Origin of the sequence: Demequina sp. NBRC 110052 (genome assembly GCF_002090075.1) — a bacterium.
In the GTDB taxonomy this organism is placed as follows: Bacteria; Actinomycetota; Actinomycetes; order Actinomycetales; family Demequinaceae; genus Demequina.
In genome coordinates this window covers 286,198-398,667 of the sequence record NZ_BBRI01000003.1, presented here as the reverse complement: position 1 = coordinate 398,667, position 112,470 = coordinate 286,198, and the positions used below count along the sequence as shown (strand labels likewise).

Annotated in this window: 102 protein-coding genes, 5 tRNA genes and 2 pseudogenes (2 of these 109 cut by a window edge); 69 read left to right on the top strand and 40 right to left on the bottom strand. The window is 70.8% G+C overall.

Annotation, left to right across the window (positions count from 1 at the left end; all coding sequences use genetic code 11):
- Positions 1–828, bottom strand: partial view of a DUF4032 domain-containing protein gene (locus B7K21_RS09300; protein ID WP_084075155.1) — the 5' portion only. The gene continues 630 nt to the left of window position 1, outside the view; the window shows 828 of its 1,458 coding nt (coding positions 1–828); the start codon lies at positions 826–828; its stop codon lies off the left edge, out of view.
- 141 nt (positions 829–969) lie between these two features.
- The gene (locus tag B7K21_RS09295) at positions 970–2,127 is read right to left on the bottom strand and encodes an ABC transporter ATP-binding protein (protein WP_084075154.1); all 1,158 of its coding nucleotides are present in this window, start codon (positions 2,125–2,127) and stop codon (positions 970–972) included.
- A gap of 218 nt (positions 2,128–2,345) precedes the next feature.
- Between B7K21_RS09295 and B7K21_RS09290 the strand changes: the two genes are divergently transcribed.
- The 5 genes from B7K21_RS09290 (at position 2,346) to B7K21_RS09270 (ending at position 6,183) form a co-directional block, all read left to right on the top strand.
- The gene (locus B7K21_RS09290; protein ID WP_084075153.1) at positions 2,346–3,941 is read left to right on the top strand and encodes a serine/threonine-protein kinase; all 1,596 of its coding nucleotides are present in this window, start codon (positions 2,346–2,348) and stop codon (positions 3,939–3,941) included.
- 95 nt (positions 3,942–4,036) lie between these two features.
- Positions 4,037–4,537, top strand: a complete 501-nt coding sequence (locus B7K21_RS09285; protein ID WP_084075152.1) for a MauE/DoxX family redox-associated membrane protein — start codon at positions 4,037–4,039, stop codon at positions 4,535–4,537.
- A gap of 32 nt (positions 4,538–4,569) precedes the next feature.
- The gene (locus B7K21_RS09280) at positions 4,570–5,352 is read left to right on the top strand and encodes a thioredoxin domain-containing protein (protein WP_084075151.1); all 783 of its coding nucleotides are present in this window, start codon (positions 4,570–4,572) and stop codon (positions 5,350–5,352) included.
- Between the two features lie 116 nt (positions 5,353–5,468).
- Positions 5,469–5,541: transfer RNA gene (locus tag B7K21_RS09275), tRNA-Thr, on the top strand.
- Positions 5,542–5,592: 51 nt separating this feature from the next.
- Entirely contained in the window at positions 5,593–6,183 is a 591-nt protein-coding gene (locus B7K21_RS09270; RefSeq protein WP_084075150.1) for a thymidine kinase, read from the top strand.
- 13 nt (positions 6,184–6,196) lie between these two features.
- Here B7K21_RS09270 and B7K21_RS09265 read toward each other — a convergent pair whose 3' ends face one another.
- Positions 6,197–6,871, bottom strand: a complete 675-nt coding sequence (locus tag B7K21_RS09265) for a uracil-DNA glycosylase (protein WP_084075149.1) — start codon at positions 6,869–6,871, stop codon at positions 6,197–6,199.
- Positions 6,872–6,976: 105 nt separating this feature from the next.
- On the opposite strand from B7K21_RS09265, the gene B7K21_RS09260 reads away from it, so the two are divergent.
- On the top strand, positions 6,977–7,252 hold the full coding sequence (locus B7K21_RS09260; RefSeq protein ID WP_084075148.1) for a DUF3263 domain-containing protein: 276 nt from the start codon (positions 6,977–6,979) through the stop codon (positions 7,250–7,252).
- 20 nt (positions 7,253–7,272) lie between these two features.
- Positions 7,273–7,872 (top strand): LytR C-terminal domain-containing protein, encoded by a 600-nt coding sequence (locus B7K21_RS09255; RefSeq protein ID WP_084075147.1) that lies wholly within the window; start codon positions 7,273–7,275, stop codon positions 7,870–7,872.
- A gap of 132 nt (positions 7,873–8,004) precedes the next feature.
- Here B7K21_RS09255 and B7K21_RS12865 read toward each other — a convergent pair whose 3' ends face one another.
- Positions 8,005–8,127, bottom strand: a complete 123-nt coding sequence (locus B7K21_RS12865; protein WP_255373762.1) for a hypothetical protein — start codon at positions 8,125–8,127, stop codon at positions 8,005–8,007.
- Between B7K21_RS12865 and groL the strand changes: the two genes are divergently transcribed.
- Positions 8,126–9,754, top strand: a complete 1,629-nt coding sequence (gene groL / locus B7K21_RS09250; protein WP_084075146.1) for a chaperonin GroEL — start codon at positions 8,126–8,128, stop codon at positions 9,752–9,754. The genes B7K21_RS12865 and groL overlap by 2 nt on opposite strands.
- A 164-nt stretch (positions 9,755–9,918) precedes the next feature.
- On the opposite strand, the gene B7K21_RS09245 is transcribed toward groL, so the two are convergent.
- Positions 9,919–10,194 (bottom strand): DUF4031 domain-containing protein, encoded by a 276-nt coding sequence (locus B7K21_RS09245; protein ID WP_084075145.1) that lies wholly within the window; start codon positions 10,192–10,194, stop codon positions 9,919–9,921.
- A 152-nt stretch (positions 10,195–10,346) separates the two neighbouring features.
- Here B7K21_RS09245 and B7K21_RS09240 point away from each other — a divergent pair, with 152 nt between their 5' ends.
- From B7K21_RS09240 to B7K21_RS09230, 3 genes are read left to right on the top strand one after another with little or no spacing between them, the layout of a single operon-like run.
- Positions 10,347–10,730, top strand: a complete 384-nt coding sequence (locus B7K21_RS09240; RefSeq protein WP_084075144.1) for a cold-shock protein — start codon at positions 10,347–10,349, stop codon at positions 10,728–10,730.
- Complete coding sequence (locus B7K21_RS09235) at positions 10,730–11,812, top strand: DUF3027 domain-containing protein (protein WP_084075143.1); 1,083 nt, start codon at positions 10,730–10,732, stop codon at positions 11,810–11,812. Before B7K21_RS09240 ends, B7K21_RS09235 begins: the two co-directional genes overlap by 1 nt.
- Positions 11,700–13,028 (top strand): MFS transporter, encoded by a 1,329-nt coding sequence (locus B7K21_RS09230; protein WP_255373778.1) that lies wholly within the window; start codon positions 11,700–11,702, stop codon positions 13,026–13,028. Before B7K21_RS09235 ends, B7K21_RS09230 begins: the two co-directional genes overlap by 113 nt.
- Before the next feature lie 7 nt (positions 13,029–13,035).
- On the opposite strand, the gene B7K21_RS09225 is transcribed toward B7K21_RS09230, so the two are convergent.
- The gene (locus tag B7K21_RS09225; RefSeq protein ID WP_144016156.1) at positions 13,036–13,854 is read right to left on the bottom strand and encodes a CAP domain-containing protein; all 819 of its coding nucleotides are present in this window, start codon (positions 13,852–13,854) and stop codon (positions 13,036–13,038) included.
- A gap of 265 nt (positions 13,855–14,119) precedes the next feature.
- Complete coding sequence (gene serC / locus B7K21_RS09220; protein ID WP_084075140.1) at positions 14,120–15,250, bottom strand: phosphoserine transaminase; 1,131 nt, start codon at positions 15,248–15,250, stop codon at positions 14,120–14,122.
- A 41-nt stretch (positions 15,251–15,291) separates the two neighbouring features.
- Between serC and manA the strand changes: the two genes are divergently transcribed.
- The 6 genes from manA to B7K21_RS09190 all read left to right on the top strand — a co-directional run bounded on the left by manA (position 15,292) and on the right by B7K21_RS09190 (position 20,604).
- A complete protein-coding gene (gene manA / locus B7K21_RS09215) occupies positions 15,292–16,467 on the top strand; it encodes a mannose-6-phosphate isomerase, class I (protein WP_159448465.1) in 1,176 nt (391 codons plus the stop codon).
- Between the two features lie 53 nt (positions 16,468–16,520).
- Positions 16,521–17,852 carry a UDP-glucose/GDP-mannose dehydrogenase family protein gene (locus tag B7K21_RS09210; RefSeq protein WP_084075138.1) on the top strand — a complete coding sequence of 444 codons (1,332 nt, stop codon included), beginning with the start codon at positions 16,521–16,523 and terminating at the stop codon, positions 17,850–17,852.
- Positions 17,849–18,586, top strand: coding sequence for a metal-dependent transcriptional regulator (locus tag B7K21_RS12895; protein ID WP_084075137.1), 738 nt, complete (start codon positions 17,849–17,851; stop codon positions 18,584–18,586). Before B7K21_RS09210 ends, B7K21_RS12895 begins: the two co-directional genes overlap by 4 nt.
- A 121-nt stretch (positions 18,587–18,707) precedes the next feature.
- Positions 18,708–19,388, top strand: coding sequence for a C40 family peptidase (locus tag B7K21_RS09200; RefSeq protein ID WP_234989265.1), 681 nt, complete (start codon positions 18,708–18,710; stop codon positions 19,386–19,388).
- A 111-nt stretch (positions 19,389–19,499) separates the two neighbouring features.
- A complete protein-coding gene (locus B7K21_RS09195) occupies positions 19,500–20,486 on the top strand; it encodes an aldo/keto reductase (RefSeq protein ID WP_200806286.1) in 987 nt (328 codons plus the stop codon).
- A gap of 45 nt (positions 20,487–20,531) precedes the next feature.
- Positions 20,532–20,604: transfer RNA gene (locus B7K21_RS09190), tRNA-Arg, on the top strand.
- Positions 20,605–20,628: 24 nt separating this feature from the next.
- Here the strand turns inward: B7K21_RS09190 and B7K21_RS09185 are convergent.
- Positions 20,629–21,192 carry a TetR/AcrR family transcriptional regulator gene (locus tag B7K21_RS09185; RefSeq protein WP_084075136.1) on the bottom strand — a complete coding sequence of 188 codons (564 nt, stop codon included), beginning with the start codon at positions 21,190–21,192 and terminating at the stop codon, positions 20,629–20,631.
- Between the two features lie 251 nt (positions 21,193–21,443).
- Here B7K21_RS09185 and B7K21_RS09180 point away from each other — a divergent pair, with 251 nt between their 5' ends.
- From B7K21_RS09180 to B7K21_RS09160, 5 genes are all read left to right on the top strand, one after another.
- On the top strand, positions 21,444–22,973 hold the full coding sequence (locus B7K21_RS09180; RefSeq protein ID WP_084075135.1) for an MFS transporter: 1,530 nt from the start codon (positions 21,444–21,446) through the stop codon (positions 22,971–22,973).
- A 214-nt stretch (positions 22,974–23,187) separates the two neighbouring features.
- Positions 23,188–24,564, top strand: coding sequence for a nitrate/nitrite transporter (locus tag B7K21_RS09175; RefSeq protein WP_144016152.1), 1,377 nt, complete (start codon positions 23,188–23,190; stop codon positions 24,562–24,564).
- A gap of 120 nt (positions 24,565–24,684) precedes the next feature.
- Positions 24,685–26,604, top strand: coding sequence for an FAD-dependent oxidoreductase (locus B7K21_RS09170; RefSeq protein ID WP_084075133.1), 1,920 nt, complete (start codon positions 24,685–24,687; stop codon positions 26,602–26,604).
- A gap of 350 nt (positions 26,605–26,954) precedes the next feature.
- On the top strand, positions 26,955–27,806 hold the full coding sequence (locus B7K21_RS09165) for a trypsin-like serine protease (protein ID WP_084075132.1): 852 nt from the start codon (positions 26,955–26,957) through the stop codon (positions 27,804–27,806).
- 207 nt (positions 27,807–28,013) lie between these two features.
- A complete protein-coding gene (locus B7K21_RS09160) occupies positions 28,014–32,504 on the top strand; it encodes a hypothetical protein (protein WP_084075131.1) in 4,491 nt (1,496 codons plus the stop codon).
- A gap of 54 nt (positions 32,505–32,558) precedes the next feature.
- Here the strand turns inward: B7K21_RS09160 and B7K21_RS09155 are convergent.
- Together B7K21_RS09155 and B7K21_RS09150 are read right to left on the bottom strand one after the other, a co-directional pair.
- Positions 32,559–32,750: pseudogene (locus B7K21_RS09155) on the bottom strand (FmdB family zinc ribbon protein); the annotation flags it as partial.
- 55 nt (positions 32,751–32,805) lie between these two features.
- Positions 32,806–33,444 (bottom strand): 5-formyltetrahydrofolate cyclo-ligase, encoded by a 639-nt coding sequence (locus B7K21_RS09150; RefSeq protein WP_234989264.1) that lies wholly within the window; start codon positions 33,442–33,444, stop codon positions 32,806–32,808.
- A gap of 116 nt (positions 33,445–33,560) precedes the next feature.
- Here B7K21_RS09150 and glp point away from each other — a divergent pair, with 116 nt between their 5' ends.
- Genes glp through B7K21_RS09135 form a run of 3 tightly spaced genes read left to right on the top strand, consistent with a single transcriptional unit; the run spans position 33,561 to position 36,493 of the window.
- Positions 33,561–34,790: a gephyrin-like molybdotransferase Glp gene (glp, locus tag B7K21_RS09145; RefSeq protein ID WP_084075129.1), complete on the top strand. Its 1,230-nt coding sequence runs from the start codon at positions 33,561–33,563 to the stop codon at positions 34,788–34,790.
- 1 nt (position 34,791) lies between these two features.
- The gene (locus tag B7K21_RS09140) at positions 34,792–35,373 is read left to right on the top strand and encodes a GNAT family N-acetyltransferase (RefSeq protein ID WP_234989263.1); all 582 of its coding nucleotides are present in this window, start codon (positions 34,792–34,794) and stop codon (positions 35,371–35,373) included.
- 52 nt (positions 35,374–35,425) lie between these two features.
- Positions 35,426–36,493 carry a hypothetical protein gene (locus B7K21_RS09135; RefSeq protein ID WP_084075127.1) on the top strand — a complete coding sequence of 356 codons (1,068 nt, stop codon included), beginning with the start codon at positions 35,426–35,428 and terminating at the stop codon, positions 36,491–36,493.
- Positions 36,494–36,646: 153 nt separating this feature from the next.
- On the opposite strand, the gene B7K21_RS09130 is transcribed toward B7K21_RS09135, so the two are convergent.
- Together B7K21_RS09130 and B7K21_RS09125 are read right to left on the bottom strand one after the other, a co-directional pair.
- The gene (locus B7K21_RS09130) at positions 36,647–37,960 is read right to left on the bottom strand and encodes a glycosyltransferase (RefSeq protein ID WP_084075126.1); all 1,314 of its coding nucleotides are present in this window, start codon (positions 37,958–37,960) and stop codon (positions 36,647–36,649) included.
- Positions 37,961–37,992: 32 nt separating this feature from the next.
- Entirely contained in the window at positions 37,993–40,197 is a 2,205-nt protein-coding gene (locus B7K21_RS09125) for a glycoside hydrolase domain-containing protein (RefSeq protein ID WP_084075125.1), read from the bottom strand.
- A gap of 265 nt (positions 40,198–40,462) precedes the next feature.
- Here B7K21_RS09125 and B7K21_RS09120 point away from each other — a divergent pair, with 265 nt between their 5' ends.
- Positions 40,463–41,407 carry an FKBP-type peptidyl-prolyl cis-trans isomerase gene (locus tag B7K21_RS09120; RefSeq protein WP_234989262.1) on the top strand — a complete coding sequence of 315 codons (945 nt, stop codon included), beginning with the start codon at positions 40,463–40,465 and terminating at the stop codon, positions 41,405–41,407.
- A 142-nt stretch (positions 41,408–41,549) separates the two neighbouring features.
- Positions 41,550–41,625, top strand: a tRNA-Ala gene (locus tag B7K21_RS09115).
- An 85-nt stretch (positions 41,626–41,710) separates the two neighbouring features.
- Here B7K21_RS09115 and B7K21_RS09110 read toward each other — a convergent pair.
- Complete coding sequence (locus B7K21_RS09110; protein ID WP_084075123.1) at positions 41,711–42,391, bottom strand: TetR/AcrR family transcriptional regulator; 681 nt, start codon at positions 42,389–42,391, stop codon at positions 41,711–41,713.
- Positions 42,392–42,505: 114 nt separating this feature from the next.
- Here B7K21_RS09110 and B7K21_RS09105 point away from each other — a divergent pair, with 114 nt between their 5' ends.
- The 6 genes from B7K21_RS09105 to B7K21_RS09080 all read left to right on the top strand — a co-directional run bounded on the left by B7K21_RS09105 (position 42,506) and on the right by B7K21_RS09080 (position 49,997).
- Positions 42,506–44,818 carry an AAA family ATPase gene (locus B7K21_RS09105; protein ID WP_084075474.1) on the top strand — a complete coding sequence of 771 codons (2,313 nt, stop codon included), beginning with the start codon at positions 42,506–42,508 and terminating at the stop codon, positions 44,816–44,818.
- Positions 44,819–44,965: 147 nt separating this feature from the next.
- Positions 44,966–46,309, top strand: coding sequence for an O-antigen ligase (locus tag B7K21_RS09100; protein WP_084075122.1), 1,344 nt, complete (start codon positions 44,966–44,968; stop codon positions 46,307–46,309).
- Between the two features lie 72 nt (positions 46,310–46,381).
- On the top strand, positions 46,382–47,401 hold the full coding sequence (locus tag B7K21_RS09095) for a hypothetical protein (protein WP_084075121.1): 1,020 nt from the start codon (positions 46,382–46,384) through the stop codon (positions 47,399–47,401).
- Positions 47,385–47,750, top strand: coding sequence for a GntR family transcriptional regulator (locus B7K21_RS09090; protein WP_084075473.1), 366 nt, complete (start codon positions 47,385–47,387; stop codon positions 47,748–47,750). The genes B7K21_RS09095 and B7K21_RS09090 overlap by 17 nt, the downstream gene beginning before the upstream one ends.
- Positions 47,751–47,854: 104 nt before the next feature.
- A complete protein-coding gene (locus B7K21_RS09085; RefSeq protein ID WP_084075120.1) occupies positions 47,855–49,198 on the top strand; it encodes an aspartate aminotransferase family protein in 1,344 nt (447 codons plus the stop codon).
- 46 nt (positions 49,199–49,244) lie between these two features.
- Complete coding sequence (locus B7K21_RS09080) at positions 49,245–49,997, top strand: SDR family NAD(P)-dependent oxidoreductase (protein ID WP_084075119.1); 753 nt, start codon at positions 49,245–49,247, stop codon at positions 49,995–49,997.
- Positions 49,998–50,038: 41 nt separating this feature from the next.
- On the opposite strand, the gene B7K21_RS09075 is transcribed toward B7K21_RS09080, so the two are convergent.
- The 4 genes from B7K21_RS09075 to ddaH are packed head-to-tail and all read right to left on the bottom strand — an operon-like array spanning position 50,039 to position 53,854.
- Positions 50,039–51,268: an AI-2E family transporter gene (locus B7K21_RS09075; protein ID WP_084075118.1), complete on the bottom strand. Its 1,230-nt coding sequence runs from the start codon at positions 51,266–51,268 to the stop codon at positions 50,039–50,041.
- Between the two features lies 1 nt (position 51,269).
- Positions 51,270–51,896, bottom strand: a complete 627-nt coding sequence (locus tag B7K21_RS09070) for an HdeD family acid-resistance protein (RefSeq protein WP_084075117.1) — start codon at positions 51,894–51,896, stop codon at positions 51,270–51,272.
- Between the two features lie 51 nt (positions 51,897–51,947).
- A complete protein-coding gene (locus B7K21_RS09065) occupies positions 51,948–52,982 on the bottom strand; it encodes an ornithine cyclodeaminase (protein ID WP_084075116.1) in 1,035 nt (344 codons plus the stop codon).
- The gene (gene ddaH / locus B7K21_RS09060) at positions 52,982–53,854 is read right to left on the bottom strand and encodes a dimethylargininase (RefSeq protein WP_373994283.1); all 873 of its coding nucleotides are present in this window, start codon (positions 53,852–53,854) and stop codon (positions 52,982–52,984) included. Before ddaH ends, B7K21_RS09065 begins: the two co-directional genes overlap by 1 nt.
- 131 nt (positions 53,855–53,985) lie before the next feature.
- Between ddaH and B7K21_RS09055 the strand changes: the two genes are divergently transcribed.
- Complete coding sequence (locus B7K21_RS09055; protein WP_084075115.1) at positions 53,986–54,426, top strand: Lrp/AsnC family transcriptional regulator; 441 nt, start codon at positions 53,986–53,988, stop codon at positions 54,424–54,426.
- An 18-nt stretch (positions 54,427–54,444) separates the two neighbouring features.
- Here B7K21_RS09055 and B7K21_RS09050 read toward each other — a convergent pair whose 3' ends face one another.
- The gene (locus tag B7K21_RS09050) at positions 54,445–55,935 is read right to left on the bottom strand and encodes a dolichyl-phosphate-mannose--protein mannosyltransferase (protein WP_084075114.1); all 1,491 of its coding nucleotides are present in this window, start codon (positions 55,933–55,935) and stop codon (positions 54,445–54,447) included.
- A gap of 57 nt (positions 55,936–55,992) precedes the next feature.
- Between B7K21_RS09050 and rsmI the strand changes: the two genes are divergently transcribed.
- The 7 genes and pseudogenes from rsmI to B7K21_RS09015 all read left to right on the top strand — a co-directional run bounded on the left by rsmI (position 55,993) and on the right by B7K21_RS09015 (position 63,163).
- A complete protein-coding gene (gene rsmI / locus B7K21_RS09045) occupies positions 55,993–56,853 on the top strand; it encodes a 16S rRNA (cytidine(1402)-2'-O)-methyltransferase (RefSeq protein WP_084075113.1) in 861 nt (286 codons plus the stop codon).
- Positions 56,854–56,941: 88 nt separating this feature from the next.
- Positions 56,942–57,601: pseudogene (locus B7K21_RS09040) on the top strand (M15 family metallopeptidase); the annotation flags it as partial.
- 134 nt (positions 57,602–57,735) lie between these two features.
- Positions 57,736–59,529 (top strand): methionine--tRNA ligase, encoded by a 1,794-nt coding sequence (gene metG, locus B7K21_RS09035; RefSeq protein WP_084075111.1) that lies wholly within the window; start codon positions 57,736–57,738, stop codon positions 59,527–59,529.
- Positions 59,530–60,381 (top strand): TatD family hydrolase, encoded by an 852-nt coding sequence (locus B7K21_RS09030; RefSeq protein ID WP_084075110.1) that lies wholly within the window; start codon positions 59,530–59,532, stop codon positions 60,379–60,381.
- Positions 60,382–60,466: 85 nt separating this feature from the next.
- A complete protein-coding gene (locus tag B7K21_RS09025) occupies positions 60,467–61,297 on the top strand; it encodes a G5 domain-containing protein (RefSeq protein ID WP_200806285.1) in 831 nt (276 codons plus the stop codon).
- Positions 61,298–61,302: 5 nt separating this feature from the next.
- On the top strand, positions 61,303–62,172 hold the full coding sequence (rsmA, locus tag B7K21_RS09020) for a 16S rRNA (adenine(1518)-N(6)/adenine(1519)-N(6))-dimethyltransferase RsmA (RefSeq protein ID WP_234989261.1): 870 nt from the start codon (positions 61,303–61,305) through the stop codon (positions 62,170–62,172).
- Positions 62,173–62,230: 58 nt separating this feature from the next.
- Positions 62,231–63,163: a 4-(cytidine 5'-diphospho)-2-C-methyl-D-erythritol kinase gene (locus tag B7K21_RS09015; RefSeq protein WP_084075109.1), complete on the top strand. Its 933-nt coding sequence runs from the start codon at positions 62,231–62,233 to the stop codon at positions 63,161–63,163.
- Between the two features lie 12 nt (positions 63,164–63,175).
- On the opposite strand, the gene mscL is transcribed toward B7K21_RS09015, so the two are convergent.
- Both mscL and B7K21_RS09005 read right to left on the bottom strand, forming a co-directional pair.
- Positions 63,176–63,586 carry a large conductance mechanosensitive channel protein MscL gene (mscL, locus tag B7K21_RS09010; protein WP_084075108.1) on the bottom strand — a complete coding sequence of 137 codons (411 nt, stop codon included), beginning with the start codon at positions 63,584–63,586 and terminating at the stop codon, positions 63,176–63,178.
- A 203-nt stretch (positions 63,587–63,789) separates the two neighbouring features.
- A complete protein-coding gene (locus B7K21_RS09005) occupies positions 63,790–64,386 on the bottom strand; it encodes a TetR/AcrR family transcriptional regulator (protein WP_084075107.1) in 597 nt (198 codons plus the stop codon).
- 95 nt (positions 64,387–64,481) lie between these two features.
- Here B7K21_RS09005 and B7K21_RS09000 point away from each other — a divergent pair.
- The 3 genes from B7K21_RS09000 (at position 64,482) to B7K21_RS08990 (ending at position 67,177) form a co-directional block, all read left to right on the top strand.
- Positions 64,482–64,553 (top strand) — tRNA-Gln (locus B7K21_RS09000).
- 87 nt (positions 64,554–64,640) lie between these two features.
- Positions 64,641–66,200 (top strand): bifunctional UDP-N-acetylglucosamine diphosphorylase/glucosamine-1-phosphate N-acetyltransferase GlmU, encoded by a 1,560-nt coding sequence (glmU, locus tag B7K21_RS08995; RefSeq protein ID WP_084075469.1) that lies wholly within the window; start codon positions 64,641–64,643, stop codon positions 66,198–66,200.
- Positions 66,197–67,177 carry a ribose-phosphate diphosphokinase gene (locus B7K21_RS08990; RefSeq protein WP_084075106.1) on the top strand — a complete coding sequence of 327 codons (981 nt, stop codon included), beginning with the start codon at positions 66,197–66,199 and terminating at the stop codon, positions 67,175–67,177. Before glmU ends, B7K21_RS08990 begins: the two co-directional genes overlap by 4 nt.
- Before the next feature lie 12 nt (positions 67,178–67,189).
- Here B7K21_RS08990 and B7K21_RS08985 read toward each other — a convergent pair whose 3' ends face one another.
- On the bottom strand, positions 67,190–67,957 hold the full coding sequence (locus tag B7K21_RS08985) for a DUF1206 domain-containing protein (protein WP_084075105.1): 768 nt from the start codon (positions 67,955–67,957) through the stop codon (positions 67,190–67,192).
- Positions 67,958–68,161: 204 nt separating this feature from the next.
- On the opposite strand from B7K21_RS08985, the gene B7K21_RS08980 reads away from it, so the two are divergent.
- The 4 genes from B7K21_RS08980 to B7K21_RS08965 all read left to right on the top strand — a co-directional run bounded on the left by B7K21_RS08980 (position 68,162) and on the right by B7K21_RS08965 (position 72,863).
- Entirely contained in the window at positions 68,162–68,776 is a 615-nt protein-coding gene (locus tag B7K21_RS08980; protein WP_084075104.1) for a 50S ribosomal protein L25/general stress protein Ctc, read from the top strand.
- Positions 68,777–68,889: 113 nt separating this feature from the next.
- Positions 68,890–69,462 (top strand): aminoacyl-tRNA hydrolase, encoded by a 573-nt coding sequence (pth, locus tag B7K21_RS08975; protein ID WP_084075103.1) that lies wholly within the window; start codon positions 68,890–68,892, stop codon positions 69,460–69,462.
- Positions 69,463–69,570: 108 nt separating this feature from the next.
- Positions 69,571–70,308, top strand: a complete 738-nt coding sequence (locus B7K21_RS08970) for an HAD family phosphatase (RefSeq protein ID WP_084075102.1) — start codon at positions 69,571–69,573, stop codon at positions 70,306–70,308.
- Entirely contained in the window at positions 70,305–72,863 is a 2,559-nt protein-coding gene (locus tag B7K21_RS08965; RefSeq protein WP_084075101.1) for a glycoside hydrolase family 65 protein, read from the top strand. Before B7K21_RS08970 ends, B7K21_RS08965 begins: the two co-directional genes overlap by 4 nt.
- Positions 72,864–72,893: 30 nt before the next feature.
- On the opposite strand, the gene B7K21_RS08960 is transcribed toward B7K21_RS08965, so the two are convergent.
- Entirely contained in the window at positions 72,894–73,553 is a 660-nt protein-coding gene (locus tag B7K21_RS08960; RefSeq protein ID WP_084075100.1) for a hypothetical protein, read from the bottom strand.
- Between the two features lie 130 nt (positions 73,554–73,683).
- Between B7K21_RS08960 and mfd the strand changes: the two genes are divergently transcribed.
- From mfd to B7K21_RS08915, 9 genes are all read left to right on the top strand, one after another.
- Positions 73,684–77,181 carry a transcription-repair coupling factor gene (gene mfd, locus B7K21_RS08955; RefSeq protein WP_234989260.1) on the top strand — a complete coding sequence of 1,166 codons (3,498 nt, stop codon included), beginning with the start codon at positions 73,684–73,686 and terminating at the stop codon, positions 77,179–77,181.
- Positions 77,182–77,191: 10 nt separating this feature from the next.
- The gene (locus B7K21_RS08950; RefSeq protein ID WP_084075098.1) at positions 77,192–77,854 is read left to right on the top strand and encodes a hypothetical protein; all 663 of its coding nucleotides are present in this window, start codon (positions 77,192–77,194) and stop codon (positions 77,852–77,854) included.
- A 17-nt stretch (positions 77,855–77,871) separates the two neighbouring features.
- Positions 77,872–78,513: a MazG family protein gene (locus B7K21_RS08945; RefSeq protein ID WP_234989259.1), complete on the top strand. Its 642-nt coding sequence runs from the start codon at positions 77,872–77,874 to the stop codon at positions 78,511–78,513.
- 87 nt (positions 78,514–78,600) lie between these two features.
- A complete protein-coding gene (gene eno / locus B7K21_RS08940) occupies positions 78,601–79,887 on the top strand; it encodes a phosphopyruvate hydratase (protein WP_084075097.1) in 1,287 nt (428 codons plus the stop codon).
- A gap of 480 nt (positions 79,888–80,367) precedes the next feature.
- Positions 80,368–80,832, top strand: coding sequence for a septum formation initiator family protein (locus tag B7K21_RS12600; protein WP_159448464.1), 465 nt, complete (start codon positions 80,368–80,370; stop codon positions 80,830–80,832).
- A complete protein-coding gene (locus B7K21_RS08930) occupies positions 80,829–81,335 on the top strand; it encodes a DUF501 domain-containing protein (protein ID WP_084075095.1) in 507 nt (168 codons plus the stop codon). The genes B7K21_RS12600 and B7K21_RS08930 overlap by 4 nt, the downstream gene beginning before the upstream one ends.
- A 142-nt stretch (positions 81,336–81,477) precedes the next feature.
- Positions 81,478–82,080: a hypothetical protein gene (locus tag B7K21_RS08925; RefSeq protein WP_084075094.1), complete on the top strand. Its 603-nt coding sequence runs from the start codon at positions 81,478–81,480 to the stop codon at positions 82,078–82,080.
- Positions 82,081–82,127: 47 nt separating this feature from the next.
- The gene (locus B7K21_RS08920) at positions 82,128–83,084 is read left to right on the top strand and encodes an exopolyphosphatase (RefSeq protein ID WP_084075093.1); all 957 of its coding nucleotides are present in this window, start codon (positions 82,128–82,130) and stop codon (positions 83,082–83,084) included.
- A gap of 9 nt (positions 83,085–83,093) precedes the next feature.
- Positions 83,094–83,167, top strand: a tRNA-Leu gene (locus B7K21_RS08915).
- Between the two features lie 113 nt (positions 83,168–83,280).
- On the opposite strand, the gene ptsP is transcribed toward B7K21_RS08915, so the two are convergent.
- The 5 genes from ptsP to B7K21_RS08890 are packed head-to-tail and all read right to left on the bottom strand — an operon-like array spanning position 83,281 to position 88,441.
- Positions 83,281–84,963: a phosphoenolpyruvate--protein phosphotransferase gene (gene ptsP, locus B7K21_RS08910; RefSeq protein WP_084075092.1), complete on the bottom strand. Its 1,683-nt coding sequence runs from the start codon at positions 84,961–84,963 to the stop codon at positions 83,281–83,283.
- Positions 84,964–84,968: 5 nt separating this feature from the next.
- Positions 84,969–85,238 (bottom strand): HPr family phosphocarrier protein, encoded by a 270-nt coding sequence (locus tag B7K21_RS08905; protein WP_084075091.1) that lies wholly within the window; start codon positions 85,236–85,238, stop codon positions 84,969–84,971.
- A 24-nt stretch (positions 85,239–85,262) separates the two neighbouring features.
- Complete coding sequence (locus tag B7K21_RS08900) at positions 85,263–87,299, bottom strand: fructose-specific PTS transporter subunit EIIC (RefSeq protein ID WP_084075090.1); 2,037 nt, start codon at positions 87,297–87,299, stop codon at positions 85,263–85,265.
- A gap of 24 nt (positions 87,300–87,323) precedes the next feature.
- Positions 87,324–88,271, bottom strand: coding sequence for a 1-phosphofructokinase (pfkB, locus tag B7K21_RS08895; RefSeq protein ID WP_084075089.1), 948 nt, complete (start codon positions 88,269–88,271; stop codon positions 87,324–87,326).
- Positions 88,268–88,441 (bottom strand): DeoR family transcriptional regulator, encoded by a 174-nt coding sequence (locus B7K21_RS08890; protein WP_084075088.1) that lies wholly within the window; start codon positions 88,439–88,441, stop codon positions 88,268–88,270. Before B7K21_RS08890 ends, pfkB begins: the two co-directional genes overlap by 4 nt.
- A gap of 253 nt (positions 88,442–88,694) precedes the next feature.
- On the opposite strand from B7K21_RS08890, the gene B7K21_RS08885 reads away from it, so the two are divergent.
- Positions 88,695–89,498: a Bax inhibitor-1/YccA family protein gene (locus B7K21_RS08885; protein WP_159448463.1), complete on the top strand. Its 804-nt coding sequence runs from the start codon at positions 88,695–88,697 to the stop codon at positions 89,496–89,498.
- 75 nt (positions 89,499–89,573) lie between these two features.
- On the opposite strand, the gene msrA is transcribed toward B7K21_RS08885, so the two are convergent.
- On the bottom strand, positions 89,574–90,218 hold the full coding sequence (gene msrA, locus B7K21_RS08880; protein ID WP_084075086.1) for a peptide-methionine (S)-S-oxide reductase MsrA: 645 nt from the start codon (positions 90,216–90,218) through the stop codon (positions 89,574–89,576).
- A 118-nt stretch (positions 90,219–90,336) separates the two neighbouring features.
- Between msrA and B7K21_RS08875 the strand changes: the two genes are divergently transcribed.
- On the top strand, positions 90,337–91,677 hold the full coding sequence (locus B7K21_RS08875) for an AI-2E family transporter (protein ID WP_084075085.1): 1,341 nt from the start codon (positions 90,337–90,339) through the stop codon (positions 91,675–91,677).
- A gap of 2 nt (positions 91,678–91,679) precedes the next feature.
- The gene (gene rlmC / locus B7K21_RS08870) at positions 91,680–92,825 is read left to right on the top strand and encodes a 23S rRNA (uracil(747)-C(5))-methyltransferase RlmC (RefSeq protein WP_084075084.1); all 1,146 of its coding nucleotides are present in this window, start codon (positions 91,680–91,682) and stop codon (positions 92,823–92,825) included.
- Between the two features lie 10 nt (positions 92,826–92,835).
- Here rlmC and greA read toward each other — a convergent pair whose 3' ends face one another.
- The gene (gene greA / locus B7K21_RS08865; protein WP_234989258.1) at positions 92,836–93,318 is read right to left on the bottom strand and encodes a transcription elongation factor GreA; all 483 of its coding nucleotides are present in this window, start codon (positions 93,316–93,318) and stop codon (positions 92,836–92,838) included.
- A gap of 100 nt (positions 93,319–93,418) precedes the next feature.
- Positions 93,419–93,868 (bottom strand): DUF4307 domain-containing protein, encoded by a 450-nt coding sequence (locus B7K21_RS08860; RefSeq protein ID WP_144016151.1) that lies wholly within the window; start codon positions 93,866–93,868, stop codon positions 93,419–93,421.
- Between the two features lie 36 nt (positions 93,869–93,904).
- Here B7K21_RS08860 and B7K21_RS08855 point away from each other — a divergent pair, with 36 nt between their 5' ends.
- Entirely contained in the window at positions 93,905–94,153 is a 249-nt protein-coding gene (locus B7K21_RS08855) for a hypothetical protein (RefSeq protein ID WP_084075082.1), read from the top strand.
- Positions 94,154–94,198: 45 nt separating this feature from the next.
- On the opposite strand, the gene B7K21_RS08850 is transcribed toward B7K21_RS08855, so the two are convergent.
- A complete protein-coding gene (locus tag B7K21_RS08850) occupies positions 94,199–94,855 on the bottom strand; it encodes a hemolysin III family protein (protein ID WP_084075081.1) in 657 nt (218 codons plus the stop codon).
- An 82-nt stretch (positions 94,856–94,937) separates the two neighbouring features.
- Here B7K21_RS08850 and B7K21_RS08845 point away from each other — a divergent pair, with 82 nt between their 5' ends.
- Both B7K21_RS08845 and B7K21_RS08840 read left to right on the top strand, forming a co-directional pair.
- Complete coding sequence (locus B7K21_RS08845; RefSeq protein WP_084075080.1) at positions 94,938–95,699, top strand: isoprenyl transferase; 762 nt, start codon at positions 94,938–94,940, stop codon at positions 95,697–95,699.
- A gap of 299 nt (positions 95,700–95,998) precedes the next feature.
- The gene (locus B7K21_RS08840) at positions 95,999–97,255 is read left to right on the top strand and encodes a PhoH family protein (protein WP_144016191.1); all 1,257 of its coding nucleotides are present in this window, start codon (positions 95,999–96,001) and stop codon (positions 97,253–97,255) included.
- A 98-nt stretch (positions 97,256–97,353) separates the two neighbouring features.
- Here the strand turns inward: B7K21_RS08840 and B7K21_RS08835 are convergent, their stop codons facing one another.
- The 5 genes from B7K21_RS08835 to B7K21_RS08815 form a co-directional block, all read right to left on the bottom strand.
- Positions 97,354–98,451 (bottom strand): ABC transporter substrate-binding protein, encoded by a 1,098-nt coding sequence (locus tag B7K21_RS08835; protein WP_084075078.1) that lies wholly within the window; start codon positions 98,449–98,451, stop codon positions 97,354–97,356.
- A gap of 41 nt (positions 98,452–98,492) precedes the next feature.
- Positions 98,493–99,320: an ABC transporter ATP-binding protein gene (locus tag B7K21_RS08830; RefSeq protein ID WP_084075077.1), complete on the bottom strand. Its 828-nt coding sequence runs from the start codon at positions 99,318–99,320 to the stop codon at positions 98,493–98,495.
- Positions 99,317–100,348 (bottom strand): iron chelate uptake ABC transporter family permease subunit, encoded by a 1,032-nt coding sequence (locus B7K21_RS08825; protein ID WP_084075076.1) that lies wholly within the window; start codon positions 100,346–100,348, stop codon positions 99,317–99,319. The genes B7K21_RS08830 and B7K21_RS08825 overlap by 4 nt, the downstream gene beginning before the upstream one ends.
- On the bottom strand, positions 100,345–101,340 hold the full coding sequence (locus B7K21_RS08820) for an iron ABC transporter permease (protein WP_084075075.1): 996 nt from the start codon (positions 101,338–101,340) through the stop codon (positions 100,345–100,347). The genes B7K21_RS08825 and B7K21_RS08820 overlap by 4 nt, the downstream gene beginning before the upstream one ends.
- Before the next feature lie 130 nt (positions 101,341–101,470).
- Positions 101,471–102,805, bottom strand: coding sequence for a glutamyl-tRNA reductase (locus B7K21_RS08815; RefSeq protein ID WP_159448462.1), 1,335 nt, complete (start codon positions 102,803–102,805; stop codon positions 101,471–101,473).
- A gap of 48 nt (positions 102,806–102,853) precedes the next feature.
- Here B7K21_RS08815 and hemE point away from each other — a divergent pair, with 48 nt between their 5' ends.
- The 5 genes from hemE (at position 102,854) to B7K21_RS08790 (ending at position 107,919) form a co-directional block, all read left to right on the top strand.
- On the top strand, positions 102,854–103,942 hold the full coding sequence (gene hemE, locus B7K21_RS08810) for a uroporphyrinogen decarboxylase (protein WP_084075465.1): 1,089 nt from the start codon (positions 102,854–102,856) through the stop codon (positions 103,940–103,942).
- A complete protein-coding gene (locus B7K21_RS08805) occupies positions 103,935–105,299 on the top strand; it encodes an NAD(P)/FAD-dependent oxidoreductase (RefSeq protein WP_084075074.1) in 1,365 nt (454 codons plus the stop codon). Before hemE ends, B7K21_RS08805 begins: the two co-directional genes overlap by 8 nt.
- Positions 105,296–105,970 (top strand): hydrogen peroxide-dependent heme synthase, encoded by a 675-nt coding sequence (gene hemQ, locus B7K21_RS08800; RefSeq protein ID WP_084075073.1) that lies wholly within the window; start codon positions 105,296–105,298, stop codon positions 105,968–105,970. Before B7K21_RS08805 ends, hemQ begins: the two co-directional genes overlap by 4 nt.
- Complete coding sequence (locus B7K21_RS08795; RefSeq protein WP_084075072.1) at positions 105,967–107,145, top strand: ferrochelatase; 1,179 nt, start codon at positions 105,967–105,969, stop codon at positions 107,143–107,145. The genes hemQ and B7K21_RS08795 overlap by 4 nt, the downstream gene beginning before the upstream one ends.
- 102 nt (positions 107,146–107,247) lie before the next feature.
- Complete coding sequence (locus tag B7K21_RS08790; protein ID WP_084075071.1) at positions 107,248–107,919, top strand: metal-dependent transcriptional regulator; 672 nt, start codon at positions 107,248–107,250, stop codon at positions 107,917–107,919.
- A gap of 33 nt (positions 107,920–107,952) precedes the next feature.
- Here the strand turns inward: B7K21_RS08790 and B7K21_RS08785 are convergent, their stop codons facing one another.
- From B7K21_RS08785 to B7K21_RS08770, 4 genes are all read right to left on the bottom strand, one after another.
- Positions 107,953–109,266, bottom strand: a complete 1,314-nt coding sequence (locus B7K21_RS08785) for an NAD(P)/FAD-dependent oxidoreductase (protein WP_084075070.1) — start codon at positions 109,264–109,266, stop codon at positions 107,953–107,955.
- 149 nt (positions 109,267–109,415) lie between these two features.
- Positions 109,416–110,804, bottom strand: coding sequence for an aspartate ammonia-lyase (locus tag B7K21_RS08780; RefSeq protein WP_084075069.1), 1,389 nt, complete (start codon positions 110,802–110,804; stop codon positions 109,416–109,418).
- A 68-nt stretch (positions 110,805–110,872) separates the two neighbouring features.
- Positions 110,873–111,793, bottom strand: a complete 921-nt coding sequence (locus tag B7K21_RS08775) for a carbohydrate kinase (RefSeq protein WP_084075068.1) — start codon at positions 111,791–111,793, stop codon at positions 110,873–110,875.
- Positions 111,790–112,059, bottom strand: coding sequence for an exodeoxyribonuclease VII small subunit (locus tag B7K21_RS08770; protein ID WP_084075464.1), 270 nt, complete (start codon positions 112,057–112,059; stop codon positions 111,790–111,792). The genes B7K21_RS08775 and B7K21_RS08770 overlap by 4 nt, the downstream gene beginning before the upstream one ends.
- 128 nt (positions 112,060–112,187) lie before the next feature.
- Here B7K21_RS08770 and B7K21_RS08765 point away from each other — a divergent pair, with 128 nt between their 5' ends.
- Positions 112,188–112,470, top strand: the 5' portion of a protein-coding gene (locus B7K21_RS08765; RefSeq protein WP_084075067.1) for a hypothetical protein. 149 nt of this gene lie beyond the right edge of the window; the window shows 283 of its 432 coding nt (coding positions 1–283); its start codon is at positions 112,188–112,190; its stop codon lies beyond the right edge, outside the window.

Genomic DNA, 112,470 nt, shown 5'->3' with positions numbered 1-112,470 from the left:
CAGCATGATCGCCGTACCGTCCGAGGTTTGCTGCATGTCGATCTCGCCCAGGTCGAAGCCCAGCTCGTTGAGCTTGCGCACGCGTTCGGCGACGTGGAACGGCACGTTCTTGGTGATCGTCTCGGAGAAGGTGAGCGCCGCCCACAGCTCGTCGTAGCGCGCCTCGAGGCGCGTGCCGATGTCGATCGGATCGATGCCCTCGTCGAGGTCCTCGGACTCCTGGAGGTCCAGCAGCTCGCCGATGATGTTGGTCGTCGCGATCTCGAGGTCGTAGGAGCGCTGGCCCGGCGTGAGTCGCTCGTGCATATCGCCGGTCTCCGCGTCCACGAGGTACGCGGAGAACTCGGAGGCGTCGCGTCGGAAGAGCGCGTTGGACAGCGACACGTCGCCCCAGTAGAAGCCTGCGAGGTGCAGGCGCACCACGAGCACGGAGAGCGCGTCGATGAGGCGCGTGAGCGTCCCCTTGCGCAGCGCCGTCGAGAACAGTGCGCGGTAGGGGAGGGAGAACGCAAGATGCTCGGTCACGAGCGCCGCCGAGAGCGGCTCTCCGGCAGCCGTCTGGCGCCCGGTGACCACGGCGATGGCCTTCACGCACGGTGCGTCGAGACGTTCGAGCTCGCGCAGCATCTGGAACTCGCGGTGCGCGATCTCGGGGTTGGTCTCCTTGACGGCCAGCACGCCGTCGCCGTGCCGCACGAAGCGCACCACATGCCGCGACAGACCTCGCGGCAGGGCCGCAATGCGTTCTTCGGGCCACGTGCTCAGCGGCATCTCCCACGGGAGCTCCATGAGGCCCGCATCCGCGGCGCCCGTGATCAGCAGAGGCATGGGCCCAGCCTAGGGGGCGTGCCCGACGCCGGGGTGACTTTCGTGCGGGGCCCGCCGCGGCGTCGGGCATGCGCAGTGCCGGGAAAACGTCAGGGGCGGCCCGGGAGAACCCGGACCGCCCCTGACGTGGAACGTGTGCTGCTACGCCTTGGGCGTGGCGGCCGTCGACACCGCGGTCGGGCTGATGCGCTCGCCCGTGGCCGCGGAGAACACGTGCTGCTCGCCCTCGCGGATCTTGACCCAGATGCTGTCGCCCTTCTTGGGGACGTCGCGCGGGTCGACGCGGACGATGACCTCGCCCGAGCCGCCGAACTTGACGTCGCCCTGCTTGACGAGCGGCTGCGGGAGCTGGCCGTAGACGAACGCGTCGGAGCCGAGCTCCTCGACGACGACCACGTCGACGGGCAGCGCGCCCTCGGTGTTCGGCGCCACGCGGTCAAGCGACTCGGGACGGAAGCCGAGCACGGCCTCGCCGTGGTCCGCCTCGGACATGTGCGCGACGGTCTCGCGCTGCAGCTGCACCTTCGAGTTGCCGACGAGGGCGTAGCCGTTCTCCACCTTGAACGTCGAGATGTTCATGGCGGGCGAGCCGATGAAGCCCGCGACGAACACGTTCGCCGGGGTGTCGTACATCTCGCGCGGGGTGCCGACCTGCTGCAGGACGCCGTCCTTGAGGACAGCGATGCGGTCACCCATCGTGAGCGCCTCGACCTGGTCGTGCGTCACGTAGACGGTCGTGGTGCCGAGGCGGCGCTGGAGCGCCGCGATCTGCGTACGGGTCTGGACGCGGAGCTTGGCGTCAAGGTTGGACAGCGGCTCGTCCATGAGGAACACCTGCGGCTGGCGCACGATCGCGCGGCCCATGGCCACACGCTGACGCTGACCACCGGAGAGAGCCTTGGGCTTGCGGTCCAGGTACTCGGTGAGGTCGAGGATCTTGGCGGCCTCCTCGACACGCTTGCGGATCTCCGACTTGTCGACCTTGGCGATCTTGAGCGCGAAGCCCATGTTGTCCGCCACCGTCATGTGCGGGTACAGCGCGTAGGACTGGAACACCATCGCGATGTCGCGGTCCTTGGGCTGCACGTGCGTGACATCGCGGTCGCCGACCCAGATGGAGCCCTTGTCGATGTCCTCGAGTCCCGCGAGCATGCGCAGCGAGGTCGACTTTCCGCAGCCCGACGGGCCGACGAGGACGAGGAACTCGCCGTCAGCGATGTCGAGGTCCAGCGAGTCGACCGCGGGGCGCTCGGTCCCGGGGTAGATGCGTGACGCACTGTCGTAGGTCACAGTTGCCATGAGTGGTTCCCTTCACCGGCAGGTACGTGCCGGACGATCCGTTGTGAAGAGTGCCGCTGTGGTGTCCACATTGACACTTGTCCCGGCAACAGCGCCGGGACGTGCCCATCCTGCCACACGTGGGAGCACGGGTACAGCGGCCCTGGGTCCTATGCCCGACGTGCGAACCGGTCACATGGACGTTCCCCCTGCGTGGGGCGCCGGGTAGGTTGAACCCCATGGCGGACGTGCGGCGCGAGATCGGTGACGTGATCGGCGGCTACACCGTGCTGGCGACGCTGGGGCGCGGGGGTTCTGGCGCGGTCTATCAGGTGCGTGACGAGGGCGGCGATGTGGCAGCGCTCAAGCTCGTGGATGCCGCCTCGGATCCCGTGGCCGCGCAGCGGCTCGCGCGTGAGGTGCATGCGCTGCAGTCGCTGCGGCATGAGGCGGTGCCTCGGATCCTGGATGCGGAGCTCGACGGCGATGACACGTTCGTGGTGTTCGAGTACATCCCTGGCGACTCCCTGTGGCAGTACGTGCAGGACCACGGCGCGCTCGTGGGGGAGGAGCTCGCGAATCTCGCCGAGCGCATCGCCTCCGCGCTCGAGGCCGCGCACGCCGCGGGAGTGGTGCACCGCGACGTCACCCCATCGAACGTCATGATGGGGCCGCGTGGGCCGGTGCTGATCGACTTCGGCCTCGCGCATCGGACGTACGACGAACGCCTCACGCGCGACGGGCTGGTGAGCGGCACGGCGGGCTACGTCGCGCCTGAGGTGATCGACGGAGCGGAGCCCGGTCCGATCGCCGACCGCTGGTCGTGGGCTTCCACTGTGGCCTACGCCATGACGGGGACCGCGCCGTTCGGCTCCGGCACGGGGGCCATCTCCCGCACGCTCGAGGCCAGGGTGGAGCTGCCCGACGTGCCGGGGGCCGACGCGCTGGGCGCGGCGCTCAGCAGGGAGATCTCGGCGCGGCCCGGCATGCGCGACGTGGTCGCCGCGCTGCGTGGCGCGACCGAGGTGCTGGGCGCCGCACCGGATCCGACGCTCGTGGCCGCTGGCACGGCGGTCATGCCGCAGGGCATGCTCCCCGACGGCGTGGGCGAGCCCGAGGCGTGGGCAGGCGAGGACGCCCACACCGACGAGGGCGTCGCTCACGACGGTCAGTCCGACGACGACTGGGCCGACGAGGAGTGGACGGAGGAGGACTGGGAGGACGACCCTGACGCGCTCCCGCCTCCGCGCGAGGGCAGGAACCTCATGGTGCTGTCGTGGCATCTCGCGGTCGCGGGGGCTGCGGCGCTCGCACCGGTGGTCGCGCTCGTCGCGATGACGCTCGGGGCGATCGTCTCGCGCGCCGTGCATCGGAGGGCCGCGGCGCTCGCGGCCTCGCGTGCGAGGCGGGGCGAGCGTCGCGGGGACGCGGTGGTGCAGACCATCGGGATGCCGTGGCACTTGCTTCGCGGCGCGGCTGAGGCGCTCCCCGCCGTGATCGTGGCCGCCGTGCTGGGCGTCGGAGTCGGCGCGCTCGTGTGGTGGATGGTGAGCGTGGGGCTGCTGGTGCCGGAGACGCCCGCAGGACTTGCGTGGGGCAGGGCCGGTGCGCTCGTGCTCGCGGGTCTCGTCACCGCCGCGGGCATGTGGTGGGGCCCGTTCGCGGAGGCCACGCGCGACGGCGCGCGCAGGTTCGCGCTCGGTCTCGCCCCGACCAAGGGCGTCGCGGCGGCGTGGGTCATCGTCGCGGTGACGATCATCGGCGTCGTCGTGGTGGCCGTGTGGGCCCAGGTCGACCCGCGATGGTGGCCCCTGCCCGAATCCGTGATCGAATAGTGATCTTCGTGGAGCCGTCCCCGGGAACCGCGCAGGAATATTGAACGTTCAGGCAACCGGACGGTGTGCATGAGGCGCACCGCCAAGGAGGGGTGATGGCTTCCGAAGGCCGATTCAGCACGGTGCAGCCGTGGATCTCGTTGCTCGTGAGGCTCGGCATGGCCGGCATCCTCATCGCAGCCGCGATCCCCAAGCTCACGCACATCGACGAGAGCATCCGCGCGGTACGCGCCTATCGGCTGCTGCCGGAGGCCGTGGTGCCGTTCGTGGGCACCATGCTCCCTGTCTTCGAGCTGATGCTCGCGCTGTTCCTGCTGCTCGGACTCTTCACGCGGTGGGCTTCCTACGTGTGGCTGCTCATGATGGGCGCCTTCGTGTTCGGCGTCGCGTGGGCATGGGCCAAGGGCTATCAGATCGACTGCGGCTGCTTCGGCGGCGGCGGCGACCTCGCCGAAGGCGAGACTGCGAACTACTGGGCGCATATGGCCGAGCGCGCGGGCTTCGTGATCCTCGGCGTGTGGCTCGCGGTCTTCCCCAAGACACCCTTCTCCCTGGACCGCTGGATGGCGGCCAAGCCCGAGCAGGCCCCGGCCTAGACTGACCTGCAGACCTGAGAGGAAGTTCCCCCATGGCATCCAGCTCCAAGGCCGCCGCCGCGCGCGCGAAGGCCCAGTCCCAGGTGAAGGCGCAGGAGCGCCGCACCACCATGATGATCGTCGCAGGCATCGTCGCCGCGGTCCTCGTCTTCGGTGGCCTGGTCTACTACATCATCAGCCAGAACCAGACCTCGCTCGACGGCGACCTCGGCGCTGAAGGCTCACCCGCCGGCTCGCTCGCGAACGGCGCGATCCCTGTCGCCGAGAGCGGCGTCGCAGGCACCACGAACGACGACGCGGTCCAGGTCGACGTGTATCTCGACCTGCTGTGCCCCTACTGCAACGTGTTCGAGCAGACCAACGGTGCCGACCTCGACGAGCTGCGCGAGGCGGGCACCATCCAGGTCAACTACCACGTGATCTCGATCCTCGACCGCTACTCCAACGGCACCGCGTACTCGACGCGATCGGCCAACGCGCTCGCGACGGTCGCTAACTACGAGCCCGAGTACTTCCTCGACTACCTCGCCGTGCTCTATGCGAACCAGCCCGCCGAGGGCGCCGACGGTCTCTCCGACGACGAGCTCGCCGCGCTCGCCGTCGGCGTGGGCGTGTCCGCGGACACCGCGGGCAAGTTCGAGGACCTCGAGTTCCGCGCGTGGGTCGCCTCTGCGACCGAGCAGGCCTCGATCGACGGGATGCAGGGCACCCCGACGATGGCCGTGAACGGCGAGATCATCCCGCAGGAGACCGTGCCGTACTTCGGCGACGGCACTGTGCGCGCCTACCTCGAGCAGGTCGCCGCCCAGGGCTGATCCGCGCTCACTCGCTGACGACGCCGCGTCCCTCGACCTGAGGGGCGCGGCGTCATTGCATTCCATGCCCGACGCATCGGCCCGGTATCCTGGCCCGGCCCCTTTCGCGGGGCGCGGCTGGCATGGCGCAATTGGTAGCGCACCGTACTTGTAATACGGGGGTTGCGGGTTCGAGTCCCGCTGCCAGCTCTCGCTGCGGATGCCGGGAGCGACCGGCGTGCGTGTCAGGGGAGGACGACGATGGCCAAGCTGTACTTCCGCTACGGCGCGATGAACTCGAGCAAGTCCGCGCTGCTGCTGACCGCCGCGTACAACTACGAGGAGCGCGACCAGCACCCCGTCATCGTCAAGCCAGGCATCGACACCAAGGCGGGAGAATCGGTGTCGTCGCGCATCGGCGTCGAGCGCTCCGTCGACGTGCTGCTGGGGGCCGACGAATCACTGATCGACAAGCTCATCGCCTACCGCGGCCTCGACCGCATCGACGCCGTGTTCGTCGACGAGGCCCAGTTCCTCACCCCGTCTCAGGTGGACGAGGCCTACGAGATCGCCGTCATGCATGGTGTTCCCGTGCTCTGCTACGGACTTCGCGGAGACTTCATGACGCGGTCCTTCCCGGGATCGCAGCGTCTGCTCGAGATCGCTCACGCGATCGAGGAGCTCAAGACCATCTGCCGCTGCGGCTCCAAGGCAGTGTTCAACGGACGCCGCATCGACGGTGAGTTCGTGAGCCACGGAGCACAGGTGGCGATCGACGGCCAGCAGGCCGAGTACGAGTCGCTGTGCGGCCGGTGCTACATCGAGAAGGTGGGACCCGTCCGCCACGGGTGACCCCGCGTCGGGCCTACGCCTGCGGCGTGCCCCAGGCGATCGGCGTGGCGCCCTGCTCGGCGAGCATCTCGTTGACGCGCGAGAACGGGCGCGACCCGAAGAAGCCGCGCGACGCGCTCAGCGGGCTCGGGTGCGCCGACTGCAGGCGCTTCGTCTCTCCCAGCAGTGAGCCCGCAGACTGTGCGTCACGACCCCACAGCACCGCGACGAGCGGGCCGCCCCGTGCCGCCAGCGCGCGGATCGCCGCCTCGGTGATCTCCTCCCAGCCCTGGCCGCGGTGTGAGCCAGGCAGCCCCGGACGCACCGTCAGGACCCTGTTCAGCAGCATCACGCCCTGCGCCTGCCAGTGGCTCAGATCGCCGGCCGTGAGGGCCTCGCCCGTGTCATCCGCGAGCTCGGCGGCGATGTTGCGCAGCGAGCGCGGCATGGGATGCCCGGGCGGCACGGAGAAGGACAGCCCCACGGGATCGCCTGGCGTCGGATACGGATCCTGGCCCACGATCAGCACACGCACGTCGGCCAGGGGCGTCTCGAACGCGCGCAGGATCGCGTCTGACGCGGGCAGGTACCCATGGCCAGCAGCGATCTCCTCGCGCAGGAAGGTACCCAGGCGTGCGAGCGTCGGCTCCACGCGCTCGAGGGTCGGGGTCCAGTCGGGCGCGACCTGCTGGCGCCAGTTCGTCGGCATGGCGCCAGGCTAGCGGCGCGCGGGGCGACGGTGAATGACAGCCCTGTGCTTCGCAGATAGCCTGAGGGCGTCCGCACGCGCGGGCGAGCGCAGGAGGGAGGCGACATGGCGGAACCGGCGATCGAGATCGAGCACGGCGGCACGCTCACGTCGCGCGACATCGAGGTCCTCGCGTTCGAGCGCCAGTGGTGGCGCTACGCCGGCGCGAAGGAGGAGGCCATCCGCCAGCTCTTCTCGCTCACCAGCACCGAGTACTACCAGGTGCTCAACGCGCTCATCGACAGCCCGGACGCGCTCGCCCACGACCCGATGCTCGTCAAGCGACTGCGCCGCATGCGCGCCACGCGTCACCGCGGACGCGGTCGTGCCGCAGGCGAATGACCACCCGGTAGCATCCTCACGTGGCTGAGTACGAGAAGGACGAGTTCGACGCGCTCGCGAAGGAGAGCGGGCCCGTCGGAGTCCATCGCGCCCCGCGCCGCTGGTGGTCGTACCTCATCGTGCCCCTGATCGTGTTCCTCGTCGCAGGCGGCGCCGCATTCCTGTACGCGCAGTACAACTGGAACCTCGAGATCGCGACGCCCACGGAAACCGTCACCGCGGACCCGACGGACACCGCCGAGCCGACCGAGACGGCCGAGCCCACCCCCACGGCCACGTCGACCCCGACTCCCACACCGACGCCCTCCGAGACCGCGGAGCCCGAGCCGGTCATCCTGTACGACGCGCAGATCCACGTCCGCAACGGTGCGCGCGTCTCCGGGCTCGCGGGCGAGAACCAGGCGCTGCTCGAGGCAGACGGGTTCACCAACCTCGAGGCCAACAACATCGACGGCTCCCTGATCCCGGGCGACGCGAACGTCGTGATGTACACCGAGGAGCGTCTCGCCGACACCGCCGCCCGCGTGGCCGAGGTGCTCGGCATCGAGTCAGTCCAGCTCGGCGACACCCCCGGCGGCGCCGAGATCGAAGTGCTGCTCGCCTCCGATCCCGCCGCCTGAGCCCAGCCCCATCCCGCATTTCCCGGCCCCAGCGTCGGGCACGCGCGAGCCCGCCCGTGACGCGCCGCGCGCCATTTGCACTCGACGGGGGAGAGTGCCAGAATCGGCGTTAGCACTCGCCTAGGGTGAGTGCTAACGAGACCTCGGCTCCATCGTCGAGATGCCCTCCACGCGCGTGACGTGAACGCCGGGGCGGGCATCGTCCGTCGCGGGCGACGCCGGAGCCACCACCCATCGGAAGAGGAACACGCTCATGGCAAAGATCATTGCCTTCGATGAGGAGGCCCGCCGCGGCATGGAGCGGGGCATGAACGCCCTCGCCGACGCCGTCAAGGTCACCCTCGGCCCCAAGGGCCGCAACGTCGTGCTCGAGAAGAAGTGGGGCGCGCCGACCATCACCAACGACGGTGTCTCCATCGCCAAGGAGATCGAGCTCGACGAGCCGTTCGAGAAGATCGGCGCGGAGCTCGTCAAGGAGGTCGCCAAGAAGACCGACGACGTCGCTGGCGACGGCACCACCACCGCCACCGTGCTCGCCCAGGCGCTCGTGCAGCAGGGTCTGCGCAACGTCGCGGCAGGCGCCAACCCGATCGCCCTCAAGAAGGGCATCGAGAAGGCCGTCGAGGCCGTCACCGCCGAGCTGCTCAAGGCCGCTCGCGAGGTCGAGACCAAGGACCAGATCGCCGCGACCGCCGGCATCTCCGCTGGCGACCCCACGATCGGTGAGCTCATCGCCGAGGCGATGGACAAGGTCGGCAAGGAAGGCGTCATCACGGTCGAGGAGTCCAACGCTCTGGGCCTCGAGCTCGAGCTCACCGAGGGCATGCGCTTCGACAAGGGCTTCCTGTCCGCGTACTTCGTGACCGACGCCGAGCGCCAGGAGGCCGTCCTCGAGGACGCCTACGTGCTGCTCGTCGAGTCCAAGATCAACAATGTCAAGGACCTCGTGCCGGTGCTCGAGAAGGTCATGCAGACGGGCAAGCCGCTCATGATCATCGCCGAGGACGTCGAGTCCGAGGCTCTTGCGACCCTGGTCGTCAACAAGATCCGCGGTACCTTCAAGGCCGTCGCCGTCAAGGCGCCTGGCTTCGGCGACCGCCGCAAGGCGATGCTGCAGGACATGGCGATCCTCACCGGCGGAACCGTCATCTCGGAGTCCGTGGGCCTGTCGCTCGACAACGCCACGCTCGACCTCCTGGGCCAGGCCCGCAAGGTCGTCGTGACCAAGGACGAGACCACCATCGTCGAGGGTGCCGGCTCCGCCGAGCAGCTCGAGGGCCGCGTGCGTCAGATCCGCGCCGAGATCGACAACTCCGACTCGGACTACGACCGCGAGAAGCTCCAGGAGCGCCTCGCCAAGCTCGCCGGCGGCGTCGCCGTCATCAAGGCGGGCGCGGCCACCGAGGTCGAGCTCAAGGAGCGCAAGCACCGGATCGAGGACGCCGTTCGCAACGCGAAGGCCGCCGTCGAGGAGGGCATCGTCGCCGGTGGTGGCGTCGCCCTCATCCAGGCGGGCAAGCTCGCGTTCGACGGCCTCGAGCTCGAGGGCGACGAGGCGACCGGCGCCGCGATCGTGGAGGCCGCTGTCTCCGCTCCGCTGCGTCAGATCGCGATCAACGCTGGCCTCGAGGGCGGCGTCGTCGTCGAGAAGGTCAAGGGACTCGAGATCGGCCACGGCCTCAACGCCGCGACCGGCGTCTACGAGGACCTGCTCGCCGCGGGCGTCAACGACCCGGTCAAGGTGACCCGTTCGGCGCTGCAGAACGCCGCGTCGATCGCGGGCCTGTTCCTCACGACCGAGGCCGTCGTCGCCGACAAGCCCGAGCCGGAGCCGGCCATGCCGGCAGGTGGCGCGGGAGACATGGGCGGCATGGGCTTCTAAGCCCTCGCCGGTCGACGCGACAGCTCGTACGAAGGCCCCCGGGACATCCCGGGGGCCTTCGTCGTGTTCGGCGTGCGCCCTGTGAGGACATGAGTGCTCACGGCGCGGGATTCTGAGCACTGAGTGCCTCACGCGGCGCAGGGAGCGTCGGGGACGCCGAACCCTCAGCCGCGACCGTGGCGCCGCGCCGACGTCACTCGGAGCCCGGACGCGCGCAACCGCCGGATCAGCTCGCGTCCGTCCACGAGCTCCGCGCCCAGGGCGATGAGCTGCGGGTGCATCTCGAGCGGCACGTCGTAGTGATCCCGGTCGAAGCCCCGCTCGGGGATCCCCGCCGCGCGCGCCAGTCTGTGCAGCTCGTCGAGAGAAGTGTCGGAGACCATATGGCCCCAGACCCGCCCGTGGCGCGGCCACAGTGGGGGATCGATGAGGACGGTCATGCCCCGAGCGTACGGCCCGTGCGCCCCGTGAGCCCGACCGGTCACATCCTTGGTGCGGAGCGAACCTCACGGGGCCGTTCGCGCCCGCACCAGGGACGGTAGACTGATCTGGCGCCGCACCCGCGGCGCGAACGGATAGACGCGAGGTTGATGTGCCCACCGGGAAAGTGAAGTGGTTCGACTCCGACAAGGGGTTCGGCTTCATCGCGAGCGATGAGGGCGACGAGGTGTTCCTGCACGCCTCGGCTCTGCCCGAAGGCACGGGCTCGCCGAAGCCTGGCACCAAGGTCGAGTACTCGGTCGCCGACGGCCGCCGCGGCCCGTCCGCGCTGTCCGTGGTGATCCTGGAGCCCGTCAAGTCGGTCACTCAGAACCTGCGCAAGAAGCCCGAGCAGATGACCGTGATCGTCGAGGACCTCATCAAGATGCTCGACGGCGTATCCACCACGCTGCGCAAGGGCCGCTATCCCGAGCCCGCCAAGGGCGCGCAGGTGGCTGCTGTGCTGCGCGCGGTCGCGGAGCAGCTGGACGCCTGATGGCCGTCGACTCCGTGCTCAAGGCCGCCGTGGACGTGGCGCGTGACGCCGCCGTGGACGTCGCCGAGGACGAGGCCGCCGTCGGGGCCCACCTCTCGGCGCACGCCGAGGACGACAAGCTCGTCACGCACCTGTTCGCATGCACCCTGCCCGGCTATCGCGGCTGGGTCTGGTCCGTCACGCTGTCCCGCGCGCCGCGCACCAAGGTCGCGCAGGTGTGCGAGGCGCACCTGATCCCGGCGGACGACGCGCTGCTCGCCCCGGCATGGGTGCCGTGGGCCGAGCGCATCCAGCCAGGGGATCTCGAGGCGAGCATGGTGCTCCCTCGCATCGAACAGGATCCCCGCATCGTGGCCGGCTACGAGACGACCGGCGAGGACGTGGTCGACGAACTCGCGATCTGGGAGCTCGGACTGGGGCGCGAGCGTGTACTCGGGCCGCAGGGCCGCGACCTCGCCGCGGATCGCTGGTACCGCGGGTCGCACGGCCCGACGGCCGCCTCGGCGATCGCGTCGACCTCGCCGTGCTCGACGTGCGCGTTCTTCGTGCCGCTCACCGGATCCTTCCGCACCACCTTCGGTGCGTGTGCGAACGAGTGGTCGTCGTCCGACGGCAAGGTCGTATCGGTGGATCACGGCTGCGGTGCGCACTCGGAGACCGACGTGGAGCGCCAGGCGACGCAGTGGCCCGCGGACGACCCCGTCTATGTGGACGACGTCTCCGAGCCATTCGACCTGACAGTGCCTCCCGAGCCCGAGCCCGAGCCCGAGCCCGAGCCCGAGCCCGAGCCCGAGCCCGAGCCCGAGCCCGAGCCCGAGCCCGAGCCCGCGGCTGAGGCGCAGGAGGCGGAGGCGAGCGAAACGCCCGACGCCGTGGTCACCGAGGCGCACGCGGCATCGGTGCCCGACGCCGACGCCAGTGACGCGGTGGAGACTCCCGACGCGTCGGACGCGCCCGCGCCTGACGTCTCTGCAGAGACCGACGTCGACGCGGACGCCGAAGCCGTCGAGGCCGCCGGCGTCGACGCGAGCGACGAGCCAGCGTCAGACAGCGAGTCCGACGGGGAGCGCACCGCTGAGTAGGCGCGAGCCGCGCCCCGACCGGCGGCGCGCCGACCTGGTTCGCGCGCTCGCCACCTCTGCCTATATCCCCACCTTCCTCGCCGAGATCGGCGTGGGCGCCATGCTGCCCCTGCTGACCCTCTCTGTCCTCGCCTACGACGTGCCGGTGGCGGTGGCGTCGCTCGGCATCGGCGTCTATTCGGCCGGTCGTCTTCTCACATCGGCCTTCGTGGGGTCGGCCGTATCGAGATTGGGCCCGATGCGCGCGTCGATGGCCTCGCTCGTGGTGCTTGCGGCCGGTGCGGGTCTCGCGGCCGCCGCGCCCGGCCTGTGGGCGTTCCTTGCCGCTGCCGCGCTGATCGGCGCGGGACACGCGGCGCTGCACGTGTCGCGTCAGGCGCGCATCGACGATCTCGTCGCCTCGCACCAGCGTGCGCGCGCGCTGACGACGCTCGCGGGACTGTGGCGGGTCGCGAATTTCCTCGGACCGCTCGCCGGGGGTGCGGTGATCGCCGTCTGGGGGCTCGAGGCGGGCTATGCGATGGCTGCAGGCACGATCGTGGCGGGCATGGTCGCACTCGTGTTCGCGCCTGCGTGGCGCACGCGGCACAGCCTGAGTGCTTCGCGGCATGTGCCCCTGCGCTCCGTCATCGCGCACACCCTGCCGACGCTGCGCACGCTGGGCGTCGCCGTGGTGCTCACGGGTGCCTTGCGTGCCGCGCGGAACGTCGTGATCCCTCTATGGGGTTCGCACCTCGGGCTCGACGACCACACGATCTCGTACATCTTCGGACTCTCGGCCGCGGTGGACATGCTGCTGTTCGTGCCGGCGGGCTATGTGATGGACCGCTGGGGACGGCGCTGGACCGCGGTGCCCTCGGCACTGCTGCTGGCCGTGGGCACGAGCATGCTTCCGTTCACCGGCTCGCCGCTGACGCTCGCGATCGCAGGCGTGGTGCTGGGCCTCGGCAACGGGTGGGGCTCAGGCGTGCTGATGACTCTGGGCGGTGACGCCGCCCCGGCGGAGGGCCGGGCCGAGTTCATCGGCGTGTGGATGGCGCTTCAGGATGCTGGCGGGCTGCTGGGCCCCGCTGTGGTGTCGGCAGGCGCTGCGATCAGCTTCCCGGTGGGCTTCCACCTCATTGGCGGCATGGGAGTGGCGACCGCGGGAGCGATGGCCCGCTGGATCCCGCCGTGGAGGCTGACGGGTGCGTCCGACCCGCGCCCGACCGCGTGAGGAGAGGTCAGCCGAAGTTCTCGGTGGCGTAGACGGCCGTGCCGTCGGACGTGCGCGCAGCGCCCGCACCCATGACGGAGTAGCCCGGGTACATGACGTTGAGGCAGTGGCCGTTCGAGCGCATCCACGCCTTGTGGATGATGCTGATGCCGCTGTCGAGGCTGAGGCCCGCGCTGTTCCGTGTGTAGCCGACGTTCTCGGCGCCGCGGCCCGAGTGCGCCAGGTTCCACGACGCGGCCATGTTCTCGGACCACGACTGCGCCGAGGACGCGAGCGAACTGGACCATCCCAGGGAGTGCAGGCCGATGCGCGCGCGCTCCTTGTTCACGGCGGTCAGAAGGGACTTCGCGCCCGATCCGGCGGAGTAGGGGGAGGCCGGGGCGGCGCAGTACGACGTGTACGAGACCGACGAGCCGCTCGACGAGCTCGTGGAGCCGGACGAGCTGGAGGACGACGAGCTCTTGGAGGACGAGCTCTTCGACGAGGAGGAGCTGCGCGACGAGTACACCGGCGCGTAGACGGGCTCGGGCTCGGGCGAGTGGCTCACGGAGATCTGTGGGATGTCGGCCTTCACGTCCACGTCGGAGGCCGCGCCGGGCGCGGTGACTGTCGCGACGTCGGCCGCCGATGCGTTCTCGGTCTGCGGGATCGCGACGGAGGTCTCGGGGAGCCATGAGGCGCCGGCCGCGATCGACGTGCCGGCGACGGCGACGGGCAGCGTCGCCGCGAGCGCCGCCCAGTACCAGCGGCGGCGGTGGCGGCGAGGGCTGACGACGCCGTCGTCGACGATCTCGCCGGCGGGCGTCCTCTCGAGCAGCTCGGTCATGATCCGTTCCTTCACGCGTTCCTCGAACATGGGGACAGGAGGTGTGCGTCGTGGGCTCGTGGCCCAGACCGCTCCTGCGATGTCACCGATGCTAGAAATGCGAAAACGGGGCCAGGAAGGGAATGTGAGGAACGTCTCAGAGGGGCCAGAAACGGATGAAATCAGCCGAGAGGGGTACTTTCCGGGCGCGCTACAGCGGCGTGGAAACCAGGAGACTCCCTGGTAGATTGCGTGAAACCGCTCGCGCTTGCGAGATTTCCGCGCGTTAAGCGCGCGTACTCATTTCGCGCACGATGTGATCTATTGCACTCGTGAGGCGCGAGACGTCCTCCGGCTCGACGGACGGGAACATCCCGACCCGCAGCTGATTGCGTCCGAGCTTGCGGTACGGATCGACGTCCACGACGCCGTGCGCACGCAGGACCTCGCGCACGGCGGAGGAGTCCACGTGCGCGGCCAGATCCACCGTGCCGACGACGGGTGAGCGGTACGTCGTGTTGGAGACGAACGGCTCGGCGTACGACGAGGCCTCCGCCCATCCGTACAGCCGCGCGGCGGAGTCGGCGGTGCGCGAGGCCGCGAAGGCCATGCCGCCGTTGTCGAGCAGCCACGCGAGCTGCGCGCGCATCATCACGAGCGTCGCGAGCGCGGGTGTGTTCACCGTCTGGTTCTGGCGGGAGTTCACGATGGCGTCCTGGAGCGACAGGATCGCGGGGATGTAGCGGCTGCCCGCCGCGATCCGGTCGACGCGGGTGACGGCCGCGGGCGACATGAGCGCGAACCACAGCCCGCCGTCCGAGGCGAAGCTCTTCTGAGGCGCGAAGTAGTACGCGTCAACCTGGCTCGCGTCGAGGTGCGTCCCGCCCGCGGCGGACGTGCCGTCGACCACCATCAGTGCGTCGCCAGCGCCCCGCACGCGGCTCACGGGCGCGAGCGCGCCGGTTGAGGTCTCGTTGTGCGCCCACGCGTACACGTCGACGCCATCCTCGGCTTCGGGAAGGGCGATCGATCCCGCATCGGCCTGGCGCACCGACGAGCTCTCGAGGTGGGGTGCTCCCAGGGTCGCGGCCGCGAACTTCGAGCCGAACTCGCCGTGGACGCAGTGCTGGGCCCTGCGCTCGACGAGCGAGTACGCCGCGGCGTCCCAGAAGAGGCTCGATCCGCCGTTGCCGAGCACGACCTCGTACCCCTCGGGAAGCGAGAAGAAGTCGGTGAGCATCGCACGGATGTCACCGACCAGATCCTTGACCGGCGCCTGGCGGTGCGAGGTGCCGAGAATGCCTGGCTGCGCGGCACGCAGCGCCTCGAGCTGACGCTCCGAGACCTTGGACGGGCCGGAGCCGAAGCGCCCGTCATGGGGCAGCAGTTCGGAGGGGATCGAGATGGCAGCGTGCATGGCCACAGCGTACTGTCCGGCGGCATGGCAGGATATCCCGCGTGTATGCGCTGACCCCCGCCCTCCAGACGTATGACTGGGGCGATGCGACCGCGATTCCGCGCCTGCTGGGCACGGAGCCTCCCGGGGGTCCGGTCGCCGAGGCCTGGTGGGGTGCGCATCCGGCGGCGCCGGCCGTGGCGACGGCGCGCGACGGGGCCTCGCTGCCCTTGGACGCCCTCATCGCGAAGGATCCGGTGGGCGCGCTCGGCGCCGACGTGGCGGAGCGCTTCGACGGGCGCCTGCCGTATCTCCTCAAGGTCCTCGCGATCGCGAAGCCTCTGTCGCTCCAGGTGCACCCGAGCGAGGATCAGGCGCGGCGCGGCTTCGACGAGGACGAGCGGCTGGGCCTGCCGATCGACGATCCCGCGCGGACCTACCGCGACCCGAACCACAAGCCCGAGATGATCCTCGCGGTCACGCCGATGACGGTGCTCTCTGGCTTTCGCCCGGTCGCCGAACTCGTCGCTGACCTCGCGCTCATGGACGCCGACGGCGCGCGTGTGCTCGAGGGCGTGCTCGGTGACGCCGACGACGAGGCGGATGCGATCTCGGAGTACATCGACGCATGCCTGCGCGGCATCGTCACGATGCCTGTGCTCACTTCGCTCAAGGCGGCCGTCGCCGCGGGCCGCGGGTCCGACGCGATGCACGCCGCGGCGAACGCGCTCGACGCGCACCCGGGCGATCCGGGAGCGCTCGTGGTTCTCGCGATGAACGTCGTCACGCTCGAGCCGGGCGACGCCGTCTTCACCGCCGACGGCGTGGTGCACTCGTATCAGTCGGGCGTGGGCGTAGAGATCATGGCCAACTCCGACAACGTGATTCGCGCGGGGCTCACCTCGAAGCCGATCGACGTGGGCCGGCTGCTCTATCTCGCGAACGCCGAGCCGGAGCCGCCCGAGGTGCCGCGCGAGTCGACCGAGGGGCCGGTGCGGACCCTTCGCGTGCCCGCAGATGAGTTCGCGCTCGCGGTGGTCTCCGACGGCGATACGGCGCTTCCCCGTGGGCCTCGCATGGTCCTCGCCATCGATGGCGAAGCGACTCTGGTGGCGGGCGGCGAGAGCCGCACCCTCCGCACTGGCGAGGCTGCCTTCGTGCCGGCGAGCGACGGACCGCTTGCGGTCACGGTCCGCGGCCTGGCCACGCTCGCTTGGGTGCCGACTCCTGAAGTCTGAGAAGACCCGAGGTCCTGCGCCGCGTGTCGCGCGCTCCCACTAGGCTGAAGGGCATGCCACTCACCATCTCCGTCTTTGGCACCGGGTACCTCGGGGCCACTCACGCGGCCGGCATGGCCGAGCTTGGACACCGCGTCATCGGCGTCGACGTCGACGAGGCGAAGATCGCGCGTCTGTCGCGCGGCGAGGTGCCGTTCTACGAGCCCGGGCTCCCTGAGCTGCTGCGCAAGCACGTCGAGTCCGGTCGACTCACGTTCACCACCGACGCCACGCTCGCCGCGGCGGAGGCCGACGTGCACTTCATCGGCGTCGGTACCCCGCAGCGCAAGGGCGAGTACGCGGCCGACATGACCTACGTGGATGCGGTCATCGAGACCCTGGCCCCGCTGCTGACGCGTCCCGCTGTGATCCTCGGCAAGTCGACGGTGCCGGTCGGCACCGCAGCGCGGCTGGCGCAGCGCGTGCGCGAGCTCGCGCCCGTGGGCGATGCAGCGGAGCTCGGTTGGAACCCTGAGTTCTTGCGCGAGGGCTTCGCTGTCGAGGACACGCTCCGCCCGGACCGCCTCGTGCTGGGCGTGGACAAGGACCGCCCCGGTCGCATCGAGGAGGTGGCGCGCGAGGTGTATGCCGAGATCCTCGAGCGCGATACGCCTTTCCTGGTCACCGATCTCGCGACCGCGGAGCTCGTGAAGGTGAGCGCGAACGCGTTCCTCGCGACCAAGATCTCATTCATCAACGCGATCGCCGAGGTGTGCGAGGTCACGGGCGCCGACGTCACCGAGCTGGCCGATGCGATCGGCTACGACGACCGCATCGGGCGCAAGTTCCTGGGTGCGGGCCTCGGGTTCGGCGGCGGCTGCCTGCCGAAGGACATCCGCGCCTTCATGGCGCGCGCGGGCGAGCTCGGCGTCGACCAGGCGCTCACGTTCCTGCGCGAGGTCGACGCCGTCAATCTGCGGCGCCGCCAGCACGTGGTCGACCTGGCGACGCGCCTCGTGGGCGGAAGCCTCGACGGCGCGCGCGTCGCGGTGCTCGGTGCGGCCTTCAAACCCAACAGCGACGACGTGCGGGACTCGCCGGCGCTGGACGTCGCGGGCGCACTGCACCTGCGCGGCGCGAAGGTGAAGGTCCACGACCCGGAGGCGAACGCGAACGCCGCCGCCGTGTGGCCCACGCTTGAGTTCCACGACTCCGTGGCCGCCGCGTGCGCTGACGCGGACCTGGTCGTGATCGGCACCGAGTGGCGTCAGTTCCGCGAGGCGGATCCTGCGGCGCTGGCCGGCGAGGTCGCGCATGCGCGGGTGATCGACGGACGCAACTGCCTCCCGGTCGAGGACTGGCAGGCAGCGGGCTGGGACTACCACGGCATGGGTCGCTTCGCGTGAGTGACCTCATCGACACCACGGAGATGTATCTCCGCACGATCTATGAACTGATCGAGGACGGCGTGGTGCCGATGCGCGCGAGGATCGCGGAGCAGCTGGGCCACTCGGGGCCGACCGTCTCGCAGACGGTGGCGCGGATGGAGCGCGACGGGCTCGTGATCGTCGCCCCGGATCGCACGCTCGAGCTCACGCCTGAGGGCGAGGCCATCGCGACGCGCGTGATGCGGAAGCATCGGCTCGCCGAGCGGCTGCTCACCGACGTCATCGGCTTGGACCTCGCGCACGTGCACGAGGAGGCCTGCCGCTGGGAGCACGTGATGAGCGACCGGGTGGAGCGACGGCTCGTATCGATGCTCGAGGGTCCCGCGGTGTCGCCGTACGGGAACCCGATCCCTGGTCTGGCCGAGCTGGGTCTCGAGGGGAAGGGAGGCGCCGTTGACACGTCGCGACCCGCCGAGATGCCTCTCACGCACGCCGTTGCGGAGAATGTGACTCGCGCCATAGTCGTGCGCATCGGCGAGAACCCGCAGGCGCACCCTGGATTCCTTGACGATGCGGTCGCGATCGGTTTGGTAGCAGGCGCTTCGGTTCAGATCGGCAGGAGCGGTGAGGATGTCGAGGTGCAGACGGCGCAGGGCTCGGCGGTGCTCGAGAGGGCGAGCGCACGTCACGTGTTCGTGCTCGCCGATGTGCCAGATCCCGATTCCGCGGTTACAGTGGACTCAGTTCAATGACAGTGAGAAGACGTTGTACGCCCCCTGAAAGATGGAACGCTCGGCAGGCACCGAGCGTTGGGGCAACATCGCCGACGCGCCACGGGGCGCGGAAGGAATTGAGAATTTGAGGTACGGATACATGCGCGCTCGGACGCGCGCCATCGCGGTTTCGGCCGGCGGGGCGCTCGTCATCGCGCCACTGACCGGGGTCGCCGCCGTCGCGCTGGCGACTCCGTCCGAGGAGGCCCCCGTCACCCCCGACGCGGCGGTCGTCGCGGAGCTTCAGGCGAATCTCGCCGAGGGCATCGCTGACTCCTCCAACGTGGTCGTCGCCTCGGGCGACGCCGACACGCTGTTCGACAGCGCCGAAGTGGATGTCAAGGCCGACCCCGAGCCGGTTGCGACCACGACGAGGCGCTCGACCTCCTCGTCGAGTTCGGGCGGCGCCTCCCCGGTGTCGAACTCCAGCGCCGTGGTGGCCGCGATCTCCGGATCCGCCGTCATCGCTGAAGCGGCGAAGTACGTGGGCACGCCCTACGTCTCCGGAGGATCCTCGCCCGAGACGGGCTTCGACTGCTCGGGTTTCACGTCCTACGTGTACGGCCAGCTCGGCATCTCCCTGCCGCGCAGTTCCGGTGCGTACTACAGCGTGGGCGTGCGCGTCTCCGACCCGCAGCCGGGCGACATCATCGTCAGCCCCGGCCACGTCGGCATCTACGCTGGCCCGAACCTCCAGATCGACGCTCCGCGCCCTGGCAAGACCGTGCAGTTCCGGTCCATCTGGCAGAGCAACCCGATCTTCGTGCGCGTCACGGGCTGATCGCATCCGTTCCGAAGGCCGCCTCCCTCGCCGGGGGGCGGCCTTCGTCGTTCCTGCGCCTAGGCGAGCCTGTCACCGGGGCTTGTCGGAGTCATTCGCTACGGTGGGAACATGAGATACGAGATGGCGAACAGGCTCGGCGTGGCGGTGTCTGAGATCGGCCTCGGATGCTGGCAGCTGGGCGGCGACTGGGGTGACACGGACGACGATCGGTCGCAGGAGATCCTGCATGCCGCGGCCGATGCGGGCACCACCTTCTTCGACACGGCCGATGTCTACGGCGACGGCCTCTCGGAGCGCGCGATCGGGCGCTTCCTGCGCGATCGCGACAACGCCTCGGAGATCTTCGTGGCCACGAAGATGGGCCGGCGTCTGGACCCGCACGTCGCTGAGGGCTACACGCTCGACAACTTCCGCGCGTGGACCGACAGGTCGCGCGAGAACTTGGGCGTCGAGACGCTCGACCTGGTCCAGCTGCACTGCCCGCCGTCGGAGGTCATGCACGACCCGCGGACCTTCGAGAACCTGCGCGTGCTCGTCGACGAGGGTCGCATCAAGCACTTCGGCGTCTCGATCGAGCTGGTCGAGGACGGACTGCACGTGCTCGGCGAGGACGATCTCGCCTCGATTCAGGTGATCCTCAACGTGTTCCGCCGCAAGCCCACGGAGCACCTGCTGCGCGAGGCGCACGAGCGCGGCGTCGCGATCATCGCGCGCGTGCCGCTCGCCTCGGGCCTGCTCAGTGGGAAGTACGACGAGCACACGACCTTCGCGGCGAACGACCACCGCACGTACAACCGCGACGGGTCGGCGTTCGACGTCGGCGAGACGTTCTCAGGCGTGCCCTTCGAGGTGGGCGTGCGCGCCGCCCAGGATGTCGCTGCGCTCACGCCTCCCGGGTGGACCACGGCGCAGCTCGCATTGCGCTGGGTCACGCAGATCGGCGCCACCACGGTCATTCCCGGGGCGCGCACGCCCGAGCAGGCGCGTGGCAACTCCGCGGTGGGCGAGCTGCCCCAGATCGACGATGCGACCATGGCGTCGCTGGCGGGGATCTACAACAGCGAGATCAGGGAGCACGTCCACTCGCGCTGGTGACGGGTGCGAGGAGCGCGGACGCGTTCGGTACCCTGGTATCGCCCCGCGCCTGTAGCTCAGGGGATAGAGCACCGCTCTCCTAAAGCGGGTGTCGACAGTTCGAATCTGTCCAGGCGCACTTCTTACGGCCCGTGGCAGTCCGTCAGGGCATGAGGTCTGCGGCGACGGATTGCGCGGCCTGTGCGCGCTCGTCTGCAGTGCCGCCCAGGTCTGCACCGGTCTTGTTCGCGACGAGCACAGCCATGATCGCCAGGCGCACGCGGAGGCGGTCCTCGACGCCCGCGTCGTCGGGCTGCGCGGCGGCGCTCAGGCGGGCCTTGAGTCCGTGCACGAGCTGAGTCGTGGCGCCGAGGTTCTGCAGCGCGACCTCGTTCTGCTGCACGCATCGGATGACGTCGCCGGGGACGCCGCGCGCGATCATGCCGAGTCTGCGGAGCATCTCAAGCCGACGCTCGCGGGTGGAGGGTTCGGAGGCCATCCAGGTCACGAGGGCTTCGAGCTCGGTCGAGGCCTGGCCCAGGAGGGAGTCGAGGATCTCCTCCTTGGACTTGAAGTGGTAGTAGAGCGCCGCCTTGGTGACGCCCAGGTCTTCGGCGATCTCGCGCAGCGACGTCTGGTCGTAGCCGTTGTCCGTGAACCGCTCGAGCGCGATGCTCTGGATGCGCGCGCGGGTGTCGCCGCGTCGGCGGGTGTCGGTCTCGGCCATTGCTTCCTTTCCCGGGTCGTCCCAGTTCTTGGGAATTGACTTGACGACCGGTTAGTTACGTGCATAGTATCACCGAGTGAACTTACCGGACGGCTAGGAAGTTCCCCGAGGCCGACGCCTCGCCGATCCACCGGCCGTCCCCAGCGTCGGGCATGCGAGTGCCCGGCGACCGGCCCGCACTGGGCCACCCGGACGACGACGCCCTCGAGCAAGCGACGCGACCTCGAGCGCCCTCACACGAGAGGTCCCCCATGGACACCACCCCCGATCCCCGCCGCTGGTGGGGTCTCGCCGCGATCGGGCTGGCGCAGCTCATGGTCGTGCTCGACATGACCATCGTCAACATCGCGCTCCCCACCGCGCAGGCGGACCTCGGCATCTCCGACGCCGACCGCCAGTGGGTCATCACCGCCTACACCCTCGCCTTCGGCGGCTTGCTGCTGCTCGGTGGGCGGCTCGGCGACGTGTTCGGGCGCAGGAACACGCTCATCGTCGGGCTCATCGGCTTCGCCGCCGCCTCCGCGTTCGGCGGCGTCGCCCAGAGCCTCACGATGCTGTTAATTGCGCGCGCCCTCCAGGGAGTGTTCGCCGCGCTGCTCGCCCCTGCCGCGCTGTCGATGCTCAATGTCACGTTCACCGAGCCGCGCGAGCGCGCCAGGGCGCTCGGCGTCTACGGCGCGATCGCGGGTGGTGGCGCCGCGCTGGGCCTGATCCTCGGCGGTACCCTCACCCAGTACCTCGACTGGCGCTGGACGCTCATGGTCAACGTCCCCATCGCGGCCGTGGCCGTGATCGGCGCCGTGATGTTCCTGCGCGACCCTGGCCGCAACGGCGTGCACGCGCGGCTCGACATCCCCGGCGCGCTGCTGGCCACGGGGGGTCTGCTCGCCCTCGTGTACGGCCTCAGCGAGGCCGAGAGCGACGGATGGAGTTCCGCGATCGTGCTCGGCTCGCTCGCCGTCGGCGCGCTGCTGCTGGCCGTCTTCGTGCTCGTCGAGCGCAGGACGCCTCACGCCCTGCTCCCGCTTCACCTGCTCCGCGATCGGAATCGGGTCGGCGCCCTGGTGACGGTGGGGCTCACGCAGGTCGGCATGTTCGGGGTGTTCCTGTTCCTCACGTACTACATGCAGGGCATCCAGGGCTTCTCCCCGCTCGAGACCGGCTTCGCGTTCCTGCCGATGGTGGTCGGGATGATGACCGGCTCGGTCGGCATCTCGGCGCGACTGCTGCCGCGCGTGGGGCCGCGCCGGCTCATGGTGCCCGGACTCGCGATCGCGGCCGCGGCGCTCGCGTTCCTCACGCAGATCGACGTCGGCTCGTCTTACGCCGTGCACGTGCTGCCTGGCCTGCTGTTCCTGGGACTGGGTATGGGCATGACCTTCATGCCGTCCATGGCGACCGCGACGGGCGGCGTGCGGGGCACCGACGCGGGAGTCGTGTCGGCGACCCTGAACACCACCCAGCAGGTGGGAGGGTCCATCGGCATTGCGTTGCTGAACACGGTGGCGGCCTCCGCGACGTCCAGCTGGATCGCCTCCCACGGCGCGCTGACCGACGCGGCAGGCGCCGAGGCCGCGGTCTACGGCTTCACGACGGCCATGTGGATCTCGGTCGGCGCTGTGCTGCTCGGCCTGGTCGTGGCCGCCACTCTCATCAACGTCGGCCCGGCTGCGCGGCACATGCCCGACGCTGCGGTCGCCCCCGTGCCCGACGCTGCGGCGGAGCCCGCCGCAGTCGCCGCGCTCGCTCACGAGGAAGGGCCCGCCGAGAGGCGCCCCTGACCCTCGCCGTCCCCGCCGGACCCGGGCTCGCAGAGATGCGACCCCGCTGAGCCGGCCCGGCGCCCCTCGGATGCTCTCCGGGGGGCGCCGCCGCATGTCGGGGGGTCGCCGAATCGGGACTCCTGGGTGGGTGTCGGCGGCGCGGGGCTCGGTTACAGTGAGGGCGCCCGTCAGGTAGCCCCGGACCTTCCCTCCCGCGATGCGAGGACCGCCCATGACCGACGCCATCGTGCGCACTCCGCGCGCCGCCTGGTTCGTCATGGCCACGGCGATCGCGGCGTACTTCCTCGCCGTGGTGCATCGCACCGCCCTGGGCGTGGCGGGCGTGGAGGCGTTCGAGCGCTTCGACGTCCAAGCGACCGGGCTTGCGATGCTCTCGGTCGCCCAGATCGCCACCTACGCCGCGCTGCAGCTGCCGGCGGGCGCGCTGATCGACAGGTTCGGCCCCAAGGTCATGGTGGTCGCCGGGTCGCTCATCATGGCTGGCGGTCAGGCGCTGCTCGCCGTCGCTGACGACCTCCCCGCCGCGATCGCGGCGCGCGTGCTGCTCGGCGCAGGCGATGCCCCGATCTTCATCGCCGCCTGCCGACTCGTCGCGCACTGGTTCCCGCCCTCGCGGGCCCCGTTCATGGTGCAGGTGACGGGCTTCGTGGGACAGATGGGTCAACTGGCGACGGCCATCCCCGTCGCATGGATGCTGAGTGCGCGCGGCTGGACCGACACGTTCTTCGCGCTCGCGATCGCTGGCGTCGCGGTGGCGGGCCTCGCGCTGTTCGGCGTGCGAGATCCCCGCCCTGTGCCGGGGGAGATGCCCGACGCGGGGGCCGGACGCACGCTCGAGGTCGCCGAGGGTCCGGGTTCCGAGGCGGCCGTCGCCGGGCCCGCCCGAGAGCGCTTCGCGTCGCAGGTGCGGCTCGCGATGAGCCCGGCGGGGACGCGCCTGGGGTTCTGGACGCATTTCACGAGCCTGTTCTCCGCGAATACGCTCGCGTTGCTGTGGGGCGTGCCGTTCTTCGTGACGGCGCAGGGCCTCACGCGCACCCAGGCGTCGGTACTGCTGACTGTCGTCACCCTTGCGAAGATGGCGGCGGGTCCCCTCGCGGGCGCGTTCACCGCGCGCCACCCGCTGCGGCGCAGCTGGATGGTGCTCGGTTCGGCGACCGCGACGTTCGTGGCGTGGGCGGCGATCCTTGTCCCCTCGACTCCGCGGCCGATGTGGCAGCTCGTGGTGTTCATGGCGGTCGTGGGTGCGGGCGGCCCGGTGTCGCTCATCGGCATGGACTATGCGCGCACCTTCGCGCCGCGCGAGCGGCTGGGAACTGCGACGGGCTTCGTCAACATGGGCGGGTTCATCGCGACCATCGTCTCGGTGCTTCTTGTGGGCCTCGTGCTTCAGCTCGCCTCGCCAGCGGGTGCCTCCGTGTACACGCTCGACCAGTATCGGCTCGCCTTCGCCGCGCTGCTGGTGCCGTGGACGGTCGGCGTGGTGGGCATCGTGCGCAATCGCAGGCTCACGAGGGCCGCGATGGCGGCCGAGGGTGTGCGCGTGCCCCCACTGCGCGAGCAGATCCGGCGCGGCCGGAGGCTCTGAGGCCCCCGCACGCCTGCGTCGGGCGGGCGCGTCGGGACTGTCGTCCCATCAGTGACGCTGCAAATAGACATATGTTCAAGAGAAGGAGCACGGCCCCGCACCACGCCCAGGAGGCACACCATGACGACCACCTTCTCCCACGTCCTCGAGCCGACGACGCTCGGAAGCCTACGGCTGCGAAATCGCGTCGTGATGGTGCCGATGGGCACTGAGATGGGCGACCACGACGGCCACCTCACCGACCGCGAGATCGCGTACTACGCCGAGCGCGCCGCTGGAGCCGGGCTCGTGTGCACCGGCATCAACGCCGTCACGGACGACTACGAGGTCATCAACGAGGGCCTCGGTCGCGTCGACACCGACGCCGCGACGCCCGGCCTCACGAAGCTCGCCGAGGCATTCCACGCCCGCGGCGGCGCCGTGTCCGTGCAGCTCACCGCGGGCCTCGGACGCAACATCAACAGCATCGACCCCGAGCGACTGCCCATCTCCGCCTCGGACAACTCCCACTGGCTCGACCCGAGCGTGAAGTGCCGTCCCCTCGAGACCGAGGAGATCAAGGTCATCGTCCAGCGCTTCAAGGAGGCCGCAGCGCGATGCCTCGAAGCCGGCATCGACGCGATCGACATCCACGGCCACACCGGGTACCTCATCGACCAGTTCATGTCGCCCGTATGGAACCGCCGCACGGACGAGTACGGCGGCTCCGTCGAGAACCGCTGCCGCTTCGCAGCCGAGGTCATCGCGGCCGTGAAGGAGGGCGCGCCGGGCCTGCCCGTCAGCTTCCGCCTCTCGGTGGATCACCACTTCGAGGGCGGCCGCGGCGTCGAGGAGTCGCTCGAGATCGCCACGCAGCTCGAGGCGGCGGGACTCGACCTGCTCATGGTCGACGAGGGCTCCTACGAGGCCATGGACTACGTCTTCCCGCCCTACTACCTGGGCGACAACTGCATGATGGGCTCGGTCCGTCTGTTCAAGGAGGCGCTGTCGATCCCCGTGCTCGGGTGCGGCAACCTCACCGCCGAGCGCGCCGAGCAGGCCATCGCGACCGGCGAGATGGACTTCGCGGGCATCGGTCGCGCGCTCATCGCCGACCCCGAGTGGGCGCTCAAGCTCGCCGAGGGGCGCCGCGAGGACATCCGCCCCTGCATCCGTTGCAACCAGCTGTGCGTGGGCAACGCGTTCGTCGGACAGCCGCTCGGCTGCGCGGTCAACCCCGCCGTCGGCTTCGAGCGGGAGCGCATCATCACGCCGACCGACTCGCCCCAGCGCGTGGTCGTCGTCGGCGCCGGCCCAGCCGGCCTCGAGGCCGCCCGCGTCGCCGCGCTGCGCGGCCACACCGTCGACGTATACGACCGCGCCGACCAGCTGGGCGGCGTGCTGTGGCCCGCCGCGACGCCGGAGTTCAAGAAGGAGCTGCGCTCCATGATCTTCTGGTGGGAGCGGCAGCTGGCCGATCTGCCCGTGACGGTGCACCTCGGCACGGAGATCGCCGCCGACTCGCCTGAGCTCGAGGACGCCGACGCGATCATCCTCGCGGTGGGCACCACGCCCGTGGCACCCCCGATTCCTGGACTCGACGGCGACAACGTCGTCGAGGTCATCGACGCCCACCTGGGCGCCGAGCTCGGCCACCGGATCGTCGTGTGCGGAGGCGGCCTGTCAGGCGCCGACTTCGCGCTCGAGATGCAGGAGAAGGGCCACGACGTCACCGTGGTCGAGATGGCGGACGGCATCGCCCCCGACCTGCTGATGATCAACCGCATCACGCTGCTGCGCGACCTCGCCGAGCAGGGCGTCACCCTGCTCACCGGACATCGGGTCGTCGAGGTCAACGAGGCGGGCGTGAAGGTCGACGGCCCTGACGGTCCCGTGCAGATCGCCGCCGACACCGTCGTCTCCGCGTTCGGCGTGCGTCCCGCGACCTCGCTCGTGGACGCGCTGGCCGACCGTGGCGCGATCGCCATCGGCGACTGCGTGCAGCCTGCCAAGGTGGGCGACGCGATCAACGCCGGCTTCGAGGCGGCCTTCGCGCTCTGAGACGTCCGGGCGCGGGCCGCGCACTCTCCTTCCGGTTGGCCCGCGCCCGGCATCAGTGCGTCCGGTGACGGCGCACGTTTCTCCCGGCGCCCGCGGGTCCTGGTTCCAGAACGTGCGTGCCGCGACGGAATCCTGCGACGCAGTCCGGACACCCGACATATCCGATATGTGCGGTGCTAGCATCCACGACACGAGCCTGGATATGCCGCCGGAACAGGGATGATGCTGGTCTGAGGCCCCAGACTCGTCTGGGGGGTCGTGGCGTCAGGAGCAATTCTGACAAGGGGGCACGACTCGTCGAGCATCGGCCGCCCAGTGTCCGTGTCACCACACGATTCCTGGGAGGGAATATGCGCACGACCCTGAAAGCAGCCCTGTCCGTTCTCGCCGCGGCCGGCCTCACCGCCACCATCGCGTTGCCCGCGGCCGCGATCAAGAACGGTGAACCCGACAACGGCGAGCACCCCTACGTCGGGCTCATGATCGCCGACGCTTACATCCCCGAGGAGGACGCGGTCCTCCCTGCGTGGCGCTGCTCCGGCACCCTCATCTCGCCGACGGTGTACCTCACCGCCGGGCACTGCACGTACGGCGCCGAGGCGGTGACGATCTGGTTCCAGGGCGACCTCACGGACGCTGCGGCGTACGGATACCCGTACGGCGACGAGGTCCTTCCTGCGGGCTCCGACTTCTCCGTCGACGGCACCGCCTACACCCATCCCGACTACGTCGAGTCAGCGTTCTACCTGTACGACGTGGGCGTCGTGGTGCTCGATGAGCCCGTGTACGTCAGCGAGTACGGGACGTTGCCGTACCAGGGCTACTTCGACGACCTGCTCGCGCCGGGAGGCAAGAAGAACACCACGTTCACGCCCGTCGGCTACGGCCTGCAGCGCTCGCTTCCTGACCAGACCGGGCTCACGGAAGCGGCTCGCGTGCGCATGACCGCCGAGGTCAAGATTATCAACGCGGACTCCGCATTCGGCGAGAAGAAGGCTGGCAACTCGGTGCTCTTCACCAACAACGCCTCCACCGGCGGAACGTGCTCGGGAGACTCGGGCGGACCGATCTTCGTGACGGGCACCACCACCATCGCGGCGGTGACGTCCTACGGCCTCAACACCACCTGCTCGGGGACGGGCGGCGGCTACCGCATCGACCAGCCGGACGACCTCGCGTTCATCGAGTCGTTCCTCGACTGACACGCTCTCAGCGCTGGACGAGCTCGCGAATTGACGCGGGGGTCGCCCAGCCCCACAATTCCCTCGACGGTGCGCGTCGGCTGAACAAGTCGGCGCGCACCGTCCTTCTGTGCCCGTGAGGCCCGAGATGTCCGGATCGCTCCTGCTGAGAGGCCCCTCGCGGCGTGGCACGCCGCGTGCGCGCCCGGGCCTTCCTAGGCTAGGGGAGTGACCGACTACATCGGGCGTTCCCTCGTGGCCGATGCCCTCCGAGAGTGGCGCTCCCAGTTGCGCCAGCACGCCGCCGTCTCGCCGTTGCGCGACCTCGCGCCCTCGCAGGCGCAGATCGTGGACCTGCGCGGGGCTCACCCTGGCGGTCTCGCCCCCTTGTTCGCGGGGCGAGCGACGGCGATGACGCAGCTGATCCGCGAGGGAGAGGCCCGTGAGCAGGCACTCGTGCGCGCCCGGCACATTCTCGACGAGGCGACGAGGATCCACGCGGCCACCGGTGCGTGGACGGCGGCCCTCGTGGTCGGCACCGTGGCGTGGGATGAGGACGGCCACCGCCGCGAGCTGCCGCTGCTGCTGCGCCCGGTCGGACTCGAGGCGGGCCGCGACCGGGACGTGATGATCACCCTGCGCGACGAGGTGCGAGTCAACCCGGTCTTCGCCTCCGAGCTGCGCGCACGGGGCGACGAGGAGACGCTCACGGAGGCCCTGCCGCGCGTCGGCGCCGGTGCCGACTTCGACCCCAGGCCCTTGTGGGAGGCCGTGCGCGACCGCACCGATCTGTTCGGCGACTCTCTCGAGGCGCCCGAGCGGCTCGTGCTCGGCGTCTTCGACGACCCGGAGCAGCGCCTGCTGAGCGACCTGGACGACCTCGACTCCGTCATCGCGGCGAGCGACGTGCTCGTCGCCGCGTCGGGAGACCAGGACGCCACCGGCGCGCTCGCGATGCCGCTGCCCGCGTTCCCCGTGGGCGACCGCGACCCGTTCGCGGAGCGCGGCATGGGGGATCTCGACGATGCGCAGTTCGCGGCGCTCGACCTCATCGCTACCGGCAGGCACGCATTCCTGCAGTCTCCCCCGGGGTCCGACGTGGTGGGCATGTCCGCGGCGATCGCCGCCGATGGCGCGGCGTCCGGTCGCACCGTCGCCGTCGTCTCCGGTACCGAGGGCGTGCTCCGGGACGTGCATGATCGCATGGTCGCGCTGGGCGCAGGAGACCTCGCCGTCAATGCCGCAGTCGAGGCCTGGAACGCCGACGCGCGTCAGCGGCTGCTCGAGGCGGTCACCCTCGGGGCACCCACGGTGGACGACGAGACGCTGCGACGCCAGGGCGAGGAACTGCTGACCGCGCGCTACCGTCTGCACTCACGGTTCGACGCACTCCACCGCACGCACCGCCCCTGGGGCGTCAGCGCATTCGAATGCGTCCAGGCGTTGGTGCGCGTCACGACCGGCGACACTGAGCCGCGCACCGGGGTCCGCCTCGGTGCCGACGCGGGGCTGCTCGTCACGGAGCATGGCTTCGCCGCAGTCTCACAGGCCATCGCGCAGCGCGTCACCGGCGAGGAGGAGGCGCCGGTCACGGCGCCGACGCCCATCGCCGACGGCCCGCGCGACGCCTGGTGGCGCGACGTCGCCGAGGACGCCGAGGAGGGTCGCCGCTTCGACGAGGCCCTCGGCGCGCTGCTCACGCGACACCTCCCCAAGATGCGTCACGAGGCGGCCGCGGCGGCCCACGAGACCGGGGTCGACGAGGCCACGGATCTCACCACCTGGGCCGACCAGGTGCGACTCTTCGAGGACGTCCGCGAGACCCTTGAGGTCTTCTCGCCCGCTGTGTTCCACCGCTCGCTGCACGACCTGGTCGCCGCCACCGCGCCAGAGACCTCGTCGAAGTATGTGAAGCTGCCGCGCCGCGAGCGCAAGGCGCTCCTGCGGCGCGCGATCGAGCTGTTGCGGCCGGGCCGGGGCAAGGAACGCCTGCACGAGCAGCTGCTCGAGGCGCACGACGTCGCGATCCGTTGGCGCTCGCACTGCTCAGGTGGCGGCTGGCCCGTCGTGCCCGACGACTACGACCTGTTCGGTCACCGGCTGGACGAAGCCGGCGACGCGTGGCTCGTGATCGGCAAGGCCGTCGAGCAGGTGAGCGGCCAGGAGGACCTGCCGTCGCAGCCGTGGGAGCGGCTCGTGGGCACGCTCGAGCACCTCACCGGAGGGCTCACTGCCGCGATCGAGCAGGTGCCGTCGCAGCCGCTGGGCGTCGATGTCGAGGAGGCGGGCTTCGCCGAGCTCGTCGCCGACCTCAAGGCGCGCGACGCCGACTCGCGCCAGGTCCGCGCGGACCTCGAGTTCGCATGGTGGGCCGCTGCGTTCGACTCGATCATCGGAGCCGACCCGCGCCTGGCTCAGCACGGCGCGCTCGGCGAGGCGGTCACGGAGTTCCGAGCCCGCGACCTCGCATTCGGGGCGTCCCGCGTGCAGCCGCTCATGCGTGCCGCAGGCGAGCGCCGCCGCGGCGCCATCGCGCGGCACCCGGAGCTCGCGCGCGATCTGTTCGCGACGCTCGTCGAGGGCGCCGACGCGACCTACCGCGACCTGTGGCGCGACTACTCCCCGCTCGTGGCAGCACTGCGGCCAGTGAGCCTGGTGCGCGCCGAGCAGGTGCCGCACATGATGCCGCCGTCGCGCGTGATCGACGTGCTGGTCGTGGTGGCCGCCGAGTCGCTCGCGCTCGCCGAGCTCGTGCCTGCCTTGGCGCGCGCGAAGCAGGTGGTCGTGCTCGCCGATGCGCACAGCGCGACGCGATCCGCCGTCGCTGCGCTCGCGGCACTGCTGCCCCACGTCACGCTGCCCGCGCTGCCGCAGCCGCGCGACCCGCGGGTGACGGCGGTGCTTCAGGACGCGGTGTACGGGCGCACGCTCTCCTCGCTTCCCGCGGCAGGTGAGCCCGAGTCGCTCGCGGTGCAGATCATCGACGCGCACGGCACTCCCGTGCCGGGGCTTCCCGAGGTGGAGTCGACCGCAGCCGAGGTGGCCCTCGTGGTCGAGCACCTCGCGCGGACCGTGGACGCGATCCCGCGACGGTCAGTGGTGGTCGTCGCGGGCAACCCGCTGCACGCAGGCAGGATCAGCACCGCTCTCGCCGAGCGCGACTCGCGCCTGGTCTCTCGCGTCCCGATCGTGTCGCTGGGCGAGGCAGCGGGCCTCAGCGCCGATGACGTGATCCTCACGTGGGGCTACGCGCGCGACGAGGACGGCGCCTACCCCCGCAGGCTCGGCGTGCTGAGCGAGGAGTGGGGCACTCACGCCCTCACCCAGGCGCTCGTGGCCGGTCGCGAACGCACATGGGTGTTCGGAGCGATCGGGGTCGACGCGCTCGGCGCGATCGCGGAGCGCTCGGACGAGGGTCACGGCGTGGAGATGCTGCAGGACCTGCTCGATGCCGCGGCACGCGCCGCTGTCGCCCCCGAGCGTCCCCATCCGGCGCCTTCCGACTGGCTGCTGGGCGACATCGCGCACCGGCTCCGCAGCGCGGGCTGCGCCGTGCGCCTGCGCTACGGTTCCGGGTCGGACGCCATCCCGATGGTCGTCGGCGGGCAGGGCGAGTCGGGCTTCCGACTCGCGGTCGTGACCGACGAGGCCTCCGCGGCCGGCAGCGCGAGCCTGCGCGATCGCGTGCGCTGGCAGCACGCCCGGCTCGAGGCGCTCGGGTGGACGGTGCTGCCCCTGTGGACGCTCGACGTGTTCATGGACCCCGAGGCGGCCACGCGCCAGGTGCTCGACGCCCTGTCGCACGCGGAGGCGCCTACGGTCACGGCCTCGATCTCGCTCCCGCATGCCGCGCCCGCGCCGGTGTCGCCGTACGAGAGCGCCGCGGTGCCGTCCGACACGGGCGAGATGCCGGTGTTCGAGGTGCCAGGGCAGGACGTGTTCGACTTCGAGGTCGAGCACGCAGTCCCGGCGCTGCCGGACGAGCCCTCGTCGCTCGAGGACGAGGCGGCCACTGGCGTGGTCGCGGCGCTGCGCGTCGAAGAGCCGGAGCCCGAGGCGGAGCCTGAGTCCGACGCGATCGCTGAGGCAGACCCGACGCTTGGCATCGTGCTCCCACAAGTGGGGGACGAGAGCGACGCCGCGTCGCCCTACGAGGTCCCTGAGACGCCGGGCGACGGCATCGTGGATGACGGCGGAGGCGCCGAACTTGCGGCGGACCTGGAGGCCGCGCACGACGCGACCGAGACGCAGGAGACGCTCGCGCTCGATGAGGACGAGGACGAGCCCGACGCGGATGATGCCGATGTCGGTGAGGGTGACGTTGCCGACGAGGACGAGCCTGACGACGAGGCGGAGGAGCCTGAGCCGGCACCCCGTCCTGTGATGAAGCTCGGCTTCGGCGTGCCCAAGCTCGCCCCGCGATCCGCCCCGGTCGAGGACGACGCCGCCGACGCGCACGTGGCCGACGATGACGCTGCCGACGAGGACGCCGTGGAGGCCGAGGCGGACCAGGACGCCGGCGAGCTCGAGTCAGACGACGACGCCGACGCTTCGGCGTCGGGCGCGCTGCCCGCGCCCAAGGTCGCTCCGCGCACCGCCGGACCGGAGCGGCCGCTGATCCCCACGCGCGCGTGGGAGGACGAGGACGCAGGCTGGGGCGGCCGCGACACGCGCAGCCGTGACGACGAGATCAAGGGCGACCGCCCGCCACACTGGTGATCAGGGCGGGGTGCACGAACCGTGCAGGGGTGACCCGCGCGTAGGGCGTCAGTCGGAGGAGGACTTCGACGCGCGCGAGTCGGTCCGGTAGAAGCCCGAGCCCTTGAACGTCACGCCGACGTTGCCGAAGACGCGGCGCAATTCGGCCTTGCACTCGGGGCACTCGGTGAGCGCGGCAGCGTGGATCGACTGGACGGCGTCGAAGCGGTGGCCGCACACCGTGCAGGCGTAGCTGTACGTGGGCATGGCGCAGATTCTAACCGGGCGCGCGGGCGGCGTCGGTCGCCCCTGGTCGCAGCGTCTACGAGACCGAGCTGCGCAGGTGGGTGACGGCGCCGGGCGTGACGACGGCGTGGACGCCCACATCGTGCGCCTCGCGTGGCAGCGGCTGCTCGGAGGCGTCGAACAGTTCGGAGTCGTAGACGAGCGCGATGAAGGCCGCGCCGGCCTTCGCGAGCGGCAGCGCCCGGTCGTACCAACCGCCGCCCTGCCCCAGGCGGGTGCCCGAGGTGTCGACGGCGAGTGCGGGCACGACCACCACGTCGGCACGGCCCAGCTCCTCGAACGGAAGGAACGGCCCCGAGGGCTCGGGCGGGCGCCCCGGGGAGCGCTCGATGAGGTCGTCGATGCCGTGATAGTGGCCCCAGCCGCGCTGCAGTCCATCGCCCAGGACGGGGATCAGCACCTCGACTCCGCGGTCGTGCAGGGCGGAGATCAGGGGGCCGGTACCGGGCTCGTGCGGACGCGACGCATAGACGGAGACGCACGAGGCGCCGCCGACGGTGGGAATCGCGAGCACGCGATCCCTGAACGACTCTGCGTGCTCGGCGATGCGCCGCTCGGAGCGGTGCAGCCGAGCCTTCCGCAGGCTCGTCCTCAGCGCGATCTTGGCGTCCTCGGGTTCGGGCGCGCTCGACGGGGAGGAGGACATCGGCGTCATGACCACATCGTGACACAGCATCGTGAACGGCTCGTTACGCCTGTGAGTACGGTTCGTCACTCTCGGCGGGCGCGGCGTGCTTGCACCCCTGTGCGCAGGCCCGAGACAATGCCCGCATGGCCCGGACCCTCGAGGAGCATCGCCGCCGCGTCCACGAGGCGCTGCAGCGCATCCCGCCGCTCGAGGTCATGCTCGAGGCAGCGGCGGGTGCGACCCTCGCAGAGGGCCTGATCGCCGAGGAGCCCGCACCGCCACTGCCCGTGGCGGCATGCGATGGCTACGCGGTGCGGGCGCAGGACGTGGCGGACGCGACGGTCGCGGCTCCCGTGACGCTTGTGGTGTCGCACGACGTGCGCACGGCCGGCGGGGTGCCGCGGCGGCACGTGCCGCGCACGGCGGCGCGGATCGCGTCCGGCGCGCCGCTGCCGACGGGTGCCGACGCCGTGGTGCCGACCGCGATGACCGACGCGGGAGTGGCGCGCGTCGCCGTCTCGCTTGCGGCCCGGGAGGGCGACCACGTGCGCCCTGCAGGCTCCGACGCGCAGGCAGGAGAGGTGCTCGTGCCTCAGGGGACGCGGCTCGGCGCACGCCAGCTCGCCGTCGCCGCGGCGCTCGGCCGTCCGCGCCTTCGCGTGAGCCCGACGCCCCGCGTGGTCGTGATCGCCGTCGGCGGCGAGCTCGTGGAGCCGGGCACGTCCCGCACTGGCGGCGGCATCCCCGAATCCAACGCGCACATGCTCGCCGCCATGGTGCGCGAGGCTGGCGCGCACGCCTACCGCGTGGGGGCGGTCCCGGACGAGCGGCTCGCGCTCGGCTCGGCGATCGAGGATCAGCTCGTGCGCGCCGACGTCCTCCTCACCACCGGGGGCCTCTCGGGCGGACGAGAGGAGACGCTGCCCGAGGTGCTGGCACAGCTCGGCGAGTTCGAGGTGGACGACGTCGACCTGCGGCCGGGAGGGCGGCACGGCATCGGCGCGATCGACGTCGGGGGCGACAGGCGCGTGCCGGTGATCGCCCTTCCGGGGCCTCCTGTGTCCGCAGCCGTCGCTTTCGAGACCTACGTGCGGCCCGCGCTGCGCGCCATGAACGGTGAGACGCGTACCGAGAGGACGCCCGTGAAGGCGAGGATGACGACCGCGGTGACCTCACCGTCGGGCGTGGCCCACGCCGTGCCTGTCGCATTGGCGCCCTACGGCAAGGACGGCCGAGCGGCCACACCGGTGGGCGACCTCGAGCGGCCCACGCTCGCGGACCTCGCCGCGTCCGATGCGCTGCTGCTCGTCGCGCCAGAGGAGACGCGTGTGGCCCCCGGCTCGACCGTCGCATGCCTCGCGTGGGAGGACTGACGTGGCCACCGAGCTGAGGCTGTTCCGCGACGGCCTCGTGCTGCGCCGCCTGCGACGCCGCGACGAGTCCGAGTGGCTCGCGCTGCGCGACGCCAATCGCGAGTGGCTGCGGCCGTGGGAGGCGACGGCCCCGCCAGGGCAGATCTCCCGCGCCATTACGTTCGGCGAGCTCGTGCGCCAGGAGCGGCGCGAGTGGCGCCGCCGCACGTCGTTCCCGATGGCGATCGAGATCGACGGACGGCTCGTGGGGCGCGTCAGCGTCACCGGCCTGACGTGGGGACCCGAATGCGGGGGGAGCATCGGCTACTGGGTCGCCCAGCATCGGGCGGGCGAAGGCATCGCGCCGCGCGCGGTGGCACTCGCCGCGGACTACGCATTCGCGCAGGGACTGCACCGGCTCGAGATCGCGATGCGTCCCGAGAACGTCGCGAGCATCCGCGTGGCGCGCAAGGTCGGCTTCCGCGAGGAAGGCCTGCGACGCTCATATCTGTACATCGACGGACGCTGGCGAGACCACCGCGTCTTCGCGCTGACGGCCCACGAACCGCGTCGCTGGAACACGTGGGAGCGGTCATCGTCCTGACACGCCGATAACCCTCCCGGAGCGCATGCCCCGCTGGCCCTACCGTCGTGTCATGCCCCCCGTCGGACTGCTCGCGATCATCGCCCTCGGCATGGTGCTCGCGTACGTCCTGCCGCAGCGGATGCGCGAGCGCGCCGAGTACGCGCTCGTGCGCACCGAGGACCGCTACTCCGCCGACATGCGCGTGGTGAAGACCACCGCACGTCGCGTCGAGGCGGACCGTGCTGCGCGCCGTGAGTCCACCTCGGGGGAGGTTCCGCTGCTCGTCACCGGCGCCGCCCGCGCCTCCGTCGCCGGACTGGGCGCGAGCCACCTGTCGCGTCCCGCGACGCCGCTCGACCGCGCCGCGACCCTCGCACAGCGCGAGCGCCTGGCGCTGCGCCGTGACCGCTCCGCGCTGCTGGCCGAGCGCAAGGCGCAGGCCCGTCGTCGCGCCCGCGTCGCACTGGGCGCCGCAACGCTCGCGGCCGTCTCCTGGATCCTCGTCGCGGCCACAGCCTTCCCGGCGCTCGTCGCCGCCATCGCCACCGCTGCCTTCGCAGGCATCACGGTGGCCGGTGCCCGCGCCGCCCACGCGCAGCGCGTCGCCGATTCGCACGTGCTCGCCGTGGCACGTGAAGTCGAGGCCGCCGCGACCGCCACGCAGGCCCTGCGCCGCGTGAGCCGCGAGCGCGCCCAGGGCCACGAGGCCGAGCCGAGCGATCTCGAGACCCAGGCCATCAAGGTCGTCACTGCCGAGAACCTCGCGCCCCTGTCGGCTCCCGCGCCGCTTCCCAAGCCCGAGCTGCCCGGCGTGCGCACGGACGCCCACGAGACGGTGGAGACCGGCTCGATCTCGCGCGGCGGCATCGTCGACGGCGACGCGTTCGCCGAGGACGACGGCGGCTGGAGCCCGCAGGAGATGCCCGCGCCGGCATACACGCTCAAGCCGACCGTGCGTCAGCGTCCCGCGCGCCCGATCGACGACGAGGACTACTCGCGCTCCGCAGCTGTCGCAGAGCGCTGGGTGGATAGCAAGCACCGCGTCGACGAGCGCCAGCCGCGCGAGGAGGCCAAGCCGGCCGCCGCGTCGGGCACGCTCGATGCGATCCTGGCGCGTCGCCGCCAGGCCAGCGCCTGAGCTCGCCGCCCCGCGCCCTGCCCCATTGCCTCTGTGGCGCCACCACTCCCCGAAGTGACGGCTAAGGCGCCTGTTGCTGCGTGTCGCAGCCACACATGCCTCGCCTGGCCGTCACTTCGGGGAGTGCAGACAGTGCACCTGCCGCCGTCGAGGTCAGACCGCGATGCGGTGCGCGTTCGCGATGAGCGCGGGGGGCGCCGCAGCGAGCCTTCCGAACAGTCGGTCGAAGACGTTGACGCGATCGAACTGCATCGCGTGCTCGAGCGCGCGGCCCGTCCACCACTCGCGGTCGTCCTCGTCCATGCCGCCCAGGCACGCGTTGAGCGCCACCGTGATCGCCGAAGCATCGCCTGAGGGCACCACGACGGCGGTGTCGCCCACGGCTTCGAGGATGCCGCCCGTGTCGCACGTGATGACGGGGCCGCCGCCGGCGAGCATCTTCTCGACGAGCGCGATGCCGAAGGTCTCCGTGAACTCCGGTGCCGGCTTCGAGGGCAGGCAGTAGGCAGAGCAGCCCGCCATGAGATGGGGCTTCTCGTCGTCGCCCACGTCCGTGAGGAAGACGATCCTGCCGCTCGCGGAGCTGCGCTCGGCGACCGACTGGAAGTGCTCGAGGTCAGGCCCGCGTCCTGCGATGACGAGGGTCTGGTCGCGGCAGCCCTCTGCGGCGGCGAACCCACGGATCAGGTCGTCGACCCCCTTGGCCTTCTGCAGTCGCGAGAGGTACAGCACGTACTTGCCGCGCGCGAGACCGCGCTCCGCGAGGTAGCGGTCGCCGTCGCGCGCATCGAGGCCCACATATGCCGAGGTGTCGATCGCGGGGTACGAGATCTGGACGCGCTCCTGGCAGCGCGCGGCGAACGCCGTGCCGTACACCGCGTCGAGCTCGGCCGCGGAGGCGACGATGACCTCCTTGGTGTAGTCGGAGACCGCCACGCACAGGTCGGATTCGAGGTAGTTGGCGAGCACTGCGGCGGCGGCACCGAACTCGCCGTGCTCGACCGCCGACCGGACCACGTCGGTGACGTCGGAGCCGACCGCCTCGGCGATCGTCGTGACGTTGACAGGCTTGCCGGTGGCGCGCGCCACGCGCAGCGCCTCGCTCACGGCCGTCGTGTGCGGGTGCAGATACAGGGACATGCACACGGTCGGCACGCCGTCCGTGAAGAGCTCGACGAGGCGACCCACCATGCCGGCGAGGTAGCGGCCGTCGGGGATCTTGTAGCCGCCCACCGGGCCTGGACGCTCGACCGTGATGCCGGGGGAGTACGGAAGCACAGTCTCCATGGGCTTGAGCGGGAGCCCCGATTCCTCGAGCCGATCCAGCGGCCACGTCACGATGCGCACCTCATCGAATCCCCGCGTGAGCGCGACCTCCGCGAGATTGCGGGCCTCGCCGCTATGACCGCAGATCACCGGATCCGCGCGGACGACGATGACGAGGCGTCGGTTGATCTCGACGTTCATGGCTGCCTCCTTGGGTGGGGGTGGGCAGGGTCTCAGTGGACCTGGGTGAGGGGATCGGGAAGGGACGGCGGGCGGGTCTCGGTGCCCCAGGTGCCGGGTTCGGCGCCGAGGACGAGCCTCAGGGTGCCGCCCGCGTGCACCCTGGAGCCCGAGAGGTACGACGTGACGGGCTCCCCGTCGAACGTCGCGGACTGGACGTACTGCACTGGGCCGCCGGGCACAGGCTCGACGAAGCCCTCGGTCTCGATGACGAGCGTGCCGCGCGACATCGCGATCGATGCCGACGCGAAGGCCGGCGGGTGCAGAAGGAACAGGTTCTGGCCGGCGACAGGGAACAGTCCCAGGCAGGTCCACACGAACCAGGAGCTGAGGCCCCCGGAGTCGTCGTTGCCAGGCAGGCCGCCGCGGCCGCGGCCGAACTGCTGGTGCACGATGTCGTGCACCACCTCGGCCGTGCGGTCGGGGCGGCCGGCGTAGTGGTAGGCCCAGGGGGCCTCCATGTCCGGCTCGTTGTTGAGGCCCTCGAAGCGTCCGAGCGAGTAGCCCTCGTCCATCTCGGCCTTGCTCGGGCGCACGCCGGGCTGCGTGACTGCAGGCGCGTGAATGCCGAAGAAGGCGTCGAGGAGCGCCACGAAGGCGTCGTCGCCGCCCGCGAGGGCGATGCGCTCGGCCATGTCGTGCACCAGGCGGAACGAGTAGTTGTGCTTCGTGCCCTCGTAGTAGCTGGAGTCGAGTAGCAGTCCGTCGTCTCCGAACGCGTTCCGCCATCCCTCGGCGAGTGGGGCGAGCTCGTGGACCAGCGCGGAGTCCTCGACACGGTCGGCGACCTTCGCGGTGCACCAGTACCCGAACGCGAGGTCCAGGGTGTGCGAGATGGGGTGCGCGACGCCGGTCAGCAGGTAGTCCTCGCCGTAGGTGCGGCGCAGGTCGGCCTGCATGTTGACGAGCGCCCAGTCCCAGTCGATGCCGGGGATGTCCAGCTGGCACAGGTCGGAGAGAAGCGTGTGGGCGAGCGCGGAGGCCTGGCGAGAGAAGCGGTCTGAGCCGCGCGCCATGCGGTAGCCGATGGGCAGGTTGCCCTCCTGCTCGCAGATGGCCAGCAGCGCGTTGGCGAGGTCGATGGCCTTGCCTGGCTGCAGTGCGGTGAGCAGTGGCAGCTGCGTGCGGTAGATGTCCCACATGGTCGAGATGTCGAACACGAAGGGGCCGTCCGCGGGCCAGAACGGAGACTCGTCTCGCGCGAAGCATGGCTTGATGAGCGAGTGGTACAGCGCCGTGTAGAACACCTCGAGCCGCGCGGGGTCGTCGCACTCGACCTTGATCGAGTCCATGAGGTCGGTCCACGACGACCGGGTCGAGGCGAGCCGCTTGTCGAAGCGCGCGGTCCCGGTGCCGACGTCGCGGCGCAGGTTCTCGCGCGCCTGCTCGACGCCTCGGAGTGAGAAGCCCATGCGAAGCTCCACCGTCTGCCCGGCGAGCGAGGGCCCAGCCCACATGAGGCCGAAGGGACGCAGCGTCGTCGGCCGGATATGGTCCAGGTCGAGCCGCGCGCCGGCGGGCATGAGCCGACGGTCGTACCAGAGCATCTGACGCCATGACGGTGCGTCGCACTCGAGGTAGATCGACAGTGGTGCACCCTCCACCACGATCGTGCCCTGCGCCTTGCCCGGCGCGATCGTCTCGAGGTAGGCGCGCAGGGGTGTCGTGGCCGAGTAGGGGATCGACAGTCCGCCCATCGAGAGGTCGACGACGACGCGCGCGTCCTTGTGCTGCGGGAACGTGTAGCGATGCACGGCCGACTTGGGTCCCACCGTCAGCTCGGCCCGCACGCCGTTGTCGAGCGTCGCCGCGTAGTAGCCGGGTGAGGCCTCCTCCTCAGTGAGCGCGAAGTCCTTGCCGAGGCCGTCGAGCGGCTCGAGCATCGGGGTGACGCGGAAGTAGTTGTAGTACTTGCGGATCGCGCCCGTGCCGGACTGCTGGAAGTGCGTGAAGCCCGAGGCGACGTAGCTGTCGTGGATCCGCTCGGGCACGCCCTCAGTGCTGAGGTCGTACAGCCCGTAGCCGGTGGGGTAGGCGCCGGAGTATGCGCACGCGCTCACCATGCCGAGCGGGTGACATGCGCCGGGATGCGTGTTGCCGACCTGCGGCTTGGGCCACCACCAGGTGGCCGCCAGGCGGCTGGGTGCGGGCAGGTCGGTGACCTCTGTCCCGTTGAACGGGTCCACGTGCTCCAACAACAGGCCACCTCCTTCCGGCGGCTTCGAGCGGGGTCGGCGATCCCGCTTCTGTCAAAGACACGGTAAAGGGACCGCATTGACGGGAGGTTTCCACGCCGTGACGGAAATGAAACACATTCTGGGGAACCTTCGGCACTCCCCAAGGGTTGTGTGGGGGACGGCCGTCACGCACCCGGGCGGCGGGCGCGTACCCTGGATTCCGGTCTGGAGCGCGTTGCGCCGCAGTGACAGGCCCGCACTCGCAACCGACCACGGAGAAGATCACGTGAAGACCCGCATCACCGCAGCCGTCGCCGCGGCCACAGCGCTCGCGCTCGGCCTCAGCGCCTGCAGCCAGACGTCCGACGCCGAGCCCACGGCCTCGCCTACGTCCACCACGTCCGAGGAGTCGGCCGCCACGGTCGAGTTCCTGCAGTCCGTCGCCTGGAACGAGGGCAAGGACGGCATCGCGGAGCTTGAGTTCGAGCCCGGTGTGACGTTCGCCGACACGGGCGCCGTGCTCGTCGCGGACGGCGACGGGGCCGAGGCCACCGAGGGCACCGTCGTGACCGTCTCGTACATCATCTACTCGGGCACCGACGGCTCCGTGTACTACTCGTCCTACGACGACGGCTACACCGAGGGCATCACGATGACCGAGGGCGCCGTCGACCCGAACCTGTACTCGACGCTCCTCGGGGTGCACGAGGGTGCGCAGCTGCTCTACGGCACGTTCGACACCTCTGACGGCAGCGCGCTCATCATGGCCGTCACCGTCGAGGCCGTGACCGAGGTGCTCGACCGCGCCGAGGGCACCGCCGTCGACCCCGTCGAGGGGCTGCCCGCAGTGACGCTCGACGACGCGACCGGCGAGCCGACGGTGTCGTTCGACGCCGCAGGCGACAAGCCCACCGAGCTCGTCGCGCAGGACCTCATCACCGGCGACGGCGCCGTGGTCGCTGAGGGCGACCAGGTGACCGTGCACTACACCGGCTGGCTGTGGGACGGCGACGTCTTCGACTCGTCGTGGGAGCGGGGCGCAGGCTCCACCTTCACGCTCGCGACCGGATCGCTCATCGACGGATGGGTCCAGGGGCTCGTCGGCAAGACTGTCGGGTCGCAGGTCCTTCTCGTGGTTCCGCCGGAGCTCGGCTACGGCGACGCGGACAGCGGCACCATCCCCGCAGGGTCCACGCTCGTGTTCGTGGTGGACATCCTCGCCGCGCAGTAGCACTCAGCCGCAGCGCGGCTCGTGCGAAGGCCCGCCAGGCACGCCCTGGCGGGCCTTCGCTGTGCCGGGCGCGCACGCGAGAGCGGTGTGACTTGCACGCGCGGGCGGTGCTATCCTGTTACCCGCCTCGCTAAGGGGCGAAGGGGCTGTGGCGCAGTTGGTAGCGCGTCTCGTTCGCAATGAGAAGGTCAGGGGTTCGATTCCCCTCAGCTCCACCACACGAAGGACCTCGCCGCCAGGCGGGGTCCTTTTCTTCTTGACTGGCCAGGTGAGTCACGGCCTGGTCGCGAAGCGGCCGCCCCGCTAGGCGCCCGAGTCGGACCGGCCGACCGAGGGCAGCGCCGTCGCGAGGGCCCTGAGGTGCGCGATCCCTTCCACCGGGTCGCGGCCCAGGTCGCCGAACCGCTGCGACTCCGCACGCAGTCCAGCGAGCATGATCTGCAGCTGGCGCACTGACATGGCGCTGCGGGCCGGCTCGGGGAACACCGTGAGGACGCCGAGCTCCGTCATGAGTGTCATGAGGTCGATCGCCGTGACGTCCGTCCTCAGCGAGCCCTCGGCCTGCGCGCGCGCGACGTGCGCGGCGAGCCGCAGCACCAGGTCCTCGCCCGCGGTCGAGCCCGGCTCGATGCGCGCCATGCGGCGGGCGGTCGCCGCGAAGATCGGGTGTGCGTTGTTGGTGGCGACGGCGCGCTCCAGATATCCGGTGATCGTGCTCCAGCCGTCAGCGCCGTCGGCCACCTCGGCGTCGAGCTCGTCGAAGATTGCGGTGAACGCCTCGTGCGCCCGGCCGTGCAGCGCGCGCACAACGTCGTCGTGCGACTGGAAGCGGCGATAGCAGGTGGCAACCCCGAGCCCGGCCTCGTGCGCGAGCTCGTTGAGCGAGAACTCGAGGCCCTGGAGCTCGAAGAGGCGCTCGGCGGCGTCGAGAAGCTGCCGGATGCTGCGCGCGATCTCCGGGCGCGGCGCCCTCTTCCCACTCATAGGAGCCGCACTCTACTCCTGGGAGCGCGGCGATGCCGGGCCTCGAATCGGCTCCACGTGGGTGGCGGACGCTATCGTCCAGTCTGTGCGCATCGAACACGGCGGGTGGGTGGCATGACCGCCACCTCAGAGCTCACCTTCACCGAGGACTTCGAGCGCGCCCTCACTCTGCTCGACGAGGGCGCGAACATGTTCCTCACCGGCCGGGCAGGCACGGGAAAGTCCACGCTGATCCGCCACTTCCTCGCGACTACGGGGCGGCGCGCCATCACGGTGGCGCCCACCGGCATCGCCGCGCTCAACGTGGACGGCTACACGATCCACCGCCTCTTCTCCTTCCCGATGGGCGTCACTGAGGAGACCGTGCGGGGTCCCGGCTACTTCCCGCGCCGCTTCGCCGAGACCCTCGCGAACCTCGACACCCTGATCGTGGACGAGGCGTCGATGGTGAGGGCCGACCTCTTCGACGCGCTTGCAGCCGCGCTCGAGCGCTTCGGACCCCAGCACGGCGTCCCGTTCGGCGGGGTCCAGGTGGTGCTCGTGGGCGACCTGCACCAGTTGCCGCCCGTCGTGCGCGACGACGAAGTGGACTACTTCGACGAGCGCTATGGCACTCCCTACTTCTTCTCGGCCCGGCACTTCGATCCGGAGCGGTTCGCGATGGTGGAGCTGACCACGGTGTTCCGGCAGATCGGCGACACCGGGCTCGTGGACATCCTCAACGCCGTGCGCGAGGGCGCCCTGCTCGACGACGCGCGCGCCGTGCTCAACACCAGGACGGACCCTGGGTTCGAGCCGCCCGAGGACGAGTTCTGGCTGACCCTCGCCACCACCAACCGCATCGTCGGCGCGCGCAACCGACATCAGCTCGAGCGCCTTCCGGCGCCCGTGCGCACCTATCCCGCGGAACTCGCCGGCGACACCGACGGCTTCGAGCTCCCCGCCGAGCAGCACCTGGACCTCGCGGTCGGAGCCCAAGTGATGCTGCTCAACAACGACCCAGGGGACCGATGGGCGAACGGCACGCTCGGACGTGTGGTCGAACTGGGGCGTGACAGGGATGGCCCTGTCGTGACGGTGGGCCTCCGCGAGGGCGTCAGTGTGCACGTCCGCCCCCACACGTGGGAGATCACCCGGCCAGTGATGAGCGGCGGCTCGCTCGAGCGGCGCGTGGTGGGCACGTTCACGCAGCTGCCCATGAAGCTCGCGTGGGCGATCACCATTCACAAGTCGCAGGGCCAGACCCTGCACCGCGTGGTCGTGGATCTCACCGGCGGCACGTTCGCGAACGGACAGCTGTACGTGGCGTTGAGCCGTTGCACGAGCCTCGAGGGACTGGTGCTCAAGCGCGACGTGCTTCCGCGTGACCTCAAGACTGATGGCCGCATCCGACGCTTCCTCAGCTCGTCGCACGCGCCCGACGCGGTGGCCGGGCGCGTGTACCTGTCCGCCTCCACGGTGGGCACCGTGGGCGACAGGTACCGACCTCGGCCCGTCGAGATCGCCGTCGTCACGGACGACGGCGACGAGGCGACGACCGTGGTGAACCCTACGAGCGACCTGTACGGGGCGCAGACCGAGTTCGGGCTCACGACTCGCGACGTTCAGCTCGCCCCTGTGCTCGCGGAGGCGTGGGCGTGCCTCTCGCCGCTGCTGGCGGGGCGCGTGCCGATCGGCGTGGGGATCGATCAGACGCTCAGCTGGATCGACTTCGAGCTCAAGCGCTGCGGTGTCGTGGAGCCGATGGCGCTCGGCGTCGAGCTGCCGGCCACGGAGGTGGACGCGAACGAACGGAAGGCGCTGCAAGCGCCCGAGGCGCTCACCCGTGCCCGAGCGCTCCGTGACGCGGGAGAGCGATGGGTCTCCCGCGTCGGGCGGGCTCCCGTGAGCGCCGGGGAGCCGTTCGCCGCGTGGCCGCGTGGGCGCGGCTACCTGCAGCCGCGAGCGACGGGGTCGGCGGCGACTGCGTCGGGCTTCGTGGTGGGTGGGAACCTGTCCGCTCAGGACGACCCGGCGGCGGTGCTCGGCGATCTGCTTGCGCGGGCGTGGAGCCGCGTCGTCGATCGGGATGCGGACGTGGTCGAGCGGCTTCGCGAGGCCGAGCGGCACTACGGCGTGGAGATCCTTCCCCCCGACTTCGTGCTTGAGGCGCCCCTGCGACCAGCGGAGGTGCTGGTCGAGGGCGCTCGCGTGTGCTTCACCGGCACCGTCCTGCACGCCACCCGTGGCGTAGTGGAGCGCGAGGAGATGATGAGGCTCGCCGCGGCGAAGGGACTCGTGCCCGTCGCGAGCGTCACGAAGACCCGCACCGACGTGCTCGTGGTGGCTCAGCGCGGCACGCAGTCGGGGAAGGCGAAGAGAGCCGCGGAGTGGGGAAAGCCCGTGATCGACGCCGAGGAGTTCTTCGCCTGGCACGACGCCCGCTGAACCCGCTGCCGCGCTGGGACGGGTCACGGTTCGGATACGACGGGCCCGCACGTCGCTGGAGAAGGTGAGGCCGCACGGGATGTCGGGGCACACTGTGTGCGGGGGCAGGGCCGGCAGCGGCCACTCAACAGGACAGGGGATCGGTGCATGGGCTGGCGTGAGAGGTGGAGCAGCGCTCCGGTGCGCGATGGTCTGACCGTGTGGATCATTGTGCTGCTCACCTCCGGCCAGGGGTTCCGCTATCTGCTGGGTCTGCCGGTCTACGCCGCCGTGTGCGTGCTGACCGTCGCCGCGATCGCGGTGAGCTTCCGGCCCACGCTCGCGATGCTTCGGCTGCCGTTGCCGCTCGGCGCGTTCGTGTCGCTCGCGTCGGCGAGCGTGCTGTGGTCGGCGACGCGCGGCATCACCGCGCTCGCGGTGATCGTGATGCTCGCCACGACGTTCGTCGCTGCGGTCACGGTCCGCGGCACCGGCACCCGCCGCTTCATGGTGCTGCTGTACCGGGGCTTCCAGATCTCGCTGCTTCTCGGCATCGGCCTGGAACTGGTGGCGGCGGTGATCGTCCGGGGGCCGATCGCTCCGCCGATGTCGGATCTCACTTCGCTGACCGACGGCAAGGACGTCTCCGGCAACGACATCATGTGGTCTGACGGCCTGCTGTTCCAGGGCGGTCCGCTGCAGGGCTGGGTCGGCAACCGCAATCCCTTCGGCCTGGTCGCGCTGCTCGCGGCGATCACTGCCGTGATCGTGCTGCTCGAGCGCAGCGTGCGTCGCGTCGACGGGATCCTCACGCTCGCCGCGGCGGGCGGCGTCCACCTGCTGACGATGTCCGCGACCGTGTCCGTGACGGCGCTGTACTTGGCCGGCATCACGCTCGCGGCCTTCTGGATCCGCCGGCTGCCGCCCGGGGGGAAGAAGGCGCTGTCGCGCGTCGTCCTGGGCGTGACCGCGGGGGCCGCGGTGCTCACGATCAAGTACCGGGATGAGATCTTCGGCATGTTCGACCGCGGTTCGGATCTCACCAACCGCACGGAGATCTGGAAGCAGGTGCTGGCCACGGCGGAGCAGCGGCCCGAGGGCTGGGGCTTCGTCGGCTACTGGCCCGTCTGGGAGGAGCCGTATCGAGGCATCGCCGAGCGCGCGGGCGTCCTCGCAACGCACGCGCACAACGCCTTCCTGGACGCGTGGCTCCAGCTGGGGCTCGTGGGGCTCGCGCTGCTGGTCGCGATCATGGTCCTGCTGTTCGGCTCCTCCTGGCGCCTCGTCGAGCGCGCCGATCGGGGCGACACGTACATCCCGCTGGGGTGGACGCTGCTCACCGTGGCGATCCTGCTGCAATCGCTCACCGAGTCGCGGATGCTCGTCGAGGGCGGCTGGTACCTGGTGGTCGTGCTGTTCCTCTCCGCGCCGCAGGTGTTCCGGCTCACACTCGTGGACGAGTCCCTCGTGCACCGCGGCACGCCTGGCGCGACCGCCTCCGACACTCGCTGACCTCGTCTCCCTGGCGCGCGCTATCACGCCAATACTGTTATAGTTGTTATATAACAGATAGGAGATGCAGCGATGAGTGACACCCACCGGAACCCCGCCGATCGAGTCCTACGGCGCGCCGTCGACGTCGGGCTGCTCGTGCCCGCGCTCCTCACTGGCGCCGCGATCGCGCTGCAGCTGGTCGCCATCGACGACCTCGCCCAGCAGCTCGTGACGCACTGGGGCCCGGAGGGTCCCGACGGGTACGGGCCGGCGTGGGTCTATCCCGTGATGACGTTGCTCGGAGGACTCGTGCTCCCCAGCCTGCTCGCAGGCTCGGCCATGAGGCCGCTCGCGCGCGGGGAGCGAAGCCCGATGCTGCGGCTCATGCCCGCGCTCGCGGCGTCACTGGCCACGCTGTTCTCCGCGCTCGCGACCGGCATGGTCCTCACCCAGGTGGGCCCGTCGTTCGATGCGGGCGTGGGGTGGGTCCTCGCGCTCGCCTTCGGCGCCGCTGGCGTCGTGGGGTGGGTCGCGTGGGCGGCGCAGCCCTCGCAGGACGTCATCGTGCCGGCGGCGCTGCCCGTCGATGCGCTGGGTGCGGGCCCGCACGAGCGCCTCGCGTGGATTGGGCGCGCCGAACTCGGCAAGGGCGCCGGTGCCGCGCTCGTCTCCGCATGCGTGCTCCTGGCGGGGCTCGCCGTGTGGACCTGGGCGCTCGCCGACGTCGTTGCGGCCGCGATCACGACGGGCGTCGCGATCCTCGTCGCGCTCCTGGCTGCCGCGATGACGGTCTTCCACGTGCGCGCCGACCGTACGGGCCTGACAGTGCGGAGTGCCGTCGGGTTCCCGCGCTTCACGATCCCCGCGGCGGACATCGCCTCGGTCGGGGTGATCGACGTCGCGGGACTGGCGCACTTCGGAGGCTGGGGCGTGCGCGTCATCCCCGGAGCGACTGGGGTGATCCTGCGCAACGGGACCGCGCTCGAGGTCACGCGCGGCTCCGGGCGGCGCTTCGTCCTCACGCTCGACGATGCCGCGACGGTTGCCGCGGTGCTGGGCGCGGTGCGCGCGAGCCAGGCCGGGGGTGCGCGCGATGCTGATCAGGATTGATCCCACCGCGGAGACTGACCTGTACGAGCAGATCGCCGACTCCGTGCGCGAGGATGTCGCCGCCGCGCGGCTCGTCGCGGGTGACCGCCTCCCGTCCGCCCGCGAGGTCGCCCAGGCGCTCGACGTGAATCTCCACACGGTCCTCAAGGCGTACCAGGCGCTGCGTGAGGAGGGCCTCGTCGAGATGCGCCGTGGGCGCGGCGCGGTCATTGCGCCCATGTCCGCGGCAGTGGCCGAGCTCGCGGCAGACGCAGGCGCGCTCGTCGCTCGCGCGCGCGAGCTGGGGTTGGGGACTGAGGCCCTCATTGCGGCCGTGCGACAGGCCGCGCGCGCCCCGCGCGACACGTAGCACGGGCGCCGACTACGCGGTGCGGCCAGCGTGCCGGCGCGTGGCACTTCCTGACGACATGCCCCATGCGCCAGGATGGTGAGCGCCGAGCCAGAGGAGCCGCCATGCCAGCACCCGCCGATCCCGCCGCCCGCGAAGCCTACGAGTTGGAGCGCGCCCACGTCTTCCACTCGTGGTCCGCGCAGGCGTCGGTGGACCCGATCATGATGGCGGGCGGGCTCGGCAGCCACGTGTGGGACGAGGACGGGAGGCGCTACCTCGACCTGTCCTCGCAGCTCGTGAACACGAACATCGGGCATCAGCACCCGCGCGTCGTCGCCGCGATCCGTGAGCAGGCCGAGGCGCTGTGCACCATCTCTCCGGCGTTCGGCAGCGCGCCACGCGCGCAGGCGGCCGCCCGTATCGCGGGGCTCGCGCCCGCAGGCATGGAGAAGGTGTTCTTCACGAACGGGGGCGCCGAGGCCGTGGAGAACGCCGTGCGGATGGCGCGCCTGCACACGGGCCGCACCAAGGTCATGTCGCAGTACCGCTCGTATCACGGTGCCACCCCGACGGCGATTCAGCTCACGGGCGACACGCGTCGGTGGGCCAACGAGTTCGCGCCGGCGGGCGTCGTGCACTTCTTCGGGCCGTTCCTGTACCGCTCGCACTTCCACGCGAGCACTCCCGAGCAGGAGTGCGAGCGCGCGCTCGCGCACCTCGAGGAGCTGATCGCCTTCGAAGGCCCGGGGACGATCGCCGCCATCATCCTCGAGACCGTGCCGGGAACTGCAGGCATCATGCCGCCCCCGCCGGGGTATCTCGCGGGCGTGCGCGCGCTGTGCGACAGGCACGGCATCGTCATGATCCTCGACGAGGTGATGGCGGGCTTCGGCCGCACAGGTTCGTGGTTCGCGTTCGAGCAGCACGGCGTCGTGCCGGACCTGATCACCTTCGCCAAGGGCGTCAACTCCGGATACGTGCCGCTCGGCGGCGTCATCATCTCCGACGCGATCGCCGCGGACTTCGACGAGCGCCCCTACCCCGGTGGGCTCACGTACTCGGGCCACCCGCTCGCCACGGCCGCGGCGGTCGCGACCATCGACGCAATGCGCGACGAGCGCATCGTCGAGAACGCCGCCCGCATCGGGGCCGAGGTTCTGGAGCCCGGGCTGAGGGAGCTGCAGGAGCGCCACCCGAGCATCGGCGAGGCGCGAGGCGTCGGCGTCTTCTGGGCGCTCGATCTCGTCAAGGACCGCGAGACGCGTGAGCCGCTCGCCCCCTACGGCGGCACGTCGGCGCCCGTGGCGGGCGTGGTCGCCGCCGCGCGCCAGGCAGGCGCGCTGCTGTTCATGAACTATCACCGCATCCACGTCGTGCCGCCGTGCGTCATCACCGAGGACGAAGCTCGCGAAGGCCTCGCGATCCTCGACGAGGCGCTCGCCGTCGCCGACGCGGCCACCGTCTGACGCCCCCGCGATGTCACCAGATCCGCCACCCGAACAGGAGCACCCCATGACCGAGCCCACCTCACCCGCGCGCCGCACCGCCGTTGTCACCGGCGCCTCGAGCGGCATCGGCGAGGCCACCGCCCGTCAGCTCGCCGCGGACGGCTGGCATGTCGTCGTCGGAGCCCGACGCGTCGACCGGCTCGAGGCGCTCGCGGCTGAGATCGGCGGCACCGCCCTCGCGCTCGACGTGACCGACCAGGCCTCCGTGGAAGCCTTCTGCGACGCCGTGCCCGAGGTGAGTCTGCTCGTCGCCAACGCAGGCGGCGCATTCGGCACCACGTCGGTCGCCGAGGCGAGCGACGACGAGTGGCTGCGCATGTACGACGTCAACGTCATGGGAACGCTGCGCACGGTGCGCGCGCTGTTGCCCAAGCTCATCGCCTCGGGCGACGGCCAGGTGGTGACGCTCGGCTCGATCGCGGCGCTCGAGCCCTACCCGGGTGGCGCCGGCTACAACGCCGCGAAGCACGCGGTGAAGGCCCTCACGCGCGTGCTGCGGCTTGAGATGAAGGGCAAGCCGGTGCGCGTGTCCGAGATCGATCCCGGTCTCGTCGAGACCGAGTTCTCGGTGGTTCGCTTCTCGGGCGACCAGGAGCGCGCGGACAAGGTCTACGAGGGCATGACGCCGCTGGTGGCACAGGACATCGCGGAGGCCATCGCGTGGGTCGCCTCACGCCCGGCGCATGTGAACATCGACTCGATGCTGATCATGCCGCGCGCGCAGGTGTCCGCCCAGGTCGTGCACCGCGAGCCATAGCCGCCGCACGGACCTGGCCGCCGCGTCGGGCACGCCCGACGCTAGCGACGCCAGAACTGGAGGCGACGCCCCAGCGAGGGTCGTGAAGGCTCGAGGATCTCGCCCTCCGCGTCGGGCTCGCCCGCCTCGGGCTCAGGCAGCTCGTCGATGATCGCGTACGTGCGGCCGGTGTTCTTCACCACTGCGGTGATGAGCGCCGCGATCGGCAGCGCCATGAAAGCGCCCATCGGCCCTGCGATCGCCCCGCCGGCGATCGCGCCGCCGAATGCCACCGCACCGTTGAGCTCCATCGTCTTCGACGAGATCTTGGGGCTCAGCGCGTAGTTCTCGATCTGCTGGTAGACGAGCACCCACACGAGCAGCGCGATCGCGTTGGGAAGACCCTCGACCGCCAGTGTGATGACGATGGGCAGCGCGGCACCCAGATAGGTGCCGATGAAGGGGATGAAGGTGGACACGAACCCCATGAACATCGCGAGCGGTGCGGCGTAGACCAGGTCGAGGCCTATGACGAGCATGACGAAGAATCCGAGCCCTCCACTGACCGAGGCGAGCAGCAGACGCGAGTAGAAGTAGCCTCCGGTCTGCTCGATCGACGTGGTGGCCACCCACTTGAACACGCGCTGACGCTCGGGCGGCATGCGAGACATGAGCGCACGCATCACCCTCGGCCAGTCTGCGGCGAAGTAGAAGGCGAAGAGCGCGACCGTCATGAGATCGAACACGATGCCGAGCCCGGAGGACAGCGCGCCGAGCGCGCCCGAGGCCCACTGCTGGAGCACCTGCGCGATGTAGTCGGTGCCGTCGGTGGCCGCAGTCTCGTCGAGCAGCGGCTGGCCGAAGATGCCCTCCCACCAGTCGTCGAACGCCGCGAACCAGTCAGCGGCGGCGGCGCCGACCTCCTGCGCGAATCGCACGACGCCCGGGATGAGCACGGCGATGAGCAGCGTGACCACCGCGACGGCGGCGAGGTAGATGATGCCGACCGCGGCGCCGCGTCGCATGCCGAAACGGGTGGTCAGCGCCTCCACGCCCGGGATCATGGCGAGCGCGAAGAACAGCGAGATGAACAGCAGGCCCAGCAGGTGGGACAGCTGTCCGAACACGTAGACGCCGATCGCGACGAGCACGCCGACGGCGACGATCTTCCACAGCACCGACCACACGAAGCGGTCGGAGACGGGGTGCGGGTCGCCCTTGTCGCGTGACGCGTACTCGGCGCGGGCGGCCTCGACGACCTCGACGGGAGGCTCGCGCGTCTCCTCGGTCACGTCACGCGTCCTTGAGTGACCGTCGCAGCGAGAAGGCCCTCACGAGGCCCAGCACGCCCAGCACCATGAGCATGATCGCGGCGAACCATAGGAAGATCGCGGCGGACCAGCCGGGGATCGCGACGACCACGAGCCCCGCCACGATCGACAGCGCGCCGAGCGCGATCGCCCACCCGCGCGAGCGCGCCGAGTGCGAGTCCACGAGCGAGATGATGCCCTCGATGATCCAGCCGAGCCCGACCACGATCGTGGTGATGAGGATCAGCACGGTCGCGCTCGCGGCGAGGTTGCGCAGCATGACGACGCCTCCGATGAGCAGCAGCACTCCGAAGATGAGGCCGACGGCCCGCATCGCGCCGGAGTACCCGGAACGCATGATCGAGATGACGATGCGGAGCACGCCGGACAGCAGGAAGTTGATCGCGATCAAGGCGGCACCGACCTTGAGCGTCGCGGCGGGCCACACCAGCAGCACGAAGCCGAGCGCGAACGAGAAGCCGGCGGCGAGGCCGATGATCCAGCTCATGGCGCGCACGAGCGCGGGCGGCGGCGGCGAGTCCTCGAGCGGCATCGCGACCGCCATGAACATCCGACGCTGGCTGGGCGTCTCGTCGGGTCCGTCGTTCATCGGAGCCTCCTCGCGCAGGTGGGAGAGCCCTTCTCCCACCTGCGCTCGAACCTACCGGTGCGAGACGGCCGGCGCCAGGGAGACCAGGGAGAACAGGTCCTTGGGGTCGGTCGGCTCTGCGATGAGGTCGATCTCCGTGGCGTACGGAGTGCCGGAGACGCGGTCGCGCAGGAACCGCAGGGCCGAGAAGTCGTTGATGGCGAAGCCCACCGAGTCGAACAGGGTGACCTGGTCGTCGGAGGTGCGCCCGGGCCGCTGGCCGTCGATCACTCGCCACAGGTCCACGGTGGGGAAGTCGGCCCCGACGCTCTGGATCTCGCCCTCGACGAGGGTCTGCGGGTGGTACTCGACGAAGACCTCCGAGCGGCGCAGGATCGCTGGCTCGAGCTCGGTCTTGCCCGGGCTGTCGCCGCCGATGGCGTTGAGGTGCATGCCGGGCTGGACCATCGCGTCGGTGAGGACCGTCGCGTTGACCTTGTCGGCGGTGCACGTGGTCACCACATCGGCCCCGTCCACCGCGTCGGCGCCACTCGTGGCGCGATGCACGGTGAAGCCCAGCGCCGTGGCGTTGCGCACGAACTTGTCGAGCGCTGCGGGGTCCACGTCCCACGCGCGCACCTCGTTCAGCCCCAGGAGCCGGCGCATCGCGAGCGCCTGGAACTCTGACTGCGAGCCGGTGCCGATGAGCGCGTGCACGCGGGCGTCTGGGCGTGCGAGCCGACGCGCCGCCATCGCCGAGACCGCCGCCGTGCGCAGCGCGGTCAGGAGCGACATCTCGGTGAGCAGCAGCGGGTAGCCGGTGGCCACGTCGGACAGCACGCCGAACGCGGTCACTGTCTGCAGCCCCCGCGAGGGGTTGATCGGGTGGCCGTTGACGTACTTGAAGCCGTACAGCTCCGCGTCCGCGGTGGGCATGAGCTCGATCACGCCGTGCTCGGAGTGGGCCGGCACGCGCGGCGTCTTGTCGAACTGCTCCCAGCGGCGGTAATCGTCTTCGAGATAGGCGACGAGGTCCTCGAGCAGGGGCTCGACGCCTTCGTGCGAGATCCAGCGACGCATCGCGTCGACGTCAACGAACTGGACCATCATGCCTCCCGGGGGTTGAGGGTGTCGGCTCGCAGGGCGAGGGTGCAGCACTTGGCGCCGCCGCCGGCGAGGAGCAGCTCGGTGAGGTCCACGCCGATGGGCTCGTAGCCGGCCTCGCGCAGCTGGTGCTGGAACGTGGTGGCGCGGGCCGCCGTGACGACGTGCAGGCCGTCGGAGACGGCGTTCAGCCCGAACACTGCCGCGTCGTGCTCGTCGACGAGGATCGCGTCGGGGTAGCGGCGCTCGAGCTCCGCACGGCTGGCGTCGTCGAACGCGCTGGGGAGGTACGCGATGTGCTCCTGCCCGGCGCGGTCGTCGAGCACGGCGAGCGCCGTGTCGAGGTGGTAGAAGTCGTCGCGCACGAGCCGCAGCGACACGACCTCGCGGCCGAACACCTCGGCGATCTCGCGATGGCTGTCGAGCGAGGTGCGGAAGCCGGTGCCGGCGAGGATCACGTCGCCCACGGTGAGGAGGTCGCCCTCGCCCTCGTTGATGTGCCTCGCCTCGACGACGTTCAGGCCCGACGCGCGGAACCAGTCCGCGTAGAGCGCCCCCTCGGGCTGCCGCTCGGGGTGGGTGAAGCTCGCGGTGTATGCGATGCCATCGACGACGAGTCCGCCGTTGGCGGCGAACACCATGTCGGGAAGCCCTGGCGCCGGGTCGATCTCGTGGACCGCGAAGCCGAGGCGCACGAAGGCGCGCCGCAGCTCCTCCCACTGCGAGACGGCGCGCGCGGTGTCGGTCGCCTCGTCGGGGTGCATCCACGGGTTGATCCGGTACGAGACCGTGAAGTGCGTGGGGCGGCACATGAGCGCCGTGAGGGGCTGCGCGGTGCGCTCGGTGCGCTCGCTCGCGGGTGCGGTGATGGTCAACGCGGGGACCTCCTTTGACCCCTTCAGCGTGACAGAGATTCCCCGATGATTTCAGGTTGGTAACGATGTAATCCTGCGATCTCCGGTGCCCCTACGATGGAAAACGGCAACCTACCCGGAAGGAGCGCCGCATGGCTCTCGACGACCTCGACCGCCGCATCCTCGAGGAGCTCAAGGTCGACGGACGCGTGAGCTACCACGAGCTGGGCGAGCGCATCGGGCTGTCGCCCACTGCCGTGAAGCGGCGGATGGACCGCATGCACGAGACGGGTGCGATCCGCGGCTACACGGTGCTCATCGACCCCGCGCTCGACGGGCGCGAGACCGAGGCGTTCGTCGAGGTGTTCTGCCGCGGCACCGTCGGGCCCGACGAGCTGCGTCGCATCCTCAGCGGCATCCCCGACGTGATCGAGGCTCAGACCGTCACTGGCGAGGCCGACGCGCTCGTGCGCCTGCGCGCGACCAGCATGCCCGCTCTCGAGGACGCGCTCGAGAAGGTGCGACTCGCGCCGCAGGTCGACTCGACTCGCTCGGCGATCGTGCTGTCGCAGCTGCTGTCGCGCCGCGAGTAGCGTCGCGCCCGAGCCGCGTCAGATCCAGGTCGGCAGCCACATGTGGAGGCGCCACAGGTCGTACGGGATCGGGTCGCCGCGCCACAGAGGCAGGTAGTAGCCCGAGACGATCAGCACGACCCCGATGAAGACCCCGACCGCGATCCAGCCGCCGCGCGACCAGGTGCGCGGGCCGTCGGGCTGCGCGATCCGCTGCAGCGCCCACGCGACGAGCATCACCACGAACGGCACGAACGCGACCGCATAGAACGTGAAGATCGTCCGATGCGCGTACGGCACCCACGGCAGCCAGCCCGCGAGGATGCCCAGCGACAGCACCAGGCCCATGGTGTCGCGGTGGATCAGCAGCCTCCACACCGCGAACAGCAGCGCCGCGAATCCGGCCCACCAGATCAGGGGGTTGCCGAGCGACGTGATCGCGGACACCCAGCGTTCGTCGCCGGCGATGTCAGGCACGTCCTCGAAGTAGAACGCTGTGGGGCGCACCTGCAGGATCCAGCCGTTGGGGTGCGACTCGTAGCTGTGCGGTGACGTGAGGTGCGTGTGGAAGTCCCACATCTGCCGGTGGTAGTCCACGAGCGAGCGCAGCGACTCCGGGAGCCAGGTGACGCCCTCGCCGGGGTGCTTCTCCGCCCACTGCCGCGCATACGAGCCGTCCGTGACGAACCAGTTCCACCACGTCGCCACGTACACGGTGGGGATCAGCACGATCGTCGCGAGGAACGTGGGGACCGCCCGCACCGCAGAGCCGACGAGCCATCCCTCGATTCCCGCTGCGCGGCGGTCCACCATGTCCCACACGACGGACAGGACGAGGAACACGGCCGCGAAGTACAGGCCCGACCACTTCGTGGATGCGGCGAGCGCGAACGCCACGATCGCGAGCAGTCGCCACCATCGCACTCCCACGACGGGCCCGCCTCCGCGCGCGCCGTCCGGCCCCGCGGAAGCCATGGCCGCCGCGAGCCGGCGCCTGAAGCGCGCCCGGTCGAGTACGAGCAGCCCGAAGCCGGCGACCACGAAGAACGCGAGGAAGCCGTCGAGCAGCGCGGTGCGGGACATCGTGATGTGAAGTCCGTCGACCGCGAGCAGCAGTCCCGCGACGCCTCCCCACAGCGTCGAGCCCAACAGCGATCGTGCAATGAGAGCGACGAGCACCACGGTCGCGATCCCGAACACGGCCGCGCTGATGCGCCACCCGAACGGCGTGGGCCCGAAGGCCTTGATTCCCGCTGCGATGAGCAGCTTGCCCACCATGGGGTGCACCACGTAGTCGCCCTTGGTCTGCAGGCCCGAGTAGTCCCCTGAGGCGAACAGCTGGTCCTCGCCGGTCCAGTCGCCTTCGTAGCCCTGCGACACGAGCGAGTAGGCGCCGCGCGCGTAGAACACCTCGTCGAACACGAGCGTCGTGGGGGAGCCGAGCGTGGTCAGGCGCATGAGCGCGGCGAGCACGCCGACGCCGATCGCCATGAGCGTGGCGCGCCAGCGGTACGCCCAGAGCCAGAACACATGCGAAGCCTAGTCGCGCGCGCCGGTTGCGGCGATGGCCTGTGACACGCTGGTGCCATGACAGGAGACCTCGAGCCCGGCATCGTGCTGGCGGCGACTCCGATCGGCAACGTCGGCGACGCGTCGGCGCGGCTGCGTGAGGCTCTCGCGGGCGCTGAGGTGGTCGCGGCGGAGGACACGCGTCGGCTGCGCGACCTCGCGTCGCGGCTCGGCGTCGAGGTCACTGGACGGCTCGTCGCCGTGCACGATCACAACGAGGCGGACAGGGCCGACGCGCTGATCGCCGCCGCGTCCGAGGGCGCCACCGTGCTGGTCGTGTCCGACGCTGGCATGCCGACGGTCTCCGACCCCGGGTTTCGCATCGTCGAGGCCGCGGCGGCCGCGGGCGTGCCCGTCACGGTGCTGCCAGGCCCGAGCGCGGCCCTCACGGCGCTCGCGCTGTCCGGGCTGCCGACCGACCGCTTCTGCTTCGAGGGCTTCCCGCCGCGCAAGGCGGGCGAGCGGGCGAGCGCCTTCGCCGCGCTCGCGGCCGAGCCTCGCACGATGGTGTTCTTCGAGGCGCCGCATCGGCTGGCCGCGACGCTCGCGGCGATGGCTGAGGCCTGGGGAGGCGACCGCCCCGCCGCGGTGTCGCGCGAGCTGACGAAGACCTACGAGGAGACCCGACGCGGCCCGCTTGCCACGCTCGCCGCGTGGGCCGAGGCCGAGTCGCCACGCGGGGAGATCGTCATCACCGTGGGCGGTCGGCCCGCGCAGGCCGCGGGGATGGACGCCGTCGTCGCCGAGGCGCTTGCGCGCGTCGCGGCGGGCGAGCGCGCGAAGGACGCCGTCGCGGACCTCGCTGCCACCGCCGGCCTGCCGCGCCGCGAGCTGTACGCCGCAGTGCTCGAGGCCAGGAACGGCAGTGCGTCCACCTGAGCACGCGCGTGGGCCCGCGCCGCATGTGCTCATCGCGGCGCTCACGCTGCTCGGCGCTGTCGCCGTCGTTGCGGCGGTGCTGCTGGCGATGCGCGGCGACTCGGAGCCCGGCGTCGGGCGTGCACTGGGCGACCCTGCGCCGAGGGTGACGCCCACGCCCGTGGTGCTGTCGGCGCCCGAGTCCGTCGAGATCGAGGACACGCTGCCGCGCGCGGCGACCCCGGCGTCGGGCGGGCAGGATGATCCCCCGCGCACGTGGTCGCTCGAGCCGGCCGTGTCGCCGTGGGTGATCGTCAACAAGCTCCGGCCGCTCGACCCGCAGGACTACGTGCCCTCCGACCTGCGTGACGTCGCCGGTACGTCGCAGCAGCTGCGTGCCGAGGCCGCCGACGCGATGGAGGCGATGATGGCGGCGGCGAGCGACGCGGGCGCGAGCTTCCGCATCTCCACCGCGTACAGGTCCTACGGCTTCCAGGAGAGCCTGTTCGCCGCGTACCAGCGCGACTGGGGAACCGCGCGGGCCGAGACTTTCTCCGCGCGCGCAGGCCACTCGGAGCACCAGACCGGCTGGGCGGCCGACGTGTACGAGTCGAACGCGTGCAAGGTCAAGGCGTGCTTCGCGGACGAGGCGGCGGGCCGATGGGTGGCCGCGCACGCGTGGGAGTACGGCTTCATTCTGCGCTACCCCGAGGGGAAGCAGGAAATCACCGGATACCGCTACGAGCCCTGGCACGTGCGGTACGTCGGCACCGAGCTCGCGACGTGGATGCGTGAGCACGACGTCGCGACGCTCGAGGAGGCGTTCTCGCTGCCCGCAGCCCCGGACTATCCCTGACCGGTCTCGCGTGAGGAGCGCGCGCAGCCGTCACTAGGATGGTCGCCATGTCTCGCATCCTCTCCGCTGTCGCCTGGCCGTACGCCAACGGGCCCCGTCACATCGGCCACGTGGCCGGATTCGGCGTCCCCTCCGACGTGTTCAGCCGCTACATGCGCATGGCGGGTAACGACGTGCTGATGGTCTCGGGCACCGACGAGCACGGCACGCCCATCCTGGTGCAGGCCGAGGGCGAGGGCGTGAGCCCGCAGGAGCTCGCAGACCGCTACAACAGGGTCATCGTCGAGGACCTCACATCGCTCGGGCTCAGCTACGACCTGTTCACGCGCACCACGACGGGCAACCACTACAAGGTGGCGCAGGAGCTGTTCAAGGCGGTGCACCGCAACGGTTACATGGTCGAGCAGACCACGCGCGGCGCGATCTCGCCGTCGACCGGTCGCACCCTTCCGGACCGCTACATCGAGGGCACCTGCCCGATCTGCGGCACCGACGGGGCGCGCGGCGACCAGTGCGACGCATGCGGCAACCAGCTCGACGCGATCGACCTGATCAACCCCGTGAGCCGCATCAACGGCGAGACGCCCAAGTTCATCGAGACCGAGCACTTCTTCCTGGACCTGCCCGCGCTCACCGACGCGCTGTCCACGTGGCTCGGCGCGCGCAAGGGCTGGCGCCCCAACGTGCTCAACTTCTCGCTCAACCTCCTGCACGACGTGCGGCCGCGCGCCATGACGCGCGACATCGACTGGGGCATCCCCGTGCCGCTCGAGGGCTGGGAGACCAACCCGAACAAGCGCCTGTACGTGTGGTTCGACGCGGTCATCGGCTACCTCAGCGCCTCGATCGAATGGGCCCGACGCTCGGGAGACCCGGAGGCCTGGCGAAAGTTCTGGAACGACCCCGAGACACTGTCCTACTACTTCATGGGCAAGGACAACATCACCTTCCACTCGCAGATCTGGCCGGGCGAGCTGCTCGCCGCGAACGGCCGTGGCGCCAAGGGCGGCGAGCTGAGCTCCTTCGGCGACCTGCAGCTGCCCACCGAGGTCGTCTCGAGCGAGTTCCTCACGATGGAGTCCGCCAAGTTCTCCTCGTCGCGCGGCCACGTCATCTACGTGCGCGACATGCTCGCCCGCTACCAGCCCGACGCGCTGCGCTACTTCATCGCGACGGCCGGCCCGGAGACGTCGGACGCGGACTTCACCTGGTCCGAGTTCAAGCGCCGCACCAACGACGAGCTGGTGGCCGGCTGGGGCAACCTCGTCAACCGCACTGCGTCGCTGCTGCACAAGAACGTGGGGGAGATCCCCGCGCTCGGCGCACTCACCGACGTGGACCGCGCCGCGCTCGACGGCTCCCGCGCGGCGTTCGCGCAGGTCGGCGACCTCGTCCGCCACCACCGCCAGCGCGCCGCGATCAACGAGGCGATGCGCGTGGTCGGCGATGCCAACCGGTATCTCGCGGACACCGCGCCCTGGAAGCTCAAGAACGAGGACCCGGAGCGCATGCGCACCGTGCTCGGCGTCGCCGCGCAGCTCGTGACGGACGCCAACACCATGCTCGCGCCGTTCCTGCCGCACTCCGCGCAGAAGGTCCACGAGGCGCTCGGGGGCACCGGCACGTTCGCCCCGATGCCGCAGATGAACGAGGTCACGGACCTCGACCTGCCCGATCGCGAGTACCCCGTCATCCAGGGCGACTACACGGGCATGCAGGGCACGTGGGGCCGCCGCGACGTGACCGCTGGCACGCCCGTGCCGGCACCCTCACCTGTGTTCACCAAGCTCGACGACGAGATTGTCGAAGCCGAGCTCGAGCGCATGCGAGGCGACGACTAGGTGGCCCGGCCCGGAGCCTGGCCGCCCGAGCCAGCGCCGCTTCCCGTCCCCGTCCCCGACAACCACACGCACCTCGAGTCCGACGCGGGCGACGAGCCGCGGTCCGTCGAGCGCCGCATCGCCGACGCCGTGGCCGCCGGCATCGATCGCATGGTCCAGGTGGGCTGCGACATCGAGTCCGCCCGCTGGACCGCCGAGGCCGTGACGCGGCATCCCGAGTTGCTGGGGGCGGTCGCCCTACACCCGAATGAGGCGCCGGTGCACGCGGCCGGAACCCACGCGTCGGGCCTGGGCTACGACGAGGCGTTCGCTGAGATCGCCGCGCTGGCGCGCGCCCCCCGAATCCGTGCGATCGGCGAGACGGGGCTCGACTACTTCCGCACGGATGAGACGGGCCGGGACGCCCAGATCGCCGCGTTCCGCGACCACATCGCGCTCGCGAAGGAGCTGGACCTGCCGCTGCAGATCCACGATCGCGACGCTCACGCCGACGTGCTCGACGTGCTCGCGCGCGACGGCGCACCCACGACGACCGTGTTCCACTGCTTCTCCGGAGACGCCGCGATGGCGCGCCTGTGCGTGGACCGCGGCTACTACCTGAGCTTCGCCGGAACGGTCACGTTCAAGAACGCGCATGACCTGCGGGGAGCGCTCGCGGTGACCCCGCTCGAGCGCGTCATGGTCGAGACGGATGCCCCCTATCTGACGCCCCATCCACACCGCGGCGCCCCCAACTCGCCCGCGCTCGCGGCGCTCACGATGCGTGAGATCGCGCGGGTCGCGGGCGTCGCCCTGGACCACGCGTGCGAGGTCGTCTCTGCGACGACGGAGCGAATCTATGGGTCCTGGTAGAACGTGCGATGCGTCACTTGAGTTGGCGCGAACCGTTACCGATATGAGATAAAGGCGGCTAGTCGGACGCCATTTCGGGCCGTCCATGAGAACATTCGCGCGCCGTCCCAGCCGCCGAGAGGAGACCGTGAGCTACCTGCGCACGACGCCCGCCCCGGGCGGACGCCGCGACCGTCGGCTCCGCTCCGGCTCGCGCACCCGCATGACGCGGCAGCTCGGCGTCTCTGCGGCCATCGTGGCTTTCGCCTTCGGCTCGTTCTCGTCCGCCGCGGCCGACTCGTTCCAGGCTGCGACCCTCGACGCGCGCACTGTCGCGTCAGAGGTCGTCGCGCCGGTGGGCGCTGCGGCACCCGAGACGCAGATCGTCACCGAGACCGAGGAAGTGACGCTCCCGCACGGCGAGGTCACCACCTCCGATCCGGGCGCGCTGACGGGCAGCACCGTCGTCGTCACCGAGGGCGCACCGGGCAAGGCGCTCGTGAGCTACGAGGTGACTTACGTCGACGGCGTCGAGGTCAGCCGCGTCGAGACCGTGTCCGTAGTGGTCGACCAGCCGGTCGACAAGGTCACCAAGGTCGGCTCGCTCGTGATCCCGCCCACCACCGAGGCGCAGAAGGGCACCAACCGCGCCCTGGGCCAGCAGATGGCGGCGGCCCGCGGCTGGACCGGCGACCAGTGGGCGTGCCTGGACAACCTGTGGGCCCGCGAGTCCGGCTGGAGCCACACGGCGGAGAACCGCTCGTCGGGCGCCTACGGCATCCCGCAGGCCCTGCCCGGCTCCAAGATGGCCGTCTACGGCGACGACTGGCGCACGAACCCCGCCACGCAGATCGAGTGGGGACTCGCGTACGTCGGCGGACGCTACGGCACCCCGTGCGGCGCCTGGAGCCACTTCCTCACCAAGAACTGGTACTGACGCACGTGGCCGATCTGCTCGGTCCGTCGGACATCCGCACCCTCGCCGAGTCCCTCGGCGCCGCCCCCACCAAGAAGTGGGGCCAGAACTTCGTCGTCGACTCCGGGACGGTGCGCCGCATCGTGCGGATCGCGGGCGTGAGCACCGGTGACCACGTCGTCGAGGTGGGGCCGGGCCTCGGCTCCCTCACGCTCGCGCTGCTCGAGGCCGACGCGTGGGTCACGGCGGTCGAGATCGATTCGCGGCTCGCAGCTGCCCTCCCGCAGACCGTCGCCGACCGCGCCCCCGAGGCGGCGGACCGCCTCGCGGTGATCGGGCAGGACGCACTGAAGGTGGAGGCGCTCCCCGGCGCCGGACCCGACGCAGGCGCGCCCGTCGCGCTCGTGGCGAACCTGCCCTACAACGTCTCGGTGCCGGTCATCCTGCACTTCCTTGAGACCTTCCCGAGCCTCGCGCGCGTCCTGGTGATGGTGCAGTCCGAGGTCGCCGATCGACTCGCGGCCCCGCCCGGCTCCCGGACGTACGGCATCCCGAGCGCCAAGGCCGCGTGGTACTGCGACGTGCGCCGCGCCGGCGACGTGGGCCGCGCCGTCTTCTGGCCCGTGCCGCGCGTCGACTCCGCGCTGGTGCTCATGGAGCGGCGCGAGCAGCCCTCCACCACGGCGAGCCGTGAGGAGGTCTTCGCCGTCGTCGACGCGGCCTTCGCACAGCGGCGCAAGGCGCTCCGCGGGGCGCTGAGCGGGATCGCTGGGTCGGGCGCCGCGTCCGAGGCAGCGCTGCGTGCCGCGGGCATCGACCCGCTCACGCGCGGCGAGCAGCTGCGCATCGAGGACTTCGCGCGCATCGCCGAGGCTCTCGCGGCCGCACGCGCCTGACGTCTCTTCCCGTCCGGGACCGCTCCCGGTCGCGTGCGCTTCATGCCACGATGGGCGCATGCCTCGCTCCGTGACCGTCCGCGCCCCCGGCAAGGTCAACCTGCAGCTCTCGGTGGGGCCCCGTCGCGAGGACGGCTATCACCCGCTGGCGACCGTCTTCCAGGCGGTCGAGCTGTACGAGACCGTCACCGCGACGCCGGTGCTCGGGGGCGACGTGACCGTGGCCGTGCGCGCCCAGCCGACGCTCGCGTTCGACCCCGCGAGCGTGCCCCTCGACGAGAGGAACCTCGCGGTGCGTGCCGCGCGCGCAGTCGCTCAGGCGTACGGGATCGACGACGGGGTGCGGCTCGAGATCGTCAAGGGAGTACCCGTGGCGGGCGGCATGGCGGGTGGCAGCGCCGACGCGGCAGCCGCCGTGGTCGCGTGCGCCGAGGCCTGGGAGGTCGGGGCGACGCGCCGCGAGCTCCACGACCTGTGCGCCTCGCTGGGCTCAGATGTGCCGTTCTCGCTCCACGGCCACACTGCCGTGGGCGTGGGCCGCGGAGACGAGCTCTCACCCGCGATGACGCACGGGGAGCTGCACTGGGTGATGTGCACGCAGCGCGCGGGGCTCTCCACGCCCGAGGTGTTCGCCGAGCTCGACCGCTCGGCTGAGGAGGACGGCAGGGAGATCCCGGACCCCGTCCTGAGCCAGACCCTCATGGCGGCGCTCATTGCGGGCGACCCGCATGCCGTGGGCGAGGCGCTCGTGAACGACCTTCAGGCTCCCGCGCTCGCCCTCATGCCGCGCCTGCGGGAGACGCTCGACTCTGCGCTCGACGCCGACGCGCTGGCCGCGATCGTCTCGGGCTCCGGGCCGACCGTCGCGGCGCTCGCCCGCTCGCGTCAGCACGCGCTCGCGATCGCCGCGCACGTGACAGCGGCGGGCACCGCCGACGCGGTGCTGTGCGTCAGCGGGCCCGCCGCGGGTGCCACCGTCGTCGCCTCGTGAGAGGCGCCGCGGCTACTTCCTGAGCGCGTCCCTGATCTCGGTGAGCAGCTCGATCTCCGTAGGGCCGGCAGGCTCATCGACGGCCGGCTCCTCCTTCTTCTTGCGCTCCGCGAGCCGGTTGAGCGGAAGCACGATCGCGAAGTAGATCGCCGCCGCGATGATCAGGAAGTTGAGGATCGAGGTGAGGAACGCGCCGATCGCGAGGACCGCGTCGTCGGCAGGGTCCGGCGTTCCCGCGTCGTTGAGGGTCCACATCCACACCTGGCTCAGATCCGGCTTGCCGAACACGGCAGCGATCAGTGGGTTGATGATGTTGTTCACGAGCGAGGTGACGATCGCCGTGAACGCGGCGCCGATGACGACGGCGACGGCGAGGTCCACGACGTTGCCGCGAGTGATGAAGTCCTTGAAGCCCTTGATCATGTCGGATTCCCTCCTGAGACTCGCGGACGCAGCCGCGCGGGGCGTGCATCGCCCCTGCTCAGGGAATCTAGCGCCAAGTCGTGGGCCCGCGCGGAGCGGGCCCGTTCCGGCCCCACACTCCTCGGCCGCGCGCGCTGTGAGGCACTGAGTGCTCACCATGGCGCTCGCGGAGCACTGATGCACTCACAGCGCGCCTGTGGGGCCTACTCGTCCGGGAGCGTAGGACGGCGGTCCAGCATGTGCAGGCCGTTCCATGCGAGGTTCACCAGGTGCGCGGCGACCACCTGCTTCTCGGGCTCGCGCACCTCGGCCCAGTGCTGGCCGGTGAGGGCGACCATGCCCACGAGCATCTGCGAGTAGAACGGCACCACGGTGGTGTCGAGACCGCGCTTGGCGAACTGTCCCACCAGGAGTCCCTCGACCTGGTTGGCGACGTCGCCCAGCAGCGACGAGAACGTGCCGGTGGACTGTGCGACGGGCGAGTCGCGCGCCAGGATGCGGAATCCGTCAGGGGAGTCCTCGATGTAGCCGAGCAGCGCGAGCGCCGCACGCTCCACGAGCTGCCGGGGGTGCGCACGTTGCTCGAGGGCGCCGCTGAGGGCGCCGAGCAGTGCCTGCACCTCGCGGTCCACGATGACGGCGTACATGCCCTCCTTGCCGCCGAAGTGCTCGTACACGACGGGTTTGGAGACGTCGGCGCGGGCCGCGATCTCCTCGACCGAGGTTCCCTCGAAGCCCTTCTCGGCGAACAGGGCGCGGCCCACGGAGAGCAGCTGCTCGCGCCTCTCGCGCGCCGTCATCCGGGCACGCGGCACCTTCCTGGGCTCTTCGATCACGGTTCTAGTGTGCCGTGTCTGCTGGCAGACTGGTGGACCCATGGGGCTCTATGCCCCGTTCCGCCCTGGTGTAACGGCAGCACGCAGGCCTTTGGAGCCTTGCGGTACAGGTTCGAATCCTGTGGGCGGAGCGCATCTGTGGGGCCCGTGGCGGCCCGCCGCGCCAGGTAGAGTGGTCCCACGTGACCCGAGCGCCTGAGAACAGCGAAGGGGGAGTGGTGAGCCGCACCCGTCCCGCGGCCGTGATGATCCTCGCGGCAGGCGCAGGCACTCGTATGAGGTCGGCCACTCCCAAGGTCCTTCACCGCATCGCCGGTCGCAGCCTCCTCAACCATGCGCTCGACGCAGCCGCGGCTCTCGACCCGGCGCGCACCGTGGTCGTGGTGCGACACGAGCGCGCGGCGGTTGCCGAGCACGTGCGCGAGGTGGCGCCCGACGCGCTGCTCGCCGATCAGGACGACGTCCCCGGGACGGGTCGCGCGGTGTGGTGCGGCATGTCTGCGCTGGATGCGACGACCGTCGCGGCGGCGGTGGCCGAGGGCAAAGTGGGCGACCGCTCGGTGCTCGGCCTGCAGCTCGAAGGTGCGGTCGTGGTGACCTCGGGTGATGTGCCGCTCGTGGACGGCGATCTGCTGGCGGAACTGGTCGACGCGCACGAAGCTTCGGGCGACGCGGTGACGGTGATGACGGCGCGCGTGGGCGACCCCACGGGCTACGGCCGCATCCTGCGCGATGCCGATGGCACGGTGCTGGGCATCGTCGAGCACAAGGACGCCTCGGAGCCGCAGCTCGCGATCGACGAGGTCAACGCGGGCATCTACGTGTTCGAGGCCGCGACGCTGCGCGAGGCGCTCGCGTCCCTCACGACGGACAACGCGCAGGGTGAGATGTACCTCACCGACGTGCTGGCGCTCGCGCGAGAGGCGGGTGGCCGGGTGGGCGCCTTCGTCGCGCCCGACGCGGGGGCCGTCGAGGGCGTCAACGACCGGGTCCAGCTCGCAGCGGCTGGGACGGCGCTCAACCGCAGGATCGTCGAGCGCTGGATGCGGGCCGGGGTGACGGTCGTGGACCCTGCGACCACGTGGATCGACGCGGGCGTCGAGCTCTCCGAGGACGTGACGCTCCTGCCGGGCACGCAGCTGCATGGCGCGACGGCGATCGCGACCGGCGCGGTCGTGGGGCCGGACACGACGCTCACCGACGTGACCGTGGGTGAAGGCGCGCACGTGACCCGCGTGCACGGCTCCGGTGCCGTCATCGGAGACCGCGCCAGCATCGGCCCGTTCACGTACCTGAGGCCAGGCACCGTGATCGGCGTCAAGGGCAAGGCGGGCGCCTTCGTCGAGACGAAGAACGCGAGGCTCGGAGACGGCGCGAAGGTGCCTCACCTGAGCTACGTGGGGGACGCGGAGATCGGGGAGGGCACCAACATCGGCGCCGGCACGATCTTCGTGAACTACGACGGCGTGCACAAGCACCGCACGGTCGTCGGCGAGCACGTGCGCATCGGCTCGGACAACACTCTGATCGCGCCGCTGCAGGTGGGGGACGGCGCCTATTCGGGCGCGGGCACCACGATCCGGCACGACGTGCCGCCGGGTGCGCTCGCCATCAATTCTTCGCCCCAGCAGACCGTCGAGGGCTGGGTCGAGACGCGTCGGCCAGGCACGCCGTCGGCCGAGGCGGCGGAGCGCGCTCAGCGCGCGCGGGCCGATCGCGAGACACTATCGTCGGGCGCAGGGGACGCCGCGCCCGTCACTGAAGAAGGAGAGTCATGAGCTCGATCATCTCGAACCCGTCGGAGCGGCGCATGGTGCTCGCCGGCGGCCGTGCGCACCCCGAGCTCGCTGAGGCGGTCGCCACGGACATGGGGATCGAGCTCCTGCCCACCACCGCGTACACCTTCGCGAATGGCGAGCTGTATGTGCGGTTCGGCGAGTCGGTGCGCGGCGCCGATGCCTTCATCATCCAGTCCCACGCGGCGCCCATCAACGAGGCGATCATGGAGCAGCTCATCATGGTGGACGCCATGAAGCGTGCCTCCGCGAAGCGCGTGACCGTGATCATGCCGTGCTACGGCTACGCGCGCCAGGACAAGAAGCACAAGGGCCGCGAGCCGATCTCCGCGCGCCTCATGGCGGATCTGTTCAAGACCGCAGGCGCCGACCGCATCATGTCCGTGGACCTCCACACGTCGCAGATCCAGGGCTTCTTCGACGGCCCCGTGGACCACCTGTGGGCGATGCCGCTGCTCGCGCAGTACGTGCGCTCGCGCGTGGCGCCTGACAACCTGACGATCGTGTCGCCCGATGCTGGCCGCGTGCGCCTGGCCGACCAGTGGTCGGACCACCTCGGCGCGCCGCTGGCGATCATCCACAAGCGCCGCGACCCCTCGGTGCCGAACCAGGTGAAGGTTCACGAGCTCGTCGGTGACGTCAAGGGCCGCACGTGCGTGCTCGTGGACGACATGATCGACACGGGCGGCACGATCGTTCAGGCTGCGGAGGCGCTGTTCGAGAACGGCGCCGCGAACGTCATCGTCGCCTCGACTCACGGGCTCCTGTCCGGTCCTGCCGTGGAGCGCCTGCGCGATTCGGGCATCTCCGAGGTGGTCGTCACGGACACGCTGCCGATCCCCGACGAGAAGCGCTGGGACGGTCTGACCGTGCTGTCGATCGCCCCGCTCATCGCTCGCGCGATCCACGAGGTGTTCGAGGACGGCTCTGTCACGAGCCTGTTCAACGGCAACGTGTGACGTGGAACCCCGCTACATCCTCGCGTAGCGGGCGCGGGCGAACGAGTACAGCCCGTACAGTGCGAAGCCGACGCCGACGCCCGTCACCACGGCAGCACCGGCGGGGAGTCCCAGCAGCCAGTCGATCGCGCCGTCGGTGCCCTGTGCGCGTGCGGGATCTGCCCTCCACGCTGCGATGACGAAGAGGGCGCCCACGGCGCCGAGCGCGACCCCCTTCGCCACATAGCCGACGCTGCCCGCGACACGCACCGTCCTCCCCGCAGGCCCGGTGGGAAGGTTCGCCAGGTCGTCGACGAAGCCTTGCGTCCAGCCTTTGTGGACGTGGTACACGGCGCCGGCGAGGACCCCGAGACCGACCGCTCCGACGAGGAGCCTGCCGGCGGGCGCCTCCATGAGAGTCCCCGCGAGGCCCGACGCACTGTCCCCACCTCCGGTGGAGCCAAGGGCGACGGAGGCGGCGGTCGCTCCGAGAGCAAGGTACAGCACGCCCTTGCCTGCGGCCTTCGCTCGGTCCCGGGCGCCGCCGGAGAGCGTCTGCGCGAGCTGCCATGTCGCGAGCGCCGCCAGCGCCGCCACGGAGAACCACAGCAGGAAAGTGCCTAGCGGCGCCTCGGAGATCCGGGCGAGCGCGGCGGTCTGGTCGGCCTCGTTGCCGGAGCCCAGGCCGATGCGCACGATGAGCCAGCCGAGCGCGAGGTGCAGCAGCCCCGAGACGGCGAATCCCGTGCGCGCGGAGGTCTCCCAGAGTCGCGACGCGGGTCCTCTCGTCGATGTCGTCATGACTGCCTCAACGCACGTGATGCGCCCTGCAGTCCCGGTGCCTCGGCGGTGTGCATCACCTCGTGGACTCGGGTAGACTGTTCCAGTTCCTCGGCGAGGCTGAGCCCGCGCAGGGCCCGGCGTGATCGACGCGGCAGAAGCGCAACGGCTCTGCCTTGCCGTGCAACCGCTATCTGACCGCCTTTCTCACGAGGAGAACCCCTGATGTCTGATCAGCTCAAGCTGGCCGCCGAGCTGCGCACCGAGTTCGGCAAGGGCTTCGCCCGCCGCGCCCGTGCCGCCGGCAAGATCCCCGCCGTCCTCTACGGCCACGGCACCGACCCCGTCCACGTGCTCCTGCCGGGCCACGAGACGATGCTCGCGCTCAAGCACTCGAACGCGCTGCTCACGATCGAGTGGGACAAGAACTCCGAGCTCGCGATCGCCAAGGACGTGCAGCGCGACGCCGTGCGCCGCAACATCGAGCACGTCGACCTGCTGCTCGTGAAGAAGGGCGAGAAGATCACCGTCGACGTGCCGCTGCACGTCACGGGTGAGTCCTTCGCGGGCACCATCCACGTCCAGGAGCTGAACTCGCTGCAGATCGCCGCCGAGGCGACGCACCTGCCCGAGGTCATCGAGGTCTCGGTCGAGGGCCTCGAGGACGGCGCCAAGATCACCGCTGGCGAGATCGCGCTGCCGAAGGGCTCCGAGCTCATCACCGATGGCGAGCTGCTCGCGGTGCACATCAGCACCCCGCGCACCGCTGCGGAGCCGGAGGAGACCGAGGCTGCGGCCGAGGAGTCGGCCGAGGCTCCTGCCGAGGAGTCCGCCGAGTAGTCTCGACACTCGTCAGCGCCCGGTCCGCCGCGTGGCGGGCCGGGCGCTTCCCGTTTTCGGGGCGTCGGTCACCCGCGCCCCCTCGATCCGCGACCGATGCAGGAGCCACCACCATGACCGCACTCGTCATCGGCCTGGGCAACCCGGGCGAGGAGTACGCCGCGACCCGACACAACGTCGGGACGATGGTGCTCGAGGAGCTCGCGTCGCGTGCGTCCGCCTCCCTGGCCGTGCACAAGAAGACGCGGACGCGATACTCGTCCGCGCGGCTCGTGGGCGAGGCGGTGCACCTCGGGGTGCCCATGTCCTACATGAACGTCTCCGGTGGGCCCGTGAGTTCGCTCGCCAAGTACGTCTCGGCCGAGCCGGAGAGCGTGATCGTCGTGCACGACGAACTGGATCTTCCGTTCGGCACGGTGAGGCTCAAGCGTGGTGGCGGCTCGGGTGGGCACAACGGGCTCAAGGACGTCACGAAGGCGCTGGGGACACCGGACTACGTGAGGGTGCGCGTCGGCATCGGCCGCCCGCCCGGCCGCATGGACGCGGCGGCCTTCGTGCTCAAGCCGTTCTCGGCGGCGGAGCGCAAGGAGCTGCCTCTCCTGGTCTCGGACGCGGCCGACGCGGTGGAGCTGATCGTGGAGCGCGGGCTCGAGGCCGCGCAGCAGCGGGTCCACAGCCCCTCGTAGGCCTGGCCCGGGCTGGACAGGCCCCACCGGCGGGTGGCTACTATCGAACCGTCGGCGGGCCCCGGTCACGTCGCGCGTCGTACGTCCCCCAGACGACAGGGAGCAACCATGCCGTGGCTCATCCCCCAGCAGCCGGGCGCCTCGTTCGAGGCCGCGCTGTTCGACCTCGACGGGGTGCTGACACCCACGGCGGAGGTACACATGGCGGCGTGGAGCCGCATGTTCACCCGCTACTTCGAGTCTCACGGCATCGTCCCTGCGTACACGGATGACGACTACTTCGCCTACGTCGACGGCAAGCCCCGTTACGACGGCGTCGCGTCATGCCTCGCCTCGCGCGGCGTCGAGATCCCGTGGGGTGATCCGAGCGACGCGGCCGGCACGGAGACCGTGTGCGGCCTGGGCAACGCGAAGAACGACGCGTTCCTTGAGGTGCTCCGAGACGAGGGCGTGACGCCGTATCCGGGCTCCGTGGCTCTGCTCGATCACCTCGAGTCGCAGGGCGTCGCGATGGCCGTGGTGTCGTCGTCGCGCAACGCCCCCGAGGTGTTGCGCGCGGCGGGTCTCGCGGACCGCTTCGAGCACGTGGTCTCGGGCGCCGTCGCCGCCGAGCGTGCGCTCGCAGGCAAGCCCGCGCCTGACACGTACCTGTACGGCGCTGAGCTGCTGGGAGTGGACGCGTCCGACGCGGTGGTCGTCGAGGACGCCCTGTCCGGCGTCGCCGCCGGCCACGCGGGCAGCTTCGGGCTGGTGCTGGGAGTGGATCGCGGCGTGGGCGTCGAGGCGCTCCAGATCGCGGGAGCCGACGTGGTCGTTAAGGACCTGAAGGAGACCATCGCACGATGAAGGCCGCCCGACGTCCCCTTGGCGACACGACAGTCCCTGAGCACCTGGACCGCCTGCGCTTCCCAGTCGACCCCTGGCGCCTCGTCGAGACGCACTTCGACGCCTCCGACCTGGGCACCACGGAGACGCTGTTCTCCGTGGGCAACGGGTATCTGGGCCTGCGCGGCAATGTCGAGGAGGGCCATGACGGCCACGCGTTCGGCACGTTCATCAACGGCTTTCACGAGACATGGGACATCAGGCACGCCGAGGAGGCCTACGGCTTCGCGCGCACCGGCCAGACGATCGTCAACGTCCCTGATCCGAAGGTCATCCGGCTGTATGTGGACGATGAGCCGCTGCTGCTGTCAGTGGCAGATCTCATCGACTACTCGCGCACGCTCGACATGCGCGACGGCGTCCTCACACGCGACCTCCTGTGGCGCACCCCTGCGGGCAACCGCGTGCGGGTGCGCTCGCGGCGCATGGTGTCGTTCGCGCAGCGCCACCTCGCGCTCATGCAGTTCGAGGTGACGCTCCTGGACAAGGAGGCGCCGATCGCGATCTCCTCTCAACTGCTGAATCGCTCGGGAGGCGCTGACGAGTACCGCCACGGCGCGAAGGCCACCGGCGGGTTCGACCCGCGCAAGGCGGAGGCGCTCGACGAGCGCGTGCTCGAGCCGCGGCTGCATCACGGCTCCAACGATCGCGTGATGCTCGGCTATCAGACACTGCGCTCGGGCATGACGATCGCGGTGGGCATGGAACACCACGTCGAGACGGACGTCGAGTACGAGCAGTTCACCGAGGTCACGCCCGACCTCGCGAAGCACGTGTTCAGGGCACGGCTTCAGCCGGGTCAGACGTTCGCGCTCACCAAGGTCGTGAGCTTCCACTCGTCGCGCATGGTGCCGCCGCGCGAGCTCGCGGATCGCTGCCACCGCACGCTCGACCGTGTGCGCCAGGAGACGCCCGCGCAGCAGCTCGCGGACCAGCGGCGGTGGCTCGCGGACTTCTGGGAGCGCTCGGACGTGGAGGTCGAGGGTCAGGACGCGCTGCAGCAGGCCATCCGCTTCAACCTGTTCCACCTGGCGCAGGCGGCCGCGCGCGGCGACGGGCTGGGCGTGCCCGCGAAGGGCGTGACGGGCTCGGGGTACGGCGGCCACTACTTCTGGGACACCGAGATCTATGCGGTGCCGTTCTTCGTGTACACGTCCCCACAGATCGCCCGCAACGCGCTGCGTTACCGCTACCGGCTGCTGCCCGCAGCGGAGCGCCGGGCCTCCGAGCTCGCGCAGAATGGCGCGCTGTTCCCGTGGCGCACCATCAATGGCGAGGAAGCCTCGGCGTACTACGCGGCTGGGACCGCGCAGTATCACATCGACGCCGACATCTCCTATGCGGTGAACAAGTATGTGCGCGCGACGGGCGACGACGAGTTCCTGGCCCGCGAGGGGATCGATATCCTCGTCCAGACTGCCCGCATGTGGGCCGATCTGGGCTTCTGGCGGCGCACACGAGACGGCTCTGAGACGTTCCGCATCCACGGCGTGACAGGGCCCGACGAGTACACGACGGTCGTGAACGACAACCTGTACACGAACGTCATGGCGCGCTTCAATCTGCGCTGCGCCGCGGAATCGGTGCGCAAGCTGGCGGCCACGTGGCCCGAGCAGTACGCCGCGATGGTGCACCGGCTCGAGCTGCGCGACGAGGAGATCGACGAGTGGGAGCGCGCGGCCGAGGGCATGGCGATCCTGTGGGACGAGCAGCTCGGCATCCACCCGCAGGACGCGCTGTTCAACGAGCGCGAGCTGTGGGACCTCGAGAACACGCCGCCGGAGAAGCGCCCGCTGCTGCTGCACTTCCACCCGCTGGTGATCTACCGCTTCCAGGTGCTCAAGCAGGCGGACGTGGTGCTGGCGCTGTTCCTGCAGAGCGAGCACTTCACGCCGGCGGAGAAGCGCGCCGACTTCGAGTACTACGACCCGATCACCACGGGCGACTCGACGCTGTCCGGCGTGGTCCAGTCGATCGTGGCGGCCGAGGTGGGCTACCACCAGCTCGCGCTGCGCTACTTCTGGGACTCGCTGTTCGTGGATCTCGCTGATCTGCATGAGAACACCGCTGACGGCATGCACATCGCCTCGACGGGCGGCGTGTGGTCGGCGCTCGTGCACGGCTTCGGAGGCTTCCGCGACTACGGTGACGGCCTCAACTTCGATCCGCGGCTGCCCGAGTCGTGGGAGGCGCTCACGTACCGGATCACGCATCGTGCGACGCGACTGAGGGTCACCGTGCGTGCCGAGGCCGTCGAGTTCGCGATCGAGACCGGCCCCGCGGTGTCGGTGACGGTGCGCGGCGTTCCTCATCTGGTCACGCCATCGCGCCCCACAGTCGTCGAGCTGGCGGATCAGGGTCCGCGCCTGGACGGGTCGCCGGACCCTGCGGCGTTCCACGGCACCGTGCGTGCGGACGGCACGGTGGTGACGACGTCGCTGCCCGCGACCGTCGCGGAGAGCGCTGACCACCTGGACCCGTCCGAGGACTCGGACGAGGATCAGCTGGTCGACTGACGCGCAGCCCACGGGCTGCGCGGTGACGCGTCAGGGGCAGCCGGCCTCGTAGGTGACTTGCGGGGCTCGCCCCACGACGATCTCGAGCGCGCCGCTCTCGGCGTCCACGAGGAATTGGATGCCGTAGCCGTCGTCGTCCACGGCCCACGCGCGCGTGACGTCGTCGTCGAGCGTCCATGGCTCGGTCTGGAGGGCATCTCCGTAGACCGCCGCGATCTCGGCGAGGCTCGAGCCGAGCCCCAGGCCGCCGTCGGTGCGCGGCGTCGGGAGTCCGTCGGACTGCCAGTCGAACACGGCGAACGTGTCCACGGTGCCGTCGAGGCCGCCGCTCTCGGCGAGCGCCGCCATGGAGGACAGCGGGTCGGCGTACGAGAGCGGGAACTCGACGCACGCGGCGGTGCCGTCCACCATCGTGCTGTAGTCGATCGCGGTCAGCTCGGACAGTGCGGCGACGCTCATGCCCACCTCGAACGGCCCGATGCCGTGCGTGGAGATCGTCAGGTCGGCGAGAGTGACGTCGTCGCTCTCGCCCTCAGCCGTCGGCTGGTCTCCCTGCGGTGCCGTGCCCGACTCGGTGGGGGCCGGCGCGGAAGTCTCACCCTCGTCGGGCGTGACCGGGTCGCCATCGCTTGAGCAGGCAGTGAGGGCGAGCGCCGCCGCGAGGGTGGCGGCGAGGGCGGCGTGACGCACGGGGCCTCCTGGGGTCTGGCTGGGGACGTACCGGACCACCGTACGCGTCGCGCCTACGATGGTGGGGCACCGGAGTGCAGGATTCCGGCGCTTCGTCGTGCCCTGGAGGCCTCGCTTGTCGACTCACCCCGTGTCCGTGCCCGCCCTCGCGAGCGCGCTGCCGTCGCTCCCCGTCGTGGACCTGTCGGCCGGTGGCCACCTGCTGGGGCCCGCGGCGGCGGCGCCCGCCATCGTCGCCCAGGCGGCGTCGGGCGACGACGTGAGCCCCGTGCTGGTGGTCACGGCGACCGGCGGTGATGCCGAGCATCTGGCCGCGGCCCTGGGGGCGTACATCGATCCGGCCACGGTGGGTCTGCTGCCGTCGTGGGAGACGCTCCCGCATGAGCGGTTGAGCCCACGCTCCGACACCGTCGCGCGCAGGCTCGCGACGCTGCGCCGGCTGGTGCACCCCGAGGAGGTGGCGAGCGAGACGGGGCTGCCACGCCTCGCCGTAGTGGTCGCGCCGCTGCGCGCCGTCCTGCAGCCGCTCGTGCCGCACTTGGCGGACCTCACTCCGGTGCGCGTGCACGTGGGCGACCGGCTCGATCTCACGGATCTGGTGGAGGCGCTCGCGGGCGCTGCGTACACGCGCGTGGACATGGTGGAGCGGCGCGGGGAGTTCGCGGTGCGCGGCGGCATCGTCGACGTGTTCGCGCCCACCGACCCTCACCCGGTGCGCATCGAGTTCTTCGGCGACGAGATCGATTCGCTGCGATCTTTCTCCGTCGCCGACCAGCGCTCGCTCGAGGACGTGCCGCTGCTGTGGGCGCCGCCGTGCCGGGAGCTGCTGCTCACGGAGGACGTGAAGCGCCGTGCGGCCTCGCTCATCGACGACTACCCGGCGGCCTCTGACATGCTCGCGCGGCTCGCTGACGGCCACGCCGTCGAGGGCATGGAGTCGCTCATCCCGGTGCTGCTGGACCGGCTCGAGCCGCTCACGGACGTCCTTCCGCGCGGCACTCGCGTGCTTGCGGTGGAGCCTGAGCGTCTCGCGCGCCGCGCGGAGGATCTGCAGCGCACCGCGCAGGAGTTCTTGGCGGCGGCCTGGGTGTCGGCGGGTGCGGGCGCCGACGCGCCCGTGGAGGCCGACGCTGCGTTCCTCACGCTCGAGGAGCTCGAGGAGGGCGTCGAGTCGCGGGGCCTCGCGTGGTCCACGCTGGGTCCGTTCGGCGCGCACGGCGCTGCGGAGACCGGCATCGGCCCGGCCGAGGAGTTCCGCGGACGCCTCTCCGAGGGCCTGTCGTGGCTGCGCGGTCGGGTGCACGACAGCTGGCGCGTGGTGCTCGCCGCGGCGTCGACCGGCTCGGCGCACCGCATCGCGGAGCAGCTCGCGGAGGCCGAGGTTCCGGCCCGCGTGGTCGCGTCGCTCGGCGATGCGCCCGACGCCGTGGTCGCCGTCGTGCCCGGCATCACCGGGCGCGGCTACGAGGTGGCGGACGCGCGGTTCGTGCTGCTGCACGAGTCGGACCTCACCGGTCGCGCCGCGACGGCGGCCGGCCCCAAGGTGAAGGTCGCGAGCCGCAGGCGCGCCCAGGTGGACCCGCTGCAGCTGCGCCCAGGCGACTTCGTCGTCCACGAGGCCCACGGCGTCGGGCGCTTCGTGGAGCTCGCCAAGCGGACCGTGCGGGGCGTCGAGCGCGAATACCTGGTCATCGAGTACGCGCCCTCGAAGAAGGGCGGGCCGGGGGACCGGCTGTCAGTGCCCACGGACCAGCTGGACCAGGTCACCAAGTACGTGGGCGGCGAGACCCCCAGCGTGAACCGGATGGGCGGCGCGGACTGGGCGAAGACCAAGGGCAGGGCGCGCAAGGCCGTCAAGGAGATCGCGGCCGAACTCATCCGTCTGTACAGCGCGCGCATGGCGTCGCAGGGGCGCGAGTACGGCGATGACACTCCGTGGCAGCGCGAGCTCGAGGAGTCCTTCCCGTTCGTGGAGACCCCGGATCAGCTCACCACGATCGACGAGGTCAAGGCTGACATGGAGCGGTCCGTGCCGATGGACCGGCTCGTGTGCGGCGATGTCGGCTTCGGCAAGACCGAGGTCGCGGTGCGTGCGGCCTTCAAGGCGATCCAGGACGGCGCCCAGGTGGCACTCCTGTGCCCCACGACGCTGCTCGTCAAGCAGCACCTCGACACGTTCACGGAGCGGTTCGCGCAGTTCCCGGTCAAGGTCGCGGCGCTGTCGCGCTTCCAGACGGACAAGGAGGCCAAGGAGATCCTCGAGGGGTTGGCCGACGGGACGATCGACATGGTGATCGGCACGCACCGCCTCATCACCGGCACGGTGCGCTTCAAGGACCTCGGGCTGCTGATCATCGACGAGGAGCAGCGCTTCGGCGTGGAGCACAAGGAGACGCTCAAGGCCATGCGCACCGACGTGGACGTGCTCGCGATGTCGGCGACGCCGATTCCGCGCACGCTCGAGATGGCGGTGACGGGCATCCGTGAGATGTCCACGCTCGCCACGCCGCCGGAGGAGCGTCACCCGATCCTCACGTACGTCGGGCCCCACGAGGACGCGCAGGTGATCGCTGCGATCCGGCGTGAGCTGCTGCGCGACGGCCAGGTGTTCTACATCCACAACGCGGTGAAGTCGATCGACGCGGCCGCGCGCAAGCTCGGTGACCTGGTGCCTGAGGCGCGCATCGCCGTCGCACACGGGCAGATGAGCGAGAAGCAGCTCGAGCAGGTGATCGTCGACTACTACGACAAGAAGTACGACGTGCTGGTGTGCACCACGATCGTCGAGACCGGCCTGGACATCTCCAATGCGAACACGCTCATCGTCGAGCGTGCCGATGCGTTCGGGCTGTCCCAGCTGCACCAATTGCGCGGCCGCGTGGGGCGTGCGCGAGAGCGCGCCTACGCGTATTTCCTCTATCCGCCGTCCAAGGCGCTCACGGAGACCGCGCACGATCGGCTGCAGACGATCGCCGCCAACACCGACCTCGGCTCCGGCATGGCCGTCGCGCTCAAGGACCTCGAGATTCGCGGCGCGGGCAACCTGCTGGGCGGCGAGCAGTCGGGCCACATCGAGGGCGTGGGCTTCGACCTGTATATCCGCATGGTCGGCGAGGCGGTCGCGGGCTTCCGTGGGGAGGCGGAGGAGAAGCCGCCCGTCACGATCGAGCTGCCGATCGACGCGCACATCCCTACGGCCTACATCGAGCACGAGCGGCTGCGCCTCGAGGCGTACCGCAAGATCGCCGACGCCTCCGACGAGGCGACCCTCGCCGAGATCGAGGAGGAACTCGACGATCGCTATGGCACCGTGCCGGAGCCTGTCGCGAACCTCATGGCGGTGGCGCGCCTGCGCCTCACGCTGCGCGAGCGGGGCGTGGCCGATGTGGTGAATCAGGGGAGATTCGTGAGGTTCTCGCCCGTCGAGCTGCCCGACTCGGCCGCGATGAGGCTCACGCGCCTGTACCCGGGCACCATGATCAAGCCCGCCGTGCGACAGGTCCTCGTCCCGACGCCGACGACCGCGCGCGTCGGAGGTCGGCCCCTCGAAGGGCTGCCTGTGCTCGACTGGGTGCGCGAGGTTCTGGCCTCGTTCGGCCCTGTCGGGGCCGTCGGCGAGCGCCGTTAGGATGAGGCCCATGGTCTCCGTGAAGCGCCGTCTCATCGCCGCCGTCGCCGTCGCCGCCTCCCTCGCGCTCAGTGCGTGCGCGCCCGGGAACGGGGTCGTGGCCCAGGGTGCTGGCGTGAGCGTCACCACCGCAGATGTCTCCCACTTCTCCGACGGCCTCGACGGCCTCGCCGTCGTCGCGGATCAGGGGTGGGCGCTGACGCTCGCGGTCATCGAGGACGCGGTTGTGACCGAGGCGTCCGACGCGGGGTACGCGTGGAGCGATGACGAGCTCGCCGAGGATGTCGCGGGCTGGTTCTCCGCGATCGGTTACGAGCCCGCGGTGCCCGATGAGGCGGTGTTCGACGCGATCCGCACCGCGAAGTCGCTCGGCTACCTCGCCTCGACCGAGGACGGCTCGGCCTTCATCGCCGAGCTCGCCGCGGAGCTCGAGACCGACCTGGACACCTCGCCGCGCTACGGCGACTTCAGCGCGCAGCTGTTCCTCGACTCCGTGACCTCTGCCGCGCAGACCGCCGAGGAGAACGTGAACTCGATCGGCTCGTCGGTGTACGTGGTGTTCGTCGCCGTCTCGGGCTACGACCTCACGACGGCGCCCGCGTGGTTCGGCGCGCCGAACGCCGGACCTGCCCCGGCCGATGGCTCCGAGCCCGACGCGTCGGTGACCGAATAGGTCTCCGGGCCACACGCGTGCAGGGGAGCGAGCTCAAGCGGCTGGTCGAGGTCATCGACACCCTCCGCTCGGCGAGCGGGTGCCCGTGGTACCACGAGCAGACTCACGTCAGTCTCGCGCCGTACGTGATCGAGGAGGCGCATGAGCTCGTCGAGGCGATCGAGGCCGGCGACGGCCCCGAGATGCTCGGCGAGCTGGGTGATGTGCTGCTGCAGGTCGTGCTCCATTCCCGCCTCGCGCAGGAGGACGCCGATGCGCCGTTCGGGCTCGAGGACGTGGCCCGCGCCAGCGCGGACAAGCTGATCGAGCGCAATCCCCATGTCTTCGGCGACGCGACCGTCGCCGATGCCGACGAGGTGCGGGCGCGGTACGAGGCGGTGAAGGCTCGCACCATGAGCCGAGCCTCTGTGCTCGATGGAGTCCCGGTCGCGCTGCCTGCGCTGCAGCGCGCGCAGAAAGTGCTCGGGCGAGCGGAGCGCGCGGGCGTGGCGCATGCGTCCGTCGACGGCATCGGTGGGGAGCTGTTGGCGCTCGTCGCGCGTGCACGCGCCGAGGGGATCGACGCAGAGGCCGCGCTGCGCGACGCCGTCAGGGCCGTCGAGGCCGACGTGCGAGGAGCCGAGAGCGACGTCACCCGACGTTCATCCCGTAGGACCTAGGACCGCGCGTGCGCCACGGCTCACGTCGCTAGACTCGTTCGAGGACCACATCCAACGGCCGCTCACGCGGCGGAGAGAAGGAGCAACATGGCCAGCATTGAGGCCGTAGGCGCCCGCGAGATTCTGGATTCGCGCGGCAACCCGACCGTCGAGGTCGAGGTCGCACTCGAGGACGGCACGTTCGCTCGTGCCGCCGTCCCGTCCGGCGCGTCCACCGGCGCGTTCGAGGCCGTCGAGCGCCGTGACGGCGACAAGGGCCGTTACCTGGGCAAGGGCGTCGAGCAGGCCGTGGACGCGGTCATCGACGTCATCGCCCCCGAGGTCGTCGGCCTCGAGGCCACGGACCAGCGTCTGATCGACCAGGTCATGCTCGACCTGGACGGCACCGACAACAAGGGCAAGCTCGGCGCGAACGCCATCCTCGGCGTCTCGCTCGCGGTCGCCAAGGCTGCGGCCGACTCGGCCGACCTCGCCCTGTTCAAGTACGTGGGCGGCCCGAACGCGCACGTCCTGCCCGTGCCGATGATGAACATCCTCAACGGCGGCTCGCACGCCGACTCGAACGTTGACATCCAGGAGTTCATGATCGCTCCCGTCGGCGCCCCCACGTTCCGTGAGGCGCTGCGCATGGGTGCCGAGGTCTACCACTCCCTCAAGTCCGTGCTCAAGGAGCGCGGCCTTGCCACGGGCCTGGGCGACGAGGGCGGCTTCGCCCCGAACCTCGGCTCGAACCGTGAGGCGCTCGACCTGATCCTCGTCGCGATCGAGAAGGCCGGCTACGTGCCCGGCGACGACGTGGCGCTTGCGCTCGACGTCGCGGCCACCGAGTTCTTCAAGGACGGCGCGTACCAGTGGGAGGGCGGTCAGAAGACCCCCGCCGAGATGATCGAGTTCTACGAGGGCCTGGTCAACGACTACCCGCTGGTGTCCATCGAGGACCCGCTGTCCGAGGACGAGTGGGAGTCCTGGAGCGACCTCGTCGCGAAGGTCGGCGACAAGACCCAGATCGTCGGCGACGACCTGTTCGTCACCAACCCGGTGCGCCTCAAGAGGGGCATCGAGGAGGCAGCCGCGAACGCGCTGCTCGTCAAGCTGAACCAGATCGGCACCCTGTCCGAGACCTCGGACGCTGTGCAGATGGCGCAGCGCGCGGGCTTCGCGGCCATGGTGTCGCACCGTTCGGGTGAGACCGAGGACGTCACCATCGCCGACCTGTCCGTCGCGTACAACGCAGGCCAGATCAAGACCGGTGCCCCCGCCCGCGGCGAGCGCATCAACAAGTACAACCAGCTGCTGCGCATCGAGGAGGAGCTGGACGACGCCGCGGTGTACGCCGGCAAGTCCGCCTTCCCGCGCCGCTACGGCAACGCGTAAGGCCCGCCGCCCGGCAGACGCCGGGTGAGCACACGAAGGGCGCATCCCCTCAGGGGGGTGCGCCCTTCGTGCCGTCCAGCCGCGGCGAATCCCGCGACGCGCCCCGTCGCCCGCGTCACCCGTGGGCCTCGGGGCCTGACAATGGACGGCATGAGTGCGCCCTCCCGCCCCGGTGCGCCGCGATCCGGTCCGCCGGTGCGGCGCTCTGCGGGCTCGGCGTCGCGACGCTCGGGCCGTGCCACCCCCGACCGGGGCGCCGCCTCGGGCACGCCCCGCCCCGCCGCGCCACGCGCTGGCGCGAAGCCCGTGTCCCGCCCGGCGGGGCCGGCCCCTGCATCGGCGTCGCGCCAGGGCCCGTCCTCGGGAGCGCATCGGACTGTGCGAGCAGGCAGCACGAGGCCCGGTGGTCCGTCGCCCGCCCGCCCGACGCGCGCCCCCCGGCGCATCGAGGGCTCGGGGCGTCGCGGGTCGCTCGCAGGCATGTTCACATGGCGCACGGGCGTGCTCGCGATCGTGATCGCCTTGGCGATCGCCGTCGTCGTGCCCAGCGTGCGCGTCTACATCGCGCAGCAGCAGACCCTCGCCGAGCTGCGCCAGGATCGGGACGCGGCGCAGGCCGAGGTCGACGATCTCACTGCCGACGTGGAGCGGTGGAACGATCCCGCGTTCGTCATCGCGCAGGCGCGCGAGCGCTTCCAACTGGTGTTTCCCGGCGAGACGGCGTATACGGTGATCGACCCCGAGCTCGGCGCCACCCACGCGGAGGGTTCGCCCGCGGCCGCGCGTCTGCCCCAGAACCAGGAGGCGGGCGCGTGGTACGACCAGCTGTGGGCCTCGATCGACGAGGCGGGCAACGGCGAGGACATCCCCGTGCCGGTGCAGACCGAGGAGTCCGCGCCCATCGAGGACGACGGCCCTTCGACGACCGTAGACTTGGGCGGGTGAATCCCGAGGTCTCCGCATCCGACATCGCCGTGCTGCGCGCGCAGCTGGGCCGCGAGCCGCGCGGGCTCGTCGCGATCGCCGCGCGCTGCGCGTGCGGCAACCCGACGGTCGTCAAGACCTCGCCACGCCTGCCCGACGGCACGCCATTCCCCACGCTCTACTACTTGACGCACCCCGGTGCCGTCGGTGCCGTGTCGACACTCGAGGCCGTGGGCACGATGCGCGAGATGCAGGCGCGGCTCGGGGAGGATCCCGCACTTGCCGCCGCCTACCGCGCGGCGCACGAGCGCTATCTCGAGGAGCGCGTCGCGATCGAGGACGTGCCAGAGATCTCCGGGATCTCTGCGGGTGGCATGCCCGACCGCGTCAAGTGCCTCCATGTGCTCGTCGGCCACGCGCTCGCCGCCGGCCCAGGCGTGAATCCCTTGGGCGACGAGGCCCTCGCGCTCATCGCCGAGTCGTGGAGGCCGGACCGCTGCACGTGCGCGGCCATCGAGGAGTGAGCCGGATCACCTCTCGGGGGGCGCGGGAGCCTCGCGCGCGAGTCGAGCGTTGTCCTCAATGCCGGGGGCGGTGTGGAGATGTCACATGGCGGACATCTGAGAGCCGTAGTATCTCGCCTGGGCTGATCGAAGAGGAGCTCGCATGGCGACGCCACGCGCGACCGTGATGCATGCCGCGCGCCACGCGCGGCCGCTTGCCGTGCTCACCGGTCTCGTCATCGGTCTCGTGCTCGCGGTCCTGCCCGTCTACGGGCTCTGGCGCGCGATCGCAGCCGAGGGTGCGAACGGCAACTACATGCTCATCATCGGCGGATGCCTCGCGGGGCTGGTCGCCGCCGGCACCGCAGCGGTCCTCATCGCGCGTCGCGGACATGAGCCCGTTCCGGGGCCCGTCGAGCTGGAGCGCCGTCCCGACCGCATCGTCCTGTCGCTGCCGCCGCATCAGGAGTCCGATGCGCGCCTGGTGGGCGCGACGTGGCGCCTGGAGGTCCCTGCGGGAGGGCTTCTCGAGCTCGACGCGCAGGCCCGGCCGCACGGCATCTATCCGGTGCGCAGGCATGCGTGGCATTGCGAGGGTCGCACGCTCGAGTTCTCCATGCCGCTCGACTCGCGCACGCTGTCGATCGAGCCTCTGGTGGAGGCGTGCCGCGCGCTGGACGTGCGAGTGACGATCGCGGGTGACTGGCTCGACTGCATCGATGCGCCATCCACCGCGATCGCCGACGAGGACGCGGACGCACGCTGAGACCGGGGCCGGGCGCCGCAGCCGTGACCCGCGGCTACGCTGGGCACATGACGCGTGTGGCTGGCATCGACTGCGGAACGAACTCCATCCGTCTGCTCATCGCGGACGTGGACCTCGAGGCGGGAACGCTCACTGACGTGACCCGCCAGATGACGGTCGTGCGGCTGGGGCAGGGCGTGGATCGCACCGGCGAGTTCGCGGCCGAGGCGCTCGAGCGCACGTTCGCCGCGACCGACGACTATGCGGCTCAGTGCCGCGAGGCCGGTGTCCAGGCGATCCGCTTCGTGGCCACCTCCGCGACGCGTGACGCCCGCAACCGCGACGTGTTCCTCGACGGTGTGCGCGAGCGCCTGGGAGTCACGCCCGAAGTCATCACGGGAGACGAGGAGGCGCGCCTGAGCTTCCGCGGAGCGACCTCGGTGCTGGATGCGAGCCACGACGCGCCCTACCTCGTGGTCGACCTGGGGGGCGGCTCCACCGAGGTCGTGCTGGGCACGGCCGAGCCCGACGCCGCGCACTCCATGGACGTGGGATGCGTGCGCATGACCGAGCGTCACCTCGTGTCAGACCCGCCGGAGCCGGATGAGATCGCCGCCGCGACCGCGGACATCCACGAGGCGATCGACGTCGCGTTCGAGGGCGTGCCGATCGAGCGCACGCGCACCCTTGTGGGGCTCGCGGGCTCGATCACGACCGTCACGGCGCATGCGCTCGGGCTTCACGCGTACGACAGGGACCGCATCAACGGCGCGGTGCTGCCGATCGACCTGGCGATCCAGGCGTGCGACGAGCTGCTGCACTCCTCCCGCGACTCACGTGCGGCGATGGGCTTCATGCACCCTGGGCGCGTAGACGTGATCGGCGCCGGCGCCTTGGTGTGGCGCACCCTCATGGGGCGCGTGCGCGAGGCCGTGCATGCGGCGGGCGGCGAGCTCCCACACGTCGTGACCAGCGAGCACGACATCCTCGATGGCATCGCCTTCTCGGCAGCCGAGCGGTTATAGGGGCGCGCGGCCCCCGTAGCCCAACTGGCAGAGGCAGCCGGCTTAAACCCGGCCCAGTGCGGGTTCGAACCCCGCCGGGGGCACCTTGCCGCGCGGCGGGGGCACGCTCGCGATCCGCAGGACGTGCCGGATCGTAAGGCGGTCCGTGGCGGTTCGTGCACGAACCGCCACGGACAATGGTTCCCCCGCCGTCGCGCTAAAGCAGCTCCCTGAGCGCAGGGTTGGCGGCGGCGCGGACTGCCGAGCGCGCATCGGCGGCTGAGCGTGCCGACCGTGCGATCGCTGCCAACTCCTTGCACTGCTCCACGGAGTGGAGTGACAGTGCGAGCCGCACCGCAGGCACCTTCGACGGTGCCATGGACAGGCTGGCGACGCCCAGGCCGACGAGCACGAGGGAAAGGAGCGGGTCGCCGGCGCTCTCGCCGCACACGCCGACCGGGGTGTCGTGCGCGGCACCGCCACTGCACGCGGCGGCGACGACGTCGATGACGGCGGGCTGCCACGGGTCGAGCAGGTCTGACAGTTCGCCCGCCATGCGGTCGGTGGCCATCGTGTACTGGGCGAGATCGTTCGTGCCGATCGACGCGAAGTCCACCTCGGAGAGCACGTGCTCGGACCGCAGCGCCGCAGCGGGCACCTCGATCATCACGCCAGCCTTCTTGAGACCGGCGGCACGCGCGCGCCCCGCGAACCACGCGGCCTCCTCGGCAGTGGAGACCATGGGCGCCATCACGCGTGCGTCGGCCCCGGTCGCCTCGGCTGCTGCTGCGATCGCCTTGAGCTGTGTGTCGAGCAGCTGAGGGAGTGCCTGCGAGAGCCGCAAGCCGCGGCGCCCGAGTGCGGGGTTCTCCTCCTCGCCGAGGTCGGCGAAGGCGAGCGGCTTGTCGGCACCGGCGTCGAGGGTGCGGACCACCACGCGTCGGCCTTCGAAGGGGGCGAACACCTTGGTGTAGATGTCCGTCTGCTCCTCGAGCGTCGGCGCGGCGGTGGCGGACAGGAACACGAACTCGGTCCGGAACAGCCCGACTCCCTCGAGGTCCTGCGGGCCTGCTTCCTCGGCGTCCTGGACCCCGCCGATGTTGGCGAGCAGCGGTACGTGGTGGCCGTCCGCGGTGACGCCAGGTCCCGACGAAGCGGCGAGAGCGGTGGCTCGCTTCTCGCGGCGCACCCGCTGCTGTTCGAGCAGCTCGGGGTCCGGGTCGATCGCGACCTCGCCTGCGTCCCCATCGACTGCGACGAGCGTGCCTGTGGGGATGTCCGTGGCGCCGTGCACCTGCACGACTGCGGGGATGCCCCGCTGGGCGGCGAGGATCGCGGTGTGACTGGTGCGGCCACCTGCTTGAGTGACGATCGCGACCGCGAGGTCGCGGTCGAGCGTGGCGGTATCGGCGGGGGCGAGGTCGAGTGCGACGATCACGCTCGGCTCGGTCAGGGGAGGCACTCCGGGTGCGGGGAGTCCTAGAGCGGCGGCGACTGCTCGGGCGCCGACGTCCCGCAGGTCGGCGACGCGCTCGGCGAAGTAGCCACCGAGCGCCTCGAACTGCGCGGTGTACTCCTCGACGGCCGCCGCGATGGCGGTCGCGGGGCCGTCTCCTGCCTTGAGCCGGTTGCCCGCCCCCTGGTGAAGGCCAGCGTTGCGCGCCATCATCGCGGTCGCGGTGAGGATGGGGACGGCGTGCTCGTCCGCGGTGGCGGCGCGAGACTCCAGCTCGACCGCCACCGCCTCGAACGACTCGAGCACATGCTGGAGCGCGGCGTCGACGTCAGCCGGCGTGGGCTCGTCCATAGGCGGCTGGACCGGAGGTGCGACCTGGACCACGGGTCCGGAGGCCGAACCGCCGCTCACGCCGATGCCATGTCGGGTCTCATGCTCGGACATGGCGGCTACTGCGCGTCGAGGTCGCGCTCGAGCAATGCCACGAGTTCGTCGAGGACGGTGTCTGCGCCGTCACCGTCAGCGGTCAGCTCGACCTCCTCGCCGTGCTTGGCGCCGAGCGCCATCACGCCGAGGATGCTGCCCGCATCCACGGCGGGCGATCCGGGTCGCCCGATGGTGACAGGCATTCCGGCGGCCTGAACCTTGCTGACGAACAGTTGTGCGGGGCGGGCGTGGAGTCCGACGGACGAGCCGATCGCAACGGTGCGTGCAGGCATGGTGCGTCTCCTTTCCAGAGAGTGTCAGGCAGTCGTGGCCACGGCGTCGACCGTGGCGAGCTTGGTGTCGCGCGACTTCAGCAGCAGCACGATGCTGGCCGTGATGGCCACACCGATCGCCAGCGCGAGCAGGAACAGTAGGAAGTTGCCGATGAGCGGCAGCACCCAGATCCCTCCGTGGGGCGCACGGAGCGTGGTGCCGAAGACCATGGCGAGTCCACCTGTGACGGCGGAACCGACCACGGAGGAGGCGATCACTCGGAAGGGATCTGCGGCGGCAAAGGGGATCGCGCCTTCGGAGATGAAGGACGCTCCGAGCAGCCAGGCTGCCTTGCCGTTCTCGCGCTCGGGCTCCGAGAAGAGCCTGGGGCGGAGTGCGGTCGCGAGGGCCATCGCGAGCGGGGCGACCATTCCGGCAGCCATGACGGCGGCCATGATCTTCAGCTGGGGTGCGTCGGTGACCGCGCCTGCTGCGGCGAGTCCGGTCGTCGCGAAGGTGTAGGCGACCTTGTTCACGGGGCCGCCCAGATCGAAGCCCATCATTGCGCCGAGAATGGCGCCCAGGGCGAACGCCGAGCCGCCGGACAGGCTGGTGAGCCAGTCATTGAGGCCGTCGAAGGCGACCTGGATCGGGCGGCCGAGGACGGTGATGAACAGGCCTACCGTGATGAACGAGGACAGCATCGGGATGACGACGACGGGCATGATGCCTCGCACGCCCTTGGCGACCGGCCAGGAGGCGATCCACCTGGCGGTGATGCCGCCCAGGAGGCCGGTGACGATACCACCGAGGAAGCCTGCGCCCATGGTCGCGGCGACGGAGCCGCCGACGATGCCGGGCACCAGGCCGGGACGATCGGCGATCGCGAAGGCGATGAAGCCCGACAGGATCGGCACGAGGAAGCCGAAGGATGCGCCTCCGATGACGAACAGCAGTGCCGCCCACGCGGTGAGCGAGGTGACGTCGAAGTTCTGTGCGATGTTGTACTCGTCGCCGGACGTGAGGTTGTAGTTCACGATCTCGATTGCGCCGTTCTCACCCAGCGACACCTGCGCGAGCATGAACGAGAGGGCGATGAGGATTCCGCCGGCCGCAACGAACGGGATCATGTAGGAGACGCCGGTCATGAGCCACTGGCGGATACGCGTGCCGATGCCTGCGGTGTCGTCAACCTTGGAGGTAAGGCCGCCCGAGCTTGCCGCGGGTGCCGCTGCTGCTGCCTTGGAGGGATCGGCCTTCCACTCGGCAGCCATGGAGACGGCCTGCTCCACGAGAGCGGGGCCGTCGGAGATCGCCTTCTTCACGCCGACGTCGACGGTCGGCTTGCCTGCGAAGCGGTCGCGGCCCTTGACCTCCACGTCGTGGGCGAAGATCACCGCGTCCGCCTCAGCGATCTGTTGGGCGGAGAGGCCCTTGGCTCCCACCGACCCCTGGGTCTCGACTGCGATGGTGTGCCCTGCGTCGGCCGCGGCGCGCTCGAGCGCCTCAGCGGCCATGTAGGTGTGCGCGATTCCCGTGGGGCATGAGGTGACCCCAACGAGCTTGAGGGAGGCTGCGGGCGCGACCTGCTCGACCGTGGCCTCGGCCGCAGCGTCGGGAGCGGCGGCCGGGACGACGTCGCCGATCTCCGCCTCGACGAGCGCCACCACCTCTTCAGGGGTCTTGGCGGCGGCGAGGCCTTCCGTGAACTCTGGCTTCATGAGCGCGCGAGCGAGTGCGGGCAGCACCTGCATGTGCGCGTCGCCGCCGCCTTCGGGCGCCGCGATGAGGAACACGAGCTTCGCCGGGCCGTCGGGAGCGCCCCAGTCGATGCCGTCGGCGACGCGGCCGAACGCGAGCGACGGCTGCGCGATGCCCGCCGAGCGCGCGTGAGGGATGGCGATCCCGCCAGGGAGGCCGGTCGCCATCGTCTCCTCGCGGGTGGTGACGTCCTTCAGAAAGGCGTCGAGATCGGTGCAGCGGCCGGTGTCGACCAGCGTCTGGGCGAGCGCGCGCGTCGCCTCGGCGCGGTCTGCGGCCTTCAGGTCGAGCACGACCTGTGAGGTGGTGATCAGAAACATGGTGTGGAGTGCCTTCCGGGTGCGTCAGTGCCCCAGCTCAAGAGAGAGCGGGAGCTCGGGTGAGAGGGTGGGGGCGACACGGCGGACATCGTCCGGCGTGGGGACGGAGCTGCCCGGGAGCGCCACAGCGGCGGATCCCCAGGCGACACCTCCGACGAGAGCCTCACTGATCGGCAGGTCCGATGCGAGGCCGTGCAGGAGGCCAGCGAGCATGCAGTCGCCGGCCCCGACGGTGGAGACAGGAGTGGTAATCGTGGCGCGAGCGTGCACAGCTTCGTCCTTGGTGGCGAGGAGGGCTCCGTCAGATCCGAGGCTGACTGCGACGATCTGGATGCCGGACGACACGAGCTCGCGTGCGGCGGCGAGTACGTCGCTCAAGGTCGGAAGCTGGTGTCCGACGAGTTCCGCGAGCTCCTCGTGGTTGGGCTTGATGAGGTTCGGTCTCGTCTCGACCGCGGCGCGCAACGGGAGCCCCGACGAGTCGACTGCGAAGCGCGCGCCGCGGGCGCGCACTCGATCGGCGAGGGCCGCGTAGATGTCGGTCGAAACTCCGGGGGGCAGGCTTCCGCACACGGCGACCCAGGCGGCGCCGTTCGCGGCGGTGAGGGTCGCATCGACCATCGCCTGTGCCTCTGACGTGGACAGCACAGGTCCGGGCTCGTTGAGCTTGGTGGTGGTGCCGCAGGGCTCGAGCACAGACACGTTCATGCGGATCGCGCCGGAGATCGGCACGTCGCGATGGTTGACCCCGGTCTCTCCGAGCAGGTCCGCAAGCAGGTGCCCCTGGTGCCCACCGACGGGGACGACGGCGACCGTCTCGGCATCGTTGGCGGCGAGCGCGCGCGAGACGTTCACCCCTTTGCCTCCGGCGTCGAGTCGTGCGTCGATTGCGCGCAACACCCCTCCGCGCTTGAATGAGTCGAGCACAACTGCGTGGTCCACGCTCGGGTTGGGAGTCAGGGTCACGATCATGCTTTCATCACCTGGGCCCGGCACTCGGCGCCACGGTTTTCAAGCGCGGTGAGATCGCGGCGCACCGCTTCCGAAGCAAATCCCAGGAGTCTTGGCAGCGCGGACTCGTCGACGTAGCCCTCCCGGCGCGTCTCGTCGAGGATGCGCTGCTGTCGCGCCGTTGCGTACATGGACGGCGTTGTCCTCTCGTGGTGTCGATCGACTCTGATAGTCGCATCGAATCACGGAAACGGGCGCAAAGCAACTCAAACAAAGGTCTGGATAAGTCTGTTTGTGTCAGGTTTGTTGGTGAACCGCTCGACGGGTCCACATCGACGGGGGCGCGGAGTACTACACGCCCCCTATCCTTCTCGCGGACGATCCCCTCAGGTGCGCCTTCGTGCGTACACTCTTCGCACACCCCACTGAGCCAGGAGGATCTTCGTGGCCAACCCGTTCTTCACGCAGTCCAAGGAGTTCACGCCCGAGGCGCTGCAGCGCCAGGGCGCGGCCGATGCCGCGTCGATGGAGGCGACGTTCGACCTGCCAGCCGCGCAGCCGCAGCAGATCGGCCGCATGACGTACGAGGGCACCACTGCCAAGACCTTCGGCGCGTTGATCCTGCTGGGTCTCGCCGCCGCGGTCGGTTGGATGTTCCCGAACACGCTGCTGATGATCGGGGCCGCGATCGCCGGCTTCGTCGTGGCGATGATCGCGGCATTCCGTCACAAGGGCTCGGCCCCGCTGACGCTGCTGTACGCGGCGCTCGAGGGAGTGTTCCTCGGAGGCTTCACGCACTGGGTCGAGGTCGCGCTCGACGTTCCCGGCGCGGGCCTGCAGGCGCTGCTCGCCACGGGCGTGACGTTCGGCGTCGCGCTGTGGCTGTACCGCTCCGGCAAGGTTCGTTACACGCCCAAGTTCCAGAAGTTCCTCATGATCGGCCTGGTCTCGTACCTGGTGTTCTCGCTCGTGAACGTGGGCGTCATGCTCTTCACGAGCGGAGGCGGCGCGTGGGGCCTGCGCAGCGACGTCGAGCTGTTCGGCATCCCGCTCGGCATCCTCGTCGGCATCTTCGCCGTGGTGCTCGCGACCATGTCGCTCATCGCTGACTTCGACTTCATCGAGCGCGGCGTCAAGGCACAGGCTCCCGACCACCTCGAGTGGAAGGGTGCGTTCGGCCTCCTCGTGACACTTGTGTGGCTGTACACCGAGTTCCTGCGTCTGATCGCGATCTTCAACCAGCGCTGAGCCGCTGACGACGAAGCCCCCGGCGCCTCGCGGCGCCGGGGGCTTCGTCATGTCGCAGCGGGGCCCGCGTCAGCCTCAGGCGTACGAGACCTGGCAGAAGCCGTGGTTGCAGTACCCGCCCGGGTTCTTGTGCAGGTATCCCTGGTGATAGTCCTCGGCGTAGTAGAAGACGCCGTCGCCCGCCTCGGAGGCGAGCGTGATCTGCGTGCTGATCGGCCCGAACCCCTTGTCCGTGAGGAGCGCCTGGTAGCGGTCGCGCGAGGCTTCCGCCGCTGCGAGCTGCTCCGGCGTCGTGGCGAAGATCGCCGAGCGGTACTGCGTGCCGATGTCGCCGCCCTGACGGTTGGGCGTCGTCGGGTCGTGGTTCTCCCAGAACGCCGCGAACAGGTCGTCCAGGCTCACCTTCGCGGGGTCGTAAACCACCTGCACAGTCTCCGCGTGGCCCGTCTGCGCGGTGCACGTCTCCTGATACGTGGGGTTGCGGGTCCAGCCTCCCATGTAGCCGACGGCGGTCGAGTAGACGCCGTCGGTCTGCCAGAAGATCCGCTCGGATCCCCAGAAGCAGCCCATCCCGACGTACAGCACCTCATGGCCCTCGGGCCAGGGGCCCTTGAGCGGCGTGCCGAGCACGACGTGGCGCTCCGCGATCTGCATCTCGACGTCGCGGCCGGGCATGGCCTCGTCCGCGGCGATCATGGTCGTCTTCGACAGTCCGAACATCGATGGTGCTCCTCTCCGCTGGCACAACGCCCCCCGGGCGCGGTCTGTTCCGCAGCGGTGCGACGCTACCGCATGCGGGTTCCGTGGCCGCGTCGGTGCCCGGCGCTAGGCTCGACCCATGGCTGACCAGGAGACCGAGGCGCCCCGCTCGCACGTGCACTACACGCGCGGACACGACGTGGTGGAGGACGTCCCCACGTGGCTGCGGCTCTCGGCGGCGTGGGCATGGCGCCTGATCGTCGTCGGCATCATCGTCGCGGCCCTCGGGTCGCTCTTCATGCAGGTGTCGTCGCTGTTCATCCCCGTGATCATCGCGCTGTTCATCACGGCGCCGCTTGGGACGCTCGTGGACCGGCTCGAGCGTTGGCACCTGCCGCGGGGCCTGGGCGCGCTGGTCGCGATCCTCCTGCTGATCATCGTCGTGGCGGGGCTCATGACTCTCGCCGGAGCGGAGATCGCCGCCGGCTTCGATGACCTGAGGGTCGCGGCGCTGCAGGGCTTCAACGAGCTTGTCACGTGGCTCGCGGAGGGGCCGCTGCACGTGAGCGCCGACCAGCTCGAGAATGCCCGCCAGACGGTCATGGACTACCTCCAGGGCAACGCTGCGGGACTCGCGTCGGGGGCGCTGTCGATCACGGGCACGGTCACGGGCCTGATCGCTGGCATCGCGATCGCCCTGCTGACGCTGTTCTTCTTCCTGCGCGACGGCGAGGGCATGTGGCGGTGGGCGGTGGGGCTGCTCCCTGACCGCAACGTTGACAGCGTGGACCGTGCGGGCAGGGGCGCATGGCTGACGCTGCGGCGCTACACCCAGACGACGGTGTTCGTGGCCTTCGTCGACGCCGTGGGCATCGGGCTGGGCGCGTGGATCCTGGGAGTGCCGCTCGCGCTGCCGATCGGCATCCTGGTCTTCCTGTTCTCGTTCATTCCGCTGTTCGGTGCGACGATCTCGGGCATCATCGCGGTGCTCGTCGCACTCGTGGACGGGGGCACGGTCACGGCGCTGTGGATGGTCGGCATCGTCCTGCTCGTGCAGCAGATCGAGGGAAACGTCCTTTACCCGTGGCTGTTCGGCAAGGTGGCGTCGCTGCACCCGCTCGTGATCCTCATCACGGTGTCGGTGGGCACGATCACGCTGGGCCTCGTGGGCGCGGTAATCGCGGTGCCGATCGTCTCGTTCTTCGTCGCGTTCGGCCGCGGTCTGCACGCCGAGCTGAGCGAGCCGCCGCCGCTGACCACTGGTCAGCTGCCCGTCATCGCGCAGCGTTCCAAGGATGCCCTGCTGCGCGCGAAGGATCGCATGACGCACACGTCGCAGATCCGCGTGCGCGGCCGCGGGTCGGCGCAGGGCAGCGCGGACGATGCGCCTGCGCGAGGCGCCGAGGATTCCGCGGGACCTGAGCCGACCGAGGGCACCATCCGCGTGCGGCGACCGCGTGAGGATGAGCCGCGCGACTAGCCATGCAGTGCGACTACTTCGACGCGGGCGTGTGCCGCTCGTGCGCGTTGCTCGAGACGCCCTACGCGCGCCAGCTCGCCGACAAGGAGGACCACGTGCGCGAGGTGCTCGCGCACGTGGCGGGCGACGCGCGCTGGCTCCCGCCGGTGGCGAGCGCAGAGCAGGGCTTCCGCACCAAGGCCAAGATGGTGGTCGCGGGCACCGTCGACGCGCCGACGCTCGGGATCCTCGACGGCGCAGGCGCGGGCGTGGATCTCCAGGGCTGCTCGCTGTATCCCCCTGAGCTGAGCGCGGCGTTCGCGCCGCTCGCAGAGTTCATCACCCGCGCGCGGCTCGAGCCGTACGACGTGCCCGCGCGCCGAGGCGAACTCAAGCAGGTGATCGTGACGGTCTCGCCCGATTCCGAGCTGATGGTGCGCTTCGTCATGCGCTCGACCGAGGCGCTGGCGCGGCTGCGCAAGCACCTCCCGTGGCTGCGCGAGCGCGTGCCCGCGCTGCGGGTCGCCTCGTTGAACGTGCTCCCCGAGCATGCCGCAGTGATGGAGGGGGAGCGGGAGATCCCGCTCACGCCCGAGGAGTCGCTCCCGATGCGCATCGCAGGCACGACGCTGCACCTGCGCCCGCAGAGCTTCTTCCAGACCAACACCGAGGTGGCCCAGAAGCTCTACCTGCAGGCTCGCGAGTGGATCGACGCGGAGAGCCCTCGCAGCGTGTGGGATCTCTACTGCGGCGTGGGGGGCTTCGCGCTGCAGGCTGTCGCGCCCGGCAGGGACGTGCTCGGCATCGAGGTGGCACCGCAGGCGATCACGTCCGCCCAGGCGACCGTGAGAGAGATGGCGGACGCGGGAGTCGCGGGCGCCGGGGGCGTGCGCTTCGAGGTCGGCGACGCCACCGCGCACCCGTCGCTGTGGCGATCCGAGCCGGACCTGGCAATCGTGAACCCGCCACGCCGTGGCATCGGGCCCGAGCTCGCGACGCGGCTCGAGCGGTCGGAGATCCCGACGGTGATCTACTCGAGCTGCCACGCGGAGTCGCTTGCGCGCGACCTCGCGCTCATGCCGTCGCTACGACCCGTCGAGGCGCGACTGCTGGACATGTTCCCGCACACCTCGCACTACGAGGTCGCGGTGCTGCTGCGGCGCGCGTGACGCGACCGCGTCAGCCGGCGAAAGGCTCCGAGGAGATGACCTTCACGGGGATGTCCTTGCCGTTGGGCGCGGTGTAGGTGGTCTCGTCGCCGGGGTGCTTGCCGAGCAGCGCCGCGCCGAGCGGCGACTGCGCTGAGAACACGTCGATGTCGGTGCCGCCCGCAACCTCGCGCGAGCCGACCAGGAAGCGCATCTCGCGTCCGGCGACCTCGGCGACCACGACGGTGCCGGACGCGATGCCGGCGTCGTGCGAGGCCTCGCCCACGGTGGCGTCACGGAGCAGCACGCGCAGCTGCTCGATGCGCGCCTCCTGCTTCGCCTGCTCCTCGCGTGCCGCGTGGTAGCCGCCGTTCTCCTTGAGGTCGCCCTCCTGGCGGCGCTCGTCGATCTCCTTGGCGATCTCGACGCGGCCCACGTTGACGAGGTGGTCGTACTCGGCCTGCAGGCGGTCGTAGGCCTCCTGGGTCAGCCAGGTTCCGGTCGTCTCGGTCACGGTGCTCCTCCTTGTGGACAAGATCAGCCAGGGTAGCAAGACGCACCCCAGAAGTGAAAGCGCGTGGTGGGCTTCCGCTGAGCGTGGCCAGGGAGAGCGGTCAGTCTTCGAGCGCCGTGCAGCCGACGACAGTGGCCGTGGTCGCGCGCTCAGTCGTGGCGATGAGGGTCTCGATCCGCTGCTCCGCGCCATCGGCACGGGCCACGTGCACGGTCACGACGCCCACCTCGGTGTAGCTCTCGTTGAGGGCTCGCACGAGGCATTCCGCGTCGGCGTCCGTGTACAGGAAGGCGTCGAACGTCGCCTCGATCTGCGAGTCGTCGATCACGTCGAACCCGACCTCGCGCCAGCGCACGGACTCGGCCTGAGCCGCGGCGAACGCGTATGTCGCGACTGCGCCCACGAGCGCGACGAGGCCCGCGATGGTCCACGCCCAGCCCTTGCGGCTCAACTGCGGCAGCGCCCCTGAGCGCTCGGACTCCAGCGGGCCGTCAGCCTCGCGCATGCGCGCGTCGTCGTGCGTGGACGAGGGGTCGGGTGCGCTGCTCACATGAGGCAGGATAGTCGCTGGACGAAAGGACCTGTCGTGACGGACTTCACCGGTGGACCCGGCTTCCTCGCATTCGTGTTCACCTTCGCGCTCGCGCTCGCGGCGGTGCTGCTGTCGCGTTCGCTGACGAAGCACATCCGCAAGGTGAAGGCGGACGAGCGTCGCCAGGCCGAGGAGTCTGCGCGCGCGGCGAAGGGGTCCGACGCTGTGGTCGGGTCGGATGCGGACGCCACCGGGCAGTCAGGGGATGAGCCGGGCGCCGACGACGGCGACCCGAAGGCCTGACCCCCCGTCGGGCAGGCGCGTAGCGGTCGGCGCGAGAGTGCGCGGCTAGTTGGCGGCGTAGATCGCCATCGAAGCCGCGATGTAGTGGCACGTGAAGCCGGCGATCGTGAGCGCGTGGAAGATCTCGTGGAACCCGAAGTACCGGGCCGACTTGCCGGGCCACTTGAAGCCGTAGATCACTGCGCCCACCGTGTAGCACAGGCCACCGGCGATGATCAGCGTGACGACTGCGGCGCCGCCCGCCTCATAGAACGGGCCGATGAAGCCGATCGCGACCCATCCGAGCGCGACGTAGATCGGTACGTACACCCATCTGGGCGCGGTGAGCCACAGGATGCGTGAGAGCAGTCCCAGCAGCGCGCCCGCCCACACGACGACGAGCACCACGACGCGCGTCCTGCCGTCGAGCAGCATCACGGTCAGCGGCGTGTACGTGCCGGCGATGATGAGGAAGATGTTGGCGTGGTCCATGCGCCGCAGGACGGCCTGCGCCTTCGGCGACCAGTTGCCGCGGTGATAGACGGCGGACGTGCCGAAGAGCATCACCGCAGTGAGCGTGAAGATCGCCGACGAGATGCGGCCCTCGAGCGTGGGAGCGAAGACCACCAGCACCATGCCAGCGATGAGTACCAGGGGTGCCGCGCCCAGGTGCAGCCAACCGCGCAGCATGGGCTTGCCGATCGTAGGGAGGTTCTCATCCATGACCCTACGGTACCGTAGGTTAGCGGTGCGGGTTAGTCTGGTTTCGCGCCTGAGGCGCACTCCCGAACCCGGAAGGACGTCGATGGGCCTGCGCAGCGTGCTGTACGGCGTATATGAGCGCCAGCTCGCGGCGACCCTGCAGGGCGCGGCCAGCCCCCGGCACATCGGCGTCATCCTCGACGGCAACCGGCGCTGGGCGAAGACCATCGGCGCGCCCGCCTCGCACGGGCATCAGAAGGGCGCCGACAAGATCACCGAGGTGCTCGAGTGGTCCCAGGAGGCCGGCGTCGAGGTCGTGACGCTGTGGCTCCTGTCCACCGACAACCTGGACCGTTCGCCCGACGAGCTCGCGCCGCTCCTGGAGATCATCTGCGGCGCGGTCGAGCACCTCGCAGACGACGGCCGGTGGCGGCTGCGTCACGTGGGCGACGCGACGCTGCTGCCGTCCGACGCGGCGGCGAGGCTCGCAGAGGCCGTCGACAGGACGTCTGACGCGACAGGCATGCACGTCAACGTCGCGGTGGGCTACGGCGGTCGCCACGAGATCGCGGACGCGGTGCGCTCCTTCCTGCGCTCGGGCATCGACGCCGGCCACTCCCTCGAGGAGGTCGCGGACACCATCTCGGTCGAGCACATCGCCGACCACCTCTACACCAAGGGCCAGCCGGACCCGGACCTCGTGATCCGCACGTCGGGCGAGCAGCGGCTCTCGGGCTTCCTCATGTGGCAGAGCGCGCACACCGAGTTCTACTTCTGCGAGGCCTACTGGCCCGCGTTCCGCAAGGTCGACTTCCTGCGCGCCCTGCGAGACTTCGCGCTGCGCGAGCGGCGCCTCGGCCGCTGAGGCCCGCCACCGCGTCGGACCGGCGCGGAGGTTACGGGCAGATGTCCAGCGGCGTGTCGGCGACCGGGGGCCGTATGACAGCGGCGTAGTTTCGAAGGCGTGGTAGCACTCCACCGTCGTGTGACACCGTCACCGACCTGACCGACCGCCGTAGGGCGGCTGGCGCCCTGCGGCCAAATACGCTGGGAGCCCCTGTGACCACCACCCCGAGCACCGCCCCTCAGGTCGACGTCTACGCCGAGACGACACTGCGCACCTATGTGCTGGACACGTCGGTGCTGCTGTCGGATCCGAGGGCCATGAAGCGCTTCGCTGAGCATGCGGTCGTGCTCCCCGTGGTGGTGATCACCGAGCTGGAGGCCAAGCGGCATCACCCTGAGCTCGGCTACTTCGCGCGCTCGGCGCTGCGCATGCTCGACGAGCTGCGCATCGCGCACGGCACGCTCGATCAGCCCGTGCCGATCAACTCCGCGGCGGGCACCTTGCGCGTCGAGCTGAACCACACGGACCAGGAGGTGCTGCCGAGCGGCTTCCGCCTGGGCGACAACGACACCCGGATTCTGGCTGTGGCCGCGAACCTGCGCGCCGAGGGCGAGGCGGTGGTGGTCGTCTCGAAGGACCTGCCGATGCGCGTCAAGGCGTCGGCGCTGGGCATCGAGGCCGAGGAGTATCGCGCGGAGCTTGCGGTCGAGTCCGGCTGGACCGGCATGCGAGAGCTCCAGCTCAGCGACGAGCAGATGGGCGCACTGTACGAGACCGAGCACCTGGACGCCCCTGACCCGGCGCTGTGCGGCGAGGACGTGGCGAGCCTGCCGGTGCACACGGGCCTCGTGATCCACTCGCCGCGCGGGTCGGCGCTCGGCCGCGTCACCGATGAAGGCGCGGTCAAGCTCGTGCGCGGCGACCAGGAGGTCTTCGGCGTCCACGGACGAAGCGCCGAGCAGCGCATCGCGATCGACCTGCTCCTGGACGACTCGGTCGGCATCGTGTCGATGGGCGGCCGTGCGGGCACGGGCAAGAGCGCGCTCGCGCTGTGCGCGGGCCTCGAGGCGGTCATGGAGCGCCGTCAGCACAAGAAGATCATGGTGTTCCGCCCGCTGTACGCGGTGGGAGGTCAGGACCTCGGCTACCTGCCCGGAGACGCCGGCGAGAAGATGAACCCGTGGGCTCAGGCGGTGTTCGACACCCTCGGCGCGATGGTCAGCTCTGAGGTGGTCGAGGAGGTCATGGCGCGCGGCATGCTCGAGGTGCTGCCCTTGACCCACATCCGCGGGCGCTCCCTGCACGATGCGTTCGTGATCGTGGACGAGGCGCAGTCGCTCGAGCGCAACGTCCTGCTGACCATGCTGAGCCGCATCGGGCAGGACTCGCGCGTGGTCCTCACTCATGACGTCGCGCAGCGGGACAACCTGCGCGTGGGTCGCCACGACGGCATCGCGGCAGTCATCGAGGCGCTCAAGGGCCACCCGCTGTTCGCGCACGTCACGCTCGAGCGCTCGGAGCGGTCGGCGGTGGCGGCGCTGGTGACCGACATGCTCGAGCGGCTCGACCTGTAGCCACGAGCCGGGCACGCGCCCGGCGAACCGTGCCAGCACGGCGAGAGCCCCCGCCGCCCCTGCTCAGCGCGGGGCGACGGGGGCTCTTATGGCGCGTCTTACGCGGCGTCGGAGGCCGTGAACTCCTCGAGCTCCGTGGCGGGGTCGCCGTCCAGGATCTGCTCGAGCATCGGCACGAACGCGTCGATCGAGTACAGGATCGACGAGGGCGAGTTGGCGAAGAAGGCGCCCTCGAGGATCGGGTCGGTGAGCCACAGGTTGCCGCCCACCTGGGTGGTGTTCAGCGAGTCGAACAGCGGCAGCCCCACGAGCGCGTCGCGAGCCTCGGGGGTGGTGGCCACCTGCCACACGATCGAGTCCAGGTCGCCCAGCACGGTGTCGAGCTGTTCGGCGCTGATCTGCATCCACGCGGCCTCGGTGCCCTCGATCGAGGCCACGTCCAGGCCGACGTTCGCGAGGAACTGGTTGCGGGTGTCACCCGCGGCGTAGACGAAGGCCTGACCCTCGTAGTATCCGCCCACCTGCGAGGTGAGGCCGTCCCACTCGGGGTGCGCGTCGCGCACCGCGGCGAAGGCGGCGTCGATCTCCGCGAGGACCTCTTCGGCCACCTCGGAGGTGCCGGTGGCCTGCGCGAGCAGCGTGAGCTCGTCGGCGAGGCTGACGCCCCACTCGTGGGTCTCGTTGCCGTCCGAGTCGGTCGCGGGGCGGGTCACCACGGGTGCGATGGCGGAGAGCAGGTCGTACTCCTCCTGCGTCATGGTGTGGTTCGGGTACGTTGCGACGATGAGGTCGGGCTCGAAGCTTGCGATGAGCTCGGCGTCGTACACGGTGGAGCCCGGCTCGAAGAGCTCGGGCTCGGCGCCGGCGGCGATGCGGTCGGCGTCGGCCCAGGGGCCGGTGCCGTTGTCGTAGCCCTGCCAGCTCACGGGCACGGCGACCGGCGCGACGCCCAGCGCGTACAGGTACTCGTGCTCGTGCGAGCCGAGGGTGACGACGCGCGTGGGCTCGGAGTCGATGGTGACCTCGCCCATGACGGTGTCGAGAGTCACGGGGAAGGCCGCCGACGCAGTCTCCTCGGGCGACGTTTCGGTGGCGGTGGGGGACGACTCGGGCTCCGAGGTGGAGCATGCTGCCAGGACGATCGCGGCCGCTGCCGCGATCGCTGCCGCGCTGAAGCGGCGAGTGGTGGTGTGCATGGCTTTCCTTTCGTGGGGTGTGGCTGAGGGTGAGGTGACGTTCAGTCGCCAGGCCCGACGCTGGGGCCGGGCTGGGGGTCGTGGCCGCCGGGGGCGTGCGCGGGGACGATGACGGGGGTGCCGGTGACGGGATCGGGCAGCACGCGTACGTCGAGCCCGAACACGTCGCCGACGAGCTGCTCCGTGAGTACCTCGGAGGGCGCGCCGCTGGCTGCGACTTCGCCGCCCGACATGGCGATCACGTGGGAGGCGTAACGCGCGGCCTGGTGCAGGTCGTGCACCACCATCACGATCGTGCGGCCTTGGCGGTGGTGCAGGCGGTGCAGCAGGTCCAGCACCTCGTACTGGTGCGCGATGTCGAGGAAGGTGGTGGGCTCGTCGAGCAGCATGATCGGGGTGTCCTGCGCGAGCGCCATGGCGATCCACGCGCGCTGGCGCTGGCCCCCGGAGAGCTCGTCGACGGCCTCGTCCGCGATCGCGGTCAGTCCGGTCGAGTGCAGTGCGGACATGACCGACGTCTCGTCCTCGGCGCTCCACGGGCGCAGCACCTTCTGGTGCGGCGTGCGACCGCGGGCCACGAGCTCGCGCACGGTGATCCCTGCGGGGGCGATGGGTGACTGCGGGAGCAGGCCGACGCGGCGGGCGACCTCGCGTGTGGGGATGCGCTGGATGTCCTCGCCGTCGAGCAGCACGGAACCCTCGCTGGGGGACAGGAGGCGCGCGAGCGCGCGCAGCAGCGTGGACTTGCCGCAGCCGTTGGGGCCGACGATCGCGGTGATCGCGCCGTCGGGGATGTCGACGTCGACTCCCTTGACGATCGGTGCTCCGCCGTAGCCGACGACGGCGTGCTGGGTGACGAGCCTGGTCATGACGGTCCTCCTCGGGAGGCGCGCCACACCAACCACAGCAGGTAGGGCGCGCCGACGGCGGCGGTGAAGATGCCGACGGGAAGCTGGAGCGTGGCGGGCATCTGCTGCGCGAGCTGATCTGCGGCGAGCAGCAGGGCCGCGCCCATGAGCGCGGACGGGATGAGCGTCACGCCGGCGCTGCGGGTGACGCGCAGCGCGAGCGCGGGGGCGACGAGGGCAATGAAGCCGATGGGTCCGGTGACGGCGACTGCGGCGGCGGCGAGCAGTACGGAGCACACCGCGAGCACGGCTCGCGAGCGTGCCACGTGAATGCCGAGCGCTGTGGCCGTGTCGTCGCCCATCTCGAGCGTGCGCAGGGCGCGGGCGTGCCACAGCACGATCGGGGCGAGCGCTGCCAGCACGACGACCGCGACGGTCACGTGGGTCCACGTGCGTCCGGTGACTGAGCCGACGAGCCATCCCAGGGCGTTGCCCGCGTCGTGCACATCCATGCGCGTGAGCAGGTACTGGGTCGTGGACTGCGCCACGAAACCCATGCCGATTCCCGCGAGGATGAGTCGCAGCGGCACGATGCCGCGGCGCCACGACAGCAGCAGGATCAGACCTGACACAATCAGGGCGCCGGCGATGGCGCCGCCTGCGATGACCCACAGCGAGCTCGCGCTGACGAGCCAGATGGTGAGTACCGCGCCCGTGCCGGCCCCTGCGGAGATGCCGATGAAGTCTGGTGACGCGAGAGGGTTGCGGGTGAGCGACTGCATGATCGCGCCCGCGAGGCCGAGCATCGCGCCGACGAGGATCGCGGTCAGCGCGCGAGGCGCCCGCACCTGGCCGACGATGAAGTCGGTGGGCGACCCGACGGGGATGCCGACGGCGGCTTTGAGCGCGTCGAGCACGGTGATGTCGGCGCGACCGATCATGAGCGCGAGCACGAACAGGCCCAGCACGAGTGCGAGCAGCGCGAGGCCGACGGCGAAGGTGCGGCGGTGGGTCGTGATGCCCAGCGGCCCGAGGCGGAGGATCCTCACAGCTCCACCACCTTCATGCGCCGGGCCATGAGCGCGAAGATGATGCCTCCGAGGAAAGCAGTCGTGATGCCGACGCCGATCTCGGACGGGTACGCGATCACACGGCCGATGACGTCGCACACGAGCACCAGCGCGGCGCCGCCGAAGGCGCTGACGACGATCAGCCACGGCAGCGAGGCGCCGACGAGCGCGCGCGCGAGATGGGGAACCGCGAGGCCGACGAAGACGATGGGGCCTGCGGCGGCCGTCGCAGCGCCCGCGAGCAGCGTCACGACCACGATGATGAGCGCGCGCGTCCCGCCGATGCGGACGCCGAGCGCGCGGGCGGCGTCCTCGCCGAGCGCGATGGCCTGCAGCTGGCGCGAGGCCAGCAGCCCCACGAGGACTGCCATGCCGACGATGAAGCCGAGGGCAGTGAGGTCGTAGTTCTGGCGTCCCGTGAGCGAGCCGGCGACCCACAGGCGGAACTGGTCGAGAGTCTCGTCGTTGAGCAGCAGCACCGCGTTCGTGATCGAGGTGACGAGTGCCGTGAAGGCGACGCCGGCGAGGGCGAGCCGCACCGGTGCGCCCGCGGCGGCTCCGAGGGCTCCGATCGAGTACACGATGACGGCGGCGATGCCTGCGCCGAGGAACGCGACCCACACCTGCGTCCCGAACGTGGTGGCGATGCCCGTGGACAGGGCGATCACGACGGCGAGAGAGGCTCCGGCGTTGATGCCGAGCAGTCCCGGATCGGCGAACGGGTTGCGCGTGAGGGACTGCATGAGCGCTCCCGCGACGCCCAGCGCGGAGCCGGCGACCACGCCGACCAGGGTGCGCGAGACTCGCAGGTCGGCGACGATGAGCTGCTCAGGGTCCTCGGGGTCGAGGTTCGTCAGAGCCTGCCACACGGTGCCGAGGTCGATCGCGCGCGAGCCGATGGCGAGCGACAGCGCGACCGCGGCGACGAGCACGATCGCGGCGGCGATCGCGATCAGGGCACGCGTGCGCATGAGGCTCCTTCGGGGGCGCTGGACTGCGCGCGGCGCGCGCGGTGAGGCCTGCCTAACCTAGCCCATCCGAAGGCATTAACGCAACGAGAGCGTTTGCAAAATGCCGGCGCCCTGAACGGCGCCGCTCCTGCTAACCCGCGGGGTGCGCGTGCGAGCCGTCGACGGCGGGTCCCGGCTCGTCGTAGTCGAACGTCGGGGCAGGACACGCGTCCACAGGCACGTCCACGTCGATCCCGTACAGCGCGCGGATCGCGCCCAGGTAGCGGTCGGCCTCGCCAGCCCGGGCATGCTCGCGCGCCCGGATCGTGGGGGTGTGCAGCAGCGTCTTCGCGAAGCGTCGCAGCGCCTGTTCCGTCTGCTGCGCCGCTGCCTGCGCGGCCGCATCGGCGTCGGCCGAGGGCTGCACCCTCGCGAGCTCGCGCTCGAGCAGCCCGAAGACGTGCTCGCGCAGCGCGACGATGGCCGGGTCGAGCGTCCGCTCGGACTCACCGTCGCCCAGGCGCGCGACTGCGTGAGCGACGATCGCGCGAGCCGCCTCGAGCGACTCCACCGACTCGCCTGGCGCGCGCCGGCCCACGTCCTCCAGGTTGATGACGCGCACGCCGCTCAGTTCCTCCACGCCGGGAGCGACATCGCGATGCAGGGCGAGGTCGACGACGGTGAGGGGATGCTCGGCACCGGTGCGCGCACCCGCGACGAGTGCCGTGGTGAGCACGATCTGCTCGCCGCCCGAGCACGCATAGATGACATCTGCGGCGCCCACGGCCCGTTCCAGCTCACCAGCCTCCACGACCGGGATGCGGTGGCGCGCCCCGAACTGCGCGCCCCGCCCCGAGGGCGAATGCACGCCCGCGACGATCGCGCCGCGCGAGCGCAACGTGGCGACGCCGCTCTCCGCGAGTGCGCCGGTGCCGACGATCAGCGTGCGGGCTCCAGCCCAGGCGACCGACTCGTCGGCGATGTCCAGGGCGACGGAGACGACGGACCGGCCCGAGGCGCCCACGCCCGTGGTCGAGGCGACGACGCGCGACGTGCGCAGGGCCGACTGGAAGAGGCGGTCGAGCCGCGCCGAGATGTGGTGACGCTGCTGCGCATCCAGGTGCGCGCGTCGGACCTGTCCCGAGATCTCGCGCTCGCCCACGACCATCGACTCGAGGCCCGAGGCGACGGACATGAGGTGCTGGACGGCGTCGTCGCCCTCGTAGGTGACGAGCGCGTCGGCGACCGCGGACTGGGGCAGACCCGAGGTCTGGGCGAGGCGGGCGACCACGTGCGAGCGAGCCGCCTCGGGGTCGTCGGTGTCCAGGTAGATCTCGAAGCGATTGCACGTGGGCAGGACGACGGCGCCCAAGATGGGGGAGTCCTCGCCCACGGCCGCCGATCCGAGCGAGTCTGCGCCGAGGCTCAGCTGCTCCAGGATCGCGAGCTCGCGCGTGCGGTGCGAGGCGACGAGGGACATCAACATGGTCCGTCCATTCTGACACGCGCCCAGAAGGGGGCAGAATCGGACACTATGAGTGCGCACCTGCTTCCCGCCGATCACCCGCTCGTCACCGGCGCGACGGCGGACGCGCCCCTCCTCGCCGCGCTCACGGGCCGCGACAGTGCGCATCGGCCGGTGTGGTTCATGCGCCAGGCGGGCCGTTCGCTGCCCGAGTACCGTGCCGCGCGCGTCGGCACGACGATGCTCGAGGCCTGCTTCACACCCGAGCTCGCCGCCGAGATCACGGTGCAGCCCGTGCGCCGCTACGGCGTCGACGCCGGAATCTTCTACTCGGACATCGTGGTGCCGCTCAAGGCCGCCGGCGTGGATGTGGACATCGCGCCGGGCGTGGGCCCGGTGTTCGCCAAGCCGATCCGCTCGCTCGCCGACGTGGAGGCTCTCCCCGAGCTCGGCGCAGACGGGGACGGCGGCACGCTCGACGCGGGTCTCGAGTCCGTGCGCCAGGGCGTGAGGCTCGCGGCGACCGAGCTGGGATCGACGCCCCTGATCGGCTTCGCAGGCGCCCCCTTCACCCTCGCGGCCTACATGGTCGAGGGGCGACCGTCGCGCGATCACCTCGCGGCGCGCGAGCTCATGTACGCCGACCCCGACGCGTGGCAGGGCCTCGTCGCGTGGGTCTCCGCGCTCGCGGGCCGGTTCCTGCGGGCCCAGGTGATGGCGGGCGCCTCCGCAGTGCAGCTGTTCGATTCGTGGGCGGGGGCGCTGTCCGACCGCGACTACCAGGAGCACTGCGCGTGGGGATCGGCGCAGGCGCTCGGCGCTGTCGAGGACCTGCCGGTGCCGCGCATCCACTTCGCCACCGCCGCGAGCCACCTGCTGACCTCGCTCGCGCAGGCCGGCGCGACGGCCGTGGGGGTGGACTACCGCACCCCGCTCGACGAGGCGGCTGCGGTCCTGCCCGACGTTCCCCTGCAGGGCAACATCAACCCGGCCCTGCTCGGCGCCCCGTGGGAGGTGCTCGAGTCGCACGTGCAGGACGTGATCACGCGAGGCGGCATCGCAGCGGGGCACGTGGTGAACCTGGGACACGGCATGCCTCCCCACGCTGACCCCGAGGTGGTGGCGCGCGTCGTCGAGTACGTGCACACGCATGGCTGACCCGCTTCCACAGCGCCGGACCGTCGCGGTCGTCGGCGGTGGGGTCGCCGGCCTGCTCGCCGCACGCCGTCGCGCGGCTCGCGGTGACGTGGTGACGATCCTCGAGGCCACCGAGTCGCTCGGAGGCAGGGTGTCGAGGATCGAGGTCGACGGACTGGAGCTGGACGCGGGCGCGGAGTCCTTCGCCACACGGGGCGGCTCCGTCGAGAGACTGCTCGCCGAGCTGGGCCTGTCCGACGCGGTGGCCGAGCCCTCGCCGACGCCGGCCTGGGTCGTGGGGCGCGGCGTCGCGCACGCGCTCCCTGCGTCGGGCTGGATGGGCGTGCCCACGGATCCCTTCGCGCCCGACGTCGTGGCCGCGATCGGGCGCCTCGGCTCGCTGCGCCTGGCGATGGACCGCTGGCTGCCCGTCCGCGTGGTCGCGCCCGACGCGACGGCCGCCGGCGTGTTTCGGCGCCGGCTCGGGAGGCGCGCGACCGCGCGCCTCGTCGGTCCCGTGGTGAGGGGCATCTATTCGAAGCCGCTCGACGCGCTCCCGTTCTCCGTGCTCGGGCCGGATGTCGCATCGGACCTCGTTGCGAGGGGAGGGCTGCTCGCCCTGGCCGCCGCGCGCCGCGCCGCCGCCCCTGCGGGCGCGGCCGTGCTCGGCCTCGAGGGAGGAGTGGCCACGCTCGCCGAGGCGCTCGGCGACGACGCGCGCCGGCTCGGCGTGGCCGTGCGCACCGGGGTGCGCGTGACCGAGGTGCGCGCCGCGTCGGGCGTGTGGGAGGTCGAGACTGGCGTGGATGCCGCACCCATCCGCGTGGACGAGGTCGTCATCGCGGTGCCGCCGGCCGCTGCCGCGCGCATCGCGCCCGCGTTCGCGCCCACGGGTGCGTCGACGGGTCGGGCCGTGCTCGTGACCCTCGTGCTCGACGCGCCCATGCTCGACGCCGCGCCGCGCGGCAACGGCGTGCTTGCACTGCCAGGACTCGCGCGTGCCAAGGCTCTCACCCACGCCACCGCGAAGTGGCCGTGGCTCGCCGCGCGCACCGGCGGGCGTCACGTGGTGCGGCTGTCGTATGACGCGAGTGCGTGCGCGGGGCTCGACGAGGGCGCTCCCGCGGAGGCGCCCGGTTCGCTCGCAGGTGCCGCGCTCGCGGATGCCTCGGCGCTGCTCGGCGTGCCTCTCGGGCCGCCGCAGCTGCGGGACATCGCGGTGGTGTCATGGCCGGACTCGTCGCCGTTGAGGGACGTCGACGCGCGGCCCGCGCCTGGCCTCACGCTCGTGGGGTCCGCCGCAGGCTTGAGCGGGATCGCCGCGATCGTCGCCGCCGATTTCGTTTTGAGTGATTCACAAGAGAGGATGACGGCATGACCGATCATGCTGACGGATTCACCTTGTTCTCCGTGCTGGACGGACTGCTGGACGCGCCCGACGAGGAGCTCGCCGAGGTCGTCGAGCACTTCGATGCGGCCGTCGCCGAGCTCGCCGAGCACGACGTCACCCTGCGCGGCATCTACGACGTCTCCGGCCTGCGCGCCGACGGCACCGTGATGCTGTGGCTGCACGGACCTGCGCTCGAGGATCTGCAGCTCGCGCTGCGCGAGCTGCGCGCCACGGAACTGCTCGCCGACACCACCCTCACGTGGTCGGCCGCAGGAGTGCACCGTGACGCCGAGTTCAACAAGCGCCACGTCCCCGGCTTCCTGCGCGGCGAGCCCGCGCGCGACTGGCTCACGGTGTATCCGTTCGTGCGCTCGTACGAGTGGTACCTGCTGCCGGAGGAGGAGCGCTCGGCGATGCTGCGCGACCACGGCATCAAGGGATCGCAGTTCAAGGGCGTCATCGCCAACACCGTCGCCGCTTTCGCGCTCGGCGACTACGAGTGGCTGCTGCCCATGGAGGCCGACGACGTCACCGAGCTCGTCGACATGATGCGCGAGCTGCGCTACACGGAGGCGCGCCGCCACGTGCGCGAGGAGCTGCCGTTCTACACCGGTCGCCGCGTGACGACCGCGGAGGCCGTCGAGGTGCTCGCCTCATGACCGAGACCCTGCCCCCGCTCGCCGCGTCCGAGCGGACCGTCGAGCCGACCACGTACGACTGCATCCTCCTCGCAGGCTTCGGCGGCCCCGAGGGACAGGACGACGTGATCCCGTACCTGCGCAACGTCACGCGCGGACGCGGCATCCCGGACGAGCGTCTCGAGGAGGTCTCGCACCACTACCGCCACTTCGGCGGCATCAGCCCCATCAACCAGCAGAACCGCGACCTCAAGGCCGCGCTCGAGGGCGAGATCGCCGCGCGCGGGCTCGATCTGCCCGTGTACTGGGGCAATCGCTTCTGGGCGCCGTACTTCTCCGATGCGCTCAAGGAGCTCCACGCCGACGGGCACCGCAAGGTGCTCGTGCTCGTCACCACCGCGTTCTCGTCGTACTCGGGCTGCCGCGCGTACCGCGAGGACCTCGCAGAGGCGCTCGCGCAGGCGGGGCTCGAGGGCGAGCTCGAGCTGGACAAGGTGCGCCAGTACTTCGACCACCCCGGCTTCGTCGAGCCGAACGTGGAGGCCGTGCGCGCGGGGCTGCGCGAACTCGCGGCGCAGGGAAAGGGGGGCGAAGTGCACGTGATGTTCGCGACGCACTCGATCCCCACGTCGGCCGCGTCGGTCTCCGGGCCGCGCGAGTCGCTGCCCGACGGCACGCCCGTCGAGGTGGGCGGCGAGAACGAGTGGTACGCCGGCGGCGGGTGGTACGCCGAGCAGCAGCGCGCCGTCGCCGCGCTCGTGATGGACAGGATCGCCGACGAGTTCCCCGGCGTGCCGCACTCGCTCGTGTATCAGTCCCGCTCGGGCGACCCGCGCGTGCCGTGGCTCGAGCCCGACATCAACGACGCGATCGAGGCGCTCCCGGAGTCCGTCAGCGGCCTCGTCGTCTCGCCGCTCGGCTTCGTCTCGGACCACATGGAAGTCATCTGGGACCTGGACAACGAGGCGCAGGAGACGTGCGACGAGCGCGGGCTCACGATGGTGCGCGTGCCCACGGTCGGCGTGGACCCCGCGTTCGTCTCGGGGCTCATCGACCTGGTCGAGGAACGCCACGTGGCTCCCGGCGGGACCGCACGCGACCGGGTCGCGCTCACCGCGCTCGGGCCCTGGCAGGACGTGTGCCCCACCGACTGCTGCCTGGGCCGCGCCGCCAAGCCGACCGTCGCGTCGCAGTAGCCGTACGCCGCGTCGGGCGGGCAGAACCGCCGCCCGACGCGTCGCACCGTGCTGCCGTGCGCGGCCCCGGGTTTGCCGCCGACCGCTTGGTAGCCTTGCGCCGTGTCGGTCTCCGAGCTGTCGTCCAGCGCCCAGAACTACCTGAAGGCCGTGTGGGGACTCCAGGAGTGGACCGACGCGCCCGTGACGCCGACCGCGCTCGCGGAGAAGGTAGGGGTCGGCAAGTCCACCGTGTCCGACGCGGTGCGGCGGCTCTCTGAGCAGGGCCTGCTCGCGCACACTCCGTACGGCTCCGTTGAACTCACCACGCGAGGTCGCGCCTATGCCGTCGCCATGGTGCGCAGGCACCGCCTCATCGAGACGTTCCTCGTGGAGATGCTCGGCTACCGCTGGGATCAGGTGCACGACGAAGCCGAGACGCTCGAGCACGCCGTGTCCGACTTCATGGTCGACCGCATCGACCAGCGCCTGGGCCACCCCTCACGCGACCCGCACGGCGACCCGATCCCGAGCGCGGAGGGCGTGCTCGACGCGCCCGACGCGCACCTGCTCACCGAGGTCGTGCCGCCCGCGCGGGTGAGGGTCGAGCGCATCTCCGACGACGACCCCGAGCTGCTCAAGTTCTTCGCGCATCAGGGCGTGCACATCGGCGCCGTGCTGTCCCTCAAGCCAGGTGCGCCGTTCTCCGGTGCCGTCGAACTCGTCGACGACGCCGGTCACGCCATCACCCTGGGGCGTTCCGCCACCGACGCCGTGTGGGTGACCAGGGCCTAGCCGAGAGCGTCCTCACGCCGGTCGCTGCGGCGCTCAGCTGCGCGCGGCCTCCTCGAAGGCCCGACGCGGCTCCTGGAGGCGCCCCATGGAGACCATGTCGCGGCGGAAGAACAGTGCGGTCGTCCAGTCGAGCGCGACCCGGGCCTTGCGGTTGAAGGTGGGGATCTGCAGCAGGTGGTACGTGCGGTGCATGACCCACGCGGGCCAGCCGCGCAGCTTGATGCCCATCGTGGAGGCGACGCCCTTGTTCAGGCCGAGCGACGCGACGAGCCCCAGGTGCTTGTGCTTGTACTGCTTCAGCTCGCGTCCCGCGAGGTGAGCGGCGAGATTGGCGCCCAGGTGACGCGCCTGACGCACCGCGTGCTGCGCGGAGGGGGCGCACCAGTCACCCTCGCCCTCGACGAGGTTGGGGACCTGAGCGCAGTCGCCTGCCGCCCACACACCCGGCACGACCTCGCCGTCCTCGGTGACGACCTGCAAGGTCGCGGAGGCGCTCACGTGTCCCTTGGGGCCGAGCGGCAGGTCCGACTCGGCGAGCACCGGCGCGGGCCTCACCCCTGCGGTCCACACGACGGTGTCCGCTTCGAACTCCTCGCCGTTGGACAGCTTCACGTGGCCGTTCTCGCAGCCCTCGAGTCGTGTCTCGAGCAGGACGCGCATGCCGCGCCTCTCGAGCTCCTTGACGGTGTAGTCGCCCATGTCGGGACCCATCTCGGGGAGGATGCGGCCCATGGCCTCGACCATGACGAAGTGGAGATCCTCGTCGGACAGCTCGGGGTAGTACCGCAGTGCGGCCCGCGCCATGTCCTCGGTTTCGGCGAACGCCTCGACCCCCGCGAAGCCGCCCCCGACGAACACGAACGTCAGCAGGCGCTTGCGAAGGTCGGGGTCGGTGGTGGTCGCGGCGCGCGCGATGCGGCCCAGCACGCGGTTGCGCACCGCCGAGGCCTCCTCGACGTACTTGAAGCCGATGGCGAAGTCCGCGAGTCCCGGAATCGGGAGCGTGCGCGACACGGAGCCGAGCGCGATGACGAGTTCGTCGTACTCGAGGCTCAGTTCGTCGCCGATGTCGGTCGCGGCCGTGACGGTGCGGTCAGCGTGACGGATCCCGGTCACCTTGCCCTGGAGCACCTTGACGCCCTTGAGCTCGCGCCGCAGCGGCACCACGGCGTGGCGCGGCTCGATGGAGCCCGCGCCCGCCTCCGGCAGGAACGGCGCGTACGTCATGTAGGGGCGGCGGTCGAGCAGCGTGATGTCGACGGTGCCGCGCGCCTTGCGCTTGAGGGTGAGGGCGGTGAACAGGCCGACGTAGCCGCCGCCCAGGATGAGGACTCGGGTGCGAGACATGGGAACCTCCTGCGGATGACAACCAGGGACCTGCCCGTGGTTGTTCCGCCCACGCAGCCGTCCCGCGGCCGTGCGTGGTGATGTGCGCAATTCTACGCGGCGCGTCGGGACCTAGGTCCCGCGCCCGGTGCGCATCACCGCTCGCGCGCTCAGCGTCCCGTCATCGTGGTCACGTCGAGCAGCGCGTCGAGCTGCTCGACGTCGATCTCGCCGCGCTCGACGAAACCGAGATCGATCGTGGCCTCGCGGACCGTCATGCCCTTCTTGACGGCGTGCTTCGCGATCGCCGCGGCGTTCTCGTAGCCGATGACACGGTTGAGCGGGGTGACGATGCTGGGGCTGGCCTCGGCGAGGAAGCGCGCGCGCTCCTCGTTGGCGGTGATGCCGTCGATCGTGCGGTCCGCGAGCACCCGAGAGGAGTTCGCGAGCAGTCGCATCGACTCGAGCACTCCGAGAGCGATGACGGGGATCTGCACATTGAGCTCGAACGAGCCGGAGGCGCCGGCCCACGCGACCGTCGCGTCGTTGCCGATCACGCGCGCGCAGACCATCAGCACGGCCTCGGGCACCACGGGGTTGACCTTGCCGGGCATGATCGACGAGCCGGGCTGCAGATCCGGGAGCGCGATCTCGCCCAGTCCCGTGTTGGGCCCCGAGCCCATCCACCGCAGGTCGTTGCAGATCTTGGTGAGGCTGACGGCGATCACGCGCAGCGCGCCCGAGACCTCGACGAGCGCGTCGCGCGCGGACTGCGCCTCGAAGTGGTCGCGCGCCTCGGTGATCGGCAGCGCCGTGTCCTCGGCGAGCAGCGCGATGACGCGCTGCGGGAAGCCCTCGGGTGTGTTGATGCCCGTCCCGACGGCGGTGCCGCCGAGGGGAACTTCGGCAACGCGGGGGAGGGCGACGAGCAGGCGCTCGATGCCGAGGCGCACGGCCGCGGCGTAGCCGCCGAACTCCTGGCCCAGCGTCACGGGGGTCGCGTCCATGAGGTGCGTGCGGCCCGACTTCACGACGTCGGCGAACTCCACCGACTTGGCCTCGAGCGACGTCGCGAGGTGCTCCAGCGCGGGCACCAGGTCACCGACGAGCGTGGCTGCGGCGGCCACGTGCACGGAGGTGGGGAAGACGTCGTTGGACGACTGCGAGCAGTTGACGTGATCGTTCGGGTGCACGTCGCGGCCAAGGCGGCGCGTCGCCAGCGTCGCGATGACCTCGTTGGTGTTCATGTTCGAGGACGTGCCCGAGCCGGTTTGGAACACGTCGACGGGGAAGTGCCCGTCGTGCTCGCCGGAGGCGACCTCGTCGGCTGCGGCGACGATCGCGTCGGCGATGTCCGCGTCCAAGACCCCGAGCTCGGCGTTGGCGCGCGCTGCCGCCTTCTTCACGCGCGCGAGGGCCTCGATGTGGCGCCGTTCGAGCGTCATCCCGGAGATGGGGAAGTTCTCGACGGCCCGCTGGGTCTGTGCGCGGTAGAGGGCGTCGGCGGGGACCCGCACCTCTCCCATGGTGTCGTGCTCGATCCTGAACTCCGTTGTCATGGCGCCATTCTTACAGGACGCACCGACGGTGGCGACCAGCGCCCAGCTCCCGGGAAGCCCCTCGGGGGTCAGGCCTCGCCGAGCTCCGCGGAGGTGGGTGGGTTGGCACCCGCGCGCGAGACCGTGACGGCGGCGATGCGCGCGCACCGCTCAAGGATGGGCTTCAGCGTCGCGGGGGACAGGGAGCGCAGCGCGTCTCGGTGCGAGGCGCCGAGCAGGCCGGCGGACCACAGTCCGTCGATCAGCCCGCCCATGAAGGAGTCGCCGGCGCCGACGGTGTCCACCACCGTGACCGCGGGGGCGGGCACGTCCACCCGCTCGCCTGAAGCGAGGAACGCACTCGCTCCGTCGCCGCCTCGCGTGACGATCACGACCGCCGGGCCGAGCGCGACCCAGGCCTGGCACACCTCTTCGGGCGTCTGCCCCTCGGCGAGCCACGCGAGGTCTTCGTCCGAGACCTTCACCACATCTGACAGCGCCACCATCGACTCGATCACGGGACGCGCCTCGTCGGCGGTCCCCATGAGGGCGGGACGCGCATTCGGGTCGTACGTGATCGTCGCCTCGCTGCGGAGCTCGGCGGCAAGACGCCGCACATCCGTCGCGCCGGGCTCGATCACCGCCGCGATCGAGCCCGTGTGGAGCACCGCGGGCGCGGGCCGGGGCGCCGCCGCTGGCGACACATGCCACGCGAGGTCGAACACGTAGGTGGCGGCGCCGTCCGCGTCGAGCACGGCAGTCGCGGCCGAGGTGCGCGCCGCGTCGGTGCTTCCGGGCGCGAGCGTGACGCCCGACGCGGCGAGATGCGCCGCGACCGCGGCACCTGGCTCGTCGGTGCCCAGGTGAGTGAGCAGCTCGGCGTCCCGGCCGAGCCGCGCGAGCGTGAGCGCGACGTTCGCAGGCGATCCGCCAGGGACGCGATCCTCGGATCCGTCGGCGCGATACACGATGTCGACGAGCGCCTCGCCGACGACGAGCGCGTGGCTCATGACTCCTCCTCATCCTCGTCGCCGGGCACGACGCCGATCACGCCCGCATCGGCCGGATCCTCACCGCGTGCCTCGCCGATGCGTGTCGCGGCGCCGTCGAGCAGCGCCTGGCAGTGGGCCGCGAGGGCCTCGCCTCGCTCCCACAGACCCAGGGAATCGTCGAGGGTCGCGCTGCCTCCTTCGAGGCGCGCCACGATGGCGATGAGCTCGTCGCGCGCCTCCTCATAGCTGAGCGCGGCCACGTCTTCGGGAATCGGCTTCGACACGCCGCCCACCGTATCGCGTCATGATTCGCCATGTCGGCACTCTCATGGTGTGACGGCTCGAGTCCCCGGGCCGTCCCCGCGTGCTCGATGGCGAGCGTGCGGAGGGGGACGACACAACGGAGTGATCGATGTTCTCGGATAACTACACGCAAGACACGGCCCTGGCGCGCGCAGGCGTGCTCGACGAGGAGAGCGCCACCGTCGATGAGCTGGCGCAGGCGTCGCGCTCGGAGGAAGCCCGTGTGCGCGTCGTCGCCGCACGGCACGCCCGCACGCCACTGCTGAGCCTGCTCAAGCTCTCGGACGACGAAGCGACCTCGGTGCGCGTCGCGCTCGCGAGCAACGCGCGCGCCGACGTGCCCGAGGATGTCTGGGACCGGCTCGCGCACGACAAGCAGGTCGACGTGCTCA

Bases quoted from the DNA above. Each gene is read 5' to 3' on its own strand.
- B7K21_RS09295 (WP_084075154.1), bottom strand. From the start codon at position 2,127: ATGGCAACTGTGACCTACGACAGTGCGTCACGCATCTACCCCGGGACC.
- B7K21_RS09290 (WP_084075153.1), top strand. From the start codon at position 2,346: ATGGCGGACGTGCGGCGCGAGATCGGTGACGTGATCGGCGGCTACACC.
- B7K21_RS09285 (WP_084075152.1), top strand. From the start codon at position 4,037: ATGGCTTCCGAAGGCCGATTCAGCACGGTGCAGCCGTGGATCTCGTTG.
- B7K21_RS09280 (WP_084075151.1), top strand. From the start codon at position 4,570: ATGGCATCCAGCTCCAAGGCCGCCGCCGCGCGCGCGAAGGCCCAGTCC.
- B7K21_RS09270 (WP_084075150.1), top strand. From the start codon at position 5,593: ATGGCCAAGCTGTACTTCCGCTACGGCGCGATGAACTCGAGCAAGTCC.
- B7K21_RS09265 (WP_084075149.1), bottom strand. From the start codon at position 6,871: ATGCCGACGAACTGGCGCCAGCAGGTCGCGCCCGACTGGACCCCGACC.
- B7K21_RS09260 (WP_084075148.1), top strand. From the start codon at position 6,977: ATGGCGGAACCGGCGATCGAGATCGAGCACGGCGGCACGCTCACGTCG.
- groL (WP_084075146.1), top strand. From the start codon at position 8,126: ATGGCAAAGATCATTGCCTTCGATGAGGAGGCCCGCCGCGGCATGGAG.
- B7K21_RS12865 (WP_255373762.1), bottom strand. From the start codon at position 8,127: ATGAGCGTGTTCCTCTTCCGATGGGTGGTGGCTCCGGCGTCGCCCGCG.
- B7K21_RS09245 (WP_084075145.1), bottom strand. From the start codon at position 10,194: ATGACCGTCCTCATCGATCCCCCACTGTGGCCGCGCCACGGGCGGGTC.
- B7K21_RS09235 (WP_084075143.1), top strand. From the start codon at position 10,730: ATGGCCGTCGACTCCGTGCTCAAGGCCGCCGTGGACGTGGCGCGTGAC.
- B7K21_RS09225 (WP_144016156.1), bottom strand. From the start codon at position 13,854: ATGACCGAGCTGCTCGAGAGGACGCCCGCCGGCGAGATCGTCGACGAC.
- serC (WP_084075140.1), bottom strand. From the start codon at position 15,250: ATGCACGCTGCCATCTCGATCCCCTCCGAACTGCTGCCCCATGACGGG.
- B7K21_RS09210 (WP_084075138.1), top strand. From the start codon at position 16,521: ATGCCACTCACCATCTCCGTCTTTGGCACCGGGTACCTCGGGGCCACT.
- B7K21_RS09200 (WP_234989265.1), top strand. From the start codon at position 18,708: ATGCGCGCTCGGACGCGCGCCATCGCGGTTTCGGCCGGCGGGGCGCTC.
- B7K21_RS09195 (WP_200806286.1), top strand. From the start codon at position 19,500: ATGAGATACGAGATGGCGAACAGGCTCGGCGTGGCGGTGTCTGAGATC.
- B7K21_RS09185 (WP_084075136.1), bottom strand. From the start codon at position 21,192: ATGGCCGAGACCGACACCCGCCGACGCGGCGACACCCGCGCGCGCATC.
- B7K21_RS09180 (WP_084075135.1), top strand. From the start codon at position 21,444: ATGGACACCACCCCCGATCCCCGCCGCTGGTGGGGTCTCGCCGCGATC.
- B7K21_RS09175 (WP_144016152.1), top strand. From the start codon at position 23,188: ATGACCGACGCCATCGTGCGCACTCCGCGCGCCGCCTGGTTCGTCATG.
- B7K21_RS09170 (WP_084075133.1), top strand. From the start codon at position 24,685: ATGACGACCACCTTCTCCCACGTCCTCGAGCCGACGACGCTCGGAAGC.
- B7K21_RS09165 (WP_084075132.1), top strand. From the start codon at position 26,955: ATGCGCACGACCCTGAAAGCAGCCCTGTCCGTTCTCGCCGCGGCCGGC.
- B7K21_RS09150 (WP_234989264.1), bottom strand. From the start codon at position 33,444: ATGACGCCGATGTCCTCCTCCCCGTCGAGCGCGCCCGAACCCGAGGAC.
- glp (WP_084075129.1), top strand. From the start codon at position 33,561: ATGGCCCGGACCCTCGAGGAGCATCGCCGCCGCGTCCACGAGGCGCTG.
- B7K21_RS09135 (WP_084075127.1), top strand. From the start codon at position 35,426: ATGCCCCCCGTCGGACTGCTCGCGATCATCGCCCTCGGCATGGTGCTC.
- B7K21_RS09130 (WP_084075126.1), bottom strand. From the start codon at position 37,960: ATGAACGTCGAGATCAACCGACGCCTCGTCATCGTCGTCCGCGCGGAT.
- B7K21_RS09110 (WP_084075123.1), bottom strand. From the start codon at position 42,391: ATGAGTGGGAAGAGGGCGCCGCGCCCGGAGATCGCGCGCAGCATCCGG.
- B7K21_RS09105 (WP_084075474.1), top strand. From the start codon at position 42,506: ATGACCGCCACCTCAGAGCTCACCTTCACCGAGGACTTCGAGCGCGCC.
- B7K21_RS09100 (WP_084075122.1), top strand. From the start codon at position 44,966: ATGGGCTGGCGTGAGAGGTGGAGCAGCGCTCCGGTGCGCGATGGTCTG.
- B7K21_RS09095 (WP_084075121.1), top strand. From the start codon at position 46,382: ATGAGTGACACCCACCGGAACCCCGCCGATCGAGTCCTACGGCGCGCC.
- B7K21_RS09090 (WP_084075473.1), top strand. From the start codon at position 47,385: ATGCTGATCAGGATTGATCCCACCGCGGAGACTGACCTGTACGAGCAG.
- B7K21_RS09085 (WP_084075120.1), top strand. From the start codon at position 47,855: ATGCCAGCACCCGCCGATCCCGCCGCCCGCGAAGCCTACGAGTTGGAG.
- B7K21_RS09080 (WP_084075119.1), top strand. From the start codon at position 49,245: ATGACCGAGCCCACCTCACCCGCGCGCCGCACCGCCGTTGTCACCGGC.
- B7K21_RS09070 (WP_084075117.1), bottom strand. From the start codon at position 51,896: ATGAACGACGGACCCGACGAGACGCCCAGCCAGCGTCGGATGTTCATG.
- B7K21_RS09065 (WP_084075116.1), bottom strand. From the start codon at position 52,982: ATGGTCCAGTTCGTTGACGTCGACGCGATGCGTCGCTGGATCTCGCAC.
- B7K21_RS09055 (WP_084075115.1), top strand. From the start codon at position 53,986: ATGGCTCTCGACGACCTCGACCGCCGCATCCTCGAGGAGCTCAAGGTC.
- rsmI (WP_084075113.1), top strand. From the start codon at position 55,993: ATGACAGGAGACCTCGAGCCCGGCATCGTGCTGGCGGCGACTCCGATC.
- metG (WP_084075111.1), top strand. From the start codon at position 57,736: ATGTCTCGCATCCTCTCCGCTGTCGCCTGGCCGTACGCCAACGGGCCC.
- B7K21_RS09025 (WP_200806285.1), top strand. From the start codon at position 60,467: ATGAGAACATTCGCGCGCCGTCCCAGCCGCCGAGAGGAGACCGTGAGC.
- B7K21_RS09015 (WP_084075109.1), top strand. From the start codon at position 62,231: ATGCCTCGCTCCGTGACCGTCCGCGCCCCCGGCAAGGTCAACCTGCAG.
- mscL (WP_084075108.1), bottom strand. From the start codon at position 63,586: ATGATCAAGGGCTTCAAGGACTTCATCACTCGCGGCAACGTCGTGGAC.
- B7K21_RS09005 (WP_084075107.1), bottom strand. From the start codon at position 64,386: ATGACGGCGCGCGAGAGGCGCGAGCAGCTGCTCTCCGTGGGCCGCGCC.
- B7K21_RS08990 (WP_084075106.1), top strand. From the start codon at position 66,197: ATGAGCTCGATCATCTCGAACCCGTCGGAGCGGCGCATGGTGCTCGCC.
- B7K21_RS08985 (WP_084075105.1), bottom strand. From the start codon at position 67,957: ATGACGACATCGACGAGAGGACCCGCGTCGCGACTCTGGGAGACCTCC.
- B7K21_RS08980 (WP_084075104.1), top strand. From the start codon at position 68,162: ATGTCTGATCAGCTCAAGCTGGCCGCCGAGCTGCGCACCGAGTTCGGC.
- pth (WP_084075103.1), top strand. From the start codon at position 68,890: ATGACCGCACTCGTCATCGGCCTGGGCAACCCGGGCGAGGAGTACGCC.
- B7K21_RS08970 (WP_084075102.1), top strand. From the start codon at position 69,571: ATGCCGTGGCTCATCCCCCAGCAGCCGGGCGCCTCGTTCGAGGCCGCG.
- B7K21_RS08965 (WP_084075101.1), top strand. From the start codon at position 70,305: ATGAAGGCCGCCCGACGTCCCCTTGGCGACACGACAGTCCCTGAGCAC.
- B7K21_RS08950 (WP_084075098.1), top strand. From the start codon at position 77,192: ATGGTCTCCGTGAAGCGCCGTCTCATCGCCGCCGTCGCCGTCGCCGCC.
- eno (WP_084075097.1), top strand. From the start codon at position 78,601: ATGGCCAGCATTGAGGCCGTAGGCGCCCGCGAGATTCTGGATTCGCGC.
- B7K21_RS12600 (WP_159448464.1), top strand. From the start codon at position 80,368: ATGTTCACATGGCGCACGGGCGTGCTCGCGATCGTGATCGCCTTGGCG.
- B7K21_RS08925 (WP_084075094.1), top strand. From the start codon at position 81,478: ATGGCGACGCCACGCGCGACCGTGATGCATGCCGCGCGCCACGCGCGG.
- B7K21_RS08920 (WP_084075093.1), top strand. From the start codon at position 82,128: ATGACGCGTGTGGCTGGCATCGACTGCGGAACGAACTCCATCCGTCTG.
- ptsP (WP_084075092.1), bottom strand. From the start codon at position 84,963: ATGTCCGAGCATGAGACCCGACATGGCATCGGCGTGAGCGGCGGTTCG.
- B7K21_RS08905 (WP_084075091.1), bottom strand. From the start codon at position 85,238: ATGCCTGCACGCACCGTTGCGATCGGCTCGTCCGTCGGACTCCACGCC.
- B7K21_RS08900 (WP_084075090.1), bottom strand. From the start codon at position 87,299: ATGTTTCTGATCACCACCTCACAGGTCGTGCTCGACCTGAAGGCCGCA.
- pfkB (WP_084075089.1), bottom strand. From the start codon at position 88,271: ATGATCGTGACCCTGACTCCCAACCCGAGCGTGGACCACGCAGTTGTG.
- B7K21_RS08890 (WP_084075088.1), bottom strand. From the start codon at position 88,441: ATGTACGCAACGGCGCGACAGCAGCGCATCCTCGACGAGACGCGCCGG.
- msrA (WP_084075086.1), bottom strand. From the start codon at position 90,218: ATGTTCGGACTGTCGAAGACGACCATGATCGCCGCGGACGAGGCCATG.
- B7K21_RS08875 (WP_084075085.1), top strand. From the start codon at position 90,337: ATGGCTGACCAGGAGACCGAGGCGCCCCGCTCGCACGTGCACTACACG.
- rlmC (WP_084075084.1), top strand. From the start codon at position 91,680: ATGCAGTGCGACTACTTCGACGCGGGCGTGTGCCGCTCGTGCGCGTTG.
- B7K21_RS08850 (WP_084075081.1), bottom strand. From the start codon at position 94,855: ATGGATGAGAACCTCCCTACGATCGGCAAGCCCATGCTGCGCGGTTGG.
- B7K21_RS08845 (WP_084075080.1), top strand. From the start codon at position 94,938: ATGGGCCTGCGCAGCGTGCTGTACGGCGTATATGAGCGCCAGCTCGCG.
- B7K21_RS08840 (WP_144016191.1), top strand. From the start codon at position 95,999: ATGAAGCGCTTCGCTGAGCATGCGGTCGTGCTCCCCGTGGTGGTGATC.
- B7K21_RS08835 (WP_084075078.1), bottom strand. From the start codon at position 98,451: ATGCACACCACCACTCGCCGCTTCAGCGCGGCAGCGATCGCGGCAGCG.
- B7K21_RS08830 (WP_084075077.1), bottom strand. From the start codon at position 99,320: ATGACCAGGCTCGTCACCCAGCACGCCGTCGTCGGCTACGGCGGAGCA.
- B7K21_RS08820 (WP_084075075.1), bottom strand. From the start codon at position 101,340: ATGCGCACGCGTGCCCTGATCGCGATCGCCGCCGCGATCGTGCTCGTC.
- B7K21_RS08815 (WP_159448462.1), bottom strand. From the start codon at position 102,805: ATGTTGATGTCCCTCGTCGCCTCGCACCGCACGCGCGAGCTCGCGATC.
- hemE (WP_084075465.1), top strand. From the start codon at position 102,854: ATGAGTGCGCACCTGCTTCCCGCCGATCACCCGCTCGTCACCGGCGCG.
- B7K21_RS08805 (WP_084075074.1), top strand. From the start codon at position 103,935: ATGGCTGACCCGCTTCCACAGCGCCGGACCGTCGCGGTCGTCGGCGGT.
- hemQ (WP_084075073.1), top strand. From the start codon at position 105,296: ATGACCGATCATGCTGACGGATTCACCTTGTTCTCCGTGCTGGACGGA.
- B7K21_RS08795 (WP_084075072.1), top strand. From the start codon at position 105,967: ATGACCGAGACCCTGCCCCCGCTCGCCGCGTCCGAGCGGACCGTCGAG.
- B7K21_RS08785 (WP_084075070.1), bottom strand. From the start codon at position 109,266: ATGTCTCGCACCCGAGTCCTCATCCTGGGCGGCGGCTACGTCGGCCTG.
- B7K21_RS08780 (WP_084075069.1), bottom strand. From the start codon at position 110,804: ATGACAACGGAGTTCAGGATCGAGCACGACACCATGGGAGAGGTGCGG.
- B7K21_RS08775 (WP_084075068.1), bottom strand. From the start codon at position 111,793: ATGAGCCACGCGCTCGTCGTCGGCGAGGCGCTCGTCGACATCGTGTAT.